At 63.3% G+C, this 109,356-nt stretch carries 118 protein-coding genes, 1 tRNA gene and 2 pseudogenes (1 of these 121 only partly in view); 47 read left to right on the top strand and 74 right to left on the bottom strand.

The features are described 5' to 3' along the window. Positions 1-526, top strand: the 3' portion of a protein-coding gene (locus NKI67_RS10635) for a pyrimidine 5'-nucleotidase (RefSeq protein WP_023677476.1). The gene continues 182 nt to the left of window position 1, outside the view; 526 of the gene's 708 nt are visible here — the last part of the coding sequence; the start codon falls outside the window, past its left edge; its stop codon occupies positions 524-526. Between the two features lie 34 nt (positions 527-560). Here NKI67_RS10635 and NKI67_RS10630 read toward each other — a convergent pair whose 3' ends face one another. After that, entirely contained in the window at positions 561-1,400 is an 840-nt protein-coding gene (locus NKI67_RS10630) for an LOG family protein (RefSeq protein WP_023677475.1), read from the bottom strand. Between the two features lie 145 nt (positions 1,401-1,545). Here NKI67_RS10630 and dapD point away from each other — a divergent pair, with 145 nt between their 5' ends. From dapD to NKI67_RS10610, 4 genes are all read left to right on the top strand, one after another. After that, a complete protein-coding gene (gene dapD / locus NKI67_RS10625; protein WP_023677474.1) occupies positions 1,546-2,400 on the top strand; it encodes a 2,3,4,5-tetrahydropyridine-2,6-dicarboxylate N-succinyltransferase in 855 nt (284 codons plus the stop codon). A 30-nt stretch (positions 2,401-2,430) separates the two neighbouring features. Next, positions 2,431-2,808 carry a DUF805 domain-containing protein gene (locus tag NKI67_RS10620; RefSeq protein ID WP_023677473.1) on the top strand — a complete coding sequence of 126 codons (378 nt, stop codon included), beginning with the start codon at positions 2,431-2,433 and terminating at the stop codon, positions 2,806-2,808. A gap of 21 nt (positions 2,809-2,829) precedes the next feature. Next, complete coding sequence (locus tag NKI67_RS10615) at positions 2,830-3,618, top strand: hypothetical protein (protein WP_023677472.1); 789 nt, start codon at positions 2,830-2,832, stop codon at positions 3,616-3,618. Between the two features lie 335 nt (positions 3,619-3,953). Further along, entirely contained in the window at positions 3,954-5,054 is a 1,101-nt protein-coding gene (locus NKI67_RS10610; protein ID WP_023677471.1) for a GGDEF domain-containing protein, read from the top strand. On the opposite strand, the gene NKI67_RS10605 is transcribed toward NKI67_RS10610, so the two are convergent. Next, positions 5,044-6,075: a 2-dehydropantoate 2-reductase gene (locus tag NKI67_RS10605; protein ID WP_352645281.1), complete on the bottom strand. Its 1,032-nt coding sequence runs from the start codon at positions 6,073-6,075 to the stop codon at positions 5,044-5,046. The genes NKI67_RS10610 and NKI67_RS10605 overlap by 11 nt on opposite strands. A 129-nt stretch (positions 6,076-6,204) precedes the next feature. On the opposite strand from NKI67_RS10605, the gene dapE reads away from it, so the two are divergent. Next, positions 6,205-7,404 (top strand): succinyl-diaminopimelate desuccinylase, encoded by a 1,200-nt coding sequence (gene dapE / locus NKI67_RS10600; protein WP_352645279.1) that lies wholly within the window; start codon positions 6,205-6,207, stop codon positions 7,402-7,404. A 2-nt stretch (positions 7,405-7,406) separates the two neighbouring features. Next, on the top strand, positions 7,407-8,015 hold the full coding sequence (locus NKI67_RS10595; protein WP_023677470.1) for a hypothetical protein: 609 nt from the start codon (positions 7,407-7,409) through the stop codon (positions 8,013-8,015). Here NKI67_RS10595 and truA read toward each other — a convergent pair. From truA to def, 4 genes are read right to left on the bottom strand one after another with little or no spacing between them, the layout of a single operon-like run. Next, entirely contained in the window at positions 7,997-8,752 is a 756-nt protein-coding gene (truA, locus tag NKI67_RS10590; RefSeq protein WP_023677469.1) for a tRNA pseudouridine(38-40) synthase TruA, read from the bottom strand. The two genes, NKI67_RS10595 and truA, sit on opposite strands and share 19 nt — an antisense overlap. An 18-nt stretch (positions 8,753-8,770) precedes the next feature. Then, positions 8,771-9,280, bottom strand: a complete 510-nt coding sequence (locus NKI67_RS10585; protein ID WP_023677468.1) for a GNAT family N-acetyltransferase — start codon at positions 9,278-9,280, stop codon at positions 8,771-8,773. Beyond that, complete coding sequence (gene fmt, locus NKI67_RS10580; RefSeq protein WP_352635036.1) at positions 9,277-10,206, bottom strand: methionyl-tRNA formyltransferase; 930 nt, start codon at positions 10,204-10,206, stop codon at positions 9,277-9,279. The genes NKI67_RS10585 and fmt overlap by 4 nt, the downstream gene beginning before the upstream one ends. 17 nt (positions 10,207-10,223) lie before the next feature. Then, positions 10,224-10,754 (bottom strand): peptide deformylase, encoded by a 531-nt coding sequence (gene def / locus NKI67_RS10575; protein ID WP_023676950.1) that lies wholly within the window; start codon positions 10,752-10,754, stop codon positions 10,224-10,226. A gap of 103 nt (positions 10,755-10,857) precedes the next feature. On the opposite strand from def, the gene NKI67_RS10570 reads away from it, so the two are divergent. Beyond that, positions 10,858-12,120, top strand: coding sequence for a DNA recombination protein RmuC (locus NKI67_RS10570; protein ID WP_023676951.1), 1,263 nt, complete (start codon positions 10,858-10,860; stop codon positions 12,118-12,120). A gap of 39 nt (positions 12,121-12,159) precedes the next feature. Here NKI67_RS10570 and NKI67_RS10565 read toward each other — a convergent pair whose 3' ends face one another. The 3 genes from NKI67_RS10565 to NKI67_RS10555 all read right to left on the bottom strand — a co-directional run bounded on the left by NKI67_RS10565 (position 12,160) and on the right by NKI67_RS10555 (position 14,526). Next, complete coding sequence (locus NKI67_RS10565) at positions 12,160-12,564, bottom strand: GFA family protein (RefSeq protein ID WP_023676952.1); 405 nt, start codon at positions 12,562-12,564, stop codon at positions 12,160-12,162. A 67-nt stretch (positions 12,565-12,631) separates the two neighbouring features. Then, positions 12,632-13,594: a cation diffusion facilitator family transporter gene (locus NKI67_RS10560; protein WP_023676953.1), complete on the bottom strand. Its 963-nt coding sequence runs from the start codon at positions 13,592-13,594 to the stop codon at positions 12,632-12,634. A 122-nt stretch (positions 13,595-13,716) separates the two neighbouring features. Beyond that, positions 13,717-14,526 (bottom strand): transglutaminase-like domain-containing protein, encoded by an 810-nt coding sequence (locus NKI67_RS10555; protein ID WP_023676954.1) that lies wholly within the window; start codon positions 14,524-14,526, stop codon positions 13,717-13,719. A 215-nt stretch (positions 14,527-14,741) separates the two neighbouring features. Between NKI67_RS10555 and NKI67_RS10550 the strand changes: the two genes are divergently transcribed. Together NKI67_RS10550 and sugE are read left to right on the top strand one after the other, a co-directional pair. Next, positions 14,742-14,867: a hypothetical protein gene (locus NKI67_RS10550; RefSeq protein WP_013528464.1), complete on the top strand. Its 126-nt coding sequence runs from the start codon at positions 14,742-14,744 to the stop codon at positions 14,865-14,867. 154 nt (positions 14,868-15,021) lie between these two features. Next, the gene (sugE, locus tag NKI67_RS10545) at positions 15,022-15,336 is read left to right on the top strand and encodes a quaternary ammonium compound efflux SMR transporter SugE (protein ID WP_023676955.1); all 315 of its coding nucleotides are present in this window, start codon (positions 15,022-15,024) and stop codon (positions 15,334-15,336) included. Positions 15,337-15,418: 82 nt separating this feature from the next. Here the strand turns inward: sugE and NKI67_RS10540 are convergent, their stop codons facing one another. Next, positions 15,419-15,847 carry a DUF6481 family protein gene (locus NKI67_RS10540; RefSeq protein ID WP_023676956.1) on the bottom strand — a complete coding sequence of 143 codons (429 nt, stop codon included), beginning with the start codon at positions 15,845-15,847 and terminating at the stop codon, positions 15,419-15,421. A 230-nt stretch (positions 15,848-16,077) separates the two neighbouring features. Here NKI67_RS10540 and NKI67_RS10535 point away from each other — a divergent pair, with 230 nt between their 5' ends. The 3 genes from NKI67_RS10535 (at position 16,078) to NKI67_RS10525 (ending at position 19,589) form a co-directional block, all read left to right on the top strand. Beyond that, on the top strand, positions 16,078-17,139 hold the full coding sequence (locus NKI67_RS10535; protein WP_023676957.1) for an LLM class flavin-dependent oxidoreductase: 1,062 nt from the start codon (positions 16,078-16,080) through the stop codon (positions 17,137-17,139). 133 nt (positions 17,140-17,272) lie between these two features. Next, on the top strand, positions 17,273-18,433 hold the full coding sequence (locus NKI67_RS10530) for an AI-2E family transporter (protein WP_023676958.1): 1,161 nt from the start codon (positions 17,273-17,275) through the stop codon (positions 18,431-18,433). Between the two features lie 154 nt (positions 18,434-18,587). Beyond that, positions 18,588-19,589: an LLM class flavin-dependent oxidoreductase gene (locus NKI67_RS10525; RefSeq protein WP_352645276.1), complete on the top strand. Its 1,002-nt coding sequence runs from the start codon at positions 18,588-18,590 to the stop codon at positions 19,587-19,589. A gap of 156 nt (positions 19,590-19,745) precedes the next feature. On the opposite strand, the gene NKI67_RS10520 is transcribed toward NKI67_RS10525, so the two are convergent. Next, the gene (locus NKI67_RS10520; protein ID WP_023676960.1) at positions 19,746-20,369 is read right to left on the bottom strand and encodes a L,D-transpeptidase; all 624 of its coding nucleotides are present in this window, start codon (positions 20,367-20,369) and stop codon (positions 19,746-19,748) included. Positions 20,370-20,623: 254 nt separating this feature from the next. Next, entirely contained in the window at positions 20,624-21,643 is a 1,020-nt protein-coding gene (locus NKI67_RS10515; protein WP_023676961.1) for a LacI family DNA-binding transcriptional regulator, read from the bottom strand. A 217-nt stretch (positions 21,644-21,860) separates the two neighbouring features. Between NKI67_RS10515 and NKI67_RS10510 the strand changes: the two genes are divergently transcribed. From NKI67_RS10510 to NKI67_RS10500, 3 genes are read left to right on the top strand one after another with little or no spacing between them, the layout of a single operon-like run. Beyond that, positions 21,861-23,444, top strand: coding sequence for a sugar ABC transporter ATP-binding protein (locus NKI67_RS10510; RefSeq protein WP_023676962.1), 1,584 nt, complete (start codon positions 21,861-21,863; stop codon positions 23,442-23,444). Next, on the top strand, positions 23,441-24,754 hold the full coding sequence (locus NKI67_RS10505; protein ID WP_023676963.1) for an ABC transporter permease: 1,314 nt from the start codon (positions 23,441-23,443) through the stop codon (positions 24,752-24,754). Before NKI67_RS10510 ends, NKI67_RS10505 begins: the two co-directional genes overlap by 4 nt. Then, a complete protein-coding gene (locus tag NKI67_RS10500; protein ID WP_023676964.1) occupies positions 24,751-25,716 on the top strand; it encodes a substrate-binding domain-containing protein in 966 nt (321 codons plus the stop codon). The genes NKI67_RS10505 and NKI67_RS10500 overlap by 4 nt, the downstream gene beginning before the upstream one ends. A 68-nt stretch (positions 25,717-25,784) precedes the next feature. On the opposite strand, the gene NKI67_RS10495 is transcribed toward NKI67_RS10500, so the two are convergent. Genes NKI67_RS10495 through NKI67_RS10470 form a run of 6 tightly spaced genes read right to left on the bottom strand, consistent with a single transcriptional unit; the run spans position 25,785 to position 32,849 of the window. Then, positions 25,785-26,246, bottom strand: coding sequence for a MarR family winged helix-turn-helix transcriptional regulator (locus tag NKI67_RS10495; RefSeq protein WP_023676965.1), 462 nt, complete (start codon positions 26,244-26,246; stop codon positions 25,785-25,787). Continuing rightward, entirely contained in the window at positions 26,243-26,827 is a 585-nt protein-coding gene (locus tag NKI67_RS10490; RefSeq protein WP_023676966.1) for an amino acid synthesis family protein, read from the bottom strand. Before NKI67_RS10490 ends, NKI67_RS10495 begins: the two co-directional genes overlap by 4 nt. After that, positions 26,820-27,695, bottom strand: coding sequence for a UPF0280 family protein (locus NKI67_RS10485; RefSeq protein WP_023676967.1), 876 nt, complete (start codon positions 27,693-27,695; stop codon positions 26,820-26,822). Before NKI67_RS10485 ends, NKI67_RS10490 begins: the two co-directional genes overlap by 8 nt. Beyond that, entirely contained in the window at positions 27,692-29,236 is a 1,545-nt protein-coding gene (locus NKI67_RS10480; protein WP_023676968.1) for a hypothetical protein, read from the bottom strand. The genes NKI67_RS10485 and NKI67_RS10480 overlap by 4 nt, the downstream gene beginning before the upstream one ends. Beyond that, on the bottom strand, positions 29,233-31,989 hold the full coding sequence (locus tag NKI67_RS10475; RefSeq protein WP_031211829.1) for a molybdopterin cofactor-binding domain-containing protein: 2,757 nt from the start codon (positions 31,987-31,989) through the stop codon (positions 29,233-29,235). Before NKI67_RS10475 ends, NKI67_RS10480 begins: the two co-directional genes overlap by 4 nt. Next, positions 31,989-32,849: an FAD binding domain-containing protein gene (locus NKI67_RS10470; RefSeq protein WP_023676970.1), complete on the bottom strand. Its 861-nt coding sequence runs from the start codon at positions 32,847-32,849 to the stop codon at positions 31,989-31,991. Before NKI67_RS10470 ends, NKI67_RS10475 begins: the two co-directional genes overlap by 1 nt. 272 nt (positions 32,850-33,121) lie before the next feature. On the opposite strand from NKI67_RS10470, the gene pncA reads away from it, so the two are divergent. Both pncA and NKI67_RS10460 read left to right on the top strand, forming a co-directional pair. Continuing rightward, entirely contained in the window at positions 33,122-33,721 is a 600-nt protein-coding gene (gene pncA / locus NKI67_RS10465) for a bifunctional nicotinamidase/pyrazinamidase (protein WP_023676971.1), read from the top strand. 40 nt (positions 33,722-33,761) lie between these two features. Further along, complete coding sequence (locus NKI67_RS10460) at positions 33,762-35,189, top strand: sodium:proton antiporter (RefSeq protein ID WP_023676972.1); 1,428 nt, start codon at positions 33,762-33,764, stop codon at positions 35,187-35,189. Here NKI67_RS10460 and NKI67_RS10455 read toward each other — a convergent pair whose 3' ends face one another. From NKI67_RS10455 to gcvA (NKI67_RS10420), 8 genes are all read right to left on the bottom strand, one after another. After that, the gene (locus NKI67_RS10455) at positions 35,190-35,909 is read right to left on the bottom strand and encodes an ABC transporter ATP-binding protein (protein ID WP_023676973.1); all 720 of its coding nucleotides are present in this window, start codon (positions 35,907-35,909) and stop codon (positions 35,190-35,192) included. It lies immediately after the preceding gene. Continuing rightward, the gene (locus tag NKI67_RS10450) at positions 35,902-36,630 is read right to left on the bottom strand and encodes an ABC transporter ATP-binding protein (RefSeq protein ID WP_023676974.1); all 729 of its coding nucleotides are present in this window, start codon (positions 36,628-36,630) and stop codon (positions 35,902-35,904) included. Before NKI67_RS10450 ends, NKI67_RS10455 begins: the two co-directional genes overlap by 8 nt. Next, entirely contained in the window at positions 36,627-37,589 is a 963-nt protein-coding gene (locus tag NKI67_RS10445; protein WP_023676975.1) for a branched-chain amino acid ABC transporter permease, read from the bottom strand. The genes NKI67_RS10450 and NKI67_RS10445 overlap by 4 nt, the downstream gene beginning before the upstream one ends. Then, the gene (locus NKI67_RS10440; RefSeq protein WP_023676976.1) at positions 37,586-38,467 is read right to left on the bottom strand and encodes a branched-chain amino acid ABC transporter permease; all 882 of its coding nucleotides are present in this window, start codon (positions 38,465-38,467) and stop codon (positions 37,586-37,588) included. The genes NKI67_RS10445 and NKI67_RS10440 overlap by 4 nt, the downstream gene beginning before the upstream one ends. Positions 38,468-38,688: 221 nt before the next feature. Continuing rightward, a complete protein-coding gene (locus NKI67_RS10435; protein ID WP_023676977.1) occupies positions 38,689-39,993 on the bottom strand; it encodes an ABC transporter substrate-binding protein in 1,305 nt (434 codons plus the stop codon). A 162-nt stretch (positions 39,994-40,155) separates the two neighbouring features. Then, positions 40,156-41,586 (bottom strand): hypothetical protein, encoded by a 1,431-nt coding sequence (locus NKI67_RS10430; protein ID WP_023676978.1) that lies wholly within the window; start codon positions 41,584-41,586, stop codon positions 40,156-40,158. A gap of 169 nt (positions 41,587-41,755) precedes the next feature. Next, positions 41,756-43,060: a nicotinate phosphoribosyltransferase gene (gene pncB, locus NKI67_RS10425; protein ID WP_023676979.1), complete on the bottom strand. Its 1,305-nt coding sequence runs from the start codon at positions 43,058-43,060 to the stop codon at positions 41,756-41,758. Between the two features lie 192 nt (positions 43,061-43,252). Then, entirely contained in the window at positions 43,253-44,227 is a 975-nt protein-coding gene (gcvA, locus tag NKI67_RS10420) for a transcriptional regulator GcvA (RefSeq protein WP_023676980.1), read from the bottom strand. A 183-nt stretch (positions 44,228-44,410) separates the two neighbouring features. Between gcvA (NKI67_RS10420) and speB the strand changes: the two genes are divergently transcribed. From speB to NKI67_RS10400, 4 genes are all read left to right on the top strand, one after another. Next, positions 44,411-45,472, top strand: coding sequence for an agmatinase (gene speB, locus NKI67_RS10415; protein ID WP_023676981.1), 1,062 nt, complete (start codon positions 44,411-44,413; stop codon positions 45,470-45,472). Positions 45,473-45,609: 137 nt separating this feature from the next. Further along, positions 45,610-46,431: a transporter substrate-binding domain-containing protein gene (locus NKI67_RS10410; RefSeq protein WP_031211831.1), complete on the top strand. Its 822-nt coding sequence runs from the start codon at positions 45,610-45,612 to the stop codon at positions 46,429-46,431. Between the two features lie 6 nt (positions 46,432-46,437). Continuing rightward, positions 46,438-47,106 carry an amino acid ABC transporter permease gene (locus NKI67_RS10405; protein WP_023676983.1) on the top strand — a complete coding sequence of 223 codons (669 nt, stop codon included), beginning with the start codon at positions 46,438-46,440 and terminating at the stop codon, positions 47,104-47,106. Beyond that, the gene (locus NKI67_RS10400) at positions 47,103-47,750 is read left to right on the top strand and encodes an amino acid ABC transporter permease (protein ID WP_023676984.1); all 648 of its coding nucleotides are present in this window, start codon (positions 47,103-47,105) and stop codon (positions 47,748-47,750) included. Before NKI67_RS10405 ends, NKI67_RS10400 begins: the two co-directional genes overlap by 4 nt. Before the next feature lie 16 nt (positions 47,751-47,766). Here the strand turns inward: NKI67_RS10400 and NKI67_RS10395 are convergent, their stop codons facing one another. Beyond that, on the bottom strand, positions 47,767-49,170 hold the full coding sequence (locus NKI67_RS10395) for an MATE family efflux transporter (RefSeq protein ID WP_023676985.1): 1,404 nt from the start codon (positions 49,168-49,170) through the stop codon (positions 47,767-47,769). Between the two features lie 233 nt (positions 49,171-49,403). Here NKI67_RS10395 and NKI67_RS10390 point away from each other — a divergent pair, with 233 nt between their 5' ends. Continuing rightward, complete coding sequence (locus NKI67_RS10390; protein WP_023676986.1) at positions 49,404-49,985, top strand: histidine phosphatase family protein; 582 nt, start codon at positions 49,404-49,406, stop codon at positions 49,983-49,985. Between the two features lie 14 nt (positions 49,986-49,999). Here NKI67_RS10390 and NKI67_RS10385 read toward each other — a convergent pair whose 3' ends face one another. The 9 genes from NKI67_RS10385 to gcvA (NKI67_RS10345) all read right to left on the bottom strand — a co-directional run bounded on the left by NKI67_RS10385 (position 50,000) and on the right by gcvA (NKI67_RS10345) (position 60,109). Further along, a complete protein-coding gene (locus NKI67_RS10385) occupies positions 50,000-51,586 on the bottom strand; it encodes an FGGY-family carbohydrate kinase (RefSeq protein WP_023676987.1) in 1,587 nt (528 codons plus the stop codon). Further along, positions 51,583-52,266: an HAD family hydrolase gene (locus NKI67_RS10380; protein WP_352588650.1), complete on the bottom strand. Its 684-nt coding sequence runs from the start codon at positions 52,264-52,266 to the stop codon at positions 51,583-51,585. Before NKI67_RS10380 ends, NKI67_RS10385 begins: the two co-directional genes overlap by 4 nt. A 15-nt stretch (positions 52,267-52,281) precedes the next feature. Further along, a complete protein-coding gene (locus NKI67_RS10375) occupies positions 52,282-53,760 on the bottom strand; it encodes a mannitol dehydrogenase family protein (protein ID WP_023676989.1) in 1,479 nt (492 codons plus the stop codon). A gap of 71 nt (positions 53,761-53,831) precedes the next feature. After that, a complete protein-coding gene (locus NKI67_RS10370) occupies positions 53,832-54,602 on the bottom strand; it encodes an L-iditol 2-dehydrogenase (RefSeq protein ID WP_023676990.1) in 771 nt (256 codons plus the stop codon). After that, a complete protein-coding gene (locus NKI67_RS10365) occupies positions 54,599-55,603 on the bottom strand; it encodes an ABC transporter ATP-binding protein (RefSeq protein WP_023676991.1) in 1,005 nt (334 codons plus the stop codon). Before NKI67_RS10365 ends, NKI67_RS10370 begins: the two co-directional genes overlap by 4 nt. Before the next feature lie 51 nt (positions 55,604-55,654). Then, positions 55,655-56,479, bottom strand: coding sequence for a carbohydrate ABC transporter permease (locus tag NKI67_RS10360; RefSeq protein WP_023676992.1), 825 nt, complete (start codon positions 56,477-56,479; stop codon positions 55,655-55,657). A 208-nt stretch (positions 56,480-56,687) separates the two neighbouring features. Beyond that, positions 56,688-57,560: a carbohydrate ABC transporter permease gene (locus tag NKI67_RS10355; protein WP_023676993.1), complete on the bottom strand. Its 873-nt coding sequence runs from the start codon at positions 57,558-57,560 to the stop codon at positions 56,688-56,690. Positions 57,561-57,674: 114 nt separating this feature from the next. Next, on the bottom strand, positions 57,675-58,985 hold the full coding sequence (locus NKI67_RS10350; protein ID WP_023676994.1) for an ABC transporter substrate-binding protein: 1,311 nt from the start codon (positions 58,983-58,985) through the stop codon (positions 57,675-57,677). Between the two features lie 212 nt (positions 58,986-59,197). Further along, a complete protein-coding gene (gcvA, locus tag NKI67_RS10345; RefSeq protein ID WP_023676995.1) occupies positions 59,198-60,109 on the bottom strand; it encodes a transcriptional regulator GcvA in 912 nt (303 codons plus the stop codon). Positions 60,110-60,219: 110 nt separating this feature from the next. Here gcvA (NKI67_RS10345) and NKI67_RS10340 point away from each other — a divergent pair, with 110 nt between their 5' ends. Continuing rightward, positions 60,220-60,405, top strand: a complete 186-nt coding sequence (locus NKI67_RS10340; RefSeq protein ID WP_023676996.1) for a hypothetical protein — start codon at positions 60,220-60,222, stop codon at positions 60,403-60,405. 75 nt (positions 60,406-60,480) lie between these two features. Here NKI67_RS10340 and NKI67_RS10335 read toward each other — a convergent pair whose 3' ends face one another. Next, a complete protein-coding gene (locus tag NKI67_RS10335) occupies positions 60,481-61,440 on the bottom strand; it encodes a sugar-binding transcriptional regulator (protein WP_023676997.1) in 960 nt (319 codons plus the stop codon). A gap of 360 nt (positions 61,441-61,800) precedes the next feature. On the opposite strand from NKI67_RS10335, the gene NKI67_RS10330 reads away from it, so the two are divergent. Beyond that, the gene (locus NKI67_RS10330) at positions 61,801-62,433 is read left to right on the top strand and encodes an HAD family hydrolase (RefSeq protein WP_023676998.1); all 633 of its coding nucleotides are present in this window, start codon (positions 61,801-61,803) and stop codon (positions 62,431-62,433) included. A 22-nt stretch (positions 62,434-62,455) separates the two neighbouring features. On the opposite strand, the gene NKI67_RS10325 is transcribed toward NKI67_RS10330, so the two are convergent. From NKI67_RS10325 to ureC, 7 genes are all read right to left on the bottom strand, one after another. Beyond that, a complete protein-coding gene (locus NKI67_RS10325; RefSeq protein ID WP_023676999.1) occupies positions 62,456-63,223 on the bottom strand; it encodes a class II aldolase and adducin N-terminal domain-containing protein in 768 nt (255 codons plus the stop codon). 80 nt (positions 63,224-63,303) lie between these two features. Continuing rightward, the gene (gene ureG, locus NKI67_RS10320) at positions 63,304-63,945 is read right to left on the bottom strand and encodes an urease accessory protein UreG (RefSeq protein WP_023677000.1); all 642 of its coding nucleotides are present in this window, start codon (positions 63,943-63,945) and stop codon (positions 63,304-63,306) included. Next, positions 63,942-64,382 carry a DUF3995 domain-containing protein gene (locus NKI67_RS10315; RefSeq protein WP_023677001.1) on the bottom strand — a complete coding sequence of 147 codons (441 nt, stop codon included), beginning with the start codon at positions 64,380-64,382 and terminating at the stop codon, positions 63,942-63,944. Before NKI67_RS10315 ends, ureG begins: the two co-directional genes overlap by 4 nt. After that, a complete protein-coding gene (locus NKI67_RS10310) occupies positions 64,379-65,080 on the bottom strand; it encodes an urease accessory protein UreF (RefSeq protein WP_031211833.1) in 702 nt (233 codons plus the stop codon). Before NKI67_RS10310 ends, NKI67_RS10315 begins: the two co-directional genes overlap by 4 nt. Then, positions 65,061-65,645 (bottom strand): urease accessory protein UreE, encoded by a 585-nt coding sequence (locus tag NKI67_RS10305; protein ID WP_023677003.1) that lies wholly within the window; start codon positions 65,643-65,645, stop codon positions 65,061-65,063. The genes NKI67_RS10310 and NKI67_RS10305 overlap by 20 nt, the downstream gene beginning before the upstream one ends. A 57-nt stretch (positions 65,646-65,702) precedes the next feature. Beyond that, on the bottom strand, positions 65,703-66,296 hold the full coding sequence (locus NKI67_RS10300; protein WP_023677004.1) for a hypothetical protein: 594 nt from the start codon (positions 66,294-66,296) through the stop codon (positions 65,703-65,705). 47 nt (positions 66,297-66,343) lie between these two features. Further along, positions 66,344-68,056: an urease subunit alpha gene (gene ureC / locus NKI67_RS10295; protein ID WP_031211834.1), complete on the bottom strand. Its 1,713-nt coding sequence runs from the start codon at positions 68,054-68,056 to the stop codon at positions 66,344-66,346. A 179-nt stretch (positions 68,057-68,235) separates the two neighbouring features. On the opposite strand from ureC, the gene NKI67_RS10290 reads away from it, so the two are divergent. Together NKI67_RS10290 and NKI67_RS10285 are read left to right on the top strand one after the other, a co-directional pair. Next, positions 68,236-68,619 (top strand): hypothetical protein, encoded by a 384-nt coding sequence (locus NKI67_RS10290; RefSeq protein WP_023677006.1) that lies wholly within the window; start codon positions 68,236-68,238, stop codon positions 68,617-68,619. A gap of 126 nt (positions 68,620-68,745) precedes the next feature. Further along, on the top strand, positions 68,746-69,240 hold the full coding sequence (locus tag NKI67_RS10285) for a hypothetical protein (RefSeq protein WP_023677007.1): 495 nt from the start codon (positions 68,746-68,748) through the stop codon (positions 69,238-69,240). Between the two features lie 26 nt (positions 69,241-69,266). Here the strand turns inward: NKI67_RS10285 and NKI67_RS10280 are convergent, their stop codons facing one another. The 5 genes from NKI67_RS10280 to NKI67_RS10260 are packed head-to-tail and all read right to left on the bottom strand — an operon-like array spanning position 69,267 to position 71,652. After that, complete coding sequence (locus NKI67_RS10280; RefSeq protein ID WP_023677008.1) at positions 69,267-69,572, bottom strand: urease subunit beta; 306 nt, start codon at positions 69,570-69,572, stop codon at positions 69,267-69,269. Positions 69,573-69,579: 7 nt separating this feature from the next. After that, a complete protein-coding gene (locus tag NKI67_RS10275) occupies positions 69,580-70,173 on the bottom strand; it encodes a HupE/UreJ family protein (RefSeq protein WP_023677009.1) in 594 nt (197 codons plus the stop codon). A gap of 28 nt (positions 70,174-70,201) precedes the next feature. Beyond that, complete coding sequence (locus NKI67_RS10270; RefSeq protein ID WP_023677010.1) at positions 70,202-70,459, bottom strand: DUF1272 domain-containing protein; 258 nt, start codon at positions 70,457-70,459, stop codon at positions 70,202-70,204. Between the two features lie 19 nt (positions 70,460-70,478). Further along, on the bottom strand, positions 70,479-70,781 hold the full coding sequence (locus tag NKI67_RS10265) for an urease subunit gamma (RefSeq protein ID WP_023677011.1): 303 nt from the start codon (positions 70,779-70,781) through the stop codon (positions 70,479-70,481). Between the two features lie 28 nt (positions 70,782-70,809). After that, on the bottom strand, positions 70,810-71,652 hold the full coding sequence (locus NKI67_RS10260; RefSeq protein ID WP_023677012.1) for an urease accessory protein UreD: 843 nt from the start codon (positions 71,650-71,652) through the stop codon (positions 70,810-70,812). A gap of 202 nt (positions 71,653-71,854) precedes the next feature. Here NKI67_RS10260 and NKI67_RS10255 point away from each other — a divergent pair, with 202 nt between their 5' ends. The 3 genes from NKI67_RS10255 (at position 71,855) to NKI67_RS10245 (ending at position 74,163) form a co-directional block, all read left to right on the top strand. Then, a complete protein-coding gene (locus NKI67_RS10255) occupies positions 71,855-72,109 on the top strand; it encodes an acyl carrier protein (RefSeq protein ID WP_023677013.1) in 255 nt (84 codons plus the stop codon). A 4-nt stretch (positions 72,110-72,113) separates the two neighbouring features. Continuing rightward, positions 72,114-73,322, top strand: coding sequence for a beta-ketoacyl-[acyl-carrier-protein] synthase family protein (locus NKI67_RS10250; RefSeq protein ID WP_023677014.1), 1,209 nt, complete (start codon positions 72,114-72,116; stop codon positions 73,320-73,322). Between the two features lie 136 nt (positions 73,323-73,458). Then, the gene (locus tag NKI67_RS10245; protein WP_023677015.1) at positions 73,459-74,163 is read left to right on the top strand and encodes a glutathione S-transferase family protein; all 705 of its coding nucleotides are present in this window, start codon (positions 73,459-73,461) and stop codon (positions 74,161-74,163) included. 178 nt (positions 74,164-74,341) lie between these two features. Here the strand turns inward: NKI67_RS10245 and NKI67_RS10240 are convergent, their stop codons facing one another. From NKI67_RS10240 to NKI67_RS10230, 3 genes are all read right to left on the bottom strand, one after another. After that, positions 74,342-74,557: a hypothetical protein gene (locus NKI67_RS10240; RefSeq protein ID WP_245274707.1), complete on the bottom strand. Its 216-nt coding sequence runs from the start codon at positions 74,555-74,557 to the stop codon at positions 74,342-74,344. 70 nt (positions 74,558-74,627) lie between these two features. Continuing rightward, positions 74,628-75,248, bottom strand: a complete 621-nt coding sequence (locus NKI67_RS10235) for a nucleoside triphosphate hydrolase (RefSeq protein WP_023677017.1) — start codon at positions 75,246-75,248, stop codon at positions 74,628-74,630. 76 nt (positions 75,249-75,324) lie between these two features. Next, complete coding sequence (locus NKI67_RS10230) at positions 75,325-76,431, bottom strand: hypothetical protein (RefSeq protein ID WP_023677018.1); 1,107 nt, start codon at positions 76,429-76,431, stop codon at positions 75,325-75,327. Positions 76,432-76,638: 207 nt separating this feature from the next. Between NKI67_RS10230 and NKI67_RS10225 the strand changes: the two genes are divergently transcribed. After that, entirely contained in the window at positions 76,639-77,529 is an 891-nt protein-coding gene (locus NKI67_RS10225) for a D-alanyl-D-alanine carboxypeptidase family protein (protein WP_023677019.1), read from the top strand. Positions 77,530-77,562: 33 nt separating this feature from the next. On the opposite strand, the gene NKI67_RS10220 is transcribed toward NKI67_RS10225, so the two are convergent. After that, a complete protein-coding gene (locus NKI67_RS10220; RefSeq protein ID WP_023677020.1) occupies positions 77,563-78,369 on the bottom strand; it encodes an AraC family transcriptional regulator in 807 nt (268 codons plus the stop codon). Positions 78,370-78,567: 198 nt separating this feature from the next. Here NKI67_RS10220 and NKI67_RS10215 point away from each other — a divergent pair, with 198 nt between their 5' ends. The 3 genes from NKI67_RS10215 (at position 78,568) to NKI67_RS10205 (ending at position 80,647) form a co-directional block, all read left to right on the top strand. Continuing rightward, the gene (locus tag NKI67_RS10215; protein ID WP_352645268.1) at positions 78,568-79,488 is read left to right on the top strand and encodes a zinc-binding dehydrogenase; all 921 of its coding nucleotides are present in this window, start codon (positions 78,568-78,570) and stop codon (positions 79,486-79,488) included. A gap of 163 nt (positions 79,489-79,651) precedes the next feature. Continuing rightward, positions 79,652-79,728: transfer RNA gene (locus tag NKI67_RS10210), tRNA-Arg, on the top strand. Positions 79,729-79,921: 193 nt separating this feature from the next. Then, complete coding sequence (locus NKI67_RS10205) at positions 79,922-80,647, top strand: sce7726 family protein (protein WP_352645266.1); 726 nt, start codon at positions 79,922-79,924, stop codon at positions 80,645-80,647. Here the strand turns inward: NKI67_RS10205 and NKI67_RS10200 are convergent. The 3 genes from NKI67_RS10200 to NKI67_RS10190 are packed head-to-tail and all read right to left on the bottom strand — an operon-like array spanning position 80,644 to position 82,686. Next, the gene (locus NKI67_RS10200; protein ID WP_023677022.1) at positions 80,644-81,693 is read right to left on the bottom strand and encodes a beta family protein; all 1,050 of its coding nucleotides are present in this window, start codon (positions 81,691-81,693) and stop codon (positions 80,644-80,646) included. The genes NKI67_RS10205 and NKI67_RS10200 overlap by 4 nt on opposite strands. 17 nt (positions 81,694-81,710) lie before the next feature. Next, entirely contained in the window at positions 81,711-82,211 is a 501-nt protein-coding gene (locus NKI67_RS10195) for an ImmA/IrrE family metallo-endopeptidase (RefSeq protein ID WP_031211837.1), read from the bottom strand. A 10-nt stretch (positions 82,212-82,221) separates the two neighbouring features. Then, positions 82,222-82,686, bottom strand: coding sequence for a hypothetical protein (locus NKI67_RS10190; RefSeq protein WP_156937346.1), 465 nt, complete (start codon positions 82,684-82,686; stop codon positions 82,222-82,224). 348 nt (positions 82,687-83,034) lie between these two features. On the opposite strand from NKI67_RS10190, the gene NKI67_RS10185 reads away from it, so the two are divergent. Then, positions 83,035-83,268: a hypothetical protein gene (locus NKI67_RS10185; protein ID WP_023677026.1), complete on the top strand. Its 234-nt coding sequence runs from the start codon at positions 83,035-83,037 to the stop codon at positions 83,266-83,268. Positions 83,269-83,374: 106 nt separating this feature from the next. On the opposite strand, the gene NKI67_RS10180 is transcribed toward NKI67_RS10185, so the two are convergent. The 3 genes and pseudogenes from NKI67_RS10180 to NKI67_RS10170 all read right to left on the bottom strand — a co-directional run bounded on the left by NKI67_RS10180 (position 83,375) and on the right by NKI67_RS10170 (position 85,635). Continuing rightward, a complete protein-coding gene (locus NKI67_RS10180; protein WP_036238562.1) occupies positions 83,375-83,689 on the bottom strand; it encodes a hypothetical protein in 315 nt (104 codons plus the stop codon). Positions 83,690-83,762: 73 nt separating this feature from the next. Next, complete coding sequence (locus NKI67_RS10175) at positions 83,763-85,058, bottom strand: cytochrome P450 (RefSeq protein ID WP_051406135.1); 1,296 nt, start codon at positions 85,056-85,058, stop codon at positions 83,763-83,765. 50 nt (positions 85,059-85,108) lie between these two features. After that, a pseudogene (locus NKI67_RS10170) lies at positions 85,109-85,635 on the bottom strand (metallophosphoesterase). 236 nt (positions 85,636-85,871) lie between these two features. On the opposite strand from NKI67_RS10170, the gene NKI67_RS10165 reads away from it, so the two are divergent. Further along, positions 85,872-86,201, top strand: a complete 330-nt coding sequence (locus NKI67_RS10165) for a hypothetical protein (RefSeq protein WP_023677029.1) — start codon at positions 85,872-85,874, stop codon at positions 86,199-86,201. Between the two features lie 96 nt (positions 86,202-86,297). Continuing rightward, positions 86,298-86,846: a DNA-3-methyladenine glycosylase gene (locus tag NKI67_RS10160; RefSeq protein ID WP_023677030.1), complete on the top strand. Its 549-nt coding sequence runs from the start codon at positions 86,298-86,300 to the stop codon at positions 86,844-86,846. 37 nt (positions 86,847-86,883) lie between these two features. On the opposite strand, the gene NKI67_RS10155 is transcribed toward NKI67_RS10160, so the two are convergent. Beyond that, on the bottom strand, positions 86,884-87,150 hold the full coding sequence (locus NKI67_RS10155) for a DUF3606 domain-containing protein (protein WP_023677031.1): 267 nt from the start codon (positions 87,148-87,150) through the stop codon (positions 86,884-86,886). Positions 87,151-87,314: 164 nt separating this feature from the next. On the opposite strand from NKI67_RS10155, the gene NKI67_RS10150 reads away from it, so the two are divergent. Together NKI67_RS10150 and NKI67_RS10145 are read left to right on the top strand one after the other, a co-directional pair. Beyond that, positions 87,315-87,845 (top strand): EF-hand domain-containing protein, encoded by a 531-nt coding sequence (locus tag NKI67_RS10150; protein ID WP_084641131.1) that lies wholly within the window; start codon positions 87,315-87,317, stop codon positions 87,843-87,845. A gap of 155 nt (positions 87,846-88,000) precedes the next feature. Then, entirely contained in the window at positions 88,001-88,330 is a 330-nt protein-coding gene (locus NKI67_RS10145) for an antibiotic biosynthesis monooxygenase family protein (protein WP_023677033.1), read from the top strand. 26 nt (positions 88,331-88,356) lie between these two features. On the opposite strand, the gene NKI67_RS10140 is transcribed toward NKI67_RS10145, so the two are convergent. The 11 genes from NKI67_RS10140 to NKI67_RS10090 all read right to left on the bottom strand — a co-directional run bounded on the left by NKI67_RS10140 (position 88,357) and on the right by NKI67_RS10090 (position 100,494). Beyond that, the gene (locus tag NKI67_RS10140) at positions 88,357-89,190 is read right to left on the bottom strand and encodes an SMP-30/gluconolactonase/LRE family protein (protein ID WP_023677034.1); all 834 of its coding nucleotides are present in this window, start codon (positions 89,188-89,190) and stop codon (positions 88,357-88,359) included. A 13-nt stretch (positions 89,191-89,203) separates the two neighbouring features. Then, positions 89,204-90,979, bottom strand: coding sequence for a CoA-transferase (locus NKI67_RS10135; RefSeq protein ID WP_023677035.1), 1,776 nt, complete (start codon positions 90,977-90,979; stop codon positions 89,204-89,206). Beyond that, positions 90,976-91,761, bottom strand: coding sequence for an enoyl-CoA hydratase/isomerase family protein (locus NKI67_RS10130; protein ID WP_023677036.1), 786 nt, complete (start codon positions 91,759-91,761; stop codon positions 90,976-90,978). Before NKI67_RS10130 ends, NKI67_RS10135 begins: the two co-directional genes overlap by 4 nt. Before the next feature lie 2 nt (positions 91,762-91,763). Next, positions 91,764-92,969: a CaiB/BaiF CoA transferase family protein gene (locus NKI67_RS10125; RefSeq protein WP_352645261.1), complete on the bottom strand. Its 1,206-nt coding sequence runs from the start codon at positions 92,967-92,969 to the stop codon at positions 91,764-91,766. 18 nt (positions 92,970-92,987) lie between these two features. After that, on the bottom strand, positions 92,988-93,773 hold the full coding sequence (locus tag NKI67_RS10120; protein ID WP_023677038.1) for an SDR family NAD(P)-dependent oxidoreductase: 786 nt from the start codon (positions 93,771-93,773) through the stop codon (positions 92,988-92,990). 1 nt (position 93,774) lies between these two features. Next, positions 93,775-94,770, bottom strand: coding sequence for an ABC transporter permease (locus NKI67_RS10115; protein ID WP_023677039.1), 996 nt, complete (start codon positions 94,768-94,770; stop codon positions 93,775-93,777). A 30-nt stretch (positions 94,771-94,800) separates the two neighbouring features. After that, positions 94,801-96,333, bottom strand: a complete 1,533-nt coding sequence (locus NKI67_RS10110; protein WP_023677040.1) for a sugar ABC transporter ATP-binding protein — start codon at positions 96,331-96,333, stop codon at positions 94,801-94,803. Then, on the bottom strand, positions 96,323-97,306 hold the full coding sequence (locus NKI67_RS10105) for an ABC transporter permease (protein WP_023677041.1): 984 nt from the start codon (positions 97,304-97,306) through the stop codon (positions 96,323-96,325). Before NKI67_RS10105 ends, NKI67_RS10110 begins: the two co-directional genes overlap by 11 nt. Positions 97,307-97,445: 139 nt before the next feature. Beyond that, positions 97,446-98,477, bottom strand: a complete 1,032-nt coding sequence (locus NKI67_RS10100) for a sugar ABC transporter substrate-binding protein (RefSeq protein ID WP_023677042.1) — start codon at positions 98,475-98,477, stop codon at positions 97,446-97,448. 23 nt (positions 98,478-98,500) lie between these two features. Further along, complete coding sequence (locus tag NKI67_RS10095) at positions 98,501-99,352, bottom strand: IclR family transcriptional regulator (protein WP_023677043.1); 852 nt, start codon at positions 99,350-99,352, stop codon at positions 98,501-98,503. Beyond that, on the bottom strand, positions 99,352-100,494 hold the full coding sequence (locus NKI67_RS10090; RefSeq protein ID WP_031211844.1) for an ABC transporter substrate-binding protein: 1,143 nt from the start codon (positions 100,492-100,494) through the stop codon (positions 99,352-99,354). The genes NKI67_RS10095 and NKI67_RS10090 overlap by 1 nt, the downstream gene beginning before the upstream one ends. Positions 100,495-101,116: 622 nt before the next feature. On the opposite strand from NKI67_RS10090, the gene cyoA reads away from it, so the two are divergent. The 4 genes from cyoA to cyoD are packed head-to-tail and all read left to right on the top strand — an operon-like array spanning position 101,117 to position 105,121. Then, positions 101,117-102,040, top strand: a complete 924-nt coding sequence (cyoA, locus tag NKI67_RS10085; protein ID WP_084641133.1) for a ubiquinol oxidase subunit II — start codon at positions 101,117-101,119, stop codon at positions 102,038-102,040. 2 nt (positions 102,041-102,042) lie between these two features. Continuing rightward, entirely contained in the window at positions 102,043-104,049 is a 2,007-nt protein-coding gene (gene cyoB / locus NKI67_RS10080) for a cytochrome o ubiquinol oxidase subunit I (protein WP_023677047.1), read from the top strand. Beyond that, positions 104,046-104,696, top strand: coding sequence for a cytochrome o ubiquinol oxidase subunit III (gene cyoC, locus NKI67_RS10075; RefSeq protein ID WP_023677048.1), 651 nt, complete (start codon positions 104,046-104,048; stop codon positions 104,694-104,696). The genes cyoB and cyoC overlap by 4 nt, the downstream gene beginning before the upstream one ends. Then, a complete protein-coding gene (gene cyoD / locus NKI67_RS10070) occupies positions 104,693-105,121 on the top strand; it encodes a cytochrome o ubiquinol oxidase subunit IV (RefSeq protein WP_023677049.1) in 429 nt (142 codons plus the stop codon). Before cyoC ends, cyoD begins: the two co-directional genes overlap by 4 nt. Before the next feature lie 153 nt (positions 105,122-105,274). Here the strand turns inward: cyoD and NKI67_RS10065 are convergent, their stop codons facing one another. Next, complete coding sequence (locus tag NKI67_RS10065) at positions 105,275-105,763, bottom strand: YbhB/YbcL family Raf kinase inhibitor-like protein (protein WP_023677050.1); 489 nt, start codon at positions 105,761-105,763, stop codon at positions 105,275-105,277. A 136-nt stretch (positions 105,764-105,899) separates the two neighbouring features. On the opposite strand from NKI67_RS10065, the gene NKI67_RS10060 reads away from it, so the two are divergent. Genes NKI67_RS10060 through NKI67_RS10050 form a run of 3 tightly spaced genes read left to right on the top strand, consistent with a single transcriptional unit; the run spans position 105,900 to position 107,775 of the window. Continuing rightward, positions 105,900-107,081, top strand: a complete 1,182-nt coding sequence (locus NKI67_RS10060; protein WP_023677051.1) for a DUF3182 family protein — start codon at positions 105,900-105,902, stop codon at positions 107,079-107,081. A 50-nt stretch (positions 107,082-107,131) separates the two neighbouring features. Beyond that, the gene (locus NKI67_RS10055; protein ID WP_352645257.1) at positions 107,132-107,542 is read left to right on the top strand and encodes a SpoIIAA family protein; all 411 of its coding nucleotides are present in this window, start codon (positions 107,132-107,134) and stop codon (positions 107,540-107,542) included. Between the two features lie 17 nt (positions 107,543-107,559). Continuing rightward, on the top strand, positions 107,560-107,775 hold the full coding sequence (locus tag NKI67_RS10050) for a hypothetical protein (protein WP_031211849.1): 216 nt from the start codon (positions 107,560-107,562) through the stop codon (positions 107,773-107,775). A 39-nt stretch (positions 107,776-107,814) separates the two neighbouring features. Here the strand turns inward: NKI67_RS10050 and NKI67_RS10045 are convergent, their stop codons facing one another. Together NKI67_RS10045 and NKI67_RS10040 are read right to left on the bottom strand one after the other, a co-directional pair. Continuing rightward, the gene (locus tag NKI67_RS10045; protein ID WP_023677054.1) at positions 107,815-108,138 is read right to left on the bottom strand and encodes a hypothetical protein; all 324 of its coding nucleotides are present in this window, start codon (positions 108,136-108,138) and stop codon (positions 107,815-107,817) included. Between the two features lie 204 nt (positions 108,139-108,342). Continuing rightward, positions 108,343-108,780, bottom strand: coding sequence for an Lrp/AsnC family transcriptional regulator (locus tag NKI67_RS10040; RefSeq protein WP_023677055.1), 438 nt, complete (start codon positions 108,778-108,780; stop codon positions 108,343-108,345). A gap of 129 nt (positions 108,781-108,909) precedes the next feature. Between NKI67_RS10040 and NKI67_RS10035 the strand changes: the two are divergent. Next, positions 108,910-109,257: pseudogene (locus tag NKI67_RS10035) on the top strand (arginase family protein); the annotation flags it as partial. Positions 109,258-109,356 lie beyond the last annotated feature (99 nt).

Below are 109,356 nucleotides of genomic sequence, written 5' to 3'. Positions count from 1 at the left end.
CTACCGCGAATATGGCACGACGCTGAACGGATTGATGACGCGCCACGGCATCGACCCCGACGATTTTCTCGAGAAGGTCCACGACATCGATTATTCCTGGCTGGTTCCAGATCCCGTCCTAGGCACCGCCATTCGCCAGCTTCCCGGCCGTAAATTCATCTTCACCAACGGGGATCGCCGGCATGCCGAACGCACCGCGCGGCAGTTGGGCATTCTCGAGCATTTCGATGATATTTTCGATATCGTCGCAGCCGGACTGAACCCCAAGCCGGCGCGGCAATCCTATGAGAAATTTGCCGAACTCCACGCCGTTACCGGGCAAAATGCGGTGATGTTCGAAGATCTTGCCCGCAACCTGTCGGTGCCGAAATCGCTGGGCATGACCACAGTGTTGGTGGTGCCGCGCAATTTCGAGCCGACCTTCTCGGAAATCTGGGAACGCGACCCGGCCAACGAGGACGATGTGGACTTCGTCACCGACGACCTCGCCGGCTTTCTCACGGCGATCGTGGAAGTCCCTGCTTGAGGCAGCCGGCGCGCTTCAAGTCCTTGCTTGCATGTCAAAGTTTATAGAAGCGGCTGACGATCCCCCAGGCCTCGTCGGCAGTGTCGACGAAATCGATGATATCCTGGTCGCCGGGCGTGATCGTGCCTTGCTCGGCGAGGAAATCGAGGTCGATCGCCCTTGCCCAGAAAGCCTTGCCGAACAGGATGACCGGCACGCGTTCCATTCGGCCGGTCTGGATCAGGGTCAGCGTTTCGAAGAACTCGTCCATCGTGCCGAAGCCGCCTGGAAACACCGCAACGGCCTTGGCACGCATGACGAAATGCATCTTGCGGATCGCGAAATAGTGGAAGTTGAAGCAGAGTTCCGGCGTCACGTAGGCGTTTGGCGCCTGCTCGTGCGGCAGCACGATGTTGAGACCGATCGAAGGCGCGCCGACATCGTCGGCGCCACGATTGCCGGCCTCCATGACGCCCGGCCCGCCGCCGGTCACCACGACGAATTCGCGATAGTACGAGGTGGCCGACTGCTGCGAGCAGAGGCGGGCGAATTTGCGCGCCTCCTCGTAATATTTGCTGTTTTGCTCGAGGTTCTTCTTCTGCGTCTCGTTCTTGGCCGCCCAGGCTTCGCCGCCGGGCTCGGGAATGCGGGCGCCGCCGAACAGGATGACGGTCGATTGGATGCCGCGCTCGGCCAGGATCATCTCCGGTTTCAGCAGTTCGAGCTGCAGCCTGACCGCGCGCAACTCGCGCCGCGTCATGAAATCGGGATCGTTCCAGGCCAGCCGGTATGTCTCCGCGCGCGTTTGCGGCGTGTCCGGCACGCTTCTCGACCGCTCCAGATCCTCGTCCGAATGCGGCAGCGGCGTCCATCCCGCCTTTTCCATGGGAGTCATATTTGCTTTACCCGTCCAATCATTCACTTGCGCCGTCCCGTGACGCTGCTGCGATTGACCCTCCCCAAGCCTTCACATAGGGTCCGCGCGACTTTCAAACAGGTTAAGGCGCCGGCCCTTAACAGCTTGGTAATGGAGCGAATTCATGTCGAAGCCCGATCTCGCGAGCCTCGAGGAGATCATCGAGAACGCCTTCGAGGAACGCGACACGATTTCGACCGCAACCCGCGGCGAGACGCGCGAGGCCATCCAATCGGCGCTCGACCTGCTCGACCGGGGCGTCGCCCGCGTCGCCGAGCGGCAGGCCGACGGCAAATGGCACGTCAACCAGTGGCTGAAAAAAGCGGTGCTGCTGTCTTTCCGGCTCACCCCGATGGAGATCATAAAGGGCGGTCCCGGTCAGGCGGTATGGTGGGACAAGGTGCCTTCGAAGTTCGACGGCTGGAGCGCCGTCGATTTTGAGAAGGCGGGCTTCCGCGCCGTGCCGTCGTCGATCGTGCGCCGCTCCGCCTATGTCGCGCCCGGCGCCGTGTTGATGCCGTCCTTCGTCAATGTCGGCGCCTATGTCGACAGCGGCACCATGGTCGACACCTGGGCTTCGGTCGGCTCCTGTGCCCAGATCGGCAAGAATGTGCATCTGTCGGGCGGCGTCGGCATCGGCGGTGTGCTGGAGCCGATGCAGGCCGGCCCAACCATCATCGAGGACAATTGCTTCATCGGCGCCCGTTCCGAAGTGGTCGAAGGCTGCATCGTTCGCGAAGGCTCGGTGCTCGGCATGGGCGTCTTCATCGGCCAGTCGACCAAGATCGTCGACCGCGCCACCGGCGAGATCTTCTACGGCGAGGTGCCGCCTAATTCCGTCGTCGTCGCCGGCTCGCTGCCGGGCAAGCCTTTTCCAAACAACGAGCCCGGCCCCAGCCTCTACTGCGCCGTCATCGTCAAGCGGGTCGACGCCAGAACCCGTTCCAAGACATCGATCAACGAATTGCTGCGCGATTGATCTTTCTCAACGAATACGGACGGAATTCGCTTGCCTGACAGATCAGACCTCATCTGGCTTTTCTTCAGAACTTCGGGCCGCGTCAGCCGCGCGGCCTATTTTCTGGGAGGACTGCTGGTGGCCATCATACAGGCCCTCCCACTCTACCGTTTCACGCTGGTTCCGGAAGGCACTACCGAGAGCAACATGTGGTCGTTCATTTTCTTCATCGCCTTCATTGCCTCGCTTTGGTCGAACGTGGTGCTGGCGGTGAAGCGGTTGCATGACCTCGACAAGCCGGGCGTTGCGGCGCTGGTGCTGTTCGTGCCGGTTGTCTCGATTATCGCTTTCCTCGTGCTTTGCCTATTTCCCGGGCAGCCGGGACCCAACCGCTACGGCAAGCGCACCAACGCACCGGCCGAACCCTGAGCGCCGATCGGATATTTCGTCATGCGCTACCGCTCGCTTGATTCGAAACTGATCCTCGAAACCGCCGAACGGCTGGAAGAGCGCGTCGCCGAGCGTTTTCCCGATGCCGGCTTGCGCGGCGTCGCCGCCGAGCTCGTGTCGCTGTCGCGCGATCTGGCAAAGGCAGCCAAGGCGCTGGAGGCGCCGATCTGGTGGCTGCGCGGCCTCATCATCGCCGCCTTCGTCGTCGGAGCGCTGATGTTCCTGTTCGTCGGCACAATCCTGCCGCTCGGCCGCATCTCGGGAAACCACGATGCCTTCCAGTCGGTGCAAGGCATCGAAGCCTCCCTCAACATGATCATCCTCGCGGTGCTGGGCTTTCTGGCCCTGATTCGCTCCGAGGAGCGGATCAAGCGCAAGCGGGTGTTTCGCCAGCTCCACGGGCTGCGTTCGCTGATCCACGTCATCGACATGCACCAGCTGACCAAGGATCCGGCAACGCTTTCAGCCAGTTTCAAGCCGACTGCGCATTCGCCAGCCCGCATCACCAACGCCGCCGACCTTGCCCGCTATCTCGACTACTGCTCCGAGATGCTGTCGATCACCGGCAAGATCGCCGCGCTGTTTGCGCAGTCGGTCAATGACGCCGTGGTCATCGACGGCGTCAACGACATCGAGAACCTGGCTTCGAACCTCTCGCGAAAGATCTGGCAGAAGATCACGCTGATCGAAACCCCTCATGGGCAGCCGGCACGTGCGGCGAAGACCTATCCCGAGCCGGGTCCGCCGCGTCGGCCTGCAGTCCGCAGACAACCGGGGCCGGCAAGCTAAAACCGGCCATCCGGCGGCAGATCCGCTAGAACGGTTCATCGTTTCGCAGAAACGCCGAACCGCTCTATCTTTTTGTTTTGACGCAATTCCGGACGGAAAACCGCTTCACACTTTTCCTGGAATTGCTCCAGAGCGGCGGAACGGGGAGTTCCGAAAGCCCGGTTTTGCGCCGGATGCTCTAAGCGAATGTTAATCACCCTGGCCCAGCATGCCGGCGAAGACTGTGTCGACCGGCACGGAGCGCTCGACTGGCAAGCGACCTATCCCTGACCACCAAGGAGCCGCGCAAAACGTGGAGCGCCGCCGCTCGCCTGTTTGCCTGGTTCTCTTCGCCGATGAAATTGGAACCGGAAGCTGTCCGCGCCCGGCTTCTCGACACCACCTTCGAGCGCAAATTCGCGGTCCTGTTCGGCACCATCAGCGTTCTGTTGGTTGCGGTCAGCGCCGCTCTTGCCACCGGGGATTGGTGGCCCTACGCCTGGATTGCCGCCGACCTGATGCTTTTCACCGTCCGCGTTCTGCTGATGCGGGAATGCGAGCAGGCCCGCAGGCGCGGCTCGAAAGGGCCGCTGGCGGGCCTGATGGCAGCCAGCGGCGTCTGGTCGGTCGTTTTCGGCCTCGGCTGCTATGGCTGTGTTGCCAGCGGGAATATGGCGCTTTCCGTACTTGCCGCCTTGAATGTCGCAGGCGTCGTCGGCGTGGTGTCGTCACGCAATGCGGCGACCCCGCGCTTCGCCATATTCGTCATGTTGGCCGTAAGCCTGCCTTACGTGGTCGGTGCATTGTTTTCTGCGGCGCCCGGAATGCCGATCGTCGGAATTCAAACGCCGTTCTATGTGGCCGGCGTCATCATCGTGCTGCTTCAGAACCACGCAATCAATGCCCGCATGATCCGCGCCGAACTGGACAATCGCGACCTGGCCATCAAGGACGCGCTGACCGGCCTGCCAAACCGCATCTTCCTGCAGGAGAAATTGCGCGACATGTGCCGCGACCTTGCGGCGCCGGCCGCCAATGGCGGCAAGCCGTTTGCAGTGCTCAGCATGGATCTCGACGGTTTCAAACAGGTCAACGACCGTTTTGGCCACGCCGTCGGCGACGTGCTGCTGCGCAAGGTGGCCGAACGATTGAAGCGCGGCTTCCGTCCGGGGGACGTGGTCTTCCGTATCGGCGGAGACGAATTCGTCATTCTTTTGCCCGCAACCTCGGAGATCGAGGCCACCTACCTGGCAAAGCGGGCCATCGAAAAGGTCTCGGTGCCCTTCGACCTCGGAGTCGGCTCCGCCATCCATGTCGGCTTGAGCGTCGGCAGCGCATGCGCACCCGCCGACGGAGGCGATCCGGAAATCCTGCTCACCTGTTCCGACCATGCGCTCTACGAAGCCAAGCGCACCGGCAAGGGCCGTTACTGGGCGCCTGTGCGGGCTACGATCTGACGGTCGCGACAACGGCTTCCGGCGTCTGGCAGGGCGATCCGCGCCTCTTCTGCTCGGCCGCGCGCACCAGTGCCGTGACATGCTTCAGCAACGGCGCCGGCGTGCCGGCCTTTTCGGCCAAACGCAGGACCGCGCCTTGCAGTTCGCCGATCTCCGTCGGCCGGCGGCGCTGAAGGTCATCCCACATCGACGAACGCGCGGCAGGGTCGATGGCAAGCATCCGCCGCGCCAAGAACTTGAACAGCCAGTCGGGCAGGCGAAGCACTTTCGGCAGCAGCGCGGGACGCAGGCCGGCGATGCGAGCGGGTTCGATGCCCGTCGCCATCATTGCCGCCAATGCTTCGTCGATCTGGCCGGCCAGGATCAGCCGCCAGCGGCGATCGGCAAGCTCTGCCGCCAGCGGCAGGCCGGAAAGCGCCACCAGCGCGTTGTTGAGGTTGAGCAGCAGCTTGCCCCATAGCACCGCTTCGATGTCACCATGCGTGGCGACGGCAAAGCCCTCAACGTCAAGCAGTTCGTCAAGGCCTGTCGGACCCTGTTCGATCATCACCTTGCCGCCGCTGGCGCGGTGCAGACGAAGCGGCAATTCGCCCTCCGCCGATTGGACCACGTTGAACGGCACCATGCCCGCGAGCACCCGCCGGGCGGCGAGATGGGCTCGCAACTTATCGGCATTGTCGACGCCGTTCTGCAGACTGAGTACCACCGCATCCGGTCGGGCATGGGCCGCAATAAGCCCGGCCATGTCCTGCGTCGCGCCGCTCTTGACCGTTAGCAGGATGACATCGGCACCGGGGAATGCCGCGGCCGGATCGGCGGTGACCGACAATGCCTCCGGCTTGACGGATCGGTCGCGGCCATCACGGTCGGTGATGCGCAATCCACCTTTTTGCAGCGCCTTCTCGATGCGAGACCGCGCCAGCAGAACCACCTTTCGCCCGGCAAGTATCAGGCAGCCGGAGGCGTAGCAGCCGATACTGCCGGCACCGGCGATTACGATCGTCCTGCCATGCGTGATCATGCGATGGCCCTGTCCTGGTCGAGAGGCCTTGCCGCAACTATACGGCATGAAAACCATAATGTCGGCGGCATGGCTGGCCCTTATGTCTGGCCGTGACAGGCCTTGCGCTTTCGACTATCGCTTTTGCCCATGACGCTGCCTACCGATCCGACCAGAAATCTGGCTGCTCTCATCCGCTGCGCTTCCGTGACGCCCGCCGAAGGCGGTGCGCTGAGCGCGCTGGAAGAAATGTTGAAGCCGCTCGGCTTTGCCGTCGAGCGCCCGGTGTTTTCCGAATCCGGCACACCTGACATAGAGAACCTTTACGCGCGGCGTTCCGGCAACGGCCCGCATCTGATGTTTGCCGGCCATACCGATGTCGTGCCGGTGGGCGATGAAACAGCCTGGACGCACCCACCCTTTGGCGCCGAGATCGCCAATGGCGAGATGTTCGGCCGCGGCGCCGTCGACATGAAGGGCGGCATTGCTTGTTTCGTCGCGGCGGTAGCGCGACATATCGCGCAGAAGGGCGGCCCGAAGGGGTCGGTCTCGCTGCTGATCACCGGCGATGAGGAAGGGCCGGCGATTAACGGCACGACGAAGCTGCTCGAATGGGCGGCCGCCAAGGGCGAGAAATGGGATGCCTCGATCGTCGGCGAGCCGACCAATCCCGACGCGCTCGGCGATATGATCAAGATCGGCCGGCGCGGCTCGCTATCGGGCACGGTCGTCGTCAACGGCCGCCAGGGACACGCCGCCTATCCGCAGCTAGCCGACAACCCGGTGCGCGGCCTGGTGACGCTGGTCGACGCCTTGCTTGACCCCGTCTTCGACAACGGAACAAGGGATTTCCAGCCGACCAATCTTGAGGTCACCTCCATCGATGTCGGCAATCCTGCCACCAACGTCATCCCGGCGAAGGCGGCGGCTACCTTCAATATTCGCTTCAATGACACATGGACCGCCGAGACGATCCAGGCCGAGATCCACAACCGCCTCGACCGGGCGGCGAAACGCAAGAAATACCGCGCCGGCAAGAAGACGCCGGTCGACTACGAGATCGTCTGGCGCGACGGGCCGAGCCATGTTTTCCTGACACGCGACGACAGGTTGATCGAGACGCTTGGCGGCTCGATCAAGGCGGTGACCGGCAGGAAGCCGGCGCTCTCCACCTCCGGCGGCACCTCCGATGCCCGCTTCATCAAGGATTATTGTCCGGTGGTCGAATTCGGACTGGTCGGCAAGACCATGCACATGGTCGACGAACGCGTGGCGATTGCCGACCTCGAGACGCTGACGCAGATTTATCTGCGCTTCGTTGAAGACTGGTTTGCGCAGGACATATCCTAGTGATGCTTTCAGCGGATGAAACCTACGCTTCGCTTGCCGGTGCCTGGCGGCTGATGCTCGGCAAGGCCGACGGATTTCGCCTGCTCGACCTTTCGGCGGACGGATTCTGGAACTCCTTTTTTGCCATCGTTGTCGCGGCGCCGGCACTGATCGTCGGCTGGGTCGGTATTGCCAACGAAATCGGCGATCCCAACGCATTCGTCGGCCGTTTCAGCATGTTGATCCGCCTGGCAACCGTCGATATCGGCGCCTGGGTGCTGCCGCTCATAGGCCTCGCCCTGGTGGCGCCGCGGGTCGGCGTCGGCGGCCGTTTCGTCCATTATGTCGTGGCCAGCAATTGGGCCTCGGCGATCATCGCCTGGATGATGCTGCCATCGGCGTTGATCCGGCTTTTCCTGACGTCGGCCAACGAAGTCTCCGGACTCGTGTCGCTGCTGTTGTTCGCGCTGTCGATGGTCTTGACCTGGCGGATGACCAACGTTGCGATCGGCAGGGGTGCGGCCGCCGGCAGCGCCGTTTTTGCCGGCATGTTCGTGGCGTCGCTGATCGTCCTGTTCGGCCTGCAGGCGCTGCTCGGGATCAGCGTTCCGGATCAGCCAGGCGTCGGATAATCGACGCCGACGAGAAACAGCCCGTCGGGCGGCGCCACCTGACCGCAGGCCGCACGGTCGCGCGCCTCAAGCGCCGCCTTGAGGTCGGCAACAGTCCAGCCGCCTTCGCCGACACGTTTGAGCGAGCCGACCATCGAGCGCACCTGGTTGTGCAGGAATGACCGCGCCGAAGCGCGGACCTCAATGAAATCGCCCGCCCGGCTGACATCCAGCCGGTCGAGCGTGCGGACGGGGCTGGTGGCTTGGCACTGGGTCGAGCGGAAGGTGGTGAAATCATGCCGGCCAAGCAGCACCTTTGCCGCTTCGTGCATGGCACCGGCATCGAGCTGCTTCGGTACCCACCAGATCTTGCCCTTGTCGAGCGCCGCCGGCGCGCGGCGATTGACGATGCGGTAGAGGTAATGGCGGCTGATCGCCGAGAAACGCGCATCGAAGCCATCCGGCACGACGGCGGCCTTCAGGATGGCGATGCGCACCTTGGCCGCCTGCAGATGCGCGTTGACGGCGTCGCGCACCTTGTCGCCGGGCCATGCCTTGATCAGATCGACATGCGCCACCTGAGCGGTCGCATGGACGCCGGCATCGGTGCGGCCGGCGGCGCGCAGCGAAACCTGCTCACCACAGAACTTCTCGATCGCCTGCTCGATCGCCTGCTGCACCGATGGCTGGTTGGCCTGGCGCTGCCAGCCGGCGAAGAGACTGCCGTCATATTCGATGTCGAGGCGAAAACGCGGCATTCCCGGATCGAGGCGAAATCAGGCGGCGAGGGCTGAGCCGAAGGCCGAGGCGTAGACCAGCCTGCCGGTCTCCGGCGCCTCGCCCCAGGCAAGCGCCTGCAAAGCCTCGCTTTGGTAGTCGCTGTCGAATTTCGCGGCACGGGCACGGCTGTAGCCGAAACGCCCATAATAGGCCGGATCGCCGAGCACCACGGCGAGCGTCTCGCCGGCAGCTTTCAGGCGGATATGCGCCTCGCGGACCAGCGCACCGCCGATGCCGGTGCCGTGGAACGACGGCTCGACCGCTAGAGGCGCCAGCGCCACCGCCGGGAAACTCTTGCCGCCATTCTGCACGAAGAGCCGTGAAAACAGGATATGGCCGACCACTTGCCCGTCTTCGTCCGCCACCAGTTCGACGACGGCATCACCGCCGGTGACCAGCGCGTCGACCAGTCCGGCCTCCGTCTGCTGGCCGAACGCGTGTTCTTCGACAAGGCGGATCGCCTCGCGGTCCCGCGGCGTCGCCGCGCGTATGGACATCATGCTCATGACAATTTCATTCCTTTTTCGAGCTTGGCCCCGCGCAGAAACTCCTGCGCGGCAATGGGCCTTCCGCCCGCACGTTGAACTTCGACCGGCCTGATCGCGCCTGACCCGCAGGCGACCGTCAGCCGGTCATCGAGAATTCCTCCCGGTTCGCCGGCGCCTTGCGAGAGCGTCGAGCGAAGCAGTTTCAGCCGTTCCACGCGGCCGCCGATTTCGGCCTCGCACCATGCACCGGGAAAGGGCGACAGGCCGCGAATCTGGTTGTGCACGTCGCCGGCAGGTCGCAGCCAGTCTATGCGAGTCTCCGATTTATCGATTTTCTTGGCGTAGGTCACCCCCACCTCCGCCTGTGTGGTAAATGTCAGCGTATTCCGCTCCAGCCGTTCGAGCGCTTGCACGATCAGCGCAGCACCGAGGACCATCAGCCGGTCGTGCAGATCGCCGGCCGTCATGTCGGGTCCAATGGGACATTTTTCAACCATTGCCACCGGCCCGGTGTCGAGGCCTTCCTCCATCCGCATCACCATAATGCCCGTTTCGGTATCGCCGGCCATGATGGCGCGCTGGATAGGGGCAGCGCCGCGCCAGCGCGGCAATAGCGATGCGTGACCGTTGAGGCAACCGAGCCGCGGCGCCTCGAGAATGGGTTTGGGTAGAAGCAATCCGTAGGCGACGACCACGGCGACGTCGGCACGCAAGGCGCGGAACGCCTCCTGCTCCGCCTCGCTCTTCAGCGACACCGGCGACCGCACCTCGATGCCCAGCCGCTCCGCCTCGCGCTGCACCGGCGACGGCGTCAGTTCGAGCCCGCGCCGGCCGCCGGCGCGCGGCGGCTGCGTGTAGACGGCCGTCAACCCGTGCCCGGCCCCGGCAATCGCCCGCAGCGTCGGCACGGAGAATTCAGGCGTACCCATGAAGATGACACGCAGGGGCATTTCGTCGACGCCTACCCCACCATCTTGCCCGGCGCCTTGTCCCTGGCGAGCTTCTTGAATTTCTTGACCACCATGTCGCGCTTCAGCTTGGAGATGTGATCGATGAACAGCACGCCGTTGAGGTGGTCGATTTCATGCTGCAGGCAGGTCGCCATCAGCCCCTCGGCCTCGATCTCCTGCAGCTTGCCGTCGCGGTCGAGAAACTTCACCCGCACCGCCGCCGGACGCTCGACCTCGGCATAGTAATCCGGGATCGACAGGCAGCCTTCCTCGTAGACCGAACGCTGGTCGGAGCTTTCGAGGATTTCGGGATTGATGAAGACGTGCGGTGCCGGCGTCTCGTCCTCTTTGGCCAGGTCGATCACCAGCATGCGCAAGGGTTCGCCGACCTGGATCGCTGCGAGGCCGATGCCGGGCGCGTCATACATGGTGTCCAGCATGTCGCCGGCCAGTTTGCGCAGATCGCCGTCGACACGCTCGACCGGTTTTGAAACCTGGCGCAGGACGGGATCGGGGAGGATGATAAGCGGCTTGATCGACATGGCGTCTCACCTAAGACCTCGCAGGAAAAGCGTCAACCGGGGCGCCTTCGGGTCGTTCACGTTTTGATCTGTGCCGGCAGACCGAATCATCTATGCTGTCGACATGAACGATCTGGCCACCATCCTGTCCGAACCTGTCGCCCGCCTCGGCGCCACCACGATCACGCTCGGCCAAGCCCTGGGTTTCGGCGCAATGCTGTTCCTCGGCCTGTTCGTGGCGCTCGTCGTTGCGCTCTGGCGATCGGCCAAGGCGCGTGCAGTGGCGGCCGCCGAAGCCGCCGACCACGCCCGCGACGCCGAGGGGCGGATGGCTGGTATCTTGGCAAGCCAGGCGGAAATGCAGGGCCGCATGGGCGCCATCGCCGAAGTGTTCGGGGCGCGCCAGGCGGAACTGACACAGTCGATCGGCCAGCGTCTCGATGCCATGACCGGCCGCCTGGGCCAGACCATGACCGAGCAGACGAGATCGACGCATGAGAGCCTCGCCAAGCTGCAGGAACGGCTGGCGGTCATCGATATCGCGCAAGGCAACATCCAGTCGCTGGCCGGCCAGGTCGTGCAATTGCAGGCGATCCTTTCCAACAAGCAGACGCGCGGCGCCTTCGGCCAGTCGCGCATGGAAGCCATCGTCGCCGACGGATTGCCGCACGGCGCCTATGAATTCCAGGCGACCTTGTCGAATGGCAGCCGGCCCGACTGCCTGGTGAAGATGCCGAACGGCGCACCGTCGCTTGCCATCGACGCAAAGTTTCCGCTCGAGGCGTGGAATGCCATCCGTGCCGCCGAAGGCGCCGACCTGCAGAAGTCCGCCGCACAGGCTTTCCGCCGCGACATCGAGGTGCATGTCCGGGATATTTCCGAAAAATACCTGATCCAGGGCGAGACGCAGGACACCGCCTTCATGTTCGTGCCCTCAGAATCGGTGTTCGCCGAAATCCACGAGAATTTCGAGGCCGTTGTCCAGAAGGCGCATCGATCGCGGATCGTCATCGTCTCGCCATCGCTTTTGATGCTGTCGATCCAGGTCATCCAGGCGATCCTCAAGGATGCCCGCATGCGCGAGCAGGCACACCTGATCCAGGGCGAGGTTATCCGGCTGATGGAAGACGTCTCCCGGCTCGACGAGCGGGTGCGCAAATTGCAGACGCATTTCGGTCAATCGGCCAAGGATATCGAGGACATCCTTGTCTCGACATCGAAGGTGACCAGGCGCGGACAAAAGATCGAGGCGCTGGAGTTTGGCGTGCAGCCGGCGGAGGACACCGCTGGTTCGAATGGCAGCGGAGCAAAAGCGGAAATCAGCCCGCGCGTCGCCGATTCGAAAACCGGGCAGTTGAGGCTAAGGGTCGTCGAAGGCGACGATTGAGAGCTACGCCGGAACCGGAGGCTTCGCCCGGGTCTGGCGCTACTGCTCCTCGATGATGGTTGTGCCTTCGAATTCCGGCAGCCAATGCAGCGCCGAGCGGTGCCAGATCTGCTTTCTCGGCACCAGTTGCTCGCGCTGCCGTGCCGTGCCGACCCTGATACCGTAAACCTTCGGTCCCTCGCCCGCCGACGTGGCGTAGAGATGCGAGCCGCACTCACCGCAAAATGCCTGGGCGCGCTTGGCGCCGCTCGAACCGGTCTTGATGTAGATCTTCGGCGTGCCCTTGGTGATCCTGTAATTGTCCTCGGACGCCGGCACGGTGACGCGAAAGGCCGTTCCGGTTAGCTTCTGACAATCGATGCAGTGACAAATGGTGGTCTTTTCCGGATCGACTTCGGCCTCGTAAGTGATAGCGCCACAATGACACGCGCCGTCGATTTTCATCTTCGTTCCTCCTGGAGCTTTTGCCCGCGATCATAACCGGGACTGCCCGATGGCGCAGCCATTTTCCTCAGGCCGGTTCCCCTCCGGACGCCGCCAAGGTCTTGCTCCGGCGTTCCCAGGTGCCGGTGGTCTGCGGCTTGACGAAGAGCCGCGTCACCTCCGGCATCTCCGCCTTCAGCCGCGTCTCGAGGCGCTCGACACAGGTCTCTATCTCCGGCGCCGACAAATGATCCTCGAACTCGATGCTCAAAGCGGCGACGATCTCCTGCGGACCCATATGCAGCGTCAGCACGCCATTTGCCCGTTGCACCGCCGGGTCCTGCTGGACGATGGCCAGCACCTCTGTTTGCACCTCGGGCGAGGCCGGCTCGCCGAGCAGCAGGCTCTTGCTTTCGCGCGCCAGGAAGATCGCGGTCCCGCCCAGGATGAGCGCGATGCCGATCGACGCGGCGCCGTCGAGCTTCGGCATGTCCAGCAATTCCGCCGCCAATATGCCGGCGAAGGCGACAACGAGGCCGAGAAGTGCCGCGCTGTCCTCGAAGAGTACGGTGTAGACACTCGGATCCTTGCTGAGCTGCACCGCCTCGAGCCAGCCGTGGCTGCCTTTTTGGTGGCGGAACTCCTTCAGCGCCACCAGCCAAGAGGTGCCTTCGAAGAGGAAGGAAAGGCCAAGGACAGCGTAGTTCACCTTGGCGTTGGCAATCGGCTCCGGCGCCATGATGTGCGTCACGCCTTCGTAGAACGATATGCCGGCACCCAGTGCAAAGACGAGGAGCGCAACGATGAAGCTCCAGAAGTACAGCTCGCGGCCATGGCCGAGCGGATGCGTGCGGTCGGCCGGCCGGGCGGCACGGTGCATGCCGTAAAGCAGCAGGCTGCCATTGCCGGTATCGACGAGCGAGTGGACGCCTTCCGAGAGCATTGCCGAGCTGCCCGTGAACAAGGCAGCGGCAAATTTGGTCAGTGCGATCGCAAGATTTCCGGCGAGCGCCGCATAGATCACTTTTTTCGACCCGCCATGCGCCGCCATGGTGTGCTGCCTTGGTTGATGCACCGAGATTGGCGGAGCGCCCGCCCACGCTCCACAGTCCCCACAACGCCCGAAGTGCCCAGTTGTTCACAAGGTCAGTTGTTCAAAAGGGCGGCGCGGGGCTATTCGACGACCTCGTCCGTCCAGACCTTGAAGCCAGCCAGCGCGCCCGGCCCAAAAATGTGGGTCAGCGGCACATCGGCGGCATCGCGTCCGGAGGCAATCAGGATGCGGCCGATGCGCGGCGCGTTATTGCGCGGGTCGAACGCATGCCAGCGGCCGCCGAGATAGACCTCCATCCAAGCGGCGAAATCCATGTCCGACCACGGCTTTGGCAGGCCGATATCACTGATATAGCCGGTGCAGTAGCGGGTCGGAATGTTCAGGGCGCGGCAGAAGGCAACAGCGAGGTGAGCAAAGTCGCGGCATACACCACTCTGCTCGCGATAGGCCTCGGCGGCGGTGCGCGTCGGCCGTGCATTGAAATAGTTGAAGACGATGTGGTTATGGACGAAGTCGCAGACCGCCTGGACGCGCGGAATGCCGAGCGGGGTGTTGCCGAACAGCCGCCACGCTTCATTCGACAGCACGTCGCTCTCGCAATAACGGCTGGGCAGCAGGAACAGCAGCGTCTCCGACGGCAGATCGCGCACCTCGTGCTGCCACGCCGTCAGCTCGCGCGTCTCGAAGGAGCCGGGGTCGCGGATCACCGCGTCCGTGCCGAACGCAAAGCGCCCGGCCGGCGCAACGAAACGGTTGCACCAATTGCCGAAACTGTCGCGGTAGCTTTCGATCGGCACCGGCGGGTTCGACGTCAGGAAGTCCGGCCGCTCAAGATCGGATGCGCGCGAATAATGGACGTTTAGCATCGCGATCAGCGGTGTTTCCTGCGGGAAGTCGAAGCTCATCTGGCAACCGATGTGGATCCGCATTGTCGTCCTGACCGGCCTGCCTGATCATCAGCCGGCGAAACGCAAGGGCTGATGCTGCAGTGCGAAGAAGACCATGGCACGGACCGCTGCGGTTTACGAGGGAATTAGAAACCAGTTGACAGCCATCGGCCAGGGCGACTGCACGGCAGCGGCCTCTTGCAGTCGAGCGTTTTCTCTTGTTTCACTTCGCCAGACATCAACTGGAGGAACGAGTCATGGCTAAGGGTGCGATGAAGGCAGGCAAGGAGGCCCGCAAGCCGAAGAAGGACGCGAAGAAACCGGCTCCGGCGCCGGCCCTGAAGGCACCGCCGGTGAAGGCGATGAAGCTGAAGGACAAGTAGGGCCGCAGCTACCGTTTCGGCTTATCTCGACCGGCCGCAAACGCGGCCGGTATGATTGTTCACTAAGCTCACGCGCATCCCCTATGGATGCGGCGAAGGCAATTTTTGCGCTTTTCAAGAAATCGGCCGGAAGCCATCGAAACGGAGCGTTCCGATGTCGTGGATCTTCCTGTTGTTCGCCGGACTGTTCGAGATCGGCTGGGCGATCGGCCTCAAATACACCGACGGATTCTCGAAGCCGCTGCCGACCGTCCTGACGGTAGCCTCGATGATCGTCAGCCTAACCTTGCTCGGCCTGGCGCTGAAGGCGTTGCCGGTCGGCACCGCTTACGCGGTGTGGACCGGCATCGGCACCGTCGGCACGGCGCTGCTGGGGATCTGGCTGCTCGGGGAACCAGCGACCGCGATCAGGCTGGCCTGCATCGCGCTAATCGTCTGCGGCATCATGGGACTGAAGCTCGCGGCTTAGCCGATTCTGACAGACGAACGCGTTCAGGGCCCCTGCAAGGCGGCCCTGATTCTTGAATTCGGCTGATCAGTGCCGAAAGGCGCTATCGCGCGGAGAAGCCGGGCGGCGTCCTGCCGGTGCGCTGCTTGCGCGCGGCATAGCGTGCGTCACGCTTGGCCTTGCGTTCGGCCTCGTCGGCAAGAAAACGGGCGATCCGCTCGTTCTCTTCAGCTTCCCGGATCTTCGCTTCGGCCTGTGCGGCTTCTTCCGCGGCGATGCGTGCCGCTTCGGCAGCTGCCTCGCGCTCGGCCTTTTCGGCCGCTTCGCGCGCCAGCTTTTCCTGCTTCAGCCTGGCCTTTTCGGCCTCGCGTATCGCGCGGGCCTCGAGGATCGCCTTGCGCTCGGCCTGTCGTGCCAGCACCGCTGGATCATCTGGCGCCGGCTTTGCCTTGAAGCGCTCCAGAAGCGCCTTCTTTGCCTCGTTTGCGGCATTGCGCCGCTCGAAAACGTCTTTTTCCCTATAGATAGCCAAGTCCACTTCCCTGAAGTCAATTTGCGAGGCTTACATACGCGCGAAAACCGAGAGTTCAAGCGCCAAAACGGTATGCCAGCCATGAAATTCTGATCTGTTGCAGCCGGGAGACGCCATTTCGATTGAATTCGGCTGAAAGGCACCCGCACTGTTCACCATCCAGGCATCTGGCGGGGCGGCGGACTGATCGCTACGTGTAGCGCCAAGACAAAACGCTGAGATGACACACTATGGAACTCGGTCTCTACACCTTCGCCGACGTCAGCCCGGAACCAGGTCCCGGTGCGATCGGTGCGCATGAGCGGATGCGCAACCTGATCGAGGAGATCGAGCTCGCCGACCAGGTCGGGCTGGACGTCTTTGGTCTCGGCGAGCACCACCGTCCCGACTATGCTGCCTCGGCTCCGGTGGTGGCGCTGGCGGCGGCGGCCGAACGGACCAAGCGCATAAGGCTGACCAGCGCTGTCACCGTGCTGTCGTCCGACGATCCGGTGCGCGTCTTCCAGCAGTTTGCCACCCTCGATCTTCTGTCCGGCGGCCGTGCCGAGATCATGGCCGGGCGCGGCTCGTTCATCGAGTCCTTTCCGCTGTTCGGCTACAATCTCGAAGATTATGACGAGCTCTTCGCCGAGAAGCTCGACCTGCTGCTCGCCATCCGCGATCATGTCAAGGTGACCTGGTCGGGCAGTCTGCGCGCGCCGATCAACGACCGCGGCGTCTATCCGCGGCCCTTGCAGGACAAATTGCCGATCTGGATCGCCGTCGGTGGAACACCGCAATCCGTCGCCCGCGCGGGCGTGCTCGGGTTGCCGCTGGCACTGGCGATCATCGGTGGCGAGCCGGCGCGGTTCGCACCGCTGTTCGACATCTACAGGGATGCAGCCAGGCGCGCCGGCAACGATCCGGCAAGCCTTGCCACCAGTCTCAACGTGCACGGCTTCATTGCCGACACCACGGACCAGGCAGCCGACGATTTTTACGGGCCGCAGGCCGAGGTGATGAACCGCATCGGCCGCGAGCGCGGCTGGGGGCCGACATCGCGGGCGCATTTCGACCAATCGCGCGGCCCAAACGGCGCGCTGTTCGTCGGCAATCCAGAACAGGTGGCCGAGAAGATCATTGCCCAGCACAGGATATTCGGCAACGACCGCTTCCTGCTGCAAATGGCGATCGGCACCATGCCGCACGCCAAGGTGATGAAGGCCATCGAACTCTACGGCACCAAAGTGGCGCCGATCGTGCGCCGGGAAACTGCGAAGGCCGTTCCCGCCGTGGCGGCGCCGGTTGCCTGATTCCCAGTCACCTGATTTATTGGCAAGGCCGCGAGGCGGCCTTGCCGGTGACGCCGGCTAACGGAACCTTGAAGCGACAGAGGCGTTTTCGCCAACGGTCTGCACCAATCGCGGTGTGCCGCCGAGGGTCAGAATGAAAGCCGAACCCGACGCTTCGGGCGCAAGCGCTGCCGAAAGCCCGGATCCGCGCGTCGAGGCGCGGGCGGATGCGCATCTGATGCGTTCGCTGCTCGTCGGCATCTTCATTCTCATGGCGATCTACGCGCTTTACTTCGCCCGCGCCTTCTTCATGCCGGTCATTCTGGCTTTCCTGCTGGCGCTGACGCTGACGCCGATCGTTCGCTTCCTGCGCAAGCATGGCATGCCCGATGTCATTTCAGCGACACTGTTGGTGCTGCTTTCGTTCTGCCTCGTCGCCGTCGCGGGATATCTGCTCAGCGGCCCGGTCATCGACCTCATCAACAACACCTCGACGATCGGCCAGCAGCTTACCGAACGTTTGGCACAACTGCGCCGTCCGTTCGAACGGATCGTGGAGATTTCGCGCCAGATCGAGGGCCTGACACAGACATCCCAGGAGCCAGGCGTTCAGAGGGTGGCGACGGCGCCATCCGGTATTCTCTCGCAGGCCGCCGGCAATGTGCTGTCGGCCGGCGCCAGCGTTACCATCGTCTTCGTCCTGTCGCTGTTCCTGCTCGCCTCGGGCACGATGTTCTATGAAAAGATCGTCCAGTCCTTCCCCAGTCTCAGCGAAAAGAAGCGGGCGCTGCGCGTCGTCTACGACGTAGAACGTGAAATCTCGCATTATCTGCTTACTGTCACGGTCATCAATACATGTCTCGGCGTGGTCATCGGGCTCGGCCTGTGGGCGCTCGGCGTGCCCAACGCGCAGGTCTGGGGCGCGGCAGCGGCTCTGCTCAATTTCCTGCCCTATATCGGGGCGCTGACCACCATCACGCTGGTTACGATCATCGCGCTGATAAGCTTCGACACGATTTCCTATGCGCTGCTGGCGCCGGCCTTCGTCCTTATGTGCGATGTCGTCGAAGGCCAGTTCGTGACGCCGACGGTGGTCGGCCGCCGTCTCGAAATCAACGCAGTGGCGATCCTCATCGCCATCGCCTTCTGGTCATGGCTGTGGGGTTTTGTCGGCGCGCTGCTGGCGGTGCCTCTGCTGGTCGTCATCAAGGTGTTCTGCGATCATTTCGACGGTCTCAGCCATGTCGGCAATTTCCTGGCGGCGCAACACACGGCAGCGATCGAGGACGAAGAGATTCCCGAGGTGAAAAAGTAGCGGCTTAAAGGGTCAAAAGCGTCCCCCCGATGGGGCAGATCACGACCTTGCATCGGTCGCACGTCCGTTTCCCCCAGCGCTCCATCAACATTTTGAATTTGCCGCCTCGGCAACGGCTTCCTACATCCCTTCGGCCCACAGGAAACCCGCGCCGATGACCGTTCTTTCCGTTCTCGACCTGTCGCCGATCGTCGAAGGCAGCAACGCTTCACAGTCACTCGCCAATTCGCTCGATCTCGCCCGTCATGCCGAGCGGCTGGGCTACCGGCGCTATTGGCTGGCAGAGCACCACAATATGCCGGACATCGCCAGCGCCGCCACCTCGGTGGTCATTGCCCATGTGGCCGGCGGCACCAATACGATACGCGTCGGCGCCGGCGGCATCATGCTGCCCAATCATTCGCCGCTGGTCATCGCCGAGCAGTTCGGTACGCTCAACGCTCTGCATCCTGGTCGCATCGATCTCGGCCTCGGGCGGGCGCCCGGCACCGACATGGCCACGGCACGGGCGCTGCGCCGTAACCTCGACGCTGGCGCCGACAATTTCCCGCAGGACGTCGTCGAGCTGATGGGTTACTTGCAGCCGGCCGAAGACGGCCAACGCATCCGCGCGGTGCCCGGCGAAGGCGAAAAGGTGCCGATCTGGATTCTCGGTTCCAGCCTCTACGGCGCGCAGCTTGCCGCCATGCTCGGCCTGCCCTACGCCTTCGCTTCGCATTTTGCGCCGGCCGAGCTTGACCATGCTCTGGAGATCTACCGCTCGCGTTTCCAGCCTTCGGAGCAGCTCGACAAGCCTTATGTGATGCTCGGCCTCAACGTCTTCGCCGCTCCTTCCGATGCCGAGGCGCGGCTGTTGTTCACCTCGCTGCAGCAGGCCTTCGTCAATCTGCGCACCGGCCGGCCCGGCCGATTGCCGCCGCCGGTCGAAGGATATGAGCGCGACCTCGATCCAATGGCCAAGACCATGCTCGGCCAAGCGCTTTCCTGCGCCGTCGTCGGCTCCCCGGAAACGGTCAGGCAAGGCATCGAGGCGTTTGTGCGCCGCACAGGGGCCGACGAGCTGATGGTCACAGCGCAGATTTTCGACCATGCGGCGCGGGTGCGCTCGTTCGAGATCCTGGCCGACGCTCACAAATCGCTGTCGGAAGCTGCCTGAGAGTTGGTTCGCCACTTGCCACTGTTGCGGGCAAGGCCGGCCTTAGGCAGGGAACATCGCGAACAGGTGTGCGAAGACATAGCGAACATTTCGCGCGTTTTACGCGGAGGTTTTCGATCCGTCATGCTCGTCCGTTAGCGGGAAACGCGGCGTCCACTAAATGACGATCACCTTGGTGCCGATTGTGGCGCGGTCATAGAGATCGATGATGTCCTGGTTCATGAGGCGAATGCAGCCCGCAGACACGGCTTTGCCGATGGACCACCATTCGGGGCTACCGTGCAGGCGATATCCAGTGTCACCCTTCTCGTTGAAAAGATAAAGCGCCCGCGCACCGAGCGGGTTCACGAGTCCGCCCTCCATATGGGCCGGTATGATGCGGCCTCGCTTCTGCTCGCGTACAATCATGGCGGACGGCGCGCTCCAATCCGGCCATTCGCGCTTCCTCGCAACGTGAGCAGTGCCATGCCACTCGAAGCCCGCCTTGCCGACGCCGATGCCGTAGCGCAGTGCCTGACCGTCTCCTAACACGTAGTAGAGGAACTTCGCTCCTGTATCGACAATGATGGTGCCCGGCGCCTCTTCAGTCGCATAAGGCACTGTCTGCCGACGGAACTTTTGGTCAACCTTGTAGATCGGAACCGGCGGAACGCGAAAACCGGCGTCGGTGAGGCCGCCATAGGCCGAGGGGAAAGTCTTTAATGCGCCGCCGGTGGTGCAGCCGAAGAATGCGGCCATCCCAGCAAGTACCAGCCCGATTAGGATCGATCTCACGCGCATGACTCAAGCCGGCGCCCGTGTGGGCGATCAGCCGCATCTCGTCATATTCCTAAACCGACATGCTTCGATTGCCAAGATTTTCCTGACTGTCGGCTGGCTGATTGTTGGCCACTTGGCTCGATCGGCGCCGCGTCCTTCAATTGCTCGGTTTTCGAAAGACGAACGCCCGTAGTGGCTGCGAAGGCCCGGGGTCGGCAGGACAGAGGGAGCGCTGTCCGTCCGGCATTGCAAAGTTTCTGAACAGAGCCCAAGCGCTACGCGCTGACGCTCTGCGCGATCGCACCTGGCGGACGGCATGAATTGCGGATCATCAAGCGTCCCTTGAGCGTCAGTTTGCGCGGCGGCGCATCCCTGTTTCCGGCGAGCCGGTCGAGCAGCAGATTGGCCGCCTGTTCGCCAATCGCCTGCACCGGCTGGGCGACCGTGGTCAATTGCGGCCGGAACACATCCGACCACGGAAAATCGTCGAAGCAGGCGACCGAAATATCCTCCGGACAGGACAGGCCGATATCGCGAATGGCCTTCATGGTGCCGATCACCATCGGGTTGTTGGCCGAAAAGATGGCGCTCGGCCGGTCGTGCAGCGAAAGCAGCTGCATGGTTGCGTTGTAGCCATCGACTTCGTGGAAGTTGCCGAAGCGGACGAGTTCGGTCTCGGCCGGCAGGCCGGCGGCCTGGAGGGCCTCGCGGTATCCCGCCATGCGGTCATGCATCGGCGAGATATCGAACGAGCCGGAGATGTAGCCGATGCGCCGATGGCCGAGATCGATCAGGTAAGTGATGGCGTCGAACACCGCGCGCTGATTGTCGAGAACGACGGCATCGGTGTCGACACCCTGGCAAACACGGTCGAGCAGCACGACCGGCACATTGGCGTCGTCGACAATCCGTTTGAGGATCGCGCCGTCACCGACACGCGCGACGATCAGTCCGTCGACCATGCGGTCGAGCAGCAGCCTGATCTGGTCGTCCTGCGTGTTCAGGTGCTCGTCGGTGCAGCACAGCATGACGGCGTAGCCGGCCCTGTCGAAAGCCTGCTGGATGACCGAAACGACGTCGGTAAAGAACGGATTGGTGATGTGTGGGACGGTGAGCCCGATGGTGCGTGTGGTGCCCATCTTCAGGCTGCGGGCAATGGCGTTGCGCTTGTAGCCGATGTCGCGGATCGCCTGTTCGATGCGCTGGCTGAGCTCGGGGCTGACGGTCGCGGTGCCGTTGATCAGCGCCGATACGGTGGCCACGGAAACACGCGCGGCCTCGGCCACATGAAGCATAGTCGGAGCAGTGAATTTGCGCTGCTTTTTTCGTCCTGACGCTGTCATTTTCGAAACGTTTCACCACTCCACGGTAGCAATACGTACGGAATCTTATGATTTTGCGCAAGAATTGAAATGGAACAATCTCAGGCTCCAGATATTGCCTTGACATGATCGAAACGTTTAGATTAGCGTTTGAGGTGTTCGGTGACGACGGAGGGAGGCCGTCCTTGTCATGCAGCACGGCAATTCCATCCCTGCGCAAGGCGTTATGGCGGACGGCTCGGCTGTCGTACTGAGCGCCGAGCACATCTCCAAGTCCTTCGGCGGTATCGCCGCGCTTGTCGATGTCGGCTTCGAACTGCGGCGCGGCGAGGTCCATGCGCTGATGGGCGAGAACGGCGCCGGCAAGTCGACGCTGATGAAGATCCTGTCCGGCGTCTACACGGATTATAACGGAACGGTCAGTATCGATGGCCACCCGGTGCGCTTTACCGGCGTCCGCGAAGCCGAGCGCGCCGGCATCGCCATCATCCACCAGGAGCTGAACCTCGTCCCCGAACTCAGCGTCGCCGACAACATTTTTCTCGGCCGCGAGAAGCTGATCGCCGGACTGATCGTCGACCGCAAGGCGAGCAGCCGCGCCGCCGGAACGCTCTTGCAAAGGCTCGGCATCCAGCTCGACCCGGATGCGCGCGTCGGTGCCTTGCGCGTCGGCGAACAGCAGCTGGTCGAGATCGCCAAGGCGCTGTCGATGTCGGCGCGCATTCTGATCATGGACGAGCCGACCTCGGCGCTTTCGCCGGCCGAATGCCAGCGGCTGTTCCGCATCATCCGCCAGCTCGCCGACAGCGGCGTGGCGATCGTCTACATTTCGCACCGCATCGACGAGGTTATGCATCTGGCCAGCCGCGTCACCGTGTTTCGCGATGGACGCCACGTCCTGACGCAGGCGATGGACAAGCTCGACGAAGACGCCATAATTTCGGCGATGGTCGGGCGAAACCTGCTTGCTTCCTCCCAGGAACACCGCATTCCCGGTGGCAACACCGTCCTTTCCGTAAGCGAGCTGTCGCTGTCGAAGCCCAATCGCCATGGCTGGCGCACCGTGCTCGACGGCGTCAGCTTCGATCTTGCCGCCGGAGAAATTCTCGGTATCGGCGGATTGCTGGGCTCGGGCCGTACCGAAATCCTGGAAACCATCTTCGGGTCCAGCGGCGGCCGTGCCGGCGGTGAGATCTGGCTCGATGGCGAGGCAGTAGAAATCCGTTCGCCGCGCGACGCACGCCGGCTCGGCATCGCCCTGGTCACCGAAGACCGCAAGACGCAAGGCCTGCACCTCGAGGCCTCGATCACCGACAATGTCGCACTGCCGCTGGTCGGCGCGCTGGCGCGGTTCGGCCTGCGCTCGCTGGCCGGCGAGCAAGGGCTGGCACGGGACGCCGTCAAGGCGCTCGGAATTCGCTGCGAGACCGTCGAGCAGCCGGCCGGCACGCTGTCCGGCGGCAACCAGCAGAAGGTCGTCATCGGTAAATGGCTGGCGACGAGGCCGCGGGTGCTGCTGCTCGACGAGCCGACGCGCGGCATCGATGTCGGTGCCAAGCGGGAAATCTACGATCTCATCTTCAAGCTGGCGCGAGACGGGCTGGCAATCGCCGTCATCAGCTCGGAATTGCCGGAGCTGCTGCATCTTTCCGACCGTATCCTGGTCATGGCCGACGGCCGCCAGACGGGAATCCTGTCCCGCGCGCAAGCCAGCGAGGAGGCCATCATGCGGCTTGCGGCGCCGCGACGGACGATGACGAGGCCTGCCGCATGAGCATTTTGCATATCCTGTCCCGGACGAAGCTCTATTGGGGCCTGATCGCCATCTTCCTGATCGGCGTGCTCGGCTCGCCGATCAGCTCCAAGGGCAACAACATCTTCCTGTCCTACGGCAACCTGCTCGATGTGCTGCGCCAGGTGTCGACCACCGGGCTGATTGCCACCGGCATGACTGCGGTGATCATCACCGGCGGTATCGACCTTTCCGTCGGCTCGCTGATGGCTATCTGCACGGTCGTCTGTGCCATGCTGCTGACGGTCCCCGGCGTGACGCCGGCGGTGGTGCTGGGGGTGCCGACAGTTGCCCTGGCAGCCCTTTGCCTCGGCATTCTCGTCACTCGTTTCATCCTGCTGAACATCGAAAAATCCCGCGCCGGCGCGCAGGCCACGCACGACATCAGGTTGGACAGCGTTCGCGGGCTGGTGACGCCCGGCATTGTCGGGGTGATCCTGTGCAGTCTGGTGCTGTGGTTCCTGCTGCCGCAGGTGGGCTCAAAATTCGGCGTGCTCGGCGTGCTGCTGGTGGCGCCTTGCGTCGGCCTGCTGTTCGGCGCGCTCAACGGCTTCATCATCGTCGCCGGGCGGCTGCAGCCCTTCATCGTGACGCTGGCGATGATGGTCACTGCGCTCGGCATCGCCCGGCTGACAGCCGGCCAGAACAATGCGGTGCTGCCGGTCTACACCGGCTCGAATGCCACCGCCGATTTCGAAATGCTGCGCTCTCTGGTATTCGGCGTGATCCCGATGCCGGGCCTGTTCTTCCTCGGCGCCATCCTGATCTACGGCGCCGTGCTGCGCTTCACCCCGTTCGGCCGCTATGTCTATGCGATCGGCGGCAATGAGGAGGCGGCGCGGCTGTCGGGCATCGCCGCAGGCCGCGTGAAGATCGCCACCTATGCCGTGTCAGGGCTGCTGGCCGGCATCGCGGCGGTGCTCTATGTCGCGCAGTACCGGCAAGGCAAGCCGGACGCCGGCGCCGGGCTGGAGCTCGACGCCATTGCCGCCGTGGTCATCGGCGGCACCAGCCTGATGGGCGGACGCGGCAGCCTCACCGGGACGTTCTGCGGCGTGCTGATCTTCGGGCTGCTCTCCAACATCCTGCAACTGCACAACATCAATTCGAACCTTCAGCTGGTGCTGAAGGGGATGATCATCATCGGTACCGTGCTCGTACAGGAGCGCAGTGCCGGTGATCTTCTCTTCTATCTGCGACTGCCCGGCGGGCAAGCGCACAAGGAAACGGCCGCGGCAAAGCGGCCGTCGCAAGAGACCGCGTCTCTGAATATTGGAGGAAACAAGAAATGAAACGACGTGAATTGTTGAAGCTCGCCGGGCTGACAGCGGCACTCCTGACCACGACCGCCATGCTTGCCGGCGGCGCCCATGCGCAGGACAAGAAGTGGAAGATCGGCTTCTCGCAGGTGACGACCATCGAACCCTGGCGCGCCCAGTTCAACAAGGACATCCTGGCCGAAGCGGCCAAGCATCCGGAACTCGAGCTGATCATCACCGACGGCGAGGACAAGACCGAGAAGCAGGTCGCCGATGTCGAAAACCTTATCCGTCAGGAGGTCGATGCGCTCTTGGTATCACCGAAAGAATCCGCCGGCCTGACCGGTGTCGTGCAGCAGGCGATCGATGCCAAGATCCCGGTCTTCGTGCTCGACCGCAACGTCGAAACCAACGACTACACGCAGTTCGTCGGCGGCGACAACAAGCTGATCGGCCGGGCTGCCGGTGAATATGCCGTCGAGCTGCTTGGCGGCAAGGGCAAGGCCGCCGGCAACGTCGTCGAGATCTGGGGCGGCATGGGCACCCAGCCGGCACACGACCGCCATGACGGCTTCCATGAATTCACCGATAAGGAGCCAGGCATAAAATACCTGCTCGACCAGCAGTCGGGCGACTGGAAGCAGGACCAGGCCTACAACATCATGGCGACGGCGTTGCGCAACAACGAGAAAATCGATCTTGTCTACGGCCACAATGATCCGATGGCCTATGGCGCCTATCTTGCCGCCAAGGACGTCGGACGTGAGAAGGACATCAAGTTCATCGGCATCGACGGCCTGCCCAATGAAGGCGTGCAGCTGGTCGCCAATGGCGAGCTGACGGCGACGTTCACTTATGTGACGCCGGGCGCCGAAGGGCTGCGGCAGGCGATCAAGTTCCTGAACGGGGAGAAGGTGGAAAAGACCATCACCCTGCCGACGCAGAAGATCACCAAGGAAAATGCCGCCCAGATCCTGAAGGACAACGGCCTCTGAGACGAGGCTTTCCTGCCGGGCGTTCAGCGCCCGGCAGGAACAACAACCAAACGCCGGCAGGCAGCAGATTAAGCCAGCTTGGCCAGCAGCTTCATGAAAATGGCCGCTTCCTTGGCGGAAAGCGGCGCCAGCGTTTCCTGCGTAATCTCACGGGCAAGCGGAATCAGCCGCTCGATCGCGTCGCGCCCCTCGGCGGTCAGATTGACCAGCAGGCGCCGTTTGTCGATTTCGTGTTTGCTAAGTTCGACAAAGCCACGCGCTTTCAGCCGGTCGATGACGCCCTTCACGGTGGCCGCATCCATGGCGATCAGGCTGCCAAGCTGGTTCTGCGAGGTCTCGCCGACGTCGCGCAATTTGGCCAAAGCTGCAAATTGCGGCGGCGTCAGATCGGCGATGTGTGCGGCGAAGATCGAGACATGGCGCTGATGCGCCTTGCGCAGGATGAAGCCGACCTGCTCCTGCAAGCGATAGTCGTTTTCGTCAGGCTCCTCGGCCTCGACCAGCTCGAGCAGATTGTCCTCGGCGCTCACCGCAGCCCATCCCATGCCTTAATGTCCTTGGCCGCCAGCCCACCCATGCGGTCGTGCACGCGCGGGCCGCAGGTCATGGCGAGGCAAAACAGGATCTCGTCGGGACGGGGGCCATCGCTAATGCCGATTTCCATGGCATCGAAATGGCTGCGCACATAGGCGGCGTTGATGTGGCCGAGCGGCACATCGAGCCGCGCGCCGAAGCCGCCGACCTTCTTCGCCGAGGGCACGATCGCCTTGGCGTCGCCGAGCCGTTCGCGCATGGCATAGCCGCCCGGCACATGCCACAGCGCGCCATGCTCCAGCTCGCCCGCCATGCCGACGATGGCGCCCTTGCCGTAACCGTCGATCTGTTTGACGTCGCCGCCCAATGCGGCAATAAGCCTGTCGGAGAGCAGCAGCCCGAGCGGCTTCAAATCCTCCATGGCGCTCTGCAGTTCCTCGACGTAACGGCCGGCGAACGGGTTCTTGACCACAGCCATTGCCGCGGCACGGCGCCGCGGCACCTTCGCCACCGGCCCGCCTTCGTGAAAAATCTCTTCGGTCAGCACGGCGATCTTGCGGATCGGAAACTCAGGCATGAGCAATTTCCCTCTCTAAAACTTTATTGGCGAGCGCCATCGGACCTGCGATGCGCGCCTGACCGCCGAGGAAAAGCGCCGCGGCGGCAATCAGGCCGCGCCGCCGAAACTCCTCGGCAACGGCAAATCCGCCTTCCAGCGCAATAGCGATTTCAGCGGCGGAAAGCAGCCCCACGCCCTGCGTCACCAAACGGTCGCCGAGATCGCTGTCAGGTGCGAGATCGCGCGCCCGTACGCGCCTAACGGCCGGATGACCGGGCAGGTCGACGGCGTTGGCGATCAAGGTCGCGGCGGCATCGGCTTCAGCACCCGTTCGCGCCAGCACCGTGACCGCGTCGGCGATGCCCAGCGAAAAGGAGCGGCCGCGCCAGCCGCTTGTCGCGACACCGCGGATCCCGTCTTCGGGGCGGATCGTGAGACGATCTACCAACCCATGACCTGTCCCGGCAATGGCAAGCGTCATCGACTGCCCGTGGCCGAGATAGATCGCGCTGTCGCCGCCATTGTTGACATAGGCGCGCTCGAGCCGGCGGCCGGCAAGCAGCGCGCCAAGCACTTCGTCGGCTACCGAGCCGGCGACGGCCGCCATCGGTGTGATGAATTGTTTCGCTAGCGGAACGACCGCCGCTTCCATGCGGCGCGCCGTCGGGCCAGCGAAAGCACGTGGCCGCGAGGCGGCCGGGCGCCGCAGTTCGGGCAACTCTTCGACCAGTTCGGGCAGGATTGTCTGGAAGCGCGCCACTGCCTGACGATATGCGGCGCTGCATTCACTCGCCTCGCCGAATGCCTCGACGATCAGGTCGATCGGCCCATGATTGAGGTGAAGCCTCCGGCCGTCCTCGAGCCAATGCGCCTGCGGGCCGTTCATCGCCCGGCCCCGTTTGCGGCCGCGCGACGCAACTGCGCCAGCGGCGGCCAGGGATTGTCACGGGGTGCGGCCGTGCCGCGGCGCGGATTGAGATATTCGCCGCCCTTGGCCAGGATATCGTCGACGCTGCGGATTTCGCCTTCGTAGCCGCCAAGCCTGACATAATCGTCGCGGCGCATGGTGAACTCGATCGGCGCCACCAGCGCCGGGGTCGGCACATAGCCGAAGGCGCCTTCCGGCACGCGGGTGACGTCGACCATCAGCGTGATGCCGCCGCCCGGCCAGACATAGACCGGCGCGCCGCCGACCGTCACATAGGTCGTCAAGCCCTGCACCGAGCGGGTCAGATTGACCGGGTTCTCGGTGACGCCGGCGCGCAGCGAGCCGCCGGCGCCGCCGACGAAAAGCACGGTGCAGAGCGCCGGCTCGCAATTGTCCTCGATCAGTTCGACCGACTTCCGCAGCCGCTCCGGGAACGGTTTCTGGACCGGCTTCAGTTCGTCGTCGAGCTCGTAATAGGCGAATTGCTCGCCGGTGGTCGAGACCATCAGCAGCGACATGCCGGGGCGCGCACCCTTTTTGGCGTTCCATTCACCAAGGATCGACAGCGGGTCGGAAATGCTGGTGCCGCCCCAGCCGAGGCCGGGCTCCGACACCTTGAAATAACGGCCCGGCGTCGAACGGCGGCCGATGATCTTGATGCCGGTATCCTGCCAGCCAAGCACCTTGCCGGCCTGATGCTCGGAGACGACGCCGGTGATGTGGTCATCGACCACCACCACCTCGTCGACAAGGCCGCGCCATTGGGTCGCGAACATGCCTATGGTAGCCGAACCGCAGCCGACGCGCATGCGCTGCTCGAGCTTGCCGTCGATGACCGGCGGCTTGCCGGCTTCGACGATGACGGTGGCGCCGCCGTCGATGACGAGTTCAACCGGTTTGCGGTTGCACAGGGCGAGCATGGCGTCGCAGGTGGCGCGCCCTTCAGCCTTCGAGCCGCCGGTCAAATGATGTACGCCGCCCAGCGACAGCATCTGCGAGCCGTATTCGCCGGTCGTGACATGGCCGATCGCCTCGCCTTGGGCACGGACCGTCGCCGTTTCGGGGCCGATATGACGGTCGGTGTCGATCTTCACCTTGACGCCGCAATAGGAGAAGATGCCCTCGGTGACGACGGTGACCAGATCGACGCCCTCGACCTCCTGGCTGACGATGAAGGGCGCCGGCTTGTAATCGGGATAGGTGGTGCCGGCGCCGATGGCGGTGACGAAGCGGCGGCCGGTGTTGACCAGTTCGCCGTCCCATGTCTCGCCTTCTTCGGCAAAGGGTACGATTGCGGCGCCGGTCTCGGCCGCGTGGTCGAGGATGGTCAGTGGATCCATCCGCACGATCCTGCCGCCAACATTGCCGTAGCGGTCGCAGGCGCCGGTGCGGCTTTCGGCGATGTAGCACATGACCGGACAGGCATCGCAGCGGATCTTCTCGGCCACCAGCTTCTCGCCGGGATCGTGTGTCTCGAAGCGTTCGGCAAGCTCGCTCATCGGCGCGCCTCCTTGTCGAGGATGGCGGCGCGAATGCGGGTCGGCGTCGCCGGAATTTTGGTGACCAGCACACCGGTGGCGTGGCGGATGGCGTTGAGGATCGCCGGCGCCGTCGGGATCAGCACATGCTCGCCCAAACCCTTGGCGCCGAAGGGTCCTTCCGGATCCGGAACTTCTATCAGGATGGTCTCGATCGGTGGCACGTCGCCGATCGTCGGGATCAGATAGTCGTGCAGGTTTTCGGTGCGGCCGGGGATATATTCTTCCATCAGCGCCATGCCGATGCCCTGGGCGATGCCACCCTCGATCTGGCCCTCTGCCAGTAAAGGGTTGATGGCCTTGCCGATATCGTGCGCGGCGGTGATTTTTATAAGCTTCACGGTGCCGAGCCTGAGGTCGACCTCCAGTTCGGCGATCTGGGCGCCATAGCCATAGACGGCATAAGGCTTGCCTTGGCCCTTGGCATCGAGCGGCAGCGTCGGCGGGTCATAGCTTTCCTCGGCACGGAAGACAAAGCCTTCGGCGTCTGCCTTCAGCGAGGAAAGATCGATGCGGCGCGTCGCTTCGCCTTCCCCGATGCTCAGACTTGTGCCGTCCAGCGCAATCGCCGCCTTTTCCGAGACATTGGCGAAACGCAAGATCTCATCGCGCAAGGCGCGGCCGGCCTTTTCGGCGGCCTTGCCGGTGACGAAGGTCTGGCGCGAGGCCGACGTCTTGCCGGCGTCGGGGGTGATCGCCGTGTCGGCGCCTTTCAGCCGCAGCTTTTCAAGCGGAAGACCCAACGCGTCGGCGCAGATCTGCGCGATGACAGTGTTCGAACCTTGCCCGATATCGACCGCCCCCTGATGCAGGACGACTTCGCCCGATGCCGAGATGCCGACCTTGATGGTCGACGGATTGGGCAGCGAGGTGTTGCCGCAACCGTACCAGCAAGAGGCGACGCCGACGCCGCGTTTTTTTTCGCCGCTGCTACGGGCGTTGAACGCGTCGGCGTCAGTTAGGGCACGCCGCCAATGTGAGCGCAGGGCCTCGAGGCAGTCGGCGATGCCGACGCCCGACTCGAGCCGCTGGCCGGTGACTGTTTCGGATCCGTTCCGAAGGCAGTTCTTCAGGCGAAAGTCGAGCCGATCCATGCCGAGCTTGTCGGCCAGGTCGTCATAGAGGGTCTCCTGCATGATCGTCGCCTGCGGCACGCCGAAACCGCGAAAGGCGCCGGCAATCGGGCCATTGGTGTGGATGGCGCGGCCTTCGGCCCGATAGTTCGGCGTCGCATAGGGGCCGGAGGCGTGCACCGGCACGCGGTTGGCGACCGTCGGCCCCCAACTGGCATAGGCGCCGGTGTTGAAATCGCCGGCGAAGACCATGCCGGTGATGCGGCCGTCGGCATCGGCGCCGATGCTCGCTCTCATCTGAGCGGGATGGCGCTTGGTGGTCGAGATCATCGATTCGGTGCGGCTGTAGGCGAGCGCCGCCGGCCGGCCGGTTTTCATGGCGACGAGGCCGATGAGCGGTTGCAGCGAGACGTCGAGCTTGGAGCCGAAGCCGCCGCCGGTGGCGGTCGGCACGATGCGCACCTGTTCCGGGGCAAGGCCGAGCACTTTTGCCGTGTCGTCACGGTCCATATAGGGCGCCTGCGTGCAGGCGACGACGACCAGCGTGTCGCCGTCCATGAAGGCATAGCCGGCTTCCGGTTCGATATAGGCGTGCTCGACATAGGAAGTGTGGATGGCGCCGGAAACGGCGAAAGCCGCACCGGCGAGCGCGGCTTCGGGGTCGCCACGCTCCACGAAGCCGGAGGTGAGCAGGTTCGAGGGCCGGTTTTCATGGACTAGTTGCGCACCGCCGGCCTGCGCTTCGCCAGTTTCCAGAAAATGCGGCAACTCGGTCCAACTGACAGGGAAATCGGCTAGGTCGAGATCGAGGATAGCCTCGCGTTCGCCGGCGACCAGCGCCACCGCCTCACCGCGAAAGCGCGAAACCCCTTCGGCCAGCGCCGGCTGGTCGGCGAAGGGCGCGATGACGCCGAAACAATTCTTTCCCGGAATGTCGGCGGCGGTGAAGACGCCGGCAATGCCAGGACGGGATTTCACCCAGCTGCCGAGATCGCCAAAAGTGAAAGCGGCATGATAATGCGGCGAGCGGACCACCAACACCGACAATGCGTCGGCCGGGAATGAATCACCGCCGAATTTTTCGCCGCCAGTGACTTTCGGAAGGCCATCGAGGCGGATCGGGGAGGAGCCGACGGCATGGCCAGAGGATGGCATGCGCTGATCGAGACCGTCGGCGTGGCGCCAAGCATCCATCACCGCGGCGACGATCTTGCGGTAGCCGGTACAGCGGCAGAGCACGCCGCCCAGTGCATCCTGCGTTTCGGCCTCGCTCGGGCAAGGCGTCCTGTCCAGGAGTGCCGTTGCCGCGACCAGCAGGCCGGGCGTGCAGGCGCCGCATTGCGCTGCGCCATGGCTGAGGAACGAAGCCTGCAGCGCCGACAACCGGCCATTGGCGAGGCCTTCGACGGTCGTCACCACGGTGCCGGAGGCGGAAGCCGCGGGCATCAGGCAGGCGCAGACCGGCTCGCCGTCGACCAGCACCGTGCAGGCGCCGCAATCGCCGGCATCGCAGCCGATCTTGGTGCCGGTCAGCCGCAGTTCGTCGCGCAACACCGCGGACAGCCGCCGCACCGGCGGCACGCAAACGCTGACGGCGGCGCCGTTGACTTCGAAGGCGATGTCGGCGCGCTCCATGTCCATCAGGCCGCCGCCCTTTCGTCGGGAACAGCGCCCATCGCACCAAGCACGGCGCGGGCGACGATCTCGCGCGCAGCGTCCAGCCGATATTCGGCGCTGCCGCGCACGTCGCCGATCGGCGACAGCTCGTCCATCGGTGCGGATTGGATCGCAGTGGCCAGCGCGTGGCCGACGGGCCGGCCGCGTAGCGCCGCCTCGACACCCGCCAGGCGCCTGGCGACAACCGAGCAGGAACCGACGGCGACGGCCGCGTTCCTGACCCTACCATCTTCGACGGCCAGGCGTGCGGCGGCCATGGCGATGGAGATGACGAGATAACGCCGCGCGCCGAGTTTCACGAAGGCGGAGCTGCCGGCGGTCGCGGGTTTGGGAATGCGGATTGCCATGACCATTTCGCCGGGCTGCAGTGCGGTGCGACGGTTGCCGAGGATGAATTCTGCAAGGGGCAGATGCCGGGTCGCCACAGCGGAACGCAGTTCGACTTCGGCATCGAGCACCAGCAGCGGCGGCACGCCGTCGGCGGCCGGCGAGGCGTTGCAGAGATTGCCGGCAATCGAGGCAACGTTCTGGATCTGCACCGAGCCGACTTCCCGCGCCGCCTGCTTCAGCGCGTCGAAAGCCGCCGGCAGAGGATGGCGGACGAGATCGGTCCAGGTGGTGCGCGCGCCGACGAGCCAATGGTTTTCGGCTTCGGCAATGCCGCGCAATGCCACCAGGCCATTGATATCGAGGACATTGTCGCGGAAAGGCTTGCTGCCCTGTGCCGGATAGAAGTCGGTGCCGCCGGCGAGGATGCGCCATTGCCCTTCGCCCAGCAAAGCGAGGGCGTCGTCGACCGTGGTGGGTTTTGCGTAACGGATCACGCTTTGCCTTCCCAGAATGGGCTTCCCGAGAGGGGATCCTGCCGAAAGATTTTCCCGAGCATTCAAGGCAGGAAATTCATTCGTATGCAAATGATATCAAGCCGGCAGGAATTGTCAAAGCCAGAGTTTGCACGGCTGTTGGCACCGGTGCACCCGGAACGCATTTGTTATGCCATGAGAGGTTGACGCAGCCGGCCATCTGGTCAAGTTTCTGCGTCCGGTCGCGTTTTCATTGGAGCCTAAGCTCAAGACCAAGAAAATAAGGAGGCTCCATGGCCGACGAAGCGCTTGTCGTTATCGACCTGCAGAACGATTTCTGCCCGGGTGGCGCCCTTGAAGTGGCCGGTGGCGACGAAATCGTGCCGTTGGTCAATGACCTGATCCGGCGGACCGAGCACGTCCTGCTGACGCAGGACTGGCACCCTGCCGGCCATTCGAGCTTTGCCTCCAGCCACCCCGGCAAGCACCCGTTCGAAACGATCGACGTGCCTTATGGCCACCAGACGCTGTGGCCGGATCACTGCATCCAGGGCAGCCTGGGATCGGATTTCCATTCGGGCCTCGCCTGGAGCAAGGCCGAGCTGGTGATCCGCAAGGGGTTCCGTCCTGCGATCGACAGCTATTCCGCATTCTTCGAGAACGACCGGACGACGCCGACCGGCCTTGCCGGCTATCTCCGGGATCGGAACATCGAGACGCTGACCCTGGTCGGCCTGGCGACGGATTTCTGCGTCGCCTTTTCGGCGCTCGACGCAGTCAAGCTCGGTTTTGAGACGTCCGTGCGGCTCGACGCCTGCCGCGGCATCGATCTCAACGGCTCCGTGGAGAGGATGCTGGGCCGGATGCGCGATGCCGGCGTGACACTGATTTGAACGTCATCCACCCGAACCTGACAGACTTTTGAGGGGCTTCATGCGGTTTGCGGCGTTGACGGCAAGTGCTGCACTTATTGCAGCAATCTTTTCTCCGAGAGCGGTTCTCGCGGCCGAAGCGCACGAATTGCCGGGCGCCGCCATGTCGCTTTGGTGGGTGCTGCCGTTTGCCGGGCTATTGCTTTGCATCGCGACCGGCCCGCTGCTGTTCCATCATGCTTGGGAGCACCATTACGGCAAGATCGCTGCCTTCTGGGCAGCGTTGGTGATCGGGCCGCTGGCCATCGCCTTCGGCATCCCGTCCGCCACGCAGGCGGTGCTGCATGCGCTGCTCACCGAATACATGTCGTTCATCATCCTGCTGTTTGCGCTGTTCACCATTTCGGGCGGTATCTTCGTTGCCGGCAACATACACGGCACGCCGCTGGTCAATGCCGGGCTGTTGCTGGGAGGGGCGCTGCTTGCCTCGATCATTGGCACAACCGGCGCCTCGATGATCCTGATCCGGCCGCTCATCCGCGCCAACGACAACCGGCGCTTCAACGCCCATGTCGTCATCTTTTTCATCTTCCTGGTTTCCAACATCGGCGGGTCGCTAACGCCGCTGGGCGATCCGCCGCTGTTCGTCGGCTTTCTGCGCGGCGTCGATTTCTTCTGGACGACAGTTCACCTGCTGCCCGAGACGCTGTTCGTCGCCGGCGTGGTGCTGGCTGTTTTCCTGGCGATCGACATCATCATGCATCGCCGGGAGGAAGGCGCGCCGAAGATCAAGGATCCGACGCCCGACAGCAAGGTGCGCATTCGCGGCCTGGCCAACATCCCGCTGCTGGCCGGCGTAATCGCCGCGATCCTGATTTCCGCTGCCTGGAAGCCGGGAGTGAGTTTCTCTTTTCAGGGCGTCAGCCTCGAGCTGCAGAATCTGGTGCGCGACGCCGCCATCCTGATACTGGCCTTCACTTCGCTTGTCGTCTCGCCGAAGGAGTTTCGCGGCGCAAACGCCTTCAACTGGGGGCCGATTGCCGAGGTGGCGAAGCTGTTCGCCAGCATCTTCATCTGCATCGTGCCGGTCGTCGCCATATTGCGGGCCGGGCTCGACGGCGCGCTGGCGCCGTTGGTGCTGCTGGTCAGTTCGCCGACCGGCGCGCCGGACAACCTTGCCTATTTCTGGCTGACCGGAGCGCTGTCGTCCTTCCTCGACAATGCGCCGACCTATCTGGTGTTCTTCGAGCTGGCTGGCGGCGATGCGCAGCATCTGATGACCGAGTTCGCCTCGACGCTGGCGGCGATCTCGGCAGGCGCGGTGTTCATGGGCGCCAACACCTATGTCGGCAATGCGCCGAATTTCATGGTCTATGCCATTGCCAGGCATCGCGGCATCAAGATGCCGAGCTTCTTTGGCTATATGGCATGGTCGGGCGCGGTGCTGATCCCGACATTCCTGCTTGCCGGCTTGCTGTTCTTTGCCTGATCATCCGACGCCGACATAGCGACGGACCGCCGAGGGATCGGCACGCAGCTCCTCAACGTCGACCGTCTCGCGGTTGCGGCCGTTTTCGATGAAACAAACGCGGTCTGCGACCGAGAGCACGGCATCGACGCGCTGCTCGACAAGAATTGTCGACACGCCAAGCGCACGCAGCTTCGACACCGTTTCGCGGATCTTGGCGATCATCGACGGCATCAGCCCTTCGGTCGGCTCGTCGAGCAGAAGCACCTGTGGTTCCAGGCACAGGGCGCGGGCCATGGCCAGCATCTGCTGCTCACCGCCGGACAGCGTGCCGGAACGCTGCCTGAGGCGCTGGCGCAGCAGCGGAAAAAGATCGAGCACGTTTTCGCGCGTCGCCTTGCCCTTGTTGCGGGCCATCAGGCCGATCTCGATGTTTTCAGCCACCGTCATCTCGGCGAACAGCCGCCGGCCCTGCGGCACGTAGGCGAGGCCGGCCTTGGGCACCTCGTGCGCCGGCAAGCCGGTCAATTCCCGCCCTTCGAGCCGGATCGAGCCTGAGCTTACCGGCACCAGGCCCATGATTGCCTTCAGCGTCGTCGTCTTGCCGGCGCCGTTGCGGCCGAACAGGCAGAGCACTTCGCCCTCGTTCAAGACAAGATCGAGGCCATAGAGCACCTGGACCTCGCCATAGAAGCAGTCGACCCCGGAGATCGTCAGTGCCTTGGACTGGGCCTCAGCCATGGGTCGTCCCCAGATAGGCGTCCTGCACCGCGGCATTGGCGCGGATCTGCTCGGGCGTGCCTTCAGCCAAAATCCTGCCGGCGTTGAAGACGGTGATGCGGTCGGCGAGCCGCATGACCACCGGCATGTTGTGCTCGATCAAAAGCACGGTGGCGCTATCGGCGATCTCGCGCACCAGCTCGATGAAATTATCGATCTCGCTGTCGGCCAGCCCTTGCGTCGGTTCGTCGAGGATCAGCAGCCGCGGCTTCAGTGCCAGTCCCATCGCCACTTCCAGCAACCGCTGGTGACCGTAGGACAGCTGCCCGGCCGGCATGTCGGCGCGGTCGGCAAGGCCGGTACGCTCGAGCGCGGCCATGACGCCGGTGTGAACCGCGCCCTTCGAGCGGCCGTCGGTCAGCGTGCGCTGCACCGGCAGGGCAACATTGTCGTAGGCGCTGAGATTGGCAAAGACGCTGGTGATCTGGAAAGTGTAGGCGACGCCAAGGCGAACCCTGGCGTAGGCCGGCAGATTGGTGATGTCCGCGCCGTCGAAGACGATCATGCCCGACGAGGGCTGGATACGGCCGCTGACCAGGCTGACGAAGGTGGTCTTGCCGGCACCGTTGGGGCCGATGACAGCGCGGATCTCGCCCGGCATCAGCGCGAAGTCGACGCCGTCGACGGCGCGCAAGCCGCCGAAACTGCGCGACAGGCCTTTGGTGGTGAGCAGCGGCATCATGGCAACCACCCGAGCCAGCGCTGGCGGATGCTGCCGAGAATGCCTCTCGGGAAGAACAGCACCAGCAGGATGAGCGCTATGCCGACGATCAGCAGATAGGCCGAGGTGTAGCCGCTGGCGACATCGATGACATAATACATGAACAGCGTGCCGATCAGCGGACCGAGCGTGGTAGCGGCACCGCCCAGCAGCACCCAGAGCAGCGGCAGGATGGAATATTGCACCGAAGCGAAGCTCGAGCCGACATAGCCGAACAGCAGCGCATAGGCCGCGCCGGAAGCCGCGCAGATGCTGCCTGAGATGACGACGGCGGCGAGCTTGTTGGAAAATGTATCATAGCCAAGCATTTTGGTCCGCTCTTCGTTCTCGCGGATGGCGACCAGCACGCGACCGTAGCCGGAGCGGACTATCGCCAGGCTTATGAGCAGCACGATCGAGAACAGTGCCAGCGCGCTCATATAGCGCACGGTCGGGTTGGTGAGGTCGAGCGACGTGCTGCCCAGGACAAGGACACGCATCGGCTGCGGCACGACCATGCCCTGGTCGCCACCGGTCCAGGCAGCGAAATAGAGGATGACGAGATAGAATACCTGCGCGAACATCATAGTGACGATCATGAAGGCGACGCCGGAGGTGCGCAGCGCCAGCAGCCCGATCACCAGCGCGAGAAGCGCGCCGCAGGCAAGCCCGGCTGCGAAGGCGGCCGGCACGCTCCAGCCGAGATGGATGACGGCAAGGCCGGCGCCATAGAGCCCGGCTGAAAAGAACATGGCATGGCCGAGGCTAAGCAGCCCGACATAGCCGAACAGCAGATTGTAGCCCATGGCGAAGACCGCCAGCACCATGATGCGGGCGAGCAGGCCGTGATGGTATTCCGGCAGGACGAAGCTAAGCCCGAAAAGCAGGGCGATGACGCCGAGGTGCAGCGCATATGGCTTTGCCGGCGAAGCATCCTTCATCGCGATGTCGTCCCGAACAGGCCCTGCGGCCGGAACACCAGCACCATGGCGACGAGCAAGGTGGCGATGATCTTGGCCAGCGTCGGTGAGAAGAACACCGAGATGATGCCGTCGGAAAGGCCGATCAGCACCGCGGCGACGACCGTGCCTCGCAGCGAGCCGAGGCCGCCGATGATGACGACGATGAACGACAGCAACAGCGGGTCCTGTCCCATCAGATAGTGGGCCTGGCTGATCGGCACGATCAGCACCGCGGCGACAGCAGCCAGCATGGCGCCGAGCGCGAAAACACCGGCATAGAGTCTCGTCACCGGGATGCCGAAGGCCTGCGCCGTCTCGCTGTCATATTGCGTGGCGCGCATGACGAGGCCGATTTTCGTGCGCGTCAGCACCAGCCAGGTCGCGACCAGCAGCAGCGCCGACGCGGCGATGATCGACAGCTTGTAGCCGGAATAGCCGAACCACGGCAGGAGGATGCGGTAGCTGAACGGCGGCTCCACCGGCCGCGCCTCCGGGCCGTAGAAGGTCAGCGCCAATTGCTGGATGATGTAGAGCATGCCGATGGTGGCGACGATGGTGGCTTCCGGATTGTAGTTGAGCCGGCGCAGCACCAGCCGTTCGGCGACCAGCGCGATCAGGCCGACGATCAGCGGCGCCAGCACCAGGGCGGCCAGGAAGCCGAGCGCCGGATGGCCGGATATCGCCGTAGAGATCGCCCAGGCAAGCACCGCGCCGAGCATGAAAAACTCGCCATGCGCGACATTGACGACGCGCATGACGCCGAACACCAGCGACAGGCCAAGCGCCGTCAGCGCCAGCACGGCGGAGGTGACGAGGCCTTCGAGGGCGGCGAGGAGCAGGTGGGGTCCGAAGTGCATCGGTTACACACCCATCGCAGGTGCGAGGCGCACCCCCCTCTGTCCTGCCGGACATCTCCCCCTCAAGGGGGGAGATTGGCAGTTCCCGCGAAGGCGGCCACCTACCGGCCTTTGCGATTGGCGAAAGCGCTGGTGACAGCCAATCTCCCCCCTTGAGGGGGAGATGTCCGGCAGGACAGAGGGGGGTGGGCCGAAGCGCACTGTGCTTAATGAAACCAAGCTCACAGCGTCTGCGTCGTGTAATCCCCCTCAGGCTCATAGAGGCCGTCCTCGATCTTGGTCTTGTGGACGACATTCAGCCGGCCGCCTTCGACCTTGGAGATGTTCTGGATACCAAAGCACTGGTGGATCTTGCCGTTGAAGGTTTTCGGTCCCTGCGGATGCTCGGGCCCCTCGGCGAACTCGGTCAACGCCTCGGTCGCCTCGACCAGCTTGGCGCGGTCTTCCGGGCCCTTGTAGCCGGCATCCTCCATCGCCTTCTTGACGACGTAGAGCGTTTCCCAGCAGCCGAACATGTGCGCGGCGGTGGAGACGTCCTTGGGGTCGCCGACGGCGGCACCATTGTCATCGATGCCGACGGCGGCGCGGTAGGCCTTCTGTGCGGGGGAATCATCGGGCTGCGCGTAGCGCGGCGAGCCTTCCCAGAAATGGCTACCGTCGAGGAATTCGAGGCCGGGGCTGTTGATGTCGGTGGCTTCGAGCGAATCGATGAAGCCGAACAATTGCGGCCGATTGGAGCCGTAGAACTCGCCGAGCTCCTTGACGAAGGTGAGCACCGCCGGGCCGACCATGACGTGGTAGATCACCTCGGTCTCCGCGGGGATCTGCGGGAAATATTTGGTGAAGGAGGATTCCGTCGGCGGAATCGCGATCTGCGCAATGACCTCGGCGCCTTGCGCCTTCAGCGCCGGCGGCAGGTAGTCGCGATGGTCATAGCCGAAAGCGAAATCGGGGAAGATCTGCGTCACCTTCTTGCCGGCATTGGCGGCAATCCACGGTGCCATCGACTGGATCTGGCTCTTCACATCGGTGATGCCGGGCTGGAAGATGTAGCGGTTCAATTTGGTCGAGGCGACGTGGTGGCCTTCGCTGACAACGAAATAGGGCATCTTGGCCTCGCCGGCGGCCGGCGCCGAGCCGATGACGACATGCGAAAACAGCGTGCCGTAGACGATGTCGGTCTTGTGCTGGGAGGCGAACTTGCCGACGACTTCGGCGCCCCGGCCGGGATCGGTGCCGTCATCCTCGATGATCACGTCGACCGGCCGGCCGTTGATGCCGCCGGAATCGTTGATCGCCTTGACGGCAGCCGCTGTGGTCTTCTCGTACCAGCGGCCATAGGCGGCGCCGATGCCGGTGCGGTGCGACTGGAAGCCGATCTTGATCGGCGCCGAGCTCTGCGCCTGGCTGTAACGCACGAAACCCGGCGCGACGGCAAGACCGGCGCCGGCGGCAAGGCCCTTCAGCGCCGTGCGGCGGGTGAGAGCGGATCTGGAGAGATCGAAAAACCCATTCTTGTCAGTCACGGCAGTTCCCCTTGTTTTTGAGCTTTGACCAATGGCTGTAGCAGGCAGGCCACTCTTGTTAAGAGGGGCGAAAATTGCATGTGTACAAACTAAATCACCAAAGCTCTGACGTGGCAAGCGAGCTTTCCCCAAGGTTCGATTGACGGGCATCGCACACCTCGTTCATCCGGCGCTCGGCGTCGCAAGCAGCCATAGGCCGAGGACGGTGTAGGCGATCATCAGCACGGTGAGCGGGAACTGGCTGAGCGCGGCGCGAGCCGGAATGGCGTGCAGCCGCCAGGCCAAGCCATGGGCGACAAGCACAGCAAGCATGTGGCCGGCTATGATGACGCCGGCCTGGAGGTTCCACAGCCACCACGCCGAACCGGCACCGGCGACGACGCCGGCTTCAATTGACATGTCGGCGGTACCGAACAGGTTCCAGCCCAGCGCAAACGGGTCGGAGAGAGCGGCAATCGCATATTGGCCGTCGACCAGCAGCGCCGTCAGATAATGCGCGAAGTGGTAGGCGAGCGCGATCGGTACGATCGACCAGACCAAAAGCCCGGCGGCGTGACCGAGCGAATGCTTGCTGCCGGCAAGGTTCTGGCCAAGAAAGACGGCGAGCTCGAACACGGCCGCAAGCACGGCAAAGGTCATCACAAGGCCGAAGCTGCCGATGCCGATCAAAGCGGTGCGTCCCGGAAATTCCACCGGATTGATGCCGAACCAGCCTAGCCAGAAGAAGGTTTTCGACAGGCCGTCGAAGGACACCGACGACAGCGCAAGCAGCAGGAAAGCGACGCCGCTGAGCGGTAGCGGCGCGGCAGCGAGCAGCTTGGCGCCCGGCCAGCAGAGTTTTAGCCGGCCGTCTGCAATACGTTCGACGATGGCGAAGCGCGCCACCATGGAAAAGAACACGGTCAGGAACTCACCGCGCAGGGTCCAGTCGCGGTAGCCGAAGACCTGCATGGCGGCGAAGCTCAGCAGCCAGTAGAGGCCGGCGGCCCAGGCCAGCCGCGCCGGATCGTCGGGCGCAGGGTCGATCAGCTCGAACCAGGCGAAGGCGAAGAACAGCAGGAAAGCCGGCCAATAGCCGAGCCGTTGGGGGAGCAGATACGGCTGCGTTCTGCCGGACAGGCGCGAGGCGACGCGGCATGGCCCGTACCAGGGGTTGAGCCACGACCAGAGATCGCCGGCGAGCCCCTGCAACAGAGCCAGGCCAACCCAGAGAAGCGTCCATACGGTCAGCGGCATCGGATTGGAAAGCGGATCGCGGCTGCCGAACAGGCCGGCGGCAATCAGAATTGCAAAGCCGGCAAAGGATACCAGGCTGACGGCAGTCCGCGCGGTGTCACCGAAGGTGAACAGCGGCAGGCGTTTGCGCCAGAAGCGGTCGAGGGAGTCCGGCGGCAGTAGCGCCAGGACAAGGAAACTGGCGGCAACCGCGAGCGCGCCGCCGGCAAGGTAGTAGCGGGTGGGAAGGAGCAGGACGTGGCCGCGGTCGGAGGCGTGGGCGAAGGCGGGCGTGGGCAAGAATGCAAAGGCAACAATGACGAGAGCTAAACTGTAACGACGGCGCTCTACGGCGCCCCCCTCTGTCCTGCCGGACATCTCCCCCACTTGGGGGGAGATCGGCGGTTCCGCCGTCGGCTCTCCTTCTGCAACTTTAGCGATTGGCGAAAGCAGCAATGAGGGCGCAATCTCCCCCCTCGTGGGGGAGATGTCCGGCAGGACAGAGGGGGGCGCGAAGGAACTCATACTACGCAAGAGTTCCCCTACCTCACACCTTCACCAACTGCTCCACGCGGTCCTTCTGGCCGAAGATGCGCAAATAGCGCTCGATCTCTTTCTCGTCGCCTGTCGACTTGGCCGGATTGTCGGAAAGTTTGACCGCCGGCCTGCCGTTGGCTTCGGTGACCTTGCAGACCAGCGAGATGGCGTCTAGCCGGTTGGTCTCGGTCGGCGCGCAGCCCTCGAAATCGTTGGTCAGGTTGGTGCCCCAGCCGAAGGACATGCGCACCTTGCCGCGGAAGTGGCGGTAGGTTTCCTCGATGGTCTCGACCTCCAGCCCATCCGAGAAGATGAGCAGCTTCTGCTTGGGGTCCTTGCCCTTTTCGCGCCACCAGGAAATGATTTTCTCACCGCCTTCGATCGGCGGCGCGCTATCGGGGCGGAAGCCGGTCCAGTCGGCGACCCAGTCCGGTGCATCGCGCAGGAACGCCGCGGTGCCGAAGGTGTCCGGCAGTACGATCAGCAGGTTGCCGCCGTAGTAGCGCTGCCAGTCCTGCAGCACGTTGTAGGGCGACTGTTTCAATTCCTTTTCCGAATTGGTGAGCGCGGCGAACACCATCGGCAGTTCATGCGCATTGGTGCCGAGCGCCTCGAGATCGTTGTCCATGGCGAGCAGCACGTTGGAGGTGCCAGTGAAGGCCTCGCCGATGCCCTCCTTCAACGCTTCGACGCACCAGCGCTGCCACAGGAAAGAATGACGGCGGCGGGTGCCGAAATCCGAGATGCGGATGCCGGGCAGCGCCTTCAGCCGCTCGGTCTTGGCCCACATCTTGGCCTTGGCGCGGGCATAGAGCACGTCGAGCGCGAACGGCCCGAACGCCCGCATGGCCGCGCGAGATCGAAGTTCATTGATAATTGCCAGCGCCGGGATCTCCCACAGCGTCGTGTACATCCACGGGCCGCTGAAGACGAGTTCGTATTGGCCGTCGCGCTTGGAAAGCTCGTATTCGGGCAGCCGGAAATTTTCCAGCCAGGCGAGGAATTCCGGTTCGAATATCTGCTTGCGGCCATAGAAGGTGTTGCCGCCGAGCCAGATCATCTCTTTCTTAGAGAAGCGCAAGGTGCGGGCATGGTCGAGCTGCTCGCGCAGCTCCGTCTCATCGATCTCCTCGGCAAGGCGGACCGAGGTGGTGCGGTTGATCAGCGAGAAGGTGGCGTCGACCTTGGGATACATGCCCCAGATCATCTGCAGCATCAGAAGCTTGTAGAAATCGGTGTCGAGCAAGCTGCGGACGATCGGGTCGAGCTTCCAGGTGTGATTGTAGACGCGCCGCGCTATATCGGTCTTTGCCATCGCTCAATGCGCCTTCGCTGCTCGCTCTAGCTTTTGTCTAGCGCAATTCCGGACGGAAAACCGCTGCGCACTTTTCCTGGAATTGCTCCAAATGCCTCTTAGCATCGAATTTTTGAACGCGCCTCCCGCTTTGCGGGCTGGCCCGACAAAAAGAAGCCGCTGCGGCAAGCGGCGCCTACGGCAGTTTCGGCCTCAGGATGCGGTCTTGGCGCCGACCACCTTGAGCGCTGGACGCTTGCGGCGAATGCCGATGCGGCCTGCCACCGGCGCGTCGGCGCGGCGGTCGGCCTGCTCTTTCTCGGCAAACAGCCAGTCGATGAACAATTGCACGATCGGCGCCGACCGCATCTCGTTGCGGCAGACGACGTAGAAATCGTCGACGGCCGGCACGGAAAGACTGAACGGGGCGACAAGCAGGCCCCTGGCGAGCAGTCCGCTTGCCGTCACCGTATCGCCGAGCGCCACGCCATGGCCGTGGACAGCCGCCTCGGTCGCCATGCGCGCATCGCCGAGATGATGGCGGCGGCCGCGCTCCAGGTCCAGCGCGTCGGCGGCGGCCAGCCAGGTATGCCATTCGCGGCCGTCGTCGCCATGCAGGAAGACGTGATCGGCGAGGTCGCGGACGGTGCGGATCGGGCGGTTGTTGATCAGCGTCGGGCTGACCACCGGGAACAGTTCGAGGCCCGACCATTTGCGCATCCAGCAGTCGGTCCAGCTGCCGTCACCATAGTGCACGCAGACATCGATATGCGGTGCGCGGACATCCTTGGCATCATTGGATGGGATCAGCGTCAGCCTGATATCCGGATATTGCGAGGTGAAGCTGCCCAGCCGCGGGATCATCCACAGCAACAGTAGCGCCGGCACGCAGGATACAGAGAGAACGCCGGTGCTGGCCGGCCTCGTCATGCGCTGCGTGGCGGCGGCAATGCCGTCGAAGGCGGTCGACACCGCCGGCAGCAACTCGGCGCCGTGCGGCGTCAGCTTCACCCGCTGACCGGCACGCTCGAACAGCTTGACACCCAACGATTGCTCGAGCGCCTTGATCTGATGGCTGATGGCGCCGTGGGTGACGTTGAGCTCAGCCGCCGCCTTGCTCAGCGAGGCGTGGCGCGCCGTCGCCTCGAAGGCGCGCAGCGGGTTGAGCGGTGGCAAACGCTTGGCCATTTGGACCCTAGGCTCTGTGAGATTTTCTCACAGATAACACACTAACAATATCAATTGATTTTTCAATGCAGCTACGGGACACTTTGCCCAGGCATTGCATCAAGACGTGAAATCTGCAGGCAGCCGACGGCCGCGGCTATCGGGGCCGCTGTCCGCGCGCCGCACCAGCCATGGAGGACCGACATGGGTTACGACCGCGGCAAGCTCGAAGCGTTGCGCCGCAAATACGGCGAGAGCCATGGCGGCGAAATGTTCGACCCGAAATTCCAGCGTGTCGCCGACAAGATCTTCTCCAAGACCGGCACGCGACTGGCGCCCTATTCCGGCATCCCGACCTTCCTCGCGGCGCCCTATCGTGAAATCGCCGCCGACAATCCGGATTTCGGCGATCTGCAGGTGGCGATGATCGGTGTGCCGATGGATCTGGGCGTCACCAACCGGCCGGGCGCCCGTTTCGGGCCAAGGGCGCTGCGCGCCATCGAGCGCATCGGCCCCTACAACCATGTGCTGGAATGCGCGCCGACGCATGAGCTGAAGGTCGCCGACATCGGCGACGTGCCGTTCCAGAGCCGCTACCGGCTGGAGACCAGCCATGACGACATCGAACGCCGCACCAACCAGATCGTCGACGCCGGCGTCCTGCCCTTGTCTGTCGGCGGCGACCATTCGATCAGCCACCCGATCCTGAAGGCTGTCGGCAAGAGGGCGCCGGTGGGCATGATCCATATCGACGCGCACTGCGATACCAGCGGCCTTTTCGACATGACCAAGTTCCACCATGGCGGGCCGTTCCGCAACGCGGTGCTGGACGGCGTGCTCGATCCGAGCCGCACCATCCAGATCGGCATTCGTGGCTCGGCCGAATATCTGTGGGAGTTCACCTATGAGTCCGGCATGACCGTCGTGCATGCCGAAGAGGTGACCGGCCTCGGCATTCCCGCCATTATCGAGAAGGCGCGCAGGATAGTCGGCGACGGCCCGACCTATGTCTCCTTCGACATCGACAGCATCGATCCGGCCTTCGCGCCGGGCACCGGCACACCGGAAGTCGGCGGGCTGACGACGCGCGAAGTGCTCGAGCTGCTGCGCGGCCTGAAGGGACTCAACATCGTCGGCGGCGACGTGGTCGAGGTGGCGCCGCAATACGACGCGACCACCAACACGGCGCATGCCGGCGCGCAGGTGCTGTTCGAGATCCTCAGCCTGATGGTTTTCAGCCCGGCAATCACCGGCAAGGCGGGCTGACACGCTCGACCATGAGCCCGAAAAGTGGGAACCGGTTTTCGGAGAAGATCATGGTCCACTAGAGAATCCAAAGGCGACCGCCGCGCTGGAGCCGGCGGTTGCACTCAAACAAACAAGCTTCCAGCAGGGGAATGACAATGACGCTTCACATGAAGACACTTCACATCAAGCTAAAATCAACCTTCGCCGCCATGCTGATGTTCGGCGCGGCCAGTTTCGGTTTCACTCAGGCCGCCAATGCAGACGCGATCGACGACATCACCAAGGCAGGCGCGATCAATGTCGGTATCTTTTCCGACTTCCCGCCCTTCTCCTCGGCCAGCGCCGACATGAGCATCAAGGGCTACGACATCGACGTGGCGCAGTTCATCGCCGACCAGCTCAAGGTCAAGCTCAATCTGGTCAGCGTGACCGGCCAGAACCGCATCCCGTACCTTACCGACAAGCGCGTCGACCTGCTGATGAGCGTCGGCTATTCCAAGGAGCGAGAGCAGGTGATCGATTTCGCCGCCGCCTACGCGCCCTATTACATCGCCGTCATCGGCCCGGCAGCTCTTGCGGTCAAAGGCAAGGAAGACCTCGCCGACAAGTCGATCGCCGTCAATCGCGGCACGCTGGAGGATACCTCGCTGACCGAGGCGGCACCGGCCTCGGCCGACATCCGCCGCTTCGACAACTATAATTCCGTCATCCAGGCCTTCATTTCGGGCCAGACCCAGCTGATGGTGGTCGGCAACGATGTCGGCGCCCAGGTGCTCGCCCGCCAAGAGGCGCTGAAGCCGGAGCAGAAATTCCAGCTTCTCACCTCGCCCTCGCATATCGGCCTCAACAAGAAGGAAGACCGCCTCAAGCAAGCGGTCAACGATGCGGTTGCCAAGATGCTGGCCGAAGGCAGACTGGACGAAAGCTCGAAGGCCTGGCTGAAGACGCCGCTCGATCCCGCCAATCTCAAGGATTGATCGCCGGTGACCTATAGCCTCGACTTCGGCTGGCTTGCCGGGGCGACAGGGGCGATCGCGCGCGGCGCGGCCACGACGATCCTGTTGATCGCTGTGACCACGCTGGCGGGAACGTTGCTCAGCATCCTCGGCGCCGCAGGGCGGCGGAACGGTCCGCTCCTGCTCAAGCGGGCGATCGGCGTCTATGTCGAGGTGATCCGCAACACGCCGTTCCTGGTGCAGCTATTCTTCATCTTCTTCGGGCTGCCCAGCATCGGCGTCAGGCTCGATCCGGTGCTGGCAGCCATGCTGGCGATGACGCTCAACATGGCTGCCTATACGATCGAGATCGTTGGCGCCGGGCTCGACGCGGTGCCGCCCGGGCAGACGGAAGCGGCACTGGCGCTTGGGCTCAGGCCGCGCCAGGTCTTCATCAAGATCGTGCTGCCGCAGGCGCTCAAGGTGATCTATCCGGCGCTGACCAGCCAGATCGTCATCATGATGCTGGAATCCGCCGTGGTATCGCAGATCGCCGTTCGCGAGCTGACCTATGAAGCCGACATGCTGCAGGCGCGCACGTTCCGGGCTTTCGAGACCTATTTCATCGTGACGATGGTCTATCTCATCCTGTCGATTGGGCTGCGCCGGCTGCTGGTCGGCGGCGGGCGCCGGCTTCTCGGAGCCGGCGTGTCATGATCGAATTCACCTTCTGGGACATTCTGCGCAACCTGCTGCTGGCGGCGCGCTGGACGGTGCTCTTGTCGCTGGCCGCCTTTGTCGGCGGGGCCGTGGTCGGCATGATCGTGTTGTTCTTCCGGATCGCCAAGAATAAATGGGCGCGCCGGTTTGCCTCCGGCTACATCGCGCTTTTCCAGGGCACGCCGCTGCTGATGCAGCTCTTCCTGATGTTCTTCGGCTTGCCGATGCTGGGCCTGCGCATCGAGCCGTGGACCGCGGCGGTGCTTGGCCTGACCTTCTTTGCCAGCGCCTATCTCGCCGAGATCTGGCGCGGCGGCGTCGATGCACTGCCGCGCGGCCAGTGGGACGCCGGCGCCAGCCTCGGCCTGCACTATCTGCAGGAACTCCGGCTGATCATCTTGCCTCAGGCGTTTTCGATCACCCGCGCACCGACCGTCGGCTTTCTGGTGCAGCTGATCAAGTCGACCGCGCTGACGTCGATCATCGGTTTCGAGGAGCTGGTGAGGACATCCAACGCGATCAACAATGCGACCTTCGAACCGTTCAAAGTCTATGGGCTGGTAGCGCTGATCTTCTTCGTCATGTGCTTTCCGCTGACGCAATACGCACGTTTGCTCGAGCAGCGGGCGGCGGCCCGCTGAGCGGGCGACCAGCAATTCAACGCCCGAATACCAGCGGCGGCGCGATCCTGTCACGCCGCAGCCAGCGCCCTAGCAAGAGCGCCGCAACCACCGCCAGTCCCGACGACAGGCCGATCCAGATGCCGACGCCGTTGAAGCCGAAACGGAAGGCCAGCAGCACGCCGAGCGGCAGCCCGATGCCCCAATATCCGATCGCGGCATAGATCATCGGCACCTTGGTGTCGTGCAGGCCGCGCAGCATGCCGCTGGCGACCGCCTGCGCACCGTCAAAAACCTGGAACAGCGCGGCAAAGGCGAGGAACGACACGGCAAGCGCCACCACCTCGGCATTAGCCGGATTGCCCAGATCGATGAAGGCGCCGATCAAGAGATGCGGCCACAGGATCATCACCAGCCCCATCAGCGCCATGAAGGAGACACCGACGACATAGGCGGTCCAGCCAGCCCGGCTGACACCTTCCGGATTGCCGGCGCCGTGGGCAAGTCCGACGCGCACAGTCACCGCCTGGTTGAGGCCGAGCGGCACCATGAAGGTGATCGAGGCAATCTGGATGGCGATCGCATGGGCGGCAAGCGAAGCGGCATCGATCAGGCCCATGAGAAAGGCCGCCGCGTTGAAGATCGTCACCTCGAACGCCAGCAGGCCGGCGATCGGCAGGCCGAGCCGCAGCAGGCCCTTGAAGCGCGGCCAATCGGCGCGCCAGAAGCGTCCGAACAGACGATAGCGCCGGAATTCCTTCTCAAGCATCACCACCGCCGCCATGCCGGCGAACATCAACGTGCTGGACAGAGTGGTGGCGAGGCCGGAGCCGGCGATGCCCATCGATTGGATGCCGAGATTACCGAACATGAACAGCCAGTTGAAGAAGGCATTGCAGGCGACGGCAACGAAGACGATGATCAGCGCCCAGCCCGGCCGCTCCAGCGCCGAAATGAACGAGCGCAGGACGATGTAGCCGAAAAAGGGCAGCACCGCCCATTCGAGCCAGCGCAGATAGATGCCCGCCTGGTGCGCCAGCGCCGGTTCCTGACCCATGGCCAGCAACACGCTCTCGCCGTGCCAGAGAAGGGCCCATATCGGAATGCAAATGAGGATCGCCAGCCACAGACCCTGGCGCACGGTGCGGCGCAGGTCGCGCACCGAGTGCCGGCGACGGCCGAGCTCGGTCGCCATCATCGGCGAGGTCGCCAGCATCAGGCCGAGCCCGAAGATGAGCGGCATGAAGTAGAGGTTGGCACCAAGCGCACCGCTGGCCAGCGTGTCCGGCCCCAGCCGCCCCATCATCATGACGTCGGTAGCGGTCATCGCGGTCTGGCCGAGATTGGTCAGCACCATCGGCCAGGCGAGCGCCAGCATCGCCCTGATTTCCCGACGCCAAAGGTTTTCCGGCGCGCGAGCGTCGGCTTCGATCGCAGACATTCTAGTTTTCCGCCTATCCGATTGCGGCACGTCGGCAAGAGCCGGAAGCCGCGTCTCAGCGCGGAAAATGGCCAAGACCGGCCGGATTCCGCATTACGACGGGTTTGTCTATCAAATGGGCACCGGTGGCAAGAGGCTGACTTGCGGAAGGGTTAAGCCAGTCGGTTCAATGCAGGCTATTGGAGAGGCTATGGAAGCCGCTATGGTCGCGGCAGATCCATTTGAAAGGCAGCCTGATGAGCGCGTTTCCCGAAATCTATCTGGTTCGGCATGGCGAGACGGAATGGAGTGCGTCCGGAAAACATACCGGCCGAACCGACATACCGCTGACGCCGACCGGCGAGGAAGCGGCAAGGCGAATCGCTGAGCGGCTCGAGGGCCTCTCCGTCTCGGCGGTGTGGTCGAGCCCGTCGCAGCGCGCCTTCAACACCTGTGCGCTGGCCGGCTTCGGCTCGTCAGGCGTGAAGAAGGACGATCTGGCGGAGTGGGATTATGGTGCCTATGAGGGATTGACCACCAAGCAAATCCTCGCCGAGCGCCCCGGCTGGCGTCTCTTTCGCGACGGCTGCCCGAGCGGCGAGTCCGCCACGGATGTCGGCTCGAGGGCGGACCGGATCGTCAGCCAGTTGCGCGAGGTCGACAGCAATGTCCTGGTCTTCTCAAGCTCGCATTTCCTTAGGGTGCTGGCCGCACGCTGGCTCGGCCTGCCGCCGCAAGCCGGCACGTTTTTCGTGCTGGATACCGCCAGCATAAGCGGGCTCGGTTATGAGCACGACCTTGACGAGCCGGTCATCCGGCGCTGGAACCAGAGATAGCAACCGATCCCGATTTATCGGATCGCGTCCAGCGCCTGCCTTTGCCTGTGCATTTCGAGAAACACGCGGTAGTCGCGATCGAACCGGCCGGCGGCAGCCGGATTTGGCTCTCGCGTCCTGCCGCCCTGTTGCATGGCGACGCAGGCAGCGTTCAAATCGGGAAAAAGCCTGGCCGCGGTGGCGGCAATCATGCCGGTGCCGAGCAGCACCGCCTCGTCCGCCAGCGGCTCGACCACCGTGCAGCCGGTGGCATCGGCATAGAGCTCCATCAACAGCGGGTTCTTGGTGTGGCCGCCGGTGACGTGCAGTGTGTCGATCAGATAGCCGTTCTCGTTCAGCGCTTCCAGCACGTGACGGACGCCAAGCGCGATGCTGACGGCGGTGCGCCAGTAGAGCTTGCACAGACTGTCGAAGGAGGCATCCAGCGTCAGCCCGCTGATGACGCCGACGGCATGCGGGTCGGCGAGCGGCGAGCGGTTGCCGTGAAAATCGGGCAGTACGTGCAGCCTTGCGGCGAGGTTGTCGCCCTCGGCGGCGCGCAGCTCGGCGACGCGGTGGGCAATCCTGGCATGCATGGCGGCATCCGGCTCGCCGCCGGCGCCATGCCAGCGGATGATGTGGTCGAGCAGCGCGCCGGTGGCCGACTGGCCACCTTCCGACAGCCACAGGCCGGGAAGGGCTGCGCCATAATATGGGCCCCAGACACCGGCGAAAGGCTGCGGATCGGGCGACATCGCCATGACGCAACTCGACGTACCGGCAATCAGGGCCAGATGGCGGCCGATGTTCGTCGCGTCACCGGCGAAACCGCCGAGCACGCCAAGCGCGCCGGCATAGGCATCGATGACGCCGGCGCCGACCCGGCATTTTTCGGTGAGGCCAAGCTCCGTCGCGGCTTGCGCGCCGAGCGGGCCGATATCGGCACCGACCGGGCTTGCCTTTTCCGGCAGGTTGCCGTGCTCAAAGATATCGCCGAGCCCGACGGCTTCGAAGAAGTCGCGCCGCCAGCCGGTCGCTTCATGGGCTAGATAGGTCCATTTGGCGGTCAGCGTGCATTGTGAACGGGAGAGCGAGCCGCTTGCCTTCCAGGTGAGGAAGTCGGTGAGGTCGAATAGATAGCCGGCTTCGTTCCATGTTCCGGGCAGGTTGCGCTTCAGCCACATCAGCTTCGGCGTCTCCATTTCCGGCGACATGACGCCGCCGATATAGTCGAGCACAGCGTGGCCGCTTTCAGTGCATTCGTCGGCCTCGGCAATTGCGCGATGGTCGAGCCAGACAATGGTGTCCCAGCGCCTTTCACCAGTGACGGACACGCTGAGCTGGCCGCCATGCCGGTCTCGCACCACCAGCGAGCAGGTGGCATCAAAGGAGATGCCGACGATATCCTCGGCCCGCACGCCCGCCTTTTCGCGGGCAGCGCGGACGGCCATGCACACCGCCGACCATATATCCTGCGAATCGTGCTCGGCATGGTCGGCCTTCGGCTGCTGCATTGCGATCGGGTGCTCGGCGCGGCCGAGCAAGGCGCCACTGGTGTCGAGAATGCCGGCACGAGCGCTTCCGGTGCCGACATCGACCGCGCAAACGAAACTGTTGGTCAAGGTGTTCTTGCTCTCGCTCCCAAGCCTGCAATCAGATCGGGCAATTGCAGCATGTCAGCGAATATAAAGTCCGGCTCACTCGACGCAAGCCGCGCTTTCAATGCCGGGTTGCCGGTGTGCGAGCCGCCGGTGAAGGCAAGGACGCGCATGCCGGCCGCCCGCGCCGCTTCGATGCCGGCCGGGCTGTCCTCGACGACGAGGCAGTTTCGCGGGGCCGCTCTCATTTTATCTGCTGCGTGGAGAAAGAGATCGGGCGCCGGTTTGCCCCGCGCCACCATGGCGGCGCTGAACAAATGCGGCTCCAGCAGCCCAAGCAACCCGGTGACGGCGAGCGCATAGCGGATGCGTTCCAGGGTGCCGGAGGAGGCGACGCAGCACGGTACGCCGAGCCTCGGCAGGACCTGTGCGATACCTGGCATCGGTTTCAGCTCCTCGCGGAATCTGCGCATCAGTTCGGAGCGCATCTCGGTCAGATGCTGGTCGGTGAGATCGAGCCCGAAGTCGCTTGCGAGGATTTCGCGGACGCTCTTCATGCTCTTGCCGAGGAAGTGCTCGTAGGCAATGTCCTCGCTGACGTTGCCGCCGGCAAGCGCGATCATCTCCAGCAATGCCGAGACGGACAGCATCTCACTGTCCACCAGCACGCCGTCACAGTCGAAAATGACCAGTTCAGGCGTCATCGCGCTGGATCGGCTTCAGAGGTCGCCGGCGAGATAGCGCGTCAGTGTCGCGCGCGCGCCGTCCGCCCACAGCAGTCTCAGCGCTTGGCCGAAGGCTTCAGCGAACGGCGGCGAGCGGCCGACATCGCCATAGATGTCCTCCATGGCAAGCCAGGCGGCAGGCATGTCCCTGGCCGCCTTGGCCGTCGCCTGCAACCGGCCCCAGTTCGGGTCGTTGGGCTCGGTGACGGCACCGGAATCCGTCGTGCCGAAGCAGTAGCGACACCAGAGCGCCGATTCCAGCGCAAGGCCGGTGACACTTTTGCCAGCCTTCAGCCGGTCGGCGATGGTCGGGATGATGAATTTCGGCTGGCGGTTGGAGCCGTCGAGGCAAAGCCGGCGTATGGTGTCGCCGATCTTCGGATTGGAGAAGCGGTGCTCGATGAGCTGGTAGTAATCTTCGAGGTCGGTGTCCGGAACCGGCGGCACGGTCGGGATGATTTCGTCATACTCGAGCTTGTCGAGGAAGCCGCGTACCAGCGGCTCCTGCATCGCCTCATGGACGAAATGGATGTCCATCAGCCCGGCCGGATAGGCGATGGTCGCATGGCCGCCATTGAGGATGCGGATCTTCATCAGCTCATAGGGCGCGACTTCGCTGACGAACTGCACGCCGACCTTTTCCAGCGGCGGGCGGCCGTCGGTGAAACGGTCCTCCAGCACCCATTGCTTGAACGGTTCGCAAAACACCGGCCAATTGTCGTCGAGGCCGAACTCGCTGGAGAGAATGCCGCGCTCGCGGTCGGTGGTGGCCGGCGTGATGCGGTCGACCATGCCATTGGGAAAGGCAACGTTCTCGCTCACCCAGTTTGCCAAACCTTCGTCGATCAGCCGCGCAAGGCCGATGACGCCATCTGAGGTGACGTGGCCGTTATGGGGGATGTTGTCGCAGGACATGATTGTGAAGGGCACGATACCGTCGGCGCGGCGGCGCAGCAGCCCGGCGAGGACGAGGCCGAAGACGGTCTTCGGCGTCGCCCCCGGCTCAGCGTCGGCAACGATGTCGGGATGTGTCGGATTGAAGACGCCGGATGCCGGATCGATGAAATAGCCGCCCTCGGTAATGGTCAGGGAGACGATCTTGATCGCCGGATCGGCAAGCCGCTCGACGATTGCGGCCGCATCGCCCGGCACCAGGAAGTCGATCATGACGCCGGTGACGCGCGCGCTCATATGGCCGCTGTCCTGCTCGACCACGGTGGTCAGCCAGTCCTGCTCCTGCAACTTGCCGCGGCCGACCTTCTCGCCCTCGAAGACGCCGGCGCCAACAATGGCCCAGTCGTGGCCGACACCCGAATTGAACAGGTCGTCGAGATAGACGGCCTGGTGCGAGCGATGGAAATTGCCGACGCCGAAATGCACGATGCCGGCCTTGAGCGCGGCGCGATCATATTTCGGGCCGGCGACCTTGGGCGGCAGCTTGGCGAGGATGGAAGAAGAGAGTTTCACGGTCATCTGCTTTTACCCTTTAGCGGGACGGCTCTTCCCCCCGTGGAGGAGACGGGGGGAAGAGCGCCTTCGCCCCCTCAACTCATCCACTGGCCGCCATCGACATTATAGGTCTGGGCGACGATGTACTCGGCCTCATCGCTGGCCAGGAACACCGCCATGCCGGTGAGGTCTTGCGCCGTGCCCATGCGGCCATAAGGCACGGCTTCGCCGACCAGCCTCTTCTTCTCGCCCCTCGGCCGGTTCTCGAACTTGGCGAACAAGGCATCGACATGGTCCCAATGCTCGCCGTCGACGACACCCGGGGCGATGGCATTGACGTTGATGCGGTGTTTGATCAGGTCGAGCCCTGCCGACTGGGTGAGCGAGATGACCGCCGCCTTGGTGGCGCAGTAGACGGTGACCAGCGCCTCGCCGCGGCGCCCGGCCTGGCTCGCCATGTTGATGATCTTGCCGCCCTTGCCCCGGGCAATCATCGAACGGGCGGCGGCCTGCAACGTAAACAGCGTGCCGGCGACGTTGACCGAAAACAATTTGTCGTAGCTTGTCTTGGTGATCTCGACGATCGGCGCCAGGTCGAACAAAGCAGCGTTGTTGATCAAGATATCCAGGCCGCCGGCCCTGGCTTCGACCGCCTTGACGGCCTCATCGATAGACGCGAGATCGGTGACGTCGAGCTTTACCGCGTAGGCGTTGCGGCCGATTTCCGAAGCCGTCTTCTCGGCGGCTTCGAGATTGATGTCGCCAATCGCGACCGTCGCCCCTTCGCGCATGTAGGCTTCGGCAAACGCCCTGCCGATGCCGCGCGCCGATCCGGTAATCAGCGCCGATTTGCCCCGGAGCCTCATTGCAGCATCGCCTTCCCGTCGGCGCCGAAACGATGCAGCTTGGCCTTTTCCGGCGTCAGGTAGATCGTGTCGCCGTGATGGGCGGCCAACTCGCCGTCGGCACGCACCGTCAGCTGCCCGACACCATCCGCCTGGACGTGCAAAAACGTGTCGGAGCCGAGATGCTCGGCAACCCCGACCGTCGCCTTCCAGTCGCCTGACGTCTTCGAAATGTTCATATGCTCCGGGCGGATGCCGACTGTCTTGGCGCCATATTTGGCGGCCGGCGCGCCTTCGATCAGGTTCATCTTCGGCGAACCTATGAAGCCGGCGACGAACAGGTTCTTCGGTGTCTTATAGAGCTCCATCGGCGAGCCGACCTGCTCGATATTGCCGGCATTGAGCACGACGATCTTGTCGGCCATGGTCATCGCCTCGATCTGGTCGTGGGTGACGTAGACCATGGTGGTCTTGAGCTGGTGATGCAGCTCGCTGATCTCCAGCCGCATGGTGCCGCGCAGCGCCGCGTCGAGATTGGACAAAGGCTCGTCGAACAGGAAGGCCGACGGCTGGCGCACGATGGCGCGGCCGATGGCGACGCGTTGCCGCTGGCCGCCGGAGAGCTGGCCGGGGCGGCGGTCGAGGTAGTTGGTGAGGTTCAGGATCCGCGCGGCGTCCTTCACCTTCTTGTCGATGGTCGCCTGGTCTTCGCCCGCCATCTTCAGCGGGAAGGCGATGTTCTTGGCCACCGTCATGTGCGGGTAGAGCGCATAGGACTGGAACACCATAGCCAGCTTGCGCTTGGCCGGCGCCTCGCCGGTGACGTCGCGACCATCGATGATGATGGTGCCGCCGCTGGTATCCTCGAGACCGGCGATCAGACGCAACAGGGTGGATTTGCCGCAGCCCGACGGGCCGACGAAGACGACGAACTCTCCGTCCTCGATGACCAGATCGAGGCCGGGGATGATGGACGTCGCCCCGAAGGATTTGGAGACGTTCTTGAGCGTGATGTTTCCCATGGTTTCCTCCCCCGAAGGGCTATCTTTTCGTTTTGCGTCAGGCGATGCCCGCTACTTTACCGCGCCGAATGTCAGGCCTCGGACCAGCTGCTTCTGGCTGAACCAGCCCATGATCAGTATCGGCGCGATCGCCAGCGTCGAGGCGGCCGAAAGCTTGGCCCAGAACAGCCCCTGCGGGCTGGAGAAGGAGCTGATGAAAGCGGTGAGCGGCGCGGCCTCGGTGGTGGTCAGCCGGATCGTCCAGAACGCCTCGTTCCAGGCGAGAATGATGTTGAGCAGCATGGTCGAGGCGATGCCGGGGACCGCCATCGGCGTCAGCACGTAGATGATCTCGTTCCAGAGCGATGCGCCGTCCATGCGCGCCGCTTCCAGGATCTCGCCCGGGATCTCGCGAAAATAGGTGTAAAGCATCCAGACCACGATCGGCAGGTTGATCAGCATCAGCATGACCATCAGGCCGATGCGGCTGTCGAGCAGACCGGTATCGCGGAAGATCAGATAGATCGGAAACAGCACGGCGACGGCCGGCATCATCTTGGTGGAAAGCATCCACATCAGGATGTCCTTGGTGCGTTTGCCCGGCGAAAACGCCATCGACCATGCCGCCGGTATGGCGACGAGCAGAGCCAGGATGGTCGAGCCGACCGACAGGAACACCGAGTTCAGGAAGAATTTGAAATAGCCGTTCTGCGCCTGGACCTCGGAATAGCTCTCCGTGGTTCCCGACGGGAACAGGTTGAAGCCCTGGATAGCCTCCTGCTCCGATTTGAACGAGGTGATGATCGTATAGAGGATCGGGAAGAAGATCAGCAGCGCGACGATCCAGGCGGCCGCGGTAGCAATCGTCTTGTGCTGGGTGGTGACTGCACGTGCCATGGTCAGGTCCTCCCTATCGGCGATGTTGGCGGCAGGGTCGACCCCCACTCCGGTTTGCTGCGCAAACCACCTCTCCCCCGATCGACGGGGTAGAGGAAGGGCGCGGCTTCGATGCAGGCGTTTTCCTCTCTCCCGGGCAGGGGGAGAGGTGTCCCGCGCAGCGGGACGGAGTGGGGGTGGTTCAGCGCACGTGCCATCTTATCCTCCCTTATTTATCCAGGTTCTTGCCGACAGCGCGCATGGCGAAGAAGGCAACGATGTTGGCGAGAATGACGGCAATGATACCGCCGGCGGACGCCTGGCCGATTTTGAACTCCAGCAATGCCTTCTGATAGACGAGGAAGGGCAGGTTGGTGGAGGCGTAACCCGGGCCGCCATTGGTGGTGACGAGGATCTCGGCATAGACCGACAGCAGGAAGATCGTCTGGATCAGGATGACGACGGTTATGGCGCGCGACATATGAGGCAGCGTCAAATAGATGAAGCGGCTGATGAAGCCGGCGCCGTCCATTTCGGCGGCTTCCTTCTGCTCGACGTCGAGCGACTGAAGCGCGGTCAACAGGATCAGCGTAGCAAACGGCAGCCATTGCCAGGCAACGATGATGATGATCGCCAGGAGCGGGTGCTGCCCGAACCAATCGATCGGCTGCCCGCCGAAGAAGCGCGCAATATCGGCGAAAACCCCGTACTGCGGATGCATGATCATGTTCTTCCAGACCAGTGCTGCCACCGGTGGCATGACGAAGAACGGCGAGATGACAAGGATGCGGACGATGCCCTGTCCCCACATCGGCTGATCGAGCAGAAGGGCGAGCAGAATACCGCCGATCACCGTGATCAAAAGCACGCTGACGACGATGGTGAGCGTGTTGAGGATCGACTGCAGGAATGCCGGGTTGGAATAGAACAGCGCGTAGTTCGAAAACCCGACGAAGCCGTCGCGCATCGGATTGAGCGGGTTGTATTGCTGGAAGGAAAACCACAGCGTGAATGCCAGCGGCACAATCATCCAGACCAGCAGCAGCACCACGGATGGCGCCATCATGAAACGGGCAAGCGAACGGGTCTGCTGAGTAGCCATGACGGTCACCCTTCGAGGTCGGCCAAGTTTTTCAGCGGTGTGAAAGCTGGCCGCCCGAACTGGGATTCGGGCGGCCGTTGCCGGTCGCCATTGGCAACCGGCACCCGGAGGAGCTTACTTGATGTAACCGCCCTCGGTCATCGTCGCGGTGGCGGCGTCCTGCGCCTGCTTCAAGGCATCGTCGACGCTCGACTGGCCGGCAAGTGCCGCCGAGAAGAGCTGGCCGACGGTGGTGCCGAGACCCTGGAACTCAGGAATGGCGACGAACTGGACGCCGACATAAGGCACCGGCTTGACGGTCGGGTGCGTCGGATCGGCGGAGTTGATCGAGTCCAGCGTCATCTTGGCGAAAGGTGCTGCCTTCTGGTATTCGGGATTGGCATAGAGCGACGAGCGCGTTCCCGGCGGAACGTTGGCCCAGCCTTCCTTCGAGGCGACGAGCTCGGCATAGTGCTTGCTGGTTGCCCAGGATACGAACTTTTGAGCGGCGTCGGCCTTCTGCGTGCCGGCGGGGATGGCTAGCGACCATGCCCACAGCCAATTGCCGCGCTTGCCGAGGCCATTGTCCGGCGCCAGCGCATAGCCGACCTTGTCGGCGACGGTGGAGTTCTTCGGGTCGGAAACGAAGGAGGCAGCGACGGTAGCGTCGATCCACATGCCGCATTTGCCCTGCTGGAACAGCGCCAGGTTTTCGTTGAAGCCGTTGGACGACGCGCCCTCGGGGCCGTCGGCCTTCATCAGGTCGACATAGAACTGCAGCGTGTTCTTCCATTCGGGCTGGTCGAATTGCGGCTTCCAGTTCTCGTCGAACCAGCGCGCGCCGAACGAGTTCGACATGGCGGTCAGGAAGGCCATGTTCTCGCCCCAGCCGGCCTTGCCGCGCAGGCAGACGCCGTTCACGCCGTTGGCGCGGTCGGTCATCTTGTCGGCGGCCTGCTTGATGAAGTCCCAGGTCGGTGCATCGGGCATCTTGAGCCCGGCCTTTTCCATCAGGTCCTTGCGGTACATGACGAAGGAGCTTTCGCCGTAGAACGGGGCTGCGTAGAGCTTGCCGTCGACCGACAGGCCGCCGGCTATGGCCGGGATGATGTCCTTGACGTCGTAATCGTCGCCGAGTTTGTCGAGCGGCAAAAGCCAGTTCTGCTTGGCCCAGATCGGCACTTCATAGGTGCCGATAGTCATCACGTCGTACTGGCCACCCTTGGTGGCGATGTCGGTGGTGACGCGCTCGCGCAGGACGTTTTCCTCGAGCGTGACCCACTGCAGCTGAATGTCGGGATTTTTGGCGGTGAAGTCGTCGGTCAGCTTCTGCATGCGGACCATGTCGCCATTGTTGACCGTGGCGATGGTGATGGATTCGGCATGCGCGGCGAAAGCGAGGGCGCTGGCCGAGAACAGGCCTAGGGTGAACGTGCGAAGTTTCATCAAAATTCCTCCCATAAACCAAGATGAGCATTTGCCTTGGCTGTGAGCAATTACTCACTTGCGATGAATTATGTCAAGACGGATTCGTTGCTGCAGCGCAGCACGCCGGGTCTCGTGCAGCGGCAAGCCTGGGACGTTTGCGGCATGTCTGACGAAGGATTCGGCCGGGCTGATTGGGCCCGGCGCTTTGCTCGGGCTTGCTGGGATTCAGCCTACTGGCAAGCGATCTCGCTCAGGATCCAATCGCGGAAGGCGCGGATCTTCGGCACGTTGCGTCGTGCCGTCGGATAGACCAGCCAATAGGCGTGGCCGTCGTCACCGACCAGATCAAAGGGCTGGATCAGGCGGCCGTCGGCAAGTTCGGTCTTGAACAGCGCCTTGGTAACGATCGCCACGCCGTGGCCGGCAATCGCGGCATTGGCCTCGTAGGCCTGCGCGCCCATGCTGGTGCCGGGACGCTTGGACAGCTCCTCGACCGGCAGGCCGGCGGCGGCAAACCAGTCCCGCCACCAGATGTCACCCGGGTCGAGGATCGGCAGCCGCAGCAGGTCGGCCGGCTCCTTGACGCCGCCGATGCTTGCCGCGAGCTTTGGACTAAGGACCGGCGTGAAATCGGCCCTGAAAAGCATATGGGTCTCGACGCCCGGCCAGTTGCCGCCGCCGGAGCGGATGGCGATGTCGATATCCTCTCTGGCAAAGTCGACAACCCTGTTCGAAGTATCGACGCGCACCGCCAGCGACGGATGCGCGACCTGGAACGAACCGAGATGCTGCGCCAGCCAATTGGAGGCAAATGTCAGCAGCGTCGAAACGCAAAGCACGCCGTCGGCGCCGGTGCGCGCGGCGGCATAGGCGCCGCTCAACAGCGCGAACGCCTCGCTGACCGCGGGCGCCAGGCGCTGGCCGGGTTCGGTCAGCACGATCTGTTTTGGCTGGCGCAAGAACAGGGGCGCGCCGATGCGCTCCTCCAGAAGCTTGATCTGATAGCTTGCCGCCGCCTGCGTCATGCCAAGCTCCTGGGCGGCCTTGGTGAACGAGAGATGCCGCGCCACCGCCTCGAACACCCGGATCGCCTGAAGCGGAGGAAGCTGCGAAACCAGCTGTCGTGAATTGAGCTCCGGCATAAGCCCTCCTTATGGGCAGTGATCGACGTTTGATTGGCGGCACCGGCCGGTCCTACCGATATTTCGTATTGAAGATCAATTACGCCTAGAGATAGCGAAGGCTGACGATCATGACCACAATACAGGAAAAGCTGCTTCTTGCTCCAGCCCATGGCTGGTTTTCACAATTGGCGCGGGGATTGGCAAGGCACGCGGCGCGGAAACGGGCCTATCTCGACGTCCGGGAGCTGCCGCCGCATCTGCAGCGCGACATGGGCTTTCTCGACGGCAACGATCCTTGCGGCCGGCACCAGTAGTGACGCTCGTTTTATCGGGGATTCAGATGCGTTTCGACTTCACATGATCGTTTCCGACCGCCAGCGGCTCGGAGATCATGCGCCCGCCAGCAAGGCGGCGGCGGTCCGCTCATCGGTGATGAGGCCGTTGACCAGCCGCCGGTTGACGGCGGCGAAGATGCCCGGCAGCTTGCGGTCGCCCATGGCAAGCGCGATCACCAGCGACTTTTCGCGCGACGGCAGCGGCGCCGACGACACCCGATCATTGGTGATGCCCTCGATCATGCGCCCGTCACGATCGAATACCCAGCCGACGATCTCGGCAACGCCGCCGGCCTTCTGCAGCGCCTTTAATTCACCCTCCGAAATGAAGCCGTCCTCGTAAAGCGGCGCCTTCGGGCCGAGATCGCCGATGCCGACAAAGGTGACGTCGGCCTCGGCCGCAAGCGCCAGCGTCGGCTGGATCATCGGCTGGCTGAGCAGCATCTCGCGCTCCTCGGGCGAGGAAGCGATGACCGGCAAAGGCATCGGAAACGAACGCGCCTTGACCCTGTCGGCCATGGTGAAGATGACGTTGTAGAAGGCCGCCGAGCCGTCCGGCGAGATGTTGCCGGTCAGCGACACCACTTTGTGCTGCGGGCATTCCATCGGCGGCAGTTGCTCGATCGCGGCCTTCAGCGTGCGGCCGGTGCCGATCGCCATGACGATCGGCACCGGCGACCGCAGCCGCCGTTCGATCTCGGCCGCCGCCGCTTCGGCGACGCCGATGACGGTGGAGGAAGAAGAAGGGTCGCTCGGCACCACCTCGACCAGATCGAGCGCAAAGCGCGATTTCAGCCGTGCCGCAAGGTCGAGGCAATTGGCGATCGGATGGTCGACGCGCACCTTGATCAGCCCTTCGGAGACTGCGAGCGACACCAGCCGCTGCGCCGTCTGCCGCGAGATGCCAAGCGTGGCGGCGATCTGGTCCTGGGTGTTGCCTGCGACATAATAGAGCCAGCCGGCACGCGCCGCGTCGTCCAGCCTGTTGCCGCCGCTGTCCTGCCGCGAATTCAAGTTCCTGCCTCCCAACCCCGCCGAGCATAAGAGGCGGAGCGCAGTAGTTTCGCAGGGAATGAACTTGCGCGCAATTGCCTATTGTAAGAGCAATTGCTTAGTGATGAAACGTGGTGTTTGGAGCGAAGTGACAGGTCGACCCAGTCTCGTTGCAACAGCAAGGCTGTCGAGGTCGCACCAATCCCGGTTCTAAAGCGCGTTGCGTTCGATCGGCCCCATGCGACGCGTTTTAGATTCCTTTTTATGCATGTCGTCATCGCAAAACCGCTGCACACTTTGCGCGACATGCATTAGCGGGGACGCGGCGGTTTATCTCGCGCGCTAAACGCTTTAAGGAATTTTTTGAGAATGGAGCCTTGCATGACGCCGAAAGCGGTTTTCTGGGATATGGACGGCACGCTGGTCGACAGCGAGCCGCTGCACGAGGCGGCGCTGATTGCGGCGCTGCACAGCGTCGGCATCGCGCCGCCGGCCGACCTGCATGAGCGCGTGCTCGGCATCGCCGCATGGCCGGTCTACGAAATGCTGCGCGACGAGTTCGGCCTCGACCTGCCTTTCGACGACTGGATCGTGCGCAAATACGATCACTATCTGCCGATGGCCGAAACGCTGACGCCACGCACCGGCGCGATCGAGATTTTCAATGAGCTGCTCGCGCTTGGCGTGCCGCAAGCGGTGGTGTCCAACTCCGACAGGCTGATCGTCGATGCCAATCTGCGCGCCGTAGGCCTCGTATATCCCGGCATGAAGACGGTCAGCCGCAACGACGTGCGTGAAGGCAAGCCGCATGCCGAACCTTTCCTGCGCGCCGCCTGGTTGGCCGACGTCGATCCCGCCGAGGCCGTGGCGGTCGACGACAGCGTGACCGGCGCCACGGCGGGGCTGGCAGCTGGAATGAAGACGATTTTCTGGCCAGAGGTGCCCATGGAGGGGCCGCCGGGGGCGATTGTCATCAACAGCGCCGGCGAATTGCGGGCCGAACTCGGGCTTTAAGCCAGGCCCGGCGGGACCGCGCTCAACTCCGGTAGGCAGGCTCCTGCTCGTCGAGGATCGCCTTCAGTTCGGAAAGGTGGCGCTCGGCCTGGCCGGGATAGTCTTCCTGTTCCCTTGCCGCTTTCTCCGCGATCTCATCCGACAGTACCCGCAGCGGCCGGCCGGTCCACAGCGCCTTGATATAGGTTTCGGCGGCGCGCTCGAAATAGAACATGCGGTTGAAGGTGTCGGCGACGCTGTCGCCGATGACCAGCACGCCATGGTTGCCCATCACCATCACCTTGACCTTCGGGTCGACAAGAAGCTGCGAGCAGCGCTCGCCCTCTTCCTCGAAGGCCAGCCCGCCATAATGAGCGTCGACGACATGGCGGTTGAAGAAGATCGCCGAGTTCTGGTCGATCGGCGGCAACGTCGAGTCAGCGAGCGAGGCAAGCACGGTGGCGTGGATCGAGTGGACATGCATGACGCAGCGTGCATGACGCACGTTGCGATGGATGGCACCATGCAGGCCCCACGCCGTCGGGTCGGGCGCATTCGGGCCGACCAGCGTGTCGGGATCATTGGCGTCGATCAGAAGCAGATCGCTCGCCTTGATACGCGAGAAATGCACCTGGTTAGGGTTCATCAGGAATTGCGAGCCATCGTCGTTGACCGCCAGCGAAAAATGATTGGCCACCGCCTCATGCATGTTAAGCCGCGCCGTCCAGCGGAAGGCGCAAGCCAGATCGACGCGCTCCTCATAGAACGGCAGGTTGGTCAGCACTTCCTTCTGCAGGCGCGTGATGCTCATCGTAACCTCCGTGAAAGAAGCAAGGATGCCGCGCGGCTGGAACACGCGCAACCGGTTTCGTTTGGTACAGGCGAGCGCCGTTATGCCGCCGTGCTGGTGGCCGCGCCGACCCGAAGCCCGCCATGCTCGACGATGAAATCGATCACCTCCTGCAGGCCCTTGCCGCGCGACAGGTCGGTGAAGCCAAACGGCCGTTTGCCGCGCATGCGGGCAGCGTCGCGTTCCATGATGTCGAGATTGACGTTCACATAGGGCGCAAGGTCGCTCTTGTTGATGACCAGGAAATCGGACCGGGTGATCGCCGGTCCGCCCTTGCGCGGAATCTCCTCGCCCTGGCAAACCGAGATGACATAGAGCGTCAGGTCGGCAAGGTCCGGCGAGAAGGTGGCGGCGAGGTTGTCGCCGCCCGATTCGATGAAGACGATGTCGAGATCCGGGAATTTTTTGGTCATCTCGGCGATCGCCTGCAGATTGATCGAGGCGTCCTCGCGAATGGCGGTGTGCGGGCAGCCGCCGGTCTCGACGCCGATGATGCGATCCTCGGGCAGCGCCTGAAGCCGGGCCAGCATCATGGCATCTTCCTTGGTGTAGATGTCGTTGGTGACGACGGCGATCGAGAACTCGTCACGCAGCGCCTTGCAGAGCTTTTCGGTGAGCGTCGTCTTGCCGGAGCCGACCGGGCCGCCGATGCCGATGCGAAGAGGACCGTTGGCTTGTGTCATCTAGGGAACTCCGTGATGGCAAGAATGGCGAAGCCGAGCCCGATCAACAGACAGAGCGGCGAATAGTAGCTGACATCAAGCCGCGCGAAAGGCTGTTCGGGCGCCAGCCGGCGCCACCACGGCGTGAAGCCGGCAATGCCGCGCGCCAGGAAGACCAGCGCGATGAGCAGCGCCGTGGCGGCCAGCCCGGCCTTGGGAAAGGGCGTGGCGAACACGCCTTCGAGCGCCATCGGCCACAGCGTCGCCAGGCCGAGGCAGGCGGCAACGGCGAAGCTGGCGAAGGGTGCCGGCATCTCGTCGACGCCGCGAAAGCCGATGACCGCGCGAGCGCAGGAGGCGGCGTCCCTGCCCGGCCAGATGCCGCCAATGCCCCAATAGACATGCAGTGCTGTGATCAACAGCAGGACCAGCGAGAGCGCGAAAGCGAGGACGATCATGAGCGGAACAGCCGCGAATACTGGGCTTCGTGCTTCATCGCCGTGACGTCGGAGATGAAAGCGCAGCCGCCGAGATCATCGAGGGTCGAGCCGGCAGCGCGGTCGGCCGTGGCCAGGGCAAGCGGTTCGAAGGCGGCCAGTAGCGTCATCGCGGCACTCTGGCCAACGATGCCGAGCCGGATCGCGGCCTGGACGAGATTGGAGAAGAAGGCCTGCAGAAAGGCCGCCAGGGCGTCCCGCAGCGCAATGCCGTGATCGCCGGCAACGGCGCCGACGGCAACGCAATAGGCACATTCGGCCGGCAGGCGATCCAGCACCTGGCACGGCCAGGCGAAGGCCGCCTTCAGGAAAGCAGCGCCCTGCAGCATGGTCTCGGCATGGCGCTCGCGCGAGCCTGCCAGAGCTTCGGCAAGGGCGACGATTTCATCGAGATCGCCGGTTTCGCGCCCCCTGCGCCAGCTTTCGGCAAACAGCACCGCATCATTCCAGCCCGAACCCATCTCGACCAGCGTTTCCAGCCACGCGGCGAGCTCTTTGCTGTCGGCAACCAGCCCGGCATGCACGGCTTGCTCGAGACCATGGCTGTAGGAAAAGCCGCCGACCGGGAAGGAAGGCGACAGCCACGCCATCAGCCGCAACAAAGCAATATTGGAAGGCTGGGCAACGTTGGAAGGCTGGTCAGTCATGGTCATGGTCATGCGAATGGCTGTGGGAATGCGATTCGCTATGGGTATGGGAATGCGCTTCGGCGTGGCTGTGCGCATGCGCCTCGGCATGAGCGTGGCCGTGGCCGCCATGCCCGGAATAGGCGCCGCGCACCGGCTTGAACGGCTCGGAGACGTCGCTAACGGTGGCGCCCAATCCCTCCAGCATCGCCTTGATGACATGGTCGCGCAGAATGAGGATGCGCCCAGCTTCGATGGCGGCTGCGAGATGGCGGTTGCCGATGTGCCAGGCAAGCTCTGCCAGATGGACAGGGTCGCTGGCCCGGACGTCGTAGAGCGCCTCCTCGGCCGCGATGATCTCGATGTGGCGGCCATCCTCCAGCACCAGCCGGTCACTATGGTTCAAGGTCACCGGTTCGGGCAGGTCGACCAGCACCTTGTCGCTACGGGCCGTTTCGATGGCGCGACGGCGCAGATGCCGCTCGTCATGGGCAAGCACCGCACTGTCGTATGGCGTGGTGGTTCCGGCTTCGCCCGCGGCCAGGACGGAGACGGCGCGCGGGAATTTGGTGAAGTCGGTGCGAATATCGAGCTTCATGTAAAAACTGCCTCTCCCAAAAAGCCTAGCCTATCGCGTCCGCCGCCCCAATGGGGCTCAGACGATCGTGTCGAAGAGCCGCAGGATGAACGATATCTGATAGACGAGCGCGCCGGCGACAAAGGCGATGTGAAAGCGGCGGTCGCGCAGCAGGATCGCAATGACGCAAAGCGCGACGAAAACCGGCGTGCGGATCAGATATTCGACGCCAAAATGGGCGAAATGCTCCGGCCCTTTCAGCAGCGTATCGATCACGTCGAGCAGATAGGTCGCCGCCAGCAGGCCGAAGAACCAGGCCCGGCGCGAATAAAAGAAATCCTCATAGCTGGTGTAGTCCAGCATCGAATCCGGAAACAGCAGTGCGCAGAGCAGGAACAGCGTGACGGCGTAGAAGATGATGAACAGGTATTTGCCGAAGGTCCAATTCTCGATCTGGAACAGGCCGAACTCCCACCACCAGAAATGCACCAGCATTAAAAGCACCGACGCAACCCAGGCGAGGTGCACGGGATAGAGCCGGTATTGGCCGGGATGCTGGACGATGCGGGCGACCCCCGACAGCAGGCGGGTGACGCCGAGGCCGATCACCATGCCCAGGACGATGCGGATATGCGGGAAAATGTCGTGGGCGTAGGGGAGTTGCGGGTCCATAAGCCTGGCGCGGCATGTTCTACATCGGTCGTTCTAACGCCTATGGTTCAGAACAGGAAGTAGCGTTGCGCCATCGGCAGCACGGTAGCCGGCTCGCAGGTCAGGAGTTCGCCGTCGGCGCGGACCTCATAGGTTTCGGGGTCGACCTCGACATGCGGCGTGGCGTCATTGAGCACCATCGAATGCTTGCCGATGCCGCCGCGGGTGTTTTCGACCGCGACCATCTGCTTGTCGACGCCGAGCCTGCCGCGCAGGCCTGCGTCGAGCGCGGCCTTCGAAACGAAGGTCACCGACGAATTGGTCATCGCCTTGCCGTAGGCCCCGAACATCGGCCGGTAATGCATCGGCTGCGGCGTCGGGATCGAGGCGTTGGGATCGCCCATCGGGGCGGCGGCGATCATGCCGCCGATCAGCACCATGTCCGGCTTGACGCCGAAAAAGGCCGGATTCCACAGCACGAGGTCGGCGCGTTTTCCCACCGCCACCGAGCCGATGTCCTTCGACAGGCCATGCGCGATGGCCGGATTGATGGTGTATTTGGCGATGTAGCGGCGGACGCGGAAATTGTCGTTGTCGCCGGTCTCCTGCGGCAGCGAACCGCGCTGGCGCTTCATCTTGTCGGCGGTCTGCCAGCAGCGGATCGCCACTTCGCCGACACGGCCCATGGCCTGGCTGTCCGACGAGATGATCGAGAAGGCGCCGATGTCGTGCAGAATGTCTTCTGCGGCGATGGTTTCCTTGCGGATGCGGCTTTCGGCAAAGGCGATATCTTCGGGGATCGACGGCGACAGATGGTGACAGACCATCAGCATGTCGAGGTGTTCGGCCAGCGTGTTGATCGTGTAGGGGCGGGTCGGGTTGGTCGAGGACGGAATGACGTTAGGCAGGCCGCAGACCTTGATGATATCAGGCGCGTGGCCGCCGCCGGCGCCTTCGGTGTGGAAGGCATGGATGGTGCGGCCCTTGATCGCCGCGACCGTGTTTTCGACGAAGCCGGACTCGTTCAGCGTGTCGGTGTGGATCATCACCTGCACGTCGTAATCGTCGGCGACCGACAGGCAGCAGTCGATTGCAGCCGGCGTCGTGCCCCAGTCCTCGTGCAGCTTCAGCGAGCAGGCGCCGGCGAGCACCATCTCCTCGAGCGCGGCAGGCAGGGACGCGTTGCCCTTGCCCGACAGGCCGATATTCATAGGGAAGGCGTCGAAAGACTGGATCATGCGCGCCAGATGCCACGGCCCAGGCGTGCAGGTGGTGGCCAGCGTGCCGTGCGCCGGGCCGGTGCCGCCGCCGAGCATGGTGGTGATGCCCGACATCAGCGCTTCCTCGATCTGCTGCGGGCAGATGAAATGGATATGCGCGTCGAAGCCGCCGGCGGTCAGGATCTTCCCCTCGCCGGCGATGATCTCGGTGCCGGGACCGATGATGATGGTGACGCCGCCTTGGGTATCCGGATTGCCGGCCTTGCCGATCGCGGCGATACGGCCGTCCCTGAGGCCGATATCTGCCTTGACGATACCGGCGGTGGCATCGACGACCAACGCATTGGTGATGACGGTGTCGACCGCGCCTTGCGCGCGCGACACCTGGCTCTGGCCCATGCCGTCGCGGATGACCTTGCCGCCGCCGAACTTCACCTCCTCGCCGTGAAGAGTGAGATCCCTTTCGACCTCGATGAACAGCTCGGTGTCGGCGAGCCGGACCTTGTCGCCGACGGTCGGGCCGTACATCTGCGCGTAGGCGGCGCGGGTGATTTTAGCCATCAGCAATTGCTCCCGAAATACAGCCCGGAAATACCGCTTGTCGAAGCCGGGCCCCACATTGCCGCCATCCTATGGTCACGCAATGACCCGCTGAGCGACACTTTCCGATCCCATTTAGCGTTTGAGGTGGCCGGGCCACCCCAAAACGACCATTTGCCAATCGATGGAAAGGAACATCCATGCGCAAAACGACCCTTCTGGCAGCCGCCGCCACGCTGGTGCTCGCAACCGCCGCCAGCGCCCAGCAACAGCCTGCGCAGCAGCCCAGTCCGGCGCCGGCTGCGCCTGCTCCTGCCGCGCCCGGGGCGCAGCCGCAGGCGCCCACCATCCAGGCGATCAACGTCGTCGATATCAAGGATCTGCCCGCGGACACTCAAGCCAAGGTCAACGAGGTGATCGCCAAGCGCAGCGATGCCGACCTGCAGAAACTGCGCGGCTCGATCGACGCGACACCGCAGGTCAAATCCGCGCTCGAAGCCAAGGGGCTCACCTCGGCGCAGGTGATCGCCGCCAGCATGAGCACCAATGGCGCGCTGACGCTGATCACCAAGAAAGCGAGCTGACGAGGCGAGGCGGCGGGCCGGCGCCCGGCCAGCCCGCCGCATCGCAAAGGGAACCTTCACGGGGGACGTTACGTTTCGGTCCTGTCGCCCTGACACGAGCCTCGAAAAGGACCCTGAGAACGAGCGATGGCGATCACCACCTTCTCCGACACCAGATGGCTGCATGGGATTGCCGCGACCGCGTTTCTGGCAGCCAGCATTCCGCACGCCGCGCTGAACGCGCAGAGCCTCGACAGCGCCGAGACCGTCAACCGGATCGTCGGCTCGGAGGTCGGCCAGGAAGAGACCCAGACAAATGCGGAAGCCGGCAAGGTCAGTTCGGCGATCGACCGCACGCGTGAAAACATCGCCGCCGTGCGCAAGACATCCAAGCTCGACAAGGTCGATATCGTGTTTCTTACCGATGCCGCGCGCACCGAAGGCGGCCCGCCGCCGGCGATCGAAAACAAGGTCAGGCAGCATCGGGACGACATCGCCGAGCTGCGCAAGGAGATCGAGGCGAACGCATTGCTGTTCAACGCCATCGATTCGCGGCGAGTGCAAACCGAGGACGTTCTGGCGGTGGAATTCGACGATCCGGGAAAGGTCGTCATCTATGCGGCGGCCAAGCCGCCCGGCTGAGCCGAAACTGCTCGACGCCTTCGATCTCACAGCGCGCCCATGATCTTCTGCTGAAATCCGTAGACCTCGCGCTTGCCGCCGAACGGCACCAGGGTAACGTCGCGCTCTTGGCCGGGCTCGAAGCGCATGGCGGTGCCGGCAGCGATGTCGAGGCGCATGCCGCGGGCCTTGTCGCGATCGAATCTCAGTCCCTCATTGGTCTCGAAGAAATGATAATGGCTGCCTACCTGGATCGGCCGGTCGCCGCTGTTGGCTACCTTCAAGGTGACCGTCGCCAGACCCTTGTTCAGTTCGATCTCGCCGCTTGCCGTGATGATTTCGCCGGGGATCATCGCGGCCTCACACGACGCCGAAAGCGAGGCCGGCGCCAATCGCGGCACAAGCGGCGCCAGCGGCGCGGGCAAGCCCGCGGAAGCGCCAGCCGAGGCCGAGACCGGCCGCGATGCCGACGGCGTGGAGCAATGCCGTGGCAACGGCAAAGCCCGCCATATAGCCGAGTCCGCCGACATTCTCAGGCACCTCGGCGCCATGGGCATAGCCGTGGAACAGCGCGAACAGGCCGATGACGGCGACGCCGGCCGAGACAGGAAGATCGACGGCGAGCGCAACCAGCAGCCCGAGTGCCACGACGGACGCCAGTATCGCCGGCTCGACGAAAGGCATCGGCACATGCAGCATGCCGAGCACGCCGCCGGCCAGCATGACGCTTACGAAGGCCAGCGGCCATGCCCAGGTCGCTTTGTCGCCCTTGAGCGCGGCCCATAGCCCGACGGCAATCATCGCCGTCATGTGATCGAGGCCGGAGAGCGGGTGGGAGAAGCCGGCGGTGAAGGACCAAACCGTGCCGGCGCCGACATGGGCATAGGCTGGCATTGCTGCCGCCAGCAGCAGGACCGCCGACAGCGTTGAGCGTTTCATCGTAGCGGGGATCATCGGCGTAGCTTCCATCTTCGACTACCTCTCACGCCGCCTTGCGGGCCGGAGCGCAGCTCTCTGCCTTGAGGACGCGCTTGGTGGAGGCCGGATATTTCTTCAGCAGCGCTGCCGGACGGATCGGGCGGGCCGAGAAGTTGCCGCCGCAATTCGGACAGGCGCCGCCGAGCACGTTTTGTGCGCAGTCGGCGCAAAAGGTGCATTCGAAGGTGCAGATCACCGCATCCGTCGCATCGGGCGGCAGATCCTTGTCGCAGCACTCGCAGTTGGGACGCAGCTCAAGCATTTTCCTCTCCTTGGCGGTGTTATCTGATCGGCTCGTGCACGGTCACCAGCTTGGTGCCGTCTGGAAACGTCGCCTCGACCTGCACATCGTGGATCATTTCTGCAATGCCTTCCATCACCTGGGCCCGGGTGACGACATGGGCGCCGGCCTCCATCAGCTCGGCGACCGCGCGGCCGTCGCGGGCACCCTCGACGACGAAATCGGTGATCAGCGCGATCGCTTCCGGATGATTGAGCTTGACGCCGCGTTCGAGCCGCTTGCGGGCCACGATCGCCGCCATGGCGATCAGCAGCTTGTCTTTCTCCCTCGGCGTCAGATTCATGCTTTTTCCTGCGGTGGCACAATCGAAATCAGAGTGACCATAATTTGGGCAGGCCCGCCCGTCCGTTGAGCAATTCGACAAGCGGCACCAGCCGCTTGCGGAGCTGGTAGCCGTCCTCAGCGAACAGCCTCGCAAGAAGCTTGCCAGATTTCCGCACGCTCCAGAAACTGACGCCGCCCTGGCCGCCGACTATGCCCCGGGCCGGCTCGAGCAAAGCCTCTGCCCGTGGCGACACCATCAGCAGCGTCGCCACGGCGACGGCACCGCCGGCCGCTGCGGGACGGTTCAAGGTGGCCGCAATGTCCGGCCCGATGCGGAACTCCTCTGCATGGACCAGCGCCCCGTCCTGGCGGACGCGCCAGCGGTCGTGGAAATGGCCTTGCGAAGCCCGTTCACCCATGGCCAGGCGGCCGAAGACGGTAGCCTCCAGGATCAGCGCCTCGGCTCCGGTGGCAAGCTCCACGTCAAGGCTGCGGGCAAAGGCCGAGCGGTCGAAGACGATGGTTTCCTGTGGCAGCCAGGCAATGTGGCCGTCTTCTCCGACAGTCAGCTGCACCCGCACTTCGGCGCGGTCGGATGCGGCGCGATAGATTTTCTCGCAGGCCTGCGTTGTTATGGTTGCGGAGGCGCCGGCACCGACATCGACCTCCCAGGCGAGACGGTCGCCACCGGTCAGCCCACCGGCGGTGTTGATCAGGACGGCTTCGAGCGGATCGGCCGAGACCGCCGGCATGCGGATCTTGGCCGAACCGTCCTGGTACAGACGCCGAAGACGCGTGCGGCCTCCGTTCCAGTCGCAGCCAAGCCGCGCGACGCCGGCAACACGCTGGGCCGGCGGCACTGAAGTCAAGCTATATGCGATCGTATCCACGACACCAACGTTAAGCACTGCGGCGGCTTTGTCGATATATAGCTTGTTGCTTGACAGCGTTTCGGTTTCTATAGAGGGAGCCACCTTGGTACGGTCACCGGCGCCTGGCGGGGGTAAAAGGCGACGATGACGACGTAATCGAGGACAAAAGGGGCGCTGATCAGTTGGCGTCGGGAAACGACAGAGTTGGGGAAGAAACCGAATGGCTGACCAGCTGGCAAACGATATCATCGCCAAGATCAAGGCTCATGCCGAGCCGGGCGGCGAGGAAATCACCACCAGTACCGAACTGACCGCCCTCGGCATCCATTCGCTGGAACTGACGGAGATCATCTTCGATCTCGAGGAAGAGTATGGCATCGAAATCGAGATGAACACTGTCGATGCCTGGAGCAATCTGAAGAATGTCGGCGACATGGTCGAGGCGGTTCGCGCGCTGATCGCGAAAAAAGCCTGACTGAATGCACAAGCGCGTCGTCATCACGGGCATCGGCGGATTATGCGGGCTCGGCACCAATGCACCGGCAATCTGGAATGAAATGCGCGCCGGCCGTTCGGCAATCGGCGCGATCGACAATCCGCTGCTGCATGATCTGAAGGTCAAGGTCGGCTGCGAAATCAAGGCGCTTCCCGAGCACGGCATCGACCGCAAGCAGGTCGTGTCGATGGACCGCTTCAGCCTTCTGGCGACGATCGCCGCGCGGGAGGCGGCACAGCAGGCGGGATTGAACCCGCACGCGGCCAACACCTACCGGATGGGCACCATCGTCGGCGTCGGCGTCTGCGGCTGGGAGGCAATCGAAGAGAACTATCGCGCCATCCTGCTCGAAGGCAAGAACCGCGCCGGCATCTTCACCGTCCCGAAAGTAATGCCGGGCGCTGCAGCCGGCCATGTCAGCATGAATCTTGGTCTGCGCGGGCCGGTGTTCGGCATCACCTCTGCCTGCTCGTCATCCAACCACGCCATTGCCTCGGCGGTCGATCAGATCAGGCTCGGCCGGGCCGACGTCATGGTCGCCGGCGGCACCGATGCGCCGCTGGTCTGGGGCATCCTCAAGGGCTGGGAGGCCCTGCGGGTGCTGTCGCCGGACACCTGCCGGCCGTTTTCGGCCGACCGCCAGGGGCTCGTGCTCGGCGAAGGCGCCGGCATGGTGGTGCTGGAAACATATGAGCATGCCATGGCGCGCGGCGCCGCCATCCTTGCCGAAATCGCCGGCGTCGGCCTTTCCGCCGACGCCTCCGATATCGTCGCGCCAACCATCGAAGGGCCTGAGGCGGCGATGCGCTTCTGCCTCGTCGATGCCGGGCTCAATCCCGAGGACGTCGACTATCTCAACGCGCATGGCACCGGCACCAAGGCCAACGATCAGATCGAGACGGCGGCGATCAAACGCGTGTTCGGCGACCATGCCTACAAGCTTTCGGTGTCCTCGACCAAATCGATGCACGCCCACTGCCTCGGCGCCTCCGGCGCGCTGGAAATGATCGCCTGCGTGATGGCGATCCGCGAAGGCATCGTGCCGCCGACCGCCAATTATCGGGAAGCCGACGCCGACTGCGATCTCGACATCACGCCGAACGTGGCGCGCGAACGCACCGTGCGCACCGCGATCAGCAACAGCTTCGCCTTCGGCGGCACCAATGCGGTGCTGGCGGTCAGGGCCGTGTGACCGCACCCCTTGCGGGTCCTTCACCGGGGCCGGCGAAACTTTCCATGCGCATATTGATCGCGCCAGGCGTCGCGCCTAACTCTCTGCGACCCGCCATGACCGTGCCGCTCGGCGCGGTCTCCTACCAGGAGTTTCGATGACCGATCTGTCCGCGTTTCCGATTGCTAGGCGCTGGCCGGCGAGCCACCCCGACCGCATCCAGCTTTATTCGTTTCCGACGCCGAACGGGGTGAAGATATCGATCGCGCTGGAGGAACTTGGCCTGCCTTACGAGCCGCATGCCGTCGATATCGGCAAGAACGAGAGCTGGACCCCGGAATTCCTGTCTTTGAACCCGAACGGCAAGATACCGGCGATGATCGATCCGGACGGCCCGGGTGGCAAGCCGATCGGCTTGTTCGAATCCGGCGCCATCCTGCTTTACCTCAGCGACAAGACCGGCAAGCTGGTCCCGGCAGACGCGACGCTGCGTTATGAGACGATCCAGTGGGTGTTCTTCCAGATGGCTTCGATCGGGCCGATGTTCGGCCAAGTCGGATTCTTCCACAAATTCGCTGGGCGCGAAATCGCCGACAAGCGCCCGCTGGAACGTTATCGCGACGAGTCGCGACGGCTGATCGGCGTCCTCGAAACGAGGCTCAAGGGCCGCAGCTGGATCATGGGCGACGATTACACCATCGCCGATATTTCGATGCTTGGGTGGGTGCGCAATCTGATCGGCTTCTACGAGGCGCGGGAACTCGTCGGTTTCGACGATTTCCCCAGCGTGGGCGCATGGCTGGAGCGTGGCCTCGCTCGTCCAGCGGTGCAGAGGGGCCTCACCATTCCGGCCAGAAGCTGATCTTACGCCGATTCCGCTCGGCTATTTTGCTTTGGTCCGGGGTTTCTTGCCGACTACGGAAGCGGCAAGCGACGCCGCCCCTTTGGCGGTGGCAAGCACGGCACCGGCGGCGACGTTGGCCGTCGTTTTGACGGTGCGCATTGCGCTGCCTGCGATCGATCCTCTGCTTGCCGGCTTTTTAGGGCTGGCGGCTTTGGGAGCTGCGGCTTTGGTCGCGGCAGGCATCACCTTTTTCGGCGCTGCCTTGCCAAAGCTGGGCTTTGCCGCCTCCTTGGAACGCGCCGCCGCTGCCGGACCGGCGCTGGTTTTCGCGCGAGTTGCTTTTGATCGTGTTGCCCTGCCCTTGGCGGGCGCAGGCTTTCTTGCCATGGTTTCCATCGAACGGTTCCCTCATGGGCACAATTGCCGTGTCCGGGATAACGGCCTGAAACTGTCAAGGTTCCGGCCGGGCGGTTCCTTGCAAGTCAGGCCAGGTCGCCGACCACCAGGTCGGCGGGCCGCCGACGGGCAAGCACGCGGTCGATGTTCGGCATATCGTTAGAGGCGATCCAGGCGCGCGCGTCCTCGTCGGAGCGGCCGTGCTCGTGCCATCGCGCCAGTAGTCGGCGCTCGAGCTCGGCGCGCGGCACATCGACGAAGATCGAGAAGTCGAACAGCGGCGCCAGCCGCGTCCAGGGTTCCTCGTCGAGCAGGAGATAATTGCCTTCGACCAGAATGAATTTGGTGTCGGCGGCGACAATCGCAGCAGCGGCGCGCGACAGCTCCATGCTGCGGTCGAAGACTGGGATGGCGATATCCGGCTCGCCGGCGCGGATGCGCTTCAGCAGCGCTTCGAAGCCGGCAAAATCAAAGGTTTCCGGAGCACCTTTTCGCGCGCGAAGGCCGCGCCGCTCGAGAACGACATCATCGTAATGGAAGCCATCCATCGGCACGACTTCCGCCGTGCCTTCCAGCAGCAAGTCGTGCAAGCCTGCCGACAATGTCGATTTGCCGGCGCCGGGAGGGCCGGCAATGGCCACGATGAAGCGCGGTGCCTTGCCGGCGCGCTTGAAAATGACAGCAGCGATGTGGGCGATTTCTGACATTGGCATCCATAAGATGGTTCTGGCGCATTTTGGCGGCAGTTTTTGAAAATTTCAAACGCCGGATTGTGCCAAGCCTTCAATCGGGCCTGGATTGACCGATCCGCAGGAAATCGCCGTCGAAGCCGATGTCGCGCACGGCACCGTCAGCCGCCAGGATGCGCATGCGGCCCGGCGAGGTCGTGACGTCGTGCGGCGGCTCGCCGGATGGCCATGGCAGTGCGCCGATGACATGGCGGAACGAAAAGCGGCGCCCTTCGGAAAGGGCAAAGGCGGTCGCCACGCCTTCGCGCTTCAGCCAATTGTCGCCGAGCGATGCGGCGTGGCCGACGGCCGTGCGGCCGTCCTCGATGCCGAGCACGCCGCGGTGGCGGCCGCTCCATGGCGCATAGTCACGCCCGCCATTGCTGACCCACAGCATGGTGACCGGCAGTTCGGCCGGGTTCTTCAGCACCAGCACGAGATCGGCTTCCGCCTGGCGCGCCAGCGCGGTCCAGCCCGGCCCGCCATGATCGGCCTCGACCAGCGTCACGAAGTCCTCACGCAGCTGGTCCATGCGATAGGTGGTCAGGTCAATCGTGCCGCCGCTGGCGGCGGGAAAGCGCGTCAGGTCGGCGGTTCGCGCCGGGTAGGCGAGCAACGAGCGGCCGCGGGCCGGATCGGGCTCCGGCGCCTCACTCGGCGTTGCGGCAAGGCGCTTGGGCGAGAAGGCCAGCCTGCCGCCGGCCGTCATCACCGTCATCGGGTGGTGGGCGACCGGAATGGCGCCGGCCCCGCCGGAAAAGACGTGTTCCTGATAGAGAAAGGGATGATCGTCGCGCAAGGTCAGGATCTTGTCGACGGTTGCGCCCATAACCGGGCGCTGCAGGCGGAAGACGGCGCGCCAGCCGTCGGCCGTTGCCGCGCTGTCGACGACGTCCCAGCGACTATTTGCCGGCCAGCCATGCAAAGGTGCCGCTTCGACGTCGCTGCTCGAGAAGGGTGCGCAGAGGAAATCGCCGGACAGGTGGACCGTCCCTTCAGGCAGGTCTTTCGGCAGCATCTCGCGCGGCTCGCCGACCCAGGGTGCGCGATGCAGCGGCTTCAGCCGATGGCCATCGATATCGACCGCCATGTCGGCGAGATGGCCGACGGCAAGATCGACCGATACCGAAATGCCCTTTGCCGTGATCGTGACCGCATCCATGTGCACCTACCGATTCTGCCGGCGCCAGCAAAGCCCACTCGCCGCCGGTTGCGCAAGCGCGGTGGCCGGCAATTCACATCAGGCGGCGCCACGTCGGCCTGTGGACAGGGCCGTTCGAGGGCCAGACCGATATTAACCAAATGGACTGTGCCTTTGCGTTAAGATAGCTTCGCCTCGTCTCAGAAACTGCCTGCCTTCGGAACTGACTTGTCCGCCTTCCGGTTCTTTTCGTCCATCCACAAATGCGTCGCTGTGCTGGCGCTGCTGCTGTTTGCTGCCGGCTGCACGACTGTCACGCCGCCCGACAGCGTGCTGGCGGTACCGGCGCCGCCGCAGAAATATGCCGCCATGGTCATCGATGCCGGCACCGGCAAGACGCTGTTCGAGGTCAATTCGACGGCGCCGCGTTATCCGGCGTCGCTGACCAAGATGATGACGCTCTACCTCCTGTTCGAGGCGCTGGACCAGGGCCGCATCAGCAAGGAGACGCAAATTCCGGTGTCGGACAACGCCGCCCGGCAGCCGCCGACCAAGCTGCGGTTCAGGCGCGGCGAGACCATCGACGTCGATTCGGCGATCCGCGCCGTCGTCGTCAAATCGGCCAATGACGTGGCGGTCGCCGTTGCCGAATATCTCGGCGGCAGCGAAGAGGCGTTCGCCGGCATGATGACCGCCAAGGCGCGCCAGATCGGCATGAGCAGCACCGTTTTCCGCAATGCCTCGGGCCTGCCGGACGGCGACCAGCACACCAGCGCGCGCGACATGGCGGTGCTCGGCATGGCGCTGCACGCCCGCTTCCCGCAGCATTTCCACTATTTCTCTGAAAGCGACTTCATGTTCCGCGGCAGGCTTGTGCGCGGCCACAACGACATGCTCGGCCGGGTGCGCGGCGTCGACGGCATCAAGACCGGCTACATCAGGGCTTCGGGCTTCAACATCGTCACCTCCTATGATGCGGACGGGCACAGGCTGATCATCGTGGTGATGGGCGCCGACAGCGCGCGCCAGCGCAACGACCACGTCGAGGCGCTGATCCAGCGCAGCCTGTTGCCGACCTCCGAGGCAAAGACGCGACTGCTGTATGCCGAGGAGCAGTGACAGTTGAAGTCCGAGTGTTGACCGCGTGCGGGTTCAGGCGACAAACGCAGAGCCGCCGTTTTGCGCGACACTGCTGAGATACTTTGCCGGCGGCTTGCCAAGCGCTTTCTTGAACATGGTGATGAAGGCGGTGACCGATTCGTAACCGAGATCGGCCGAAACCTGCTGCACGCTGGCGCCGGAGGCCAGCTCGCGCATCGCGACGATCAGGTGCAGTTGCTGGCGCCAGCGCCCGAAGGTCAGCCCTGTCTCTTTCACCACGAGACGTGCGAGACTGCTCTCGCTGAGCGCGACGCGACTGGCCCATTCCGCCAGGGTGCTGCGATCGGCAGGATCTTGCGCCAACGCCGCCGCGATGCGCCTCAAGCGCGGCTCGGACGAGATCGGCAAATGCAGCTGCTGGACAGGCATGCGCGGCAATTCGGATAGCAGTACGCTGGTCAGGAGCTCGCCCCTCGCGTCATCGTCCTCAACGCGATCCGTCAGCTCTATGATGAGCTCGCGCAGCAACGGCGAGATCGAAAGCGTGCAGCACCGGTCCGGCAGGTCGGTAGCTCCCGGTTCGATATAGACGAAGAAAATCCGGGCATTGGCGGTCGCGATATTGCTGTGCACCATGTCGCCGGGAATCCACACCGCGCAATGCGGCGGCACCATCCACAAGCCGCTGGGAACGCGACATGTGACGCCACCGCCGAGCGCGAAGACGAGTTGCCCTTTGCGGTGGCGGTGGTCCGGCACCTCCGCCCTGGTTTCGGTAACGTCAACGCGCACGGCGATTGCCGGGGCGAGGACATCATCCGGATCGAAAGGCCAGGGGTAGCGGAGAGGCTGTCTCATATTGACTTATTTTAGCGATCGACTGCCAAGATATCTAAATTACTCAAACAGGAAAGTCGATAGATTAGGGATGAGTAACTCAGAAGCCGACAGGCGGGCTTCCAGTCATGCCCTGCTTGCGTTCTGAACGTCGGACCAACAAGCCCGGCGCACGAAAACAGGCTGGCGTCCGCCACGCAGCAAGAAGGGACGATAGCAATGCTCGCCTTGGTCACATCTTCCGACAGCGCCACCGGGTTGCGGCTCGCCGAGCTTGGTGAGTCCGAGCCCGCCCCGCATGAGGCGCTGGTCTCGGTCCGGGCAGTCTCGCTGAACCGCGGCGAACTGCGCCTGCTCAACATCCGTCCGAACGGCTGGGTGCCTGGCCAGGACGTCGCCGGAATTGTCGAGCGCGCCGCGCCTGACGGCTCCGGGCCGGCCGTCGGCGCCCGGGTTGCGGCTCTGGTCGACGAGGCCGGGTGGGCCGAACGGGTCGCCGTTCCGACCGACCACCTCGCCGTCCTGCCGGACGACGTCAGCTTCGTCTCCGCCGCCACTGTTCCGGTCGCGGGCACGACCGCGCTGCGGACCCTGCGCCTCGGCGGCGACCTGGCCGGCCAGCGGGTCCTGATTACCGGCGCAAGCGGCGCGGTCGGCCGTTTCCAGATCCAGATCGCCCGCCAGCAGGGCGCGTCGGTGGTGGCGGTCGCCGCTGAACGGCATGCCGACGATCTCCGCGGCCTCGGAGCCGAGCGGGTCGTCGAAACGATCGAGCTGGCCGAAGGACTGTTCTCGCTGATTGCCGAATCGGTAGGCGGCGATAGCCTCGCCCACGCGATCGAACGGATCGCGCCCGGCGGGACCGTCGTCATGTTCGGCTCGAGCAGCGGCGAACTCACGCCCATCGGCTTCCGCCAGTTCGTTCCGGGGCACGAAGGTGCGCGGCTGCAGACCTTCGCCTACTACGCTTCCGGTCCGGAGGTTGGCGCCGACATCGCCTCGCTGCTCGCACTGATCGCAGCCGGCCGGCTCGAAACGCGCGTAGTCCTGACCGTGCCGTGGCGGGACGTCGGCCAAGCCCTCGACGCGCTGCGGCAGCGCAGCATCAGAGGCAAGGCAGTGCTTACCGTGACAGAATGAGCAGGCAGTGGCGCCGGACGGGACGGTGTCTGTCTCCCCCGGGCTGCTACGGCAACTTGAGCCCGCTGGCGATTGCCCGTTGAAGCCGGCGCCTGCTTCCGCTAAGAAGCCGTGGCTGGCCGGTTTACCGGCTGGTTCGTTTTTGGGATCACCGATCCTGAAGGCACCCGTAGCTCAGCTGGATAGAGCGCTGCCCTCCGAAGGCAGAGGTCACAGGTTCGAATCCTGTCGGGTGCGCCATATAAAACCGTTGTATTATGGATGATGGCCGCTCCCCAAGGTCGCAGATAACGTCGGATAGTTCCATGATCGAGCCAAGCGCGTTCCGTTCGAGCAATCAGGGCGGCCGCCGGCACGGCCCGTGGCCGTGACGTTAAGGTTCCCTTGGTAGCTGCGTGTCTATTGTTCGCTCTGGCTCCGACAGGTACTGTTCATGGCGGAAAAATATTACGAATCTCGCATAAAGTGCGATGTCCTAAACGCGTTGCGGAAGTGGAGAATGATCGATTCCCGTTCCATTGTGGCGTCAGAATATGTTCTTGGCTCTACCGGGCGGCGAGCCGATCTTGCCATTTACAATGGTTCAACGCTTATCGGGATTGAAATCAAGAGTAAGCATGATTCTCTTACTCGCCTGAAGCCTCAACTTGAGGTATACACGGCGTGCTTTGATGAGGTCATTCTTGTCGCCGACGAGAAACACTTGGCTTCCATCACAAATCTTATTCTACCTGGAGTCCGCGTGTTCACAGCAAGCGACTCTGGCTCGATCATTGTTTGGCGAGAAGCCTTAGCGCCTGCAACGAAGACAAAATCTGTTAGCCTCAAGTTGCTAACCATTGGCGACTTAAAAAAGCTGGTGGGGGTCCCAATCGCTGCGCCAGTGAGGAAAACGGCACTTCTGACAGCTGCACAGGAGCTTTCCGACAAACTCATTTTTGAAACAGTCGCGGCTTCGTTCGTCCATACGTTTTCCGAAACATCGACTAGATTTTGGGATCACGTGGGCAGGAAAAACGTCTCCCATAGCGGGTTGCTTCACTTGAGCCGGTTTGCTTCAGAACGAACCAACGTGATCCAGAAAAAAGAAAAGCAACAACTCTTTTGGGAACTCTGGAGACGTCAAGCGAAGGAGACGCTCCAAATCGCGAGCCCTTAAAGGTCGCTCCATTCGGTTTCGCCCGGCTGATCGTCCGCACCCGACTGTATGTGCATGTGGATGTTGACGCGAGCAGAGGTTGACATTTTCGGCGAGTAAATCGCATTCTCTTCTCCAGCCGCAGTCTTCTTGATCATCTCGGTACCCCATATGCCCTTATCATTCCAATCTGGACATTTGGTGGCGCGTTTTGCAGCTAGCTGATAAGCCTCGTCGCGGTCCTCCTCATCAGCCTCCCGGAAGAATTTCCATTTGGTTGAAAAGGCATTGTCAATTCTGGGCGCTGGACTCCCGCCGCCGCCGCTTTGCTTCTCCGCTCGAACACTCGCGCGGTCACAGTAGATGTTGCGAGCGTGTCCAACTTGCCCAGCAACTAGATTATAAAACTTTCGCTCGAAAATTTCCTGCTCGACTATCCCTGTGAACGAAGTGGGGAACGTTGATGCTGATACCGATATATAACAATCGTCCAGCTGAGTACGAATGGCCTTGCAGATGCTTGTTGCAACCAGCGCTTTATTAAGGATGTTCTTGTCCTGACGCTGAAAATCAAGGATGAAATACACGTCTTCGTTCGAAGGATACCGTTTAAAGAGTTTTGCGATATCAGCTGCAAGAGGAAATATTTGTTCGTGGAGGCGAATTACAACGCCCCGCCCCATTGCTTTGAATGCTTGAACCTGAGGCACCAGCTCCTTCGGGTCAATCAGTTGGACCGTGGGAGTAAACATAGGATTTTCATCTATGAAGCTGCGCCAGGCCAAATACCCATCTTTGGAGTCTCTCAACGCGTCAAAAATGTCATGGACGGGCCTTCTTTTTCCATCGAAGACATCGTCAGTTAGATCGACGACAATCGGCTTGCCGGAAGTGCAAGCGGAAACCTTCACTATAGTGCTTGCGAACGCGTTCGCCGTAGTCCACGGCTGAAGGATTACAAAAGGAAGTAACCCGGTTTTAACTTGAGGAGAAAGCTCCTCGATAGCCTGCATCTCTGATGGGCGCACTCCGATAATCGGAACGTAACTAAATGCCCCAAAATCCATGGCTACGCGCCTTCATCTCACGGGATGCCCAGCCGAATCTTCATCGCTGCTTCGGACACATTAAACTTATCAGCGAGGAAACTAACAACGTTGTCAACCTTAAGTGTCCTTGCCCTGTCCAACCATTCATCAACGAGCTGTTGAGGCATCAATAGGTCAGCGGCCATTCTGTTGGCTTGCGCTTCGCGACGATCCGATAATCCGGAGCGGTATAGAACGTCATCCGTGATTCCGTCTCCAATCTGATCGCGGTGCAGAAGATAATGCCCGACTTCATGTGCAACAGTGAAACGTTGCCGACGCGCCGAGTCATTTCTGTTGACCTTGATGATGAACTGGACCGGATTGTCGGGGTCCGGCCTTATCTCTCCAGAAATTCCGCTAGGTAGGTTTGTTGCAATCACCCTGACGCCCAAGGCGTTGGCAATTGCGGACAAACGAACGGGCGCTCCGTCCTGAAGAGCTTGAATTGTCGCCAGCGTCCCTTGATCTAAAGAATACCATTCTCGACTCATCATTTGACTCTCCTTAGTCTGTAAATGGTTTTTCTTCGGATGGCGCTTGATCCTTGTCCGCGCGTAAAGACGCGTCACTCAATATGAGTCTATCAACCCGTTCAGCCAGTACGGTGCGCAATTCCCCTCCTTGGATCTGATCGGAAATGTGCTGAATTATTGCCGTCTCAATCCGCTTTGCGAAGGGCCCATCGAATAACATCTTCTCGAGATGATTCCTCGAAGCTGTCTCGGTTAGCTTTTGGAATTGCGAGTATCCCCAGATAGCCAGTATTGCAATAAACATTGCCAATATAGTTATTATGACAGTCACAGCTGTCAGCATCACTGTAATAAAATCGGTATAAGACATGCTGATACTCTGAATTTGTTCTGGAGTTACATTTACACTTACTAATGTACATCCGATCAAAATGACCCCAGAGAGAAGCCCGATGAGGAAAATCGGCAGGTAATCAGTTTGCGCTCTGGCTGACACGATTCTCTTTCGGCGTTGTGTTCTTATTATGTTCACATTCTGCTAACAGCCGTCAAGGGCCGGAACAATGGCTTCTAGTCGCGATGGTAAAACCAGAAATATGAGAGTATTGAAAAACGCTTTGTGTGCCGCTCTGCCTAGCTGCCCTCCGAAGGCAAACCGTTCGAATCCTATCGGGTGCGCCCATCTTTCGATTTGCCGCCGCCGTTCCGTAGCTCGTCCTGTGAAGGCCCGGCATCGAGGCCTGTCCTGCCCGGCTACGACAATCACCTTCCACCTCGGTGATCGCCCGGAACCCAATCCTCCTCGAACGACTTCTTGGTGAGTAGACTACGAAGGGAGCGCACCGTGCCCGCACCGCCCGAAATGGATGTCGTCCTCGAAAAGCTGCCTTTGAGGATCGGCGCCTATATCCCCGACGACTTGCTGGAGGACTGGTTTGCGCCGGGAACGGGCATGAACCCGGTCAGCAAGGAGGCGCTTGCCACCGCCAAGAACTACGGCTGGCGTTTCGAATGCGAGTTCAAGCACTACCCGGAACGCAAGGAAGGCGTGTTCTGGAAGTGGGTGCCGGCGATCTGACCGACGCTGGACGGTTCATCGTTCCGCGGAAACGCAGAACCGGTCTATCTTATTGTTTGACGCAAATACCGGACGGGAAACCGCTTCACACTTTTCCTGGAATTGCTCAGCCTCCGCCTATCGGCGTCGTCACCTTGCCGGTTCCGCCGCATTCGGGGCAGGTGCGGCCGTCGATCATGCCTGACCCTGCACAGCGGCGGCAAATATTCTCGCCAGCGCCTGGAGTGTCTACGGGGACTTCGTCCGTGTTGGCCTGACCGGCTTGCCGGGGGTTGCCCTGCAGCTTGTTTCTCAGCCGGGCGACCCAGCCTTCGTCGACCTCGAGCGGCCTGCTGCTGTCGTCCGGCAGGCCTTCGCCGGATTGGCCGATGGTTTCATTGCGCGGCCGGTCGTTCGCGCCTGTCGTGATCTTCTGAGCCATTGCGTTTGCCTTTACGCCTTGCAATTTTCGAACGCCTCAGCTCCGCAGAGGTTCCGGTTCGACCGGCAGCCTTTCAGCCGGGCTTTCGCCGCACATTATCTATCCTGAACCCGGATTTCGGCCGCGCCGGCATGCGGGCAAGCGAGACGGTCATATCCTGATCAGGCACCCGGTAGGCCATCGACCGCGTCAGCAGGCGAACCGCTTCCATGATCAGCGCGACGGTGACGGCTTCTCCGGGGCAGCGATGGGCAGTCGCCGGATCTCCGCCGCCATGCGGGATGAAGTCGAAGCCGTGGGTTTTCCAGCTCAAGCCGCGCTCCGGGATAAATCGGTCCGGCTCCACAAACAGGCGCGGATCATGGTTGGTGCCGTGCAGGTCGAGCAGAATCCAATCGCCCTCCCGGAAGCGGTAACCCTTCCACTCGAACGGGTGGCGCGCGCGGCCACCGATGAACGGGAAGAACGGATAAAGCCGGCGAACCTCCTCGGCGAAGGCTTCCAGCCCGTCCTCATCGCCGGCGGCGAACTTATCGTACCATTGGCGGTGCTGGTGAAGCGCCAGCGCCGCAAACATGATGAAGCGGCCGATGGCGACAACCGGCCGGATGATGTTGATGATCTCGACCGCAGCACTGGCAAGATCGAGCGGCATTCCCTCGGCATCGACATATTCGCTGACCAGGCGGACCGGGCTGTTTGCCGGCAAATCAAGCGCGCCGCTTCGAACGCGCCGTACAAGCTCGCCGATAGTGCGTTCGGTCCGGCGGCGCCGCCACAGCGCCAGCATGGTCGACGGCCCGACGCCGCCGGCGTTCTCGATCATGCCGCTGAGCTCGCGGCAGAGTTCGGCGCGATCCTTGTCGGCGGGGATGCCGGCCCAATCCGCTGCCGCCTGGGTCAGGACGAGGTTTACGGCGTCGAACAGGACGATCTCGTCACGCCGCTGCCAGTCTTCCAGCTTGTCGAGCCAGGCGCGACGGAAATTTGCGCGGAGCCGCTCGATCTGGTCGCCATCCAACAGGATCGACAGGAAAAGCGCCTTGCGGTGGCGGTGAGCGGCGCCGTCGAGCGCCTGGACGCTGCCCTTGTCCTGCAGCAGACGCAGCGTGGTCTGCGGCATCGCACCAATTCGGGTGAAGTGGTCGCCGCCATAAAACATCTCGGCAGCCTCGGCACCGCGCACGCAGATTGCCGGCTGCAGCATCAGGCGCGTGGCAAAGATGTCGGTGTTCATGCGCCGGCAGCGGGCCGAAATGAAATCATAGCCTTCGCGCAGCAGGGCCAAAGTGCTATCGAACGCGGCGCGCGGAATGGGTTTTACGGCATGATTGCCGCCATCGGCATCGATCAGTTCACGTCTGTTCATGGCGTGCTCCCTGGCGTTGAAATTCCTCAACGCACGGCCGGCACTTTCGATCACTCGACTTTTTGACGGCTTTGCCGCGCCGCCCTTCGGCCGCGGCTGGCAAGGATGGCGGTCAGCGTGACCGGACGAAAATCCCAGCTGTCGACGCCGACGTCATACTGGCGCGTGACCGGGGTCAGCCTGCCGTGGGAATGGCCATGCAGGTCGATCGATTTCCTGCCGATCTGGTTCCAGGTGCGAAAAGGGTAGTGGCAAAGGATCAGCAGGCTGCCGTCGAGCGCCAGCTCCTTGTAGTGTTGCGTGCTCGCCAACCTGTGGCCTCGATGGTGGCCGCAGCATCGTTGTTGCCGATGATCAAATGCTTGCTGCCATGAAGAGACGCCAGAAGCGACGACACGAACGCGGCCGATCCCCTGGCAAAATCGCCGAGATGCCAGATCTCGTCGTCCGGCCCGACAGTCTCGTTCCAGAACGCAATGAGCGACCGGTCATGTTCCGCCAGCGAGCCGAACGGGCGGCGGTCGATGCGCAAAATGCGCGGGTCGCTGAAATGCGTGTCGGCCGTGAAGTAGATCATGCGCACTCGCTGGGCCTGTTGTCGAACTGCCGCGCAGGTAGGCGCGTGGCGCACCAAGTCCATGTTGCTCTCCCGATGCTTGCTCAACCCGCTCGATCGCCGGTTGTTCCTGGAAGCAGGCCTAGGCGGTTCCCGCTCGTCGGAACTTCAAAAAGGGGGAACTTTGAAACGGGGGAACTTTGAAATGAGACGCAGGTTAGAATGCTTGAGGCCGATGCTCTGAAAGGACCTCGACGATGACCGACGCAGAACCTCTTGGGCGAAGCCCGGCTCAAGCGCGGGGCGATATCGATGCCGGGCGCGAAGGGGACAAGACCCCGGGCATCGATCCGGCTGCGGCTCCCATGGAAACGGACGCGGAATCCGCCGGCAACGCTCCGCCGAAGAGCCCTGCCGCGCGCCATGAAACGCCGAAGTTTACCAACCAGGCGAGCTATGCCAATGCGATGCGCCCGCTGAAGGATGAGCCCGACGTCCAACCGAGCAGATATGGGCCAGTCCTGGTGATTGCCGCCATCGTCGTGCTGGCCGCGGCGGTTTTCATCGGCGCAGCCATGCTGCGCTGAATACCGCTGCCCCAGGTTCGGTGGCGCGATGGCTGGACATTTTGTTTCCGGTCCGGGACCTTGCTGAAGTTCAGGCGTGATCGAGTCTGCTGCACATTGACCACCAACCATCAATTCTTTGCCCGAGACGCCACCACCGTGGCGCGCGACATGATCGGCGCGATGCTGCTCTTGCACGGCGTCGGCGGCATCATCGTCGAAACCGAAGCCTATCGCCCGGATGATCCGGCTTCGCACGCTTTCGGTGGCAGGACGGTGCGCAACGGCGCAATGTTCGGCGCCCCCGGCAGCGCGTATGTCTATCGCTCCTATGGCCTGCATTGGTGCCTCAATGCCGTGTGCCTGCCCGGCAGTGCCGTGCTTATCCGCGCAATCGAACCGCAATCCGGGCTGGTGGTGATGCGGGCCAATCGCGGCGTTGACGACCCCCGGCTGCTTTGTTCGGGACCGGGTCGCCTTTGCCAGGCGCTGGCAATCGACAAATCCCATGACGGGCTGCCCCTGGACCTGCCGCCATTCGAATTCAGGCCGCCGAGCGAAGCCGGCGCCGTTCTGACAGGCCGCCGGATCGGCATTTCCAAGGCTGTCGATGCCGAGTGGCGGTTCGGACTGCGCGACTCGGATTATCTGAGCCGCAAGTTCTGATGCCCGCGGCAGCGGCAGAGCAGTTGCCCCCCCGGCATCACTCGTCGGGTTTGCCGAGATGCATAGGTGTCGCCTGCTGGCGGGCTTCCCTGGTCACCTCGTCGGCTCCGGCAGGTGAAATCCCTCGCAACGCCTTCGCGGCTACGGTCAGCCGGCCGCGATCATTGCCGAAGCTTTTGATCAACTGACGGACCTGGTCGGCGGTGATGCCGTTCTGTTGGGCAAAATACTCGACTTCACGGTCGTCTTCCGTAGAAACGCGATCGCGCTCGCGGAAATCTCGCTTGCTCTTATCGTCGGCCATTTTTTCCTCCTGGTGGAGCTTTGCATCAACGGCAACGTGGGTGAGCCGCTTTCGTTGCCGCGATCAGGCGGACTTTTCCGCCGCCGTGCCGACTGCCCAGGAACCATGAGGCGAGCAGCCGGTTTGGCTTGGATGCAGACACGTTCAGCCTCCAATTCATACCGATGGAGAATACGATGACGCTCGCAAGCAAAACCACTGCAATTGCCGCGGCGCTGGCCATGTTGGCCGCGCCGGCATTCGGCCAGACGAGCCCACCTGCGCCCGCCGCGCCGGCACCGGATCGTGGCGCCGAACCGTCGCCCGGAATGAGCGGGCAGAGCCAGGATGCCATGCGCGAAATGATGCGCCAGATGATGACCGAGATGCTGGAGGAGAGAATGCAGGAAGATCGCGCGCCCCGGGCAGAACGGCGAGGTCCCGACCGCTGGCATCGCGGCTGCAGGATGGGCCCGCCTGACCGAGGTTGGGAGATGGGAGGCCGCGGTGGCATTGCACCCGGGATGCATGGCGCGAGGATGCGCATGATGTTCGCCATAGTAGATGCGGATGGCGATGGCGCGGTTTCTCAAAGCGAAGTCCAGGATTTCGTCGGGCGAATATTCAACGCCGTCGATGAGGACGGTGACGGCAGCGTCGACATGAAGGAAATCCGGTCCTTCTTCCACGGAGGCGGCGCCGAGGATCAGGAGTAAGTCTCCTGCCGGTCGGCAGGAGGCCTGTCTGGGGCAGCGCCCCCTATAACGACCGGGGAGGGCGAAAACCGTCGCTTGCAGATGCATTCCCTGGCTGGCCTTGCCAAGCCGAATGCCGGGTCGGAACGGTTCAAGACAGCAGGAATTCAATGGCTATGACAGAGAAACCCCCGACCATCGCTCGTATCTGGCGCGGCAGAACCGTGCCTGAAAAGGCGGATGCCTATGAGAGTTACAATTACGAGGCCGGCATCAAGCCGCTGATCGAGAAGGCACTTGGCGTTCAGACCTTTCGCGAGGACACGCCGACCCATTCGGAATTCATGACGATCTCCTATTGGGAAAACGTCGAGGCGATGGCGGCGTTCACCGGCGGCGATCCGACGAAAATCCACCATCTCGAGCGGGACGAAGAGTTCCTGATCGAGTTGCCTTCGCGGGTGCAGGTGTTGCGCATCCGATCGAGTCACGGGCGGCTGGGATAGGGCAGCGCCGCCCGGTTCGGCCCGATCTAAGAAATCGCCGTCAAGTCGATTTCGGTGATGTGCCAGCGGCCGAGATTTGCGGTGTAGAGCTTGTCGCCCTTGAAGGCGATGTTGGTGGGGTGGGCGAGCGTGGTTGCCGCCGGATCCTCGATCAGCACCTCGAGCCCGCTATCCTTTCGCCAACGATAGATGCGGCTCGGCTCGTAGCATGAGATGAACAGCGACCCGTCCGGCGCCAAGGCGACGCCATCGGGAACGTTGCTCACGCCGTCCACGACGAGCTGGCGAGGTCCTGCCGTGCCGTCGGCACGGATCGGCACATAGCTGAGGCAGGCCGCATGGCTTTCCACGACGTAAAGCCCATCGCCACCCGGCGCCATCGCCATGCCGTTGGCGAAGGCCATGGTCTCGCTGCACCACAGGCCGCCTTCGCCGGTCTTCAAATCGTAGCGAAAGATGCCGGAGCGGTTGTCTTCGCCTACGCTGTCCGACACGTAGAGCCAGCCGCGTGTTTCGTCGACGATCGGATAGTTCGGCACGCGGATGCCGGCCGAGGCGAAGCGCTGCATACCAGCCGTCGCGGCATCCCAGCGAAAGATCGCCGAATGTCTCAAATCGCATGCAAAACAGTTTCCCGCGCTATCGAAGGCGATGCCGAGCAGAAAGCCCTCCGTACCGCCCATGCGTTCGACCGAGCCGCCATCGGCGGCGAGGCGCAGCAGGTCGCCGGTTTCGGTGCCGCACCAGATCGAGCCGTCGCGATGGATGGCCACGCCTTCCGGATGGGCGACGCGCGGGCTGGTGAAGATGCCATCGAAGAAGACCCTCGCGGCCGACATTTCGAGCAACGGCTTTGCCATGCGCCGCCCCTCTTCAATCCGGTGCAGTATGCGACCGCCGTGCGGCGATGCAGCGCTCGACCATCCGCCGGTCGGTGGCCAGGATTTCGGCGATCAGGGCGCTGCGCTCCCTGGCGCTGACGAATTCGAGGCGGCGCAGACCGAGCGGGTCGATGCGGTTTCGCAGGATGTCGAGCGTCTCGTTCGAGGGTAGCGCAACTTCGCGGCAATCGGCATCGAATGTCAGGGCAAAGCCGGTGGCATCCTGGAGCTGCTGGCGCGTCACGCACGGCATGGTCTCGATGACGGCCAATTGCCGGCTCTCCCCGTCGAGCCGAAACACGCAAAGGTCGGTGAACACCAATGCCGCGCCGGTCCGATAGCCCATCGGCTCGCGTTCGGCCTCAGTCAACAGGCCGCGCGCCGAGCTGGCAATCTCGACCGTCTCGACCAGCGACTGCACGGAATGGCGGGGGACGTAGAGCAGATAATCGCGATGCATGTTGGCGACGTCGGCCATGCCGCCTTGCCCGGGCAGCCGGATAAGGCTGCCGTCACGCTTGCGCAGCGCAATGGTGTTGACGCGCCCACGGCGGTCGACCTGCGCGGCACCGACGATCTCATGCGTCACCGCGCCGGCCTGGTAGTAGGTCGAATAGGTGTCGTCGCCGCCGGCATGCGCCACCGCCGTCTCGCAATCGAGGCTTTCGATCAGCGACAGGATCATCGGGCTCGGTGCTATGTCGAGATGGCCGCAACTCATGGTGGCGATGATCATGTCCGGCGCGTGCGTCGCTTTGGCCAGCCGGTAGGCGACATTGGCGAGCGGCGACACCGCGCCGGCACTGGCAAAGCTCTCATTGTCGAGCTCAGCGGCGATGCGGGCGGCGATGATCTCGTCGATGGACGCCTCCTTGTTGCCGTGCACGAGCCTGGGCATTGCGAGGACTGTTTCAGCGCGGACTTTTGCAGCGTCTTGAACCCGCTCCGGCACGCCTTCCGAAGGCATGCTCAGGCTGTCCGACAAAGGTATTTCCTTGGCCGCGAACGCCCCCGCCAACGCTTGATAATCCGTCACATAGAATGGCAGGCAGGAGGCGGGATAGGCGCCGCCTGGTGCCAGCGCGATCGCCGACACCTGGTTGCGGGTCAAAATGCTCTGCCGACCATCATGCCGCAGCGCTCCGACCGGGACGATCTCCTCGACCGTCACCAGCACCTCGCGCGCCGCGCCGGCCATGGCGAAATCCAGCGCCCGTGGTCCGATGATCTGGACATTGCCGCTCTCGTCGGCACGCTGGGCATGGACGACGAACGTATCGAGCCGCAAGGCCGGGATGATCCCGGTCGTGATTCCCGCGATCGGATCGGGCGCGGCGATCGCACCCGGCACGCGCGCCAGCATGTCCGAACCCTCCGGAAGCTGAAACGGCATCGACGGCAGGTTCTGCTGCCCCGCCCGCAGCGCCTGGATCATGGCCAGCGCCGTCCAGTCGCGGACCGGCACGGCATTGGTCTCGGCAGCCGCGCGGAAGCGCGGCGGCAAGCCAAAAATATCGAGGCTGGAAAAGCAGATATCGACCTCCGCCACGGCATTCGCTTCGAGAAGCAGTTCGAGCGGCAGGCCGCCGGCCCAGCAGACATAGCGAAGATCCTTGACGCCCAAGCGGGCGATGGCGCGCAACAAGGCGATCGGCAGCCGGGCAAAATGATGGCCACCGACACCGAAGACGTCGCCGCCGCCGACCATCGCGGCCAGGCCCTCGACATCGGTGAAGCGCGGCCGGTTTTGCTTGACCAGGGACGTCATTTCGCAGCCTTCGGCCGCGTCGCGCTCTTTTCAGCAAATTCCTTGACGCGCCGCTGGCCGGTCTCGCTGCGGTACAGGCCACCCAGGACATCGCGCTCCATGGCAAGGCCGTCGGCCAGATCGCCCGACACGGCATGCGCGGTCAGCGCTTTCAGCCCTTCGATCGCTGCGGCCGGTTCGGCGGCGATCATCTCGGCGAGTTCCAGCACCCGCCGCATCAGCCTTTCGGCATCGACGATCTCGTTGACCAGACCGGCGCCGACGAACTCGGAAGCCGGCACGATGGCGCCGGTCATCAGCAGAAAATTGGCGCGGTTGCGGCCGAGCTTCTGGACGCTGCGCTGGGTGCCGCCGCCGCCGGGGACCAGCCCGAGCTTGATCTCGGGCAGGCCGAGCTTCGCGAACTGGTTGGCAATGACGATGTCGCAGCACAGCACCAGCTCCATGCCGCCGCCGAGCGCAAAACCATTGACCGCGGCGATGACCGGCTTGCGGTTCTGCTCGATGGCCGCATACATGCGCGTGCCCGCCGCCTGGAAGGCGTCGAACTCGATAGCTGTCTGGGCGGCGTATTCCTTGATGTCGGCGCCGGCCATGAAGCCGCGCCCCTCACCGGTCACCACGATCGCGCCGACGCCGTCATCCTGCGACAACGCCTCGAAAACCTCGGTGATCTCGCTCTGCATCAGCCGGTTCATGGCATTGAGCTGATCGGCGCGCCGGAAGGTGACGACCGCGACGCGGCCGGACATTTCCAGAGTGAGTGTCCGGTAAACGCTCATCGTCAGGCAGCGTCCACGGTCATGTCGCCGGACGCCTCCAGCGCGGCGATCTCGTCGCTGTGGAGGCCGAACTCGGCCAGTATCTCGCGGCCATGCTGGCCGACCAGCGGTGCCGGCCGCTCTATGGTAGCCGGCGTCTCGCTCATCTTGACCGCCGGCGCGACCACCCTGACCTTGCCGCCGCGCGGATGATCGTAGCTGGTGATCATGCCCAGGTGCTTGACCTGCGGGTCCTCGGCTGCGCGCCTTATGTCTTTCACCTCGGCACACCAGATGTCGGCTGCCAGCAGCCGCGCCAGCAGGTCCTGCGTGGCAAACTTCCTGGTTTCGGCGTTGACCTTGTCGAACACCTCGTCGCGCCTGTCGAACAGCGTCTTCAGATCGTCGTAGACAGCAAGCTGCGGCGCCTCCAGCACTTCATACAGCGTCTTGAACGGGCTCATGGCGATCGACACATAGCCGCCGTCCTTCGCTTCATAGACACCGAACGGCGCCTGCATGCCGGGGTGGCCGGTGCCGGAATTCGGGCGCACGAAATCCTCGCCGAGATTGAGCACGGCGACATATTCCTGATTGAGATGCGCCAGCATGCCGGCGAGCAGATTGACCTCGATCTTCTGGCCCTTGCCGGTCTTCTCGCGATAGTAGAGCGCCGACAGGATGCCGTAGACCATGTTCATGGCGCCGATCTGGTCGGCCAGGCCGGCACCGGCCGGAACAGGAGCCTGATCGCCGCGGCCGGTGTTGGAGATCAGCCCGGACAATCCCTGGATCAGCATGTCCTGGCCGGGGCGCTCGACATAGGGGCCTTCCTCGCCATAGCCGGAGCCCGAGCAGTAGATGATGCCGGGATTGACTGCCTTGAAGTCCTCGTAGCCATAGCCGAGCCTGGCGAGCACGCCGGGGCGGAAATTCTGCACCACCACATCCGCCTTCTTGGCCATGTCCATGATGATGGCATGCACCTTGCGACTTTTCAGGTTGAGCGCGATGGAGCGCTTGTTGCGGTTCCAGGCGAGGAAATTCGGGCTTTCGGAGCCGCCGACCCATTTGGCGAAGAAGGTCATGCCGCGGAACATGTCGCCGGCGCCGGCACGCTCGATCTTGATGATGTCGGCGCCCATGTCGCCGAGCAGCTGCGTGGCGAACGGCCCTTGCAGCAGATGGCTGAAATCGAGAATGCGGACGCCTTCGAGGGCTTTGTTCATTTCATGTCTCGTTGGTTGTCAAAGCAGGTCGGGTACGTAGCGGGGTGCTGCGGTGAGGCCGCCGTCGACGCGCAGGTCGGTACCGGTGGTGAAGCCGGCGGCGTCGGAGGCCAGATAGACGGCGGCTTCGGCCACCTCGGACGGTTTGCCGATGCGGCCGAGCGGATGCATCTTGACCCAGGCCTTGGCGAGATTGCCGCCGATCTCCTTGACCAATTTGTCGTTCATCGGCGTGTTGATGGTGCCGGGCGAGATCGAGTTGACGCGGATGTTGAGCGGGCCGAACTCGACCGCCATCTGGCGCGTCATCGCCATCACCGCACCCTTGGCGCCGGCATAGGCGGTCCAGCCGTCGAGCCCGATATGACCTTGCGCCGAGGCCATGTTGATGATCGAGCCGGATTTCTGCGCGATCATGTGCGGCAGCGCATATTTGCAGCCGCGGAACACGCTGGTGAGGTTGACCGCGATCAGCCGGTGCCACTGCTCGTCGCTCATTTCGTGAACCGGCATGCCGCCGATGGCGATGGCGGCATTGTTGACGAGAATATCGAGATGGCCGGTCTTGCCGACGGCTGCGTCGATCAGGGCGGCGATGTCGGCCTCCTCCGCCACGTCGCAATGGATGTAGTCGGCGCGGTGGCCGGCGGCGCGCAGCTCGGCTGCGAATTTTTCACCCTTCTCGTCGGCGATGTCGCCGAGGAAGACGTGCGCGCCTTCCCTTGCCATCGCCTCGCTGATCGCGTGGCCGATGCCGTCGGCGGCGCCGGTGACGATTGCGGTTTTCCCTTTGAGACGATCCATATCAGCCTCCAATGGCGCGCCGGCGCTTTGCTTCGTCGAAGGCGACGGCGGCAATGATGATCATGCCGGTGATGACCAGTTGCCACTCGGTCGGCAGGCCGAGGCCGCGCAGCCCGTTGGACAGGAACTGCAGGATCAGCACGCCGAGCGCCATGCCGGTCAGGCTGCCTATCCCGCCGGCAAGGCTCACCCCGCCGAGCACGGTGGCGGCAACGACCTGGAACTCGAAATTCAGCCCGGCCGTATGCTGCGCCGAACCGACGCGGGCTGCCAGGATGATGCCGGCTACCGTCGCCAGCAGCGCGCTGATGATGAAGCAGGTGAACTTGACGCGGCGCACGTCGTAACCCGCCAGCCGTGCCACTTCCGGATTGCCGCCGACGGCATAGATCTGCCGCCCGAACGGCCGGTGCTGCATCACGTAGGCGAAGACGGCGAGCAGGACGATGGCGATGACAGCCGAATAGGGAACGACGTTGAACAGGCGGCCGTCCGACAGCGCGATGAAGCTGTCGAGCGCGGCATCGTCTGGAATAGCGCGCTGGCCGGTATAGAGATAAACGCCGCCGCGCATGATGAACATCGTGCCCAGGGTCACGATCAGCGAGTTGATGCCGGCATAGGCCGTCAGATAGCCATTCACGACGCCGATGATCAGCCCGAACAGCAGCGCGCCACTGATGCCGAGCACAAGCGAGTTGGTGTCGTTCATGATGATGATCAGCGGCAGCGCGATCGTCGCCAGCAGCGAGCCGATCGAGATGTCGACCTCGCCTGATATGAAGACGATGGCGCAGCCGATGCCGGCTGTCAGCGCCAGCGAAGCCTGACCGAGCACATTGGTGATGTTGCGCACGGAGAAGAAATTCTCGGCGGTGAAGGAAAAGAACGCGATCACCAGGATGAGGCAGAGGAGCAATGCCAATTCCTGCCGCGCGACGAGCCGCGCCAGCATGGACGGCCCAGCTTTCATGGTGTCGGTGCTTGCCAGGCTCATCGCTTGGTCCCTTTGCGAAGCGTCATCGTCTTAGCCGATTGCCGCATTGAGGATGTTCTCCTGCGTGGCCTCGTCGCGAGGCATGATCGCGGTGAGGCGGCCTTCGCACATCACCGCGATGCGGTCGGCAAGCCCCAGCAGCTCGGGCATTTCGGACGTCATCATGACGACCGCCAGGCCCTCGCCGGCGAGCCGGTCGATGAGCGCAAAAATCTCCGACTTGGCGCCGACGTCGATGCCGCGGGTCGGCTCGTCGACGACGATCACCTTGAGACCGCGCATCAGCCAGCGCGAGATCAGCACTTTCTGCTGATTGCCGCCGGACAGATTCTTGACCTGCTGGAACAGGCTGGGCGTCCGGATGCGGAAACGGTCGACATAGTCCTGCACCGCCTTGCGTTCGCTGACCTTGTCGACGAAGCCCATTCTGGCGAAGGCGCCGAGTGAGGCGAGGCTGGCATTCTGGTAGACCGGCAACTCGCCCATCAGCCCCTCGCTCTTGCGGTCCTCGGTGAGCAGGCCGATGCCGAGCCGGACGCCGGTGTGCGTTTCGTGCGGCAGCAGCCGGCAGCCATCGACCGAAATGGCGCCGGAAGTGATCGGGTCGTAGCCGACGATGGCCTTGGCGAGCTCGGTCCGGCCGGCCCCCATCAGGCCGAAGAAGCCGAGGACCTCGCCGGCATGCGCCTCGAACGACACATCCTTCAGCTTCTTGGCGGTGCTGAGCCCCTCAACGGAAAGCGCGACCTTGCTGCCCGGCGCGCCACGCTTGCGAGGGAACAGGTTTTCGATGCGCCGGCCGATCATGTCCTGGATCAGCGTGTCGTTGGTATGTTGGCCGATCGGCCTGGTCGAGACGTGGCGGCCGTCGCGCAGCACGGTCACGGTGTCGGCGATCTCGAAGACCTCGTCGAGCTTGTGGCTGACATAGAGCACCGCGATGCCCAGCGCGGCCAGCCGGCGGATGACGGTGAACAGCAGCGAGACCTCGTTCGGCGTCAGCGAGGAGGTCGGCTCGTCCATCACCACGACGCGGGCCTCATGGGCGAGTGCGCGGGCGATCTCGACCATCTGCTGCTGGCTGACCGGCAGCGATCCCGTGCGCGCCGCCGGGTCGACATTGAAGCCGATACGCTTGAACAGAGCGGCCGCATCGGCACGGATCTTCTTCCAGTCGATCGAGCCGCCTTTGCCGGTCGGATAGCCTTCGAGGAAGATGTTTTCGGCGACGCTGAATTCGGCGATCAGCGCGATCTCCTGGAACACCACCTTGATGCCCTCTTTCAGGCTATCGCGCGGCGACTTGATGTCGGCCTCGCGGCCGCGCAGGCTGATGGTGCCGGCATCCTTGCCGTAGACCCCGGCCATGATCTTGATCAGCGTCGACTTGCCGGCGCCGTTCTCGCCCATCAGGGCATGGATCTTGCCGGGTTCCAAGGTCAGATCGACATTGTCCAGCGCCACCACGCCGGGAAAACGCTTGCCGATACCGCGCATCTCCAGCGCCGGCACGCTTTTGTCGACAGCCACGGTTTCGCCGGGGTGAAGGAAATCAACCGACATTGGCTCTGTTCCGCACGATGTCGAGATAGGTCGCCAGGATGATGACGATTCCAGGCACCACCATCTGCAGATCCTGGTTCCAGCCGAGGATGATGATGCCGTTGTCGATGACCTTCAGCACGAGCACTCCAAGCAACGTGCCGAGCAGCGAACCGCGGCCGCCAAGCAGGCTGGTGCCGCCGAGGATGACGGCGGCAATCACCGTCAGCTCGAAGCCGCGGCCGGCGGTCGGCTGGCCGGCATTCATCAGCGACGACAGGATCATGCCGGCGACGCCGACGCACAGGCCGGTGACGACGAAGGCGAACAGCTTCAGCCGTTGCGAGCGCACGCCGGAGAGGCGGACCGCTCGCTCATTGGCGCCGACAGCGTAGAGATAACGGCCGAGCGTGGTGAAGCGCAGCGTTGCCGCGGCCAGCGCGAAAATCAGCGCGGCAACGACCACGGGCAGCGGGATCGCGCCGAGATAGCCGGCGCCGAGAACGGTGAAGCTTGCAAGCCGGTGGTGGTTCTGCACCGCCTCGCGGGTGAACAGATAGACGCCGCCCTGCAGCATCATCATGGTGCCGATCGTGGCGATCAGCGAGTTCACCTTGAGCCTGGTGACGACCAGCCCGTTGAACAGCCCGACGGCACCGGCAAAGGCGAGCGCCGCCAGCAGGCCGAGCGTCAGGCTGTGCGTTGAATTGAGCACGGCCATGCCGATGCAGCCGACAAAAGCCAGCGATGCACCGACCGACAGGTCGACTTCCGCGGTGATGATCAGCATCGTCATGCCGGAGGCGACGATCAGCACCAGCGCGCATTGGCGCAGGATGGCGATGATGTTGGCCTCGGAATAGAATTGCGGCGCGGCAATCGAGATGGCCATGCAGAGCACGGCCAGGATCACGCCGAGCACCAGCTGGCTGCTGCCCAGCAGCTGGCCGCCAATGAAACGCCTTGGCGCGGAGGATTGCGTAAGCTCGCTCATGTCCATTTCATTTCCGGGCCCGTATCGGTGCCGTCGCCGTCTGGAACTGCCGGCCAAAACAGGACGGTTGCCCTGTTTTGCCGTCGGCATATCCGATCCGCCACCCTTCCCGCCGTGCGGGAAGGGCTACCCGGAATCCTTACTTCTTCAGATCGGCGGAAGTTTTCATGCATTTTTCCGGTGGCTGAAGCGCATTGACGGCATCCCATTTGATTTTGCGTGTGGTGCCATCGTAGTCGTAGAACTTCTTCCAGTCGTCACCGTTCATCGGCGCGGTGGGGCTGACGATGTGTTCCGGCACCTCTTCGCCGTTGAAGAGCTTAACCGCTGCATCGATGGCGGTGTAGCCTTCCTTTTCCGGGAACATCGCGGCTTCGATGCGATAGGACGGCTCGTTCTGCATTGCATTGATGAAGGCGAGGCCTTCGCCGCCGGTGCCGACCGTCAACAGGCCGTCCTGCGACTTGCCGGCCGCTTTCCAGGCCTGAAGGCCGCCGAGCGAGGAGGAATCGTTGATGCCGTAGATGATGTTGATGTCGGCGTTCTTGGCAAGTGCCGCCGAAGAGACCTCGAGCGCGCGATCGGGATTGCCGCCACCGTCGAGGTCGTGGACCATGACCGCGTCGGGGATGATGGTCTTCAGGCCATCCATGAAACCCTGCGACCGCAGCACCGTGGCGGACAGCAGCGGCAAGCCGACATTCATCACCTTGGCTTTGCCTTCGAGCTTTTCCTTGGCGTATTTGCCGGCTTCGACGCCGGCGGTGTAGCCGGTGTCGTAGTCGCAGATCGCGACCATTGTGGTCATGCCCTTGACCGGATTGCCTTCGAGCACGACTGGAACGTTGTTGGATTTCGCCTGGCGCAGCAGCGGCACGACGCCTTCCTCGTTGACGGGCGTGATGATCAGGACGTCGACGCCCTTGGCCATGAAATCTTCGGCGGCGGAGACCTCCTTGGCAACGTCCAGATTGGCGTCCTGCACCTCGAGCTCGATACCAAGTTCCTTGGCGCGGGACTGCATGCCCTTGATGACGTTCTGATACCACTCATGCGTGGCGTAGTTGGTGACGTAGCCGATGCGCTTCGGCATGTTTTCGGCGTGTGCCGCGGCGGCGCTCAGAGCAAGCACCGCCGCCGAGGCAAACAGCATCGATTTGGACCAGTTCATGTTTCTTCTCCCTGTATTTCTTGTCAGTTGCTGAACGGATAGTCCCGCCGTTCCGGGTCGGCACGTGAAGAGGCGGCAGCTTCGCCCGCGCCCAGCGCCGCCGATATCGTCTCGGCCGCCGCCTTCGTCCGCTCGAAGACGGTGCTGCGATCGAAGCGGGCGGCCTTTTGCGGCAGGAAGGGGACGGTGAGCGCGGCAATGACGGCGCCGGTATGGTCGCGCACCGGCATCGAGATGTTGGTGCAGCCCTCGACAGCCAGCGAGGCGCGCATTTCATAGCCGAGCCTTGCGACCTCGTTCAGCCGCGCTTCGATTTCCGTCCGGCTGCCTTGGCCTTCGCCTGCGGCGACGATCCGTTCGACGATGCGGTCGCGCTCGGCGCGGCTCGAATGCGCCAGCAGCACCGCGCCGGAGCTCGTTTCGAGTATCGGGAAATGCGAGCCAAGGGCAACCGAATAACGCATCGGCAAAGGCGAATCGATCTGCAGCACGACCAGTGCGCTCTCGCCTTCGCGCACGACGAGATGGCAGCTCTGGTCGGCATTGGCGGCCAGGCCGCGCATCACCGGCAGCGCACATTCGACCAGGCGGTTTACCGGCGGATGCATATGCGCCAGCTCGAACAGCTTCAGCGACAGGCGGAAGCGGTCCGATTGCGTCCGGAAAATGTAGCCGCGCTTCTCCAGCAACAGCAGGATGCGGTAGATCTCGTGAATGGAGCGCCCCATTCCGGTGGCGATCTCGGTTTGGGTCAGCGGCTCGCCGCTGGCAGCCATGAATTCCAGTATGTCGAGCGCCTTCTCCACCGCCGGCACCCGATAGCCGTTGCGGCCGCTTTCGCCTTCGTCGACGATCTGGGCAATATCGGCGGCCATTACGCGACGCTCCGTTGCGGCTGGCCATGCCTGGTCTCGCGATAGAGCCGGTTCAGCCGATCCGCGAGCTCGGCCGCCTGCAATTCGCCGGCGATCGCCGCCGCGGCATGAGGGGCGCATTGGCGGAAGAAGCTGATGAAGCCCGGATGGGTCGGGCGCAGATAGGAGGCTTCGATCGTCGCCAGAGTCGAGGCGAAGAAGCCGCCCGAGAGCGCGTTGACCTCGGTATCCTGCCACGCCGCCAGCGACCCCGGCTGTCCGCCGGATTTCACATAGTCGCCGCGCTGATAGCCGGGCGAGCACAGAAATAGCGCGTAATCGATGGCTGCCTGCTTGTGTTTCGATTGGGCGCTGACGCCGATGCCGGCGCCGCCGAGCAAGGCGCCGGCGGATCGCGGCGTCGGCACGTCGGCGAAGCGCAGATACGGCCTGTCTGCCTTAGAGGCGTAGTTCACATAGCCGAAGGCGAACGGCACGTAGACCACGTCGTCATGCGCGATCATCTGATCGTAGCAACGGATCGGGTTCCATTTCGGCGAGTTCGGGTGCGACAGCGCCGCAAGCTGGCGCAACTGCCCGACGGCCTGCTCGATTTTTTCCCCGCCGATGAACTCGTCGCCGTCTTCCCGGGGCTCACCCAGCGTCAAAAGCAGGCACATGGCGTCAGTCGGCACCAACGGCAGCCCAAGCCATTTGCCGTCCTTCAAGGCGCGCCGGCCGAGCTCCAGCACCTCGTCATGGCTGCGCGGCAGCGGCCCGTAGCGCTCCAGCAGATCGGGGCGATATGAGGCAACCTGACAGGCAGCATCGATCGGCAACGCCCATTGGCGCCCGTCCCTTGCGTAGGATTGCCAGGACGCGCCGACCGAATCCCGTTCGAAGCCGCGGCGCTGCTCGGCCGACAAATCGAACGGCACCATCAGCCCGCCTTCGGCAATATCGCCGATGAACGGATGGTCGAACACGACAAGATCATAGGCGCCGAGCACCGGACCAAGCGCGCCCTCGCCGAACTCGTAGAGGCTGCGGCGGTCCCATTCGATCTCAAGACCGGGATTGGCGGCACAATACGGCCCGATGCTGGCGTCGAGCGGACCCCAGCAGCGTCGGTGATCCCACGCGAGGCCGCGCAGTCTTGTCATGCCGAAATTCCTCCCAGAGGCGGCCATGCGCCGGCCCAGCCGATTAGTAGCAACTATTTTCACCTAGACAAGTAGTTTTTACATACGCAAAGCCAGTCCTCGCTTCTGTTTGGCGAGAAAGCCGCCCAACCATCCTTGGTGCGCATCGCGTTGCCGCCGGCCTGCAACCAAAGGCTGCGATGGATCTGGCTTTTTGGGAACTTTCGCGACGAACATTCGTTCGGTTGGCGCAGCCATCTGGAGCAGCATCACTGGGCAGCGTCACTGGATTCAGCGCCGAGTCGCGGGGAGCGGACTAAATGGACAACGGTGGGCGCGGCCATGAACCGGTTTACCGCCTTGGCATTCGCCACGTTTCTGGCGATAACTTCGATCTGGGTCCTGTCGCTGGTTTCTTAAGATTTGGCTCTGGTTGCTTGGGATTTGCCGCTGGTTTTTAGGATTTGGAGGGGTTCTCGACAGGTCGACCGCTTAACGATGACGTCCGCCGCATGTGGTTCTGCCAGCCGGAGCCGCGTGCGTGAAGAAACTGTCGCCAGGAGCACACCGGCGCGCACATTCGGGGTTGGCAGCCACGCTGCCTGCAACGTTCCAATCGGTTTTCAGGAAACGGCGAGATCTCATGCTGCTGAGGGTGATCGTTCGAAACTGTGCCGCCATCCGTCTTGGCTGCCTCGGCGCGACGATTTTGCTGGTCGGGCTGCTTGCCGGCTGCCAGGGCGGCGTGCTCGATCCGCAAGGGCCGGTGGGGGCGGCGCAGCGGACGATCCTGCTCAATTCGGTCGCCATCATGCTGGCCATCGTCATCCCGACGATCGTGGCGACGCTCGGCTTTGCCTGGTGGTTCCGGGAAACCAACACAAGAGCGCGGTACCTGCCGGAATGGGCCTATTCCGGACGCATCGAACTGGTGGTCTGGTCGATCCCCATCCTCGTCATCCTGTTTCTGAGCGGCATCATCTGGATCGGGTCGCATGACCTCGATCCAATGAAGCCGCTGGATTCGCAGCAAAAGCCGCTTGAGGTGCAGGTCGTCTCGCTCGACTGGAAATGGCTGTTCATCTACCCCGAGCAGAATGTGGCGAGCATCAACCAGCTCGTGGTGCCGGCGGGCAGGCCGGTGCATTTCTCGCTTACCTCGGCAAGCGTCATGAACGCGTTCTTCGTGCCTCAGCTTGGCGGCATGATCTATACGATGAATGGCATGACGACGCAGCTTCACCTGCAGGCGGATCAGCTCGGCGAATTCTATGGGCGGTCGGCCCATTTCAGCGGTGACGGTTTTCCAGGCATGCAATTCGTGCTGCATGCCGTCGCAGCGGATGCCTTCGACGCGTTTGTCAATTCGGCGCGAAGCCAGGGACAGGCACTCGACAAGGCCAGCTACCAGGAACTGGCCAGACAGAGCATCGACGTGCCGCCTTCGACCTATCGCTCGGTCGAGCCGGACCTTTTCCATGAAATCGCGACGCAGGGCGTTCCGCCCGCGCCCGGTCCCCAGGCCGGTCGCCCCGAGCCGAGCGTATCGCCCGCGACAGGAGGCTGACAATGCTCGGAAAATTGAGCTGGGACGTCATTCCGTTCGATCAGCCTCTGCCGATGATCGCCTCGGCGGTCGTCGCCCTGGCAATTCTCGGCGTGCTGGCCTGGGTCTTCCTGGCCGGCCATTTCCCCTATCTGTGGCGCGAATGGATCACCAGCGTCGATCACAAGCGGATCGGCGTGATGTACACGCTGCTGGCGCTGCTGATGCTGCTGCGCGGCTTCAGCGACGCCGTCATGATGCGGTCCCAGCAAGCCCTCGCCTTCCAGGCGCCCGGCTATCTGCCGCCCGATCACTTCAACCAGGTCTTTTCCGCCCACGGCACCATCATGATCTTTTTCGGGGCGATGCCGTTCGTCATCGGCCTGATGAACCTGGTCGTGCCGCTGCAGCTCGGCGTCCGCGACGTTGCCTTTCCGACGCTCAACTCGGTGAGCTTCTGGCTCACCGCCACCGGTGCGCTGCTGGTCAACATCTCGCTGGTGATCGGCGAATTCGCCCGTACCGGATGGCTGCCCTATCCGCCGCTCAGCGAGACCGCCTATTCGCCGGGCGTCGGCGTCGACTATTATCTGTGGGCGGTGCAGATATCGGGCGTCGGAACGCTGCTCACCGGGATCAATTTCGTCACCACGATCCTGAAGATGCGGGCGCCCGGCATGAGCTACCTCAGGATGTCGATGTTCTGCTGGACCTCACTCGCCGCCAGCCTGCTCATCGTCGCCGCCTTCCCGATCCTCACCGCCACGCTCGCGATGCTGACGCTCGACCGCTATTTCGGCTTTCATTTCTTCACCAATGAAGCCGGCGGCAACATGCTGATGTTCGTGAACCTGATCTGGGCCTGGGGCCATCCCGAGGTCTATATCCTCGTCCTGCCGGCGTTCGGCATCTTCTCGGAGGTCATCTCTACCTTCTCCAGCAAGCCGCTGTTCGGCTACCGCTCGATGGTGGCCGCGACGCTCTTCATCTGCATCGTCTCCTTCATGGTGTGGCTGCACCACTTCTTCACCATGGGCGCCGGGGCCGACGTCAACGCCGCGTTCGGCATCGCCACCAGCATCATTGCTGTCGGTACCGGCGTGAAGATCTACAACTGGATGTTCACCATGTATGGCGGCCGCATCCGCTTCGCGACGCCAATGCTGTGGTCGCTGGGCTTTATGGTGACGTTCGTCATCGGCGGTATGACGGGCGTGTTGCTGGCCGTGCCGCCAGCCGATTTCCTGCTCCACAACAGCCTGTTCCTGGTGGCGCATTTCCACAACGTCATCATCGGCGGTGTGCTGTTCGGCGCCTTCGCGGGATATACCTACTGGTTTCCAAAGGCATTCGGTTTCCGGCTGCACGAGGGCTGGGGCAAGCTGGCCTTCTGGCTGACTCTGATCGGCTTCTACGTCACTTTCGTGCCGCTCTACGCTGTTGGCCTGCTCGGCATGACCCGCCGAATGCAGCATTTCGACGTGTCGGCATGGTATCCCTGGGTGCTGGCTGCCGGCGTCGGCATGTTAATCACTACCGCCGGCGTGGTCGCGCAGATCGTACAGCTCGTCGTCAGCATCCGGCAGCGCGCGGCGCTTCGCGACGCCACCGGAGATCCCTGGGACGGCCGCTCGCTGGAATGGGCCACGCCCTCGCCGCCGCCGGTCTTCAACTTCGCCGCGCTTCCGCATGTCGAGGGCGAAGAGCCCTACTGGAGCATCAAGCAGCGGGCACGCGAACAAAACCGGCTGCGCGACGAGCCTGACTACGAGCCGATCGAGATGCCGCGCAACAGTCCCACCGGGTTCATCTGCGCCTTCTTTGCGACCGTAATGGGTTTTGCCCTCATCTGGCACATCTGGTGGATGGTGGCGCTCGGCGCTCTCGGTGCTTTGGCCACCTTCGTCGTATTCGCGTGGCGCGACATCCCCGAATACGTCATTCCTGCCGCCGAAGTCGCCCGGATCGACCGCGCCAACCGAAGTGCCCGCCGCGAGGCGCTGGTTACCTACACAGGGCCAAGGCCATGACCGCGATCGATGTTCGAGAGCGTGACCCTTACCGCCTCCATGGCGGGCACGGCCATGCACCTGGCCACGGCGACGGCGGCCCGGCACCGATCCGGATCGTCGTCGGCTACGGCTTCTGGATCTTCCTCCTGAGCGACATCGTGATGTTCTCGGCCTTCTTCGCGGCCTACGCCGTGCTGGCGGGCAAGACGGCGGGCGGACCAAGCGGGGCCGAGCTGTTCGACCTGCGCAACGTCGCGATCGAGACGGCGGCCCTGCTTTTGTCGAGTTTTACCTGCGGTCTCGCCAGCCTCGCCGTGACAGCGCGGCGAAGCTCCTGGTTCTATGTCGCGATGGCTGTCACTTTCGTGCTCGGCGCCAGCTTCATCCTGCTCGAGTTGCGCGAGTTCGCGCATATGGTTGCCCGCGATGCCGGACCGACGCGCAGTGCTTTCCTGTCGGCGTTCTTCACGCTGGTTGGATGCCATGGCCTTCACGTGACGGCGGGGCTGCTGTGGCTGCTCACGATGATGGCGCAGATCTTCGCCAAGGGATTCCGTGACGATATTCTTCGGCGTTTCATGTGCTTCAGCCTGTTCTGGCACGCCCTCGACATCATCTGGGTCGCCCTGTTCACGGTGGTCTATCTCCTGGGAGCAAGTCGATGAGCAATGCGGACGATCGCCACGCGCAACGGCGCGACACCGATGGGCTGGAGCGCTACGACATCGATACGGCGCCGGGTGACGAATACCTCGGCGACACCGAAGTCGGATCCGGGCTACGCGGCTATGTGATCGGCCTCGGGCTGGCAACGCTGTTGACCATCGCCTCGTTCTGGTTGCTCGGAACCAACCTGATATGGGCACCCGGCATTCCGGTGGCGCTGGTCGTGCTTGCGATCGCCCAGATGGGCGTGCATCTCGTCTTCTTCCTGCACATCACGACGGGGCCGGACAACACCAACAACGCTCTAGCGCTTGCCTTCGGCGTGCTGATCGTAGTTCTGGTGATTGGCGGCTCGATCTGGATCATGGCCAACCTCGACCACAATTTGATGCCGATGAACGCGATCATGAACATGAACCGCTGATGCATGTCGCGCAAAAGTGTGCAGCGGTTTTGTGATAACGACATGCGTAAAAACAAGAATCTAAAGCGCGTCGCATGAGGCCGATCGAACGCGACGCGCTTTAGCGATTATTCCGGCCGTTCGCCGCAGTTCATGCGACAGCGAGCTCCGGTCTCAAGCCCGTTCGAATGTGCCGACGAGCTCGGCCTCTCCCACGACGTGCGGCGCGGCCTGTTTCAGCACGTCTTCGACGGCAGCCTTCTCGTCGAGACGCAGCGTCTCGACGTCGACCGCAAGAAGCCGGAAATGGTAATGGTGGAGCCCATGCCCAGGCGGCGGCTGGGGGCCGTCATAATGAGGATTGCCGAAATCATTGACGCCGTGTCCGAGGCTCTCGGTCTTGGCGCCGGCGGTCGTGCCTTCGGGAAGAAAGTTCCGCTGTGCGTCGATGTCGTAGACCGCCCAATGACGGAACATGCCTGAAGGGGCGTCGGGGTCCTCGACGGCCAGGACGAAGCTTTCGGTTCCTTGCGGCGCGTCCGTCCACTCCAATGGCGGCGAGACGTTGCCGCCGTCGCGGGAATAGCGCGGCGGTATTTTTTCGCCATCGAGCTTTGAGCGTGAAAGCCATGGTCTCGATCTCCCTGGCTGAGGTTCCCGCATAACAACCGCGAGCCACCGATGTTCCGGGCAGCCACCTGGTCAAACCCGCAGCCGGCCGTTGGCCGGAACATTCGCCGAGGAAGCGGGTTTTTCGGTTCGGACGCATCGCCGCGGAATGGCGGCAAGAGGCTCGGCAATGGACGAAGGGCGCGACATGACCGGGCTAAGCGGTAAGCAACCAAGCGGGGCGAAAGGTGTTGTGGTCGCATTCTCCGTGCCGGGCGGCGAGACAATCTATACCCACGAGCGGGAAACCGTCGCTGCCGTTGCGCGCACGATTGCGGCGTTGAAGGGCTTTGCCTTCCGCCAGGGCCTGCGTGACGGCGGCGGTGACAGTGGCCGACTGTATTTCGTGCCGGACGACAGCCTGCTTGCCGTCGATGCGCTCCAACTGGGCATAAACGGGCCGGACGACCTCTTCGGCGGTGTGGTGCCCTGGCGCCTCGCAACCACCAAGGCCATAACCCACGAGCTGGTGGACGGATCGGCGGCACGGCCAAAAGAATGGCACGCCGGCTTCGGCAGGGCCGTCGCCGCGGCCGTACTGCCCGGTTACACCGCATTTTCACGCCACGACGCGCTGCGCGCAGCGCAACGTCTGCTGGAGCTCGGGCTGGTCCGGTTCAAGCCACCGCGCGCTTCGCGGGGCCGCGACCAGCACACCGCCGCGACGGTCGGCGATGTCGAAAGGCTGCTGGACCAATATCCATCCTCTGACCTAAGCGAATACGGCCTTGTTCTCGAAACGCAGCTTCGCGACATCGTTACGCTGAGCGTTGGCAGAACCATGATCGACGAATTGTCGATCAGCTATTACGGCACCCAGCGGACGACGACCGACAACGACGGACAGCCCGTTTACGGCGGATCCGATCTGGTCGTCGTGCGCGGCGGATGGGAGGCGCTGGATGAGCTGCGATTATCGCCGACGCTGGGTTTGGCCGTGGCGCAGGCGAGGACCTACGACGCGGCGATGGATGGCTATCCCGGATTTTTCGCCTCACGGCGCAACTACGACATCGGCCAAGGTGTCGATTCCTCGGGCATCTGGCGATCGGGAGTGCTGGAAGCCAGTTGGCGGATCGGCGGCAGCAGCACGGCCGAGCTTGCGGCAATGGACGCCATGACGCGTGACCCCGACGTGCAGATTGTGCATGTCTCCGCCGTCAAGCAGTTCGGCAACACCGCGCAGCTGCCGCTGAATGCAGAAATCCACTTCGACGGAGAGGACCCCGAGGAGGGCCAAATCACGCGTTACACCGTCGTCACCCAGGTGATCCGAGGGCCGGTCGGGGAAGCCGGCCGATCGTCATTTTAGGTCGAAGTGAAACACGCCTTTGGCAGGGAACATCCGCGAATGGCCCGAGTTTGTTTCAGGCAGCCAGCCAGTCAGAAACCGGGGGAAAAATGATCGAGATGATTTCCGCTCCCCAGAACGTCGCCGCCTTTCGTGTCACCGGCACTGTGACAGCGGACGACTACGACAGAGTCATCCCGGCAATCGAAGCCAAACTGAGCGACCATAAGGACATCGGCGTCCTGACCGATCTTACCGATTTCGAGGACATGACGGCTGGCGCCTTGCGGCGCGACCTGCAGTATGGGCTGAGCAAACTTGGCGAGCTCCACCGCTTCAAACGTGCCGCCGTGATTTCCGACAAGCAGTGGATCAAGGCAGCTACGGAAATGACGGACGCGCTGTTTCCGCAAATCGAGGCGCGGGTGTTCCCGGAGGACGAAAAAGCCCAGGCCCTGAAATGGGTGGCAGGCGTACAATAGCGGTGTTGGAGAGTGCCATGCCGTTCGACAAACGACAGGATTCAGAAGGCCTCTGGGAGGTCTATGACAGCGAGAGCGACGAAGCCGTCGTGGTCGGCGGGTTGCCGCTTTCCGGTCTCGACGAAAGCGAAGCCGATGAAGCGATCGAAAAGCTCAATCGGGGCGATCTGACGTCGGACAACATCCCCGAGACGGTTCGGTCAGGGTGGCCTCCGACCAAGGACGGCTTGTGATGACAGCCTGACGGACGTCACCGAGGACCGGTCGCGGATCTACGACGAGGCCTTGACCCCGAGCTTGCGGGCTTTGTCCTCAAATTCGTCGCGAATATCCTCGATCGTCGGCAGATGCAGGCGCCGCAGCTGGGAGTGCAACTTTTTGGCGGCATCTGAGCTCAGGTCGCGCTTGAAATTGGTCGCGACCTCCTCGGCCGAGCCGTAATGGCGATAGCGCTCGATCTCGGTCTTCGTGGCTTGCTGGACGTGCTCGAGCGTCTTGCGTTCGGCATCGGATTTTCCGTCTGGTTTGGCCCGCACGACCGGATTGAACGCTTTGCTGATAACGAATTCGACCAGTTCCTGCTGGGCGTGAGCCATGATTGTTCTCCCTCGAAGAAGGGCTGTCCGAGCCTAGAACGGTTCATCGGGGGAAACGCTGAACCGATCTCTCTTGTTTGACGCAATTCCGAACGGAAAACCGTTTCACACTTTTCCTGGAATTGCTCTAACCGCACCGGCAATTGAAGGTTCTGTGGCTTCGGATTTCGTTATCGCTACAGGCCCAAGGCGGTTCCTCGAAGGTCACAGCCGCGCCTTGGTGGTGCGCGGCGTTGCCAGGAGCAGGCTTGTTTCGCTGCCGGTAATTCCGGGGATCAGGCGGATACGTCTCAGCACCGCGTCGAACTCGCTCAGGGTCTGGGTTCCGAGTTCTATCACCAGATCCCAGCGGCCATTGGTGGTGTGGATGGTCGAGACCTCGGAGAAGCCGCCCAGCGCCCGAATGACGCGATCGGCGGCGTGGCCTTCGATCTCGATCATCATGATGCCACGCACGCGCTGATCGACCGCGTCGGCGCGCAGAATGACGGTGTAGCCGACGATGACGCCGTCTCTTTCAAGCCGCTCGATCCGGGACCTTACCGTTGCCCGGGAGACACCCAGGCTAACGGCAAGGTCGGAAATGCTGCGCCGGGCGTCGTGCCGCAAAGAGGTGATGATCTGCTCGTCGAGGTGGTCCATGATTGCTCACAACGGAAGTAGATGCTGCCGCTATGGTAAGGCACTTCGACAAATTTGCCAATTTGACATGTTCATTCTGCCAGCGATGCCGGCTTCAATAAAGGCATCGTAATTGGCGGGGTATGACAAATGCATTGCACGATCGTTGGGGCGCCGATCCAGGCCGGCTCAGGCCGCATGGGCTGCGAGATGGGGCCGAGTGCGCTGCGCACGGCCGGCCTGGCCGGCGCACTGACCGAGCTCGGCCATACGCTGACCGACCTCGGAACGATCGTCCCTGCCGACATGCGTCCTGTCGTACACGGCAACGCGGCGGTGAAGGCGCTGCCGGAAATTGCGGCCTGGACGGCGGCAATCAGCGAAACGGCCTATGCCGCGAGCGCCGATGCGATGCCGATCTTTCTCGGCGGCGACCACAGCATTTCGGCCGGCACGCTCGCCGGCATTGCCCGCCGGGGGGGGCATGCCGCCCCGCCGGGGATGGGGGGGGGGGGGGCTGGGGGCCCCCGCTTTTTGAACCGGCGCCCGCCCGCCCCCGCCGCGTTTTAGTCTGTGGGGGCGGGCTGTTGACAGCGG

This window comes from Mesorhizobium sp. M0408 (genome assembly GCF_040321495.1).
Classification (GTDB): Bacteria; Pseudomonadota; Alphaproteobacteria; order Rhizobiales; family Rhizobiaceae; genus Mesorhizobium.
The sequence above is the reverse complement of the archived record's forward strand: the minus strand, read 5'-3'. Positions and strand labels throughout refer to the sequence as shown.

Bases quoted from the DNA above. Each gene is read 5' to 3' on its own strand.
- NKI67_RS10200 (WP_023677022.1), bottom strand. From the start codon at position 81,693: ATGGATTTTGGGGCATTTAGTTACGTTCCGATTATCGGAGTGCGCCCA.
- NKI67_RS10115 (WP_023677039.1), bottom strand. From the start codon at position 94,770: ATGAGCCTGGCAAGCACCGACACCATGAAAGCTGGGCCGTCCATGCTG.
- cyoC (WP_023677048.1), top strand. From the start codon at position 104,046: ATGACCGCGATCGATGTTCGAGAGCGTGACCCTTACCGCCTCCATGGC.
- NKI67_RS10510 (WP_023676962.1), top strand. From the start codon at position 21,861: ATGCAGCACGGCAATTCCATCCCTGCGCAAGGCGTTATGGCGGACGGC.
- NKI67_RS10565 (WP_023676952.1), bottom strand. From the start codon at position 12,564: ATGAAAATCGACGGCGCGTGTCATTGTGGCGCTATCACTTACGAGGCC.
- NKI67_RS10125 (WP_352645261.1), bottom strand. From the start codon at position 92,969: ATGAACAAAGCCCTCGAAGGCGTCCGCATTCTCGATTTCAGCCATCTG.
- NKI67_RS10045 (WP_023677054.1), bottom strand. From the start codon at position 108,138: ATGGCTCACGCCCAGCAGGAACTGGTCGAATTCGTTATCAGCAAAGCG.
- NKI67_RS10090 (WP_031211844.1), bottom strand. From the start codon at position 100,494: ATGACAAGACTGCGCGGCCTCGCGTGGGATCACCGACGCTGCTGGGGT.
- NKI67_RS10610 (WP_023677471.1), top strand. From the start codon at position 3,954: ATGAAATTGGAACCGGAAGCTGTCCGCGCCCGGCTTCTCGACACCACC.
- NKI67_RS10410 (WP_031211831.1), top strand. From the start codon at position 45,610: ATGACGCTTCACATGAAGACACTTCACATCAAGCTAAAATCAACCTTC.
- NKI67_RS10250 (WP_023677014.1), top strand. From the start codon at position 72,114: ATGCACAAGCGCGTCGTCATCACGGGCATCGGCGGATTATGCGGGCTC.
- NKI67_RS10230 (WP_023677018.1), bottom strand. From the start codon at position 76,431: ATGGATGCGGTCACGATCACGGCAAAGGGCATTTCGGTATCGGTCGAT.
- NKI67_RS10270 (WP_023677010.1), bottom strand. From the start codon at position 70,459: ATGCTTGAGCTGCGTCCCAACTGCGAGTGCTGCGACAAGGATCTGCCG.
- NKI67_RS10585 (WP_023677468.1), bottom strand. From the start codon at position 9,280: ATGAGCATGATGTCCATACGCGCGGCGACGCCGCGGGACCGCGAGGCG.
- NKI67_RS10605 (WP_352645281.1), bottom strand. From the start codon at position 6,075: ATGATCACGCATGGCAGGACGATCGTAATCGCCGGTGCCGGCAGTATC.
- NKI67_RS10280 (WP_023677008.1), bottom strand. From the start codon at position 69,572: ATGATCCCCGGCGAAATCATCACGGCAAGCGGCGAGATCGAACTGAAC.
- NKI67_RS10050 (WP_031211849.1), top strand. From the start codon at position 107,560: ATGCCGTTCGACAAACGACAGGATTCAGAAGGCCTCTGGGAGGTCTAT.
- NKI67_RS10240 (WP_245274707.1), bottom strand. From the start codon at position 74,557: ATGAGGGAACCGTTCGATGGAAACCATGGCAAGAAAGCCTGCGCCCGC.
- NKI67_RS10155 (WP_023677031.1), bottom strand. From the start codon at position 87,150: ATGGCCGACGATAAGAGCAAGCGAGATTTCCGCGAGCGCGATCGCGTT.
- pncA (WP_023676971.1), top strand. From the start codon at position 33,122: ATGGCCGACGAAGCGCTTGTCGTTATCGACCTGCAGAACGATTTCTGC.
- NKI67_RS10195 (WP_031211837.1), bottom strand. From the start codon at position 82,211: ATGATGAGTCGAGAATGGTATTCTTTAGATCAAGGGACGCTGGCGACA.
- NKI67_RS10375 (WP_023676989.1), bottom strand. From the start codon at position 53,760: ATGACCGTGAAACTCTCTTCTTCCATCCTCGCCAAGCTGCCGCCCAAG.
- NKI67_RS10330 (WP_023676998.1), top strand. From the start codon at position 61,801: ATGACGCCGAAAGCGGTTTTCTGGGATATGGACGGCACGCTGGTCGAC.
- NKI67_RS10395 (WP_023676985.1), bottom strand. From the start codon at position 49,170: ATGTCTGCGATCGAAGCCGACGCTCGCGCGCCGGAAAACCTTTGGCGT.
- NKI67_RS10360 (WP_023676992.1), bottom strand. From the start codon at position 56,479: ATGGCACGTGCAGTCACCACCCAGCACAAGACGATTGCTACCGCGGCC.
- NKI67_RS10065 (WP_023677050.1), bottom strand. From the start codon at position 105,763: ATGCGGGAACCTCAGCCAGGGAGATCGAGACCATGGCTTTCACGCTCA.
- cyoD (WP_023677049.1), top strand. From the start codon at position 104,693: ATGAGCAATGCGGACGATCGCCACGCGCAACGGCGCGACACCGATGGG.
- NKI67_RS10275 (WP_023677009.1), bottom strand. From the start codon at position 70,173: ATGATCCCCGCTACGATGAAACGCTCAACGCTGTCGGCGGTCCTGCTG.
- NKI67_RS10350 (WP_023676994.1), bottom strand. From the start codon at position 58,985: ATGAAACTTCGCACGTTCACCCTAGGCCTGTTCTCGGCCAGCGCCCTC.
- truA (WP_023677469.1), bottom strand. From the start codon at position 8,752: ATGCCGCGTTTTCGCCTCGACATCGAATATGACGGCAGTCTCTTCGCC.
- speB (WP_023676981.1), top strand. From the start codon at position 44,411: ATGGGTTACGACCGCGGCAAGCTCGAAGCGTTGCGCCGCAAATACGGC.
- gcvA (WP_023676980.1), bottom strand. From the start codon at position 44,227: ATGGCCAAGCGTTTGCCACCGCTCAACCCGCTGCGCGCCTTCGAGGCG.
- NKI67_RS10490 (WP_023676966.1), bottom strand. From the start codon at position 26,827: ATGCCTGAGTTTCCGATCCGCAAGATCGCCGTGCTGACCGAAGAGATT.
- NKI67_RS10180 (WP_036238562.1), bottom strand. From the start codon at position 83,689: ATGGCTCAGAAGATCACGACAGGCGCGAACGACCGGCCGCGCAATGAA.
- cyoB (WP_023677047.1), top strand. From the start codon at position 102,043: ATGCTCGGAAAATTGAGCTGGGACGTCATTCCGTTCGATCAGCCTCTG.
- ureG (WP_023677000.1), bottom strand. From the start codon at position 63,945: ATGACACAAGCCAACGGTCCTCTTCGCATCGGCATCGGCGGCCCGGTC.
- NKI67_RS10500 (WP_023676964.1), top strand. From the start codon at position 24,751: ATGAAACGACGTGAATTGTTGAAGCTCGCCGGGCTGACAGCGGCACTC.
- NKI67_RS10400 (WP_023676984.1), top strand. From the start codon at position 47,103: ATGATCGAATTCACCTTCTGGGACATTCTGCGCAACCTGCTGCTGGCG.
- dapD (WP_023677474.1), top strand. From the start codon at position 1,546: ATGTCGAAGCCCGATCTCGCGAGCCTCGAGGAGATCATCGAGAACGCC.
- NKI67_RS10205 (WP_352645266.1), top strand. From the start codon at position 79,922: ATGGCGGAAAAATATTACGAATCTCGCATAAAGTGCGATGTCCTAAAC.
- NKI67_RS10290 (WP_023677006.1), top strand. From the start codon at position 68,236: ATGCGCAAAACGACCCTTCTGGCAGCCGCCGCCACGCTGGTGCTCGCA.
- NKI67_RS10220 (WP_023677020.1), bottom strand. From the start codon at position 78,369: ATGAGACAGCCTCTCCGCTACCCCTGGCCTTTCGATCCGGATGATGTC.
- sugE (WP_023676955.1), top strand. From the start codon at position 15,022: ATGTCGTGGATCTTCCTGTTGTTCGCCGGACTGTTCGAGATCGGCTGG.
- NKI67_RS10455 (WP_023676973.1), bottom strand. From the start codon at position 35,909: ATGGCTGAGGCCCAGTCCAAGGCACTGACGATCTCCGGGGTCGACTGC.
- gcvA (WP_023676995.1), bottom strand. From the start codon at position 60,109: ATGCCGGAGCTCAATTCACGACAGCTGGTTTCGCAGCTTCCTCCGCTT.
- NKI67_RS10110 (WP_023677040.1), bottom strand. From the start codon at position 96,333: ATGTCGGTTGATTTCCTTCACCCCGGCGAAACCGTGGCTGTCGACAAA.
- NKI67_RS10485 (WP_023676967.1), bottom strand. From the start codon at position 27,695: ATGAACGGCCCGCAGGCGCATTGGCTCGAGGACGGCCGGAGGCTTCAC.
- pncB (WP_023676979.1), bottom strand. From the start codon at position 43,060: ATGGCAAAGACCGATATAGCGCGGCGCGTCTACAATCACACCTGGAAG.
- NKI67_RS10300 (WP_023677004.1), bottom strand. From the start codon at position 66,296: ATGGACCCGCAACTCCCCTACGCCCACGACATTTTCCCGCATATCCGC.
- NKI67_RS10460 (WP_023676972.1), top strand. From the start codon at position 33,762: ATGCGGTTTGCGGCGTTGACGGCAAGTGCTGCACTTATTGCAGCAATC.
- NKI67_RS10100 (WP_023677042.1), bottom strand. From the start codon at position 98,477: ATGAACTGGTCCAAATCGATGCTGTTTGCCTCGGCGGCGGTGCTTGCT.
- NKI67_RS10355 (WP_023676993.1), bottom strand. From the start codon at position 57,560: ATGGCTACTCAGCAGACCCGTTCGCTTGCCCGTTTCATGATGGCGCCA.
- NKI67_RS10040 (WP_023677055.1), bottom strand. From the start codon at position 108,780: ATGGACCACCTCGACGAGCAGATCATCACCTCTTTGCGGCACGACGCC.
- NKI67_RS10570 (WP_023676951.1), top strand. From the start codon at position 10,858: ATGAACGATCTGGCCACCATCCTGTCCGAACCTGTCGCCCGCCTCGGC.
- NKI67_RS10255 (WP_023677013.1), top strand. From the start codon at position 71,855: ATGGCTGACCAGCTGGCAAACGATATCATCGCCAAGATCAAGGCTCAT.
- NKI67_RS10265 (WP_023677011.1), bottom strand. From the start codon at position 70,781: ATGAATCTGACGCCGAGGGAGAAAGACAAGCTGCTGATCGCCATGGCG.
- NKI67_RS10535 (WP_023676957.1), top strand. From the start codon at position 16,078: ATGGAACTCGGTCTCTACACCTTCGCCGACGTCAGCCCGGAACCAGGT.
- NKI67_RS10315 (WP_023677001.1), bottom strand. From the start codon at position 64,382: ATGATCGTCCTCGCTTTCGCGCTCTCGCTGGTCCTGCTGTTGATCACA.
- NKI67_RS10365 (WP_023676991.1), bottom strand. From the start codon at position 55,603: ATGGGAAACATCACGCTCAAGAACGTCTCCAAATCCTTCGGGGCGACG.
- NKI67_RS10445 (WP_023676975.1), bottom strand. From the start codon at position 37,589: ATGAAGGATGCTTCGCCGGCAAAGCCATATGCGCTGCACCTCGGCGTC.
- NKI67_RS10520 (WP_023676960.1), bottom strand. From the start codon at position 20,369: ATGCGCGTGAGATCGATCCTAATCGGGCTGGTACTTGCTGGGATGGCC.
- NKI67_RS10480 (WP_023676968.1), bottom strand. From the start codon at position 29,236: ATGAGCGAGCTTGCCGAACGCTTCGAGACACACGATCCCGGCGAGAAG.
- NKI67_RS10560 (WP_023676953.1), bottom strand. From the start codon at position 13,594: ATGGCGGCGCATGGCGGGTCGAAAAAAGTGATCTATGCGGCGCTCGCC.
- NKI67_RS10310 (WP_031211833.1), bottom strand. From the start codon at position 65,080: ATGACCATGACCATGACTGACCAGCCTTCCAACGTTGCCCAGCCTTCC.
- NKI67_RS10475 (WP_031211829.1), bottom strand. From the start codon at position 31,989: ATGGACATGGAGCGCGCCGACATCGCCTTCGAAGTCAACGGCGCCGCC.
- NKI67_RS10145 (WP_023677033.1), top strand. From the start codon at position 88,001: ATGACAGAGAAACCCCCGACCATCGCTCGTATCTGGCGCGGCAGAACC.
- cyoA (WP_084641133.1), top strand. From the start codon at position 101,117: ATGCTGCTGAGGGTGATCGTTCGAAACTGTGCCGCCATCCGTCTTGGC.
- NKI67_RS10550 (WP_013528464.1), top strand. From the start codon at position 14,742: ATGGCTAAGGGTGCGATGAAGGCAGGCAAGGAGGCCCGCAAGCCGAAG.
- NKI67_RS10175 (WP_051406135.1), bottom strand. From the start codon at position 85,058: ATGAACAGACGTGAACTGATCGATGCCGATGGCGGCAATCATGCCGTA.
- NKI67_RS10515 (WP_023676961.1), bottom strand. From the start codon at position 21,643: ATGCTTCATGTGGCCGAGGCCGCGCGTGTTTCCGTGGCCACCGTATCG.
- NKI67_RS10285 (WP_023677007.1), top strand. From the start codon at position 68,746: ATGGCGATCACCACCTTCTCCGACACCAGATGGCTGCATGGGATTGCC.
- NKI67_RS10165 (WP_023677029.1), top strand. From the start codon at position 85,872: ATGACCGACGCAGAACCTCTTGGGCGAAGCCCGGCTCAAGCGCGGGGC.
- dapE (WP_352645279.1), top strand. From the start codon at position 6,205: ATGACGCTGCCTACCGATCCGACCAGAAATCTGGCTGCTCTCATCCGC.
- NKI67_RS10615 (WP_023677472.1), top strand. From the start codon at position 2,830: ATGCGCTACCGCTCGCTTGATTCGAAACTGATCCTCGAAACCGCCGAA.
- NKI67_RS10595 (WP_023677470.1), top strand. From the start codon at position 7,407: ATGCTTTCAGCGGATGAAACCTACGCTTCGCTTGCCGGTGCCTGGCGG.
- NKI67_RS10530 (WP_023676958.1), top strand. From the start codon at position 17,273: ATGAAAGCCGAACCCGACGCTTCGGGCGCAAGCGCTGCCGAAAGCCCG.
- NKI67_RS10060 (WP_023677051.1), top strand. From the start codon at position 105,900: ATGGACGAAGGGCGCGACATGACCGGGCTAAGCGGTAAGCAACCAAGC.
- def (WP_023676950.1), bottom strand. From the start codon at position 10,754: ATGTCGATCAAGCCGCTTATCATCCTCCCCGATCCCGTCCTGCGCCAG.
- NKI67_RS10150 (WP_084641131.1), top strand. From the start codon at position 87,315: ATGGAGAATACGATGACGCTCGCAAGCAAAACCACTGCAATTGCCGCG.
- NKI67_RS10340 (WP_023676996.1), top strand. From the start codon at position 60,220: ATGACCACAATACAGGAAAAGCTGCTTCTTGCTCCAGCCCATGGCTGG.
- ureC (WP_031211834.1), bottom strand. From the start codon at position 68,056: ATGGCTAAAATCACCCGCGCCGCCTACGCGCAGATGTACGGCCCGACC.
- NKI67_RS10525 (WP_352645276.1), top strand. From the start codon at position 18,588: ATGACCGTTCTTTCCGTTCTCGACCTGTCGCCGATCGTCGAAGGCAGC.
- NKI67_RS10215 (WP_352645268.1), top strand. From the start codon at position 78,568: ATGCTCGCCTTGGTCACATCTTCCGACAGCGCCACCGGGTTGCGGCTC.
- NKI67_RS10555 (WP_023676954.1), bottom strand. From the start codon at position 14,526: ATGCGGATCCACATCGGTTGCCAGATGAGCTTCGACTTCCCGCAGGAA.
- NKI67_RS10235 (WP_023677017.1), bottom strand. From the start codon at position 75,248: ATGTCAGAAATCGCCCACATCGCTGCTGTCATTTTCAAGCGCGCCGGC.
- NKI67_RS10140 (WP_023677034.1), bottom strand. From the start codon at position 89,190: ATGGCAAAGCCGTTGCTCGAAATGTCGGCCGCGAGGGTCTTCTTCGAT.
- NKI67_RS10380 (WP_352588650.1), bottom strand. From the start codon at position 52,266: ATGACGCCTGAACTGGTCATTTTCGACTGTGACGGCGTGCTGGTGGAC.
- NKI67_RS10505 (WP_023676963.1), top strand. From the start codon at position 23,441: ATGAGCATTTTGCATATCCTGTCCCGGACGAAGCTCTATTGGGGCCTG.
- NKI67_RS10135 (WP_023677035.1), bottom strand. From the start codon at position 90,979: ATGACGTCCCTGGTCAAGCAAAACCGGCCGCGCTTCACCGATGTCGAG.
- NKI67_RS10450 (WP_023676974.1), bottom strand. From the start codon at position 36,630: ATGATGCCGCTGCTCACCACCAAAGGCCTGTCGCGCAGTTTCGGCGGC.
- NKI67_RS10440 (WP_023676976.1), bottom strand. From the start codon at position 38,467: ATGCACTTCGGACCCCACCTGCTCCTCGCCGCCCTCGAAGGCCTCGTC.
- NKI67_RS10370 (WP_023676990.1), bottom strand. From the start codon at position 54,602: ATGAGGCTCCGGGGCAAATCGGCGCTGATTACCGGATCGGCGCGCGGC.
- NKI67_RS10120 (WP_023677038.1), bottom strand. From the start codon at position 93,773: ATGGATCGTCTCAAAGGGAAAACCGCAATCGTCACCGGCGCCGCCGAC.
- NKI67_RS10430 (WP_023676978.1), bottom strand. From the start codon at position 41,586: ATGTCCGGCAGGACAGAGGGGGGCGCCGTAGAGCGCCGTCGTTACAGT.
- NKI67_RS10105 (WP_023677041.1), bottom strand. From the start codon at position 97,306: ATGAGCGAGCTTACGCAATCCTCCGCGCCAAGGCGTTTCATTGGCGGC.
- NKI67_RS10305 (WP_023677003.1), bottom strand. From the start codon at position 65,645: ATGAAGCTCGATATTCGCACCGACTTCACCAAATTCCCGCGCGCCGTC.
- NKI67_RS10095 (WP_023677043.1), bottom strand. From the start codon at position 99,352: ATGGCCGCCGATATTGCCCAGATCGTCGACGAAGGCGAAAGCGGCCGC.
- NKI67_RS10245 (WP_023677015.1), top strand. From the start codon at position 73,459: ATGACCGATCTGTCCGCGTTTCCGATTGCTAGGCGCTGGCCGGCGAGC.
- NKI67_RS10130 (WP_023677036.1), bottom strand. From the start codon at position 91,761: ATGAGCGTTTACCGGACACTCACTCTGGAAATGTCCGGCCGCGTCGCG.
- NKI67_RS10325 (WP_023676999.1), bottom strand. From the start codon at position 63,223: ATGAGCATCACGCGCCTGCAGAAGGAAGTGCTGACCAACCTGCCGTTC.
- NKI67_RS10630 (WP_023677475.1), bottom strand. From the start codon at position 1,400: ATGACTCCCATGGAAAAGGCGGGATGGACGCCGCTGCCGCATTCGGAC.